Annotated in this window: 105 protein-coding genes and 1 tRNA gene (2 of these 106 only partly in view); 73 read left to right on the top strand and 33 right to left on the bottom strand. The window is 69.9% G+C overall.

Annotation, left to right across the window (positions count from 1 at the left end):
- The 3 genes in view from ACZ3IG_RS12845 to ACZ3IG_RS12855 are tightly spaced (at most 32 nt apart) and all read right to left on the bottom strand, a layout consistent with a single transcriptional unit that may run on beyond the window.
- Positions 1-2,482 carry the 5' portion of a type I restriction endonuclease subunit R gene (locus ACZ3IG_RS12845; RefSeq protein WP_467431457.1) on the bottom strand. It extends 515 nt beyond the left edge of the window, so 2,482 of the gene's 2,997 nt are visible here — the first part of the coding sequence; it begins with the start codon at positions 2,480-2,482; the stop codon falls past the left edge of the window.
- A 32-nt stretch (positions 2,483-2,514) separates the two neighbouring features.
- Complete coding sequence (locus ACZ3IG_RS12850) at positions 2,515-3,891, bottom strand: restriction endonuclease subunit S (RefSeq protein WP_467431458.1); 1,377 nt, start codon at positions 3,889-3,891, stop codon at positions 2,515-2,517.
- A complete protein-coding gene (locus ACZ3IG_RS12855; RefSeq protein WP_467431460.1) occupies positions 3,888-6,260 on the bottom strand; it encodes a type I restriction-modification system subunit M in 2,373 nt (790 codons plus the stop codon). The genes ACZ3IG_RS12850 and ACZ3IG_RS12855 overlap by 4 nt, the downstream gene beginning before the upstream one ends.
- 587 nt (positions 6,261-6,847) lie before the next feature.
- Here ACZ3IG_RS12855 and ACZ3IG_RS12860 point away from each other — a divergent pair.
- From ACZ3IG_RS12860 to ACZ3IG_RS12930, 15 genes are all read left to right on the top strand, one after another.
- Positions 6,848-7,696, top strand: coding sequence for a helix-turn-helix domain-containing protein (locus ACZ3IG_RS12860; protein ID WP_467431462.1), 849 nt, complete (start codon positions 6,848-6,850; stop codon positions 7,694-7,696).
- Positions 7,697-7,793: 97 nt separating this feature from the next.
- Positions 7,794-8,183 carry an ATP-binding protein gene (locus ACZ3IG_RS12865; RefSeq protein ID WP_467431464.1) on the top strand — a complete coding sequence of 130 codons (390 nt, stop codon included), beginning with the start codon at positions 7,794-7,796 and terminating at the stop codon, positions 8,181-8,183.
- Between the two features lie 175 nt (positions 8,184-8,358).
- On the top strand, positions 8,359-9,210 hold the full coding sequence (locus tag ACZ3IG_RS12870) for a sigma factor-like helix-turn-helix DNA-binding protein (RefSeq protein WP_382059671.1): 852 nt from the start codon (positions 8,359-8,361) through the stop codon (positions 9,208-9,210).
- Positions 9,207-10,031: a protein phosphatase 2C domain-containing protein gene (locus ACZ3IG_RS12875; protein ID WP_467431466.1), complete on the top strand. Its 825-nt coding sequence runs from the start codon at positions 9,207-9,209 to the stop codon at positions 10,029-10,031. The genes ACZ3IG_RS12870 and ACZ3IG_RS12875 overlap by 4 nt, the downstream gene beginning before the upstream one ends.
- Before the next feature lie 28 nt (positions 10,032-10,059).
- Complete coding sequence (locus ACZ3IG_RS12880; protein ID WP_380881946.1) at positions 10,060-10,416, top strand: DUF6233 domain-containing protein; 357 nt, start codon at positions 10,060-10,062, stop codon at positions 10,414-10,416.
- Positions 10,417-10,660: 244 nt separating this feature from the next.
- Positions 10,661-11,008 (top strand): SCO3933 family regulatory protein, encoded by a 348-nt coding sequence (locus ACZ3IG_RS12885; RefSeq protein ID WP_467431467.1) that lies wholly within the window; start codon positions 10,661-10,663, stop codon positions 11,006-11,008.
- 5 nt (positions 11,009-11,013) lie between these two features.
- Positions 11,014-12,369 (top strand): FtsK/SpoIIIE domain-containing protein, encoded by a 1,356-nt coding sequence (locus tag ACZ3IG_RS12890; protein WP_467431468.1) that lies wholly within the window; start codon positions 11,014-11,016, stop codon positions 12,367-12,369.
- 85 nt (positions 12,370-12,454) lie between these two features.
- Positions 12,455-13,153 (top strand): DUF2637 domain-containing protein, encoded by a 699-nt coding sequence (locus ACZ3IG_RS12895; protein ID WP_397891249.1) that lies wholly within the window; start codon positions 12,455-12,457, stop codon positions 13,151-13,153.
- Between the two features lie 12 nt (positions 13,154-13,165).
- Positions 13,166-13,345: a mobile element transfer protein gene (locus tag ACZ3IG_RS12900; protein ID WP_019524147.1), complete on the top strand. Its 180-nt coding sequence runs from the start codon at positions 13,166-13,168 to the stop codon at positions 13,343-13,345.
- A gap of 16 nt (positions 13,346-13,361) precedes the next feature.
- Positions 13,362-13,517, top strand: coding sequence for a hypothetical protein (locus ACZ3IG_RS12905; RefSeq protein WP_006134826.1), 156 nt, complete (start codon positions 13,362-13,364; stop codon positions 13,515-13,517).
- Between the two features lie 20 nt (positions 13,518-13,537).
- A complete protein-coding gene (locus ACZ3IG_RS12910; RefSeq protein WP_467431471.1) occupies positions 13,538-13,837 on the top strand; it encodes a SpdD-like protein in 300 nt (99 codons plus the stop codon).
- 88 nt (positions 13,838-13,925) lie between these two features.
- The gene (locus tag ACZ3IG_RS12915; protein ID WP_467431472.1) at positions 13,926-15,290 is read left to right on the top strand and encodes a replication initiator; all 1,365 of its coding nucleotides are present in this window, start codon (positions 13,926-13,928) and stop codon (positions 15,288-15,290) included.
- Positions 15,290-15,460 carry a helix-turn-helix transcriptional regulator gene (locus ACZ3IG_RS12920; RefSeq protein ID WP_033275543.1) on the top strand — a complete coding sequence of 57 codons (171 nt, stop codon included), beginning with the start codon at positions 15,290-15,292 and terminating at the stop codon, positions 15,458-15,460. Before ACZ3IG_RS12915 ends, ACZ3IG_RS12920 begins: the two co-directional genes overlap by 1 nt.
- Positions 15,457-16,830, top strand: coding sequence for a tyrosine-type recombinase/integrase (locus ACZ3IG_RS12925; protein ID WP_467431473.1), 1,374 nt, complete (start codon positions 15,457-15,459; stop codon positions 16,828-16,830). Before ACZ3IG_RS12920 ends, ACZ3IG_RS12925 begins: the two co-directional genes overlap by 4 nt.
- Positions 16,831-17,020: 190 nt before the next feature.
- On the top strand, positions 17,021-17,875 hold the full coding sequence (locus tag ACZ3IG_RS12930; RefSeq protein WP_467431475.1) for a nuclease-related domain-containing protein: 855 nt from the start codon (positions 17,021-17,023) through the stop codon (positions 17,873-17,875).
- A 225-nt stretch (positions 17,876-18,100) separates the two neighbouring features.
- On the opposite strand, the gene ACZ3IG_RS12935 is transcribed toward ACZ3IG_RS12930, so the two are convergent.
- Positions 18,101-18,175 (bottom strand) — tRNA-Arg (locus ACZ3IG_RS12935).
- A 177-nt stretch (positions 18,176-18,352) separates the two neighbouring features.
- Here ACZ3IG_RS12935 and ACZ3IG_RS12940 point away from each other — a divergent pair.
- The 25 genes from ACZ3IG_RS12940 to ACZ3IG_RS13060 all read left to right on the top strand — a co-directional run bounded on the left by ACZ3IG_RS12940 (position 18,353) and on the right by ACZ3IG_RS13060 (position 44,534).
- Positions 18,353-18,817 (top strand): response regulator, encoded by a 465-nt coding sequence (locus tag ACZ3IG_RS12940; protein WP_467431476.1) that lies wholly within the window; start codon positions 18,353-18,355, stop codon positions 18,815-18,817.
- A gap of 150 nt (positions 18,818-18,967) precedes the next feature.
- A complete protein-coding gene (nrtL, locus tag ACZ3IG_RS12945; RefSeq protein WP_467431477.1) occupies positions 18,968-20,011 on the top strand; it encodes an ArgS-related anticodon-binding protein NrtL in 1,044 nt (347 codons plus the stop codon).
- Positions 20,012-20,058: 47 nt separating this feature from the next.
- Positions 20,059-21,450 (top strand): diaminopimelate decarboxylase, encoded by a 1,392-nt coding sequence (gene lysA, locus ACZ3IG_RS12950; RefSeq protein WP_467431480.1) that lies wholly within the window; start codon positions 20,059-20,061, stop codon positions 21,448-21,450.
- 146 nt (positions 21,451-21,596) lie between these two features.
- Positions 21,597-22,889, top strand: coding sequence for a homoserine dehydrogenase (locus tag ACZ3IG_RS12955; protein ID WP_467431481.1), 1,293 nt, complete (start codon positions 21,597-21,599; stop codon positions 22,887-22,889).
- 6 nt (positions 22,890-22,895) lie between these two features.
- Positions 22,896-23,954: a threonine synthase gene (gene thrC / locus ACZ3IG_RS12960; RefSeq protein WP_467431482.1), complete on the top strand. Its 1,059-nt coding sequence runs from the start codon at positions 22,896-22,898 to the stop codon at positions 23,952-23,954.
- Between the two features lie 411 nt (positions 23,955-24,365).
- A complete protein-coding gene (gene thrB, locus ACZ3IG_RS12965; protein WP_467431484.1) occupies positions 24,366-25,295 on the top strand; it encodes a homoserine kinase in 930 nt (309 codons plus the stop codon).
- A gap of 408 nt (positions 25,296-25,703) precedes the next feature.
- The gene (gene rho / locus ACZ3IG_RS12970) at positions 25,704-27,752 is read left to right on the top strand and encodes a transcription termination factor Rho (protein ID WP_467431485.1); all 2,049 of its coding nucleotides are present in this window, start codon (positions 25,704-25,706) and stop codon (positions 27,750-27,752) included.
- 327 nt (positions 27,753-28,079) lie between these two features.
- Positions 28,080-29,219 carry an LCP family protein gene (locus ACZ3IG_RS12975; RefSeq protein WP_467431486.1) on the top strand — a complete coding sequence of 380 codons (1,140 nt, stop codon included), beginning with the start codon at positions 28,080-28,082 and terminating at the stop codon, positions 29,217-29,219.
- A gap of 136 nt (positions 29,220-29,355) precedes the next feature.
- Positions 29,356-29,580, top strand: a complete 225-nt coding sequence (gene rpmE / locus ACZ3IG_RS12980) for a 50S ribosomal protein L31 (RefSeq protein WP_019326867.1) — start codon at positions 29,356-29,358, stop codon at positions 29,578-29,580.
- A gap of 122 nt (positions 29,581-29,702) precedes the next feature.
- On the top strand, positions 29,703-30,779 hold the full coding sequence (gene prfA / locus ACZ3IG_RS12985; protein WP_467431488.1) for a peptide chain release factor 1: 1,077 nt from the start codon (positions 29,703-29,705) through the stop codon (positions 30,777-30,779).
- A gap of 37 nt (positions 30,780-30,816) precedes the next feature.
- A complete protein-coding gene (prmC, locus tag ACZ3IG_RS12990; protein WP_215165670.1) occupies positions 30,817-31,662 on the top strand; it encodes a peptide chain release factor N(5)-glutamine methyltransferase in 846 nt (281 codons plus the stop codon).
- Positions 31,663-31,714: 52 nt separating this feature from the next.
- On the top strand, positions 31,715-32,362 hold the full coding sequence (locus ACZ3IG_RS12995; RefSeq protein ID WP_403544992.1) for an L-threonylcarbamoyladenylate synthase: 648 nt from the start codon (positions 31,715-31,717) through the stop codon (positions 32,360-32,362).
- On the top strand, positions 32,359-33,030 hold the full coding sequence (locus ACZ3IG_RS13000) for an arsenate reductase/protein-tyrosine-phosphatase family protein (protein WP_215165673.1): 672 nt from the start codon (positions 32,359-32,361) through the stop codon (positions 33,028-33,030). The genes ACZ3IG_RS12995 and ACZ3IG_RS13000 overlap by 4 nt, the downstream gene beginning before the upstream one ends.
- Positions 33,031-33,104: 74 nt before the next feature.
- Positions 33,105-34,373, top strand: a complete 1,269-nt coding sequence (locus ACZ3IG_RS13005) for a serine hydroxymethyltransferase (protein WP_467431492.1) — start codon at positions 33,105-33,107, stop codon at positions 34,371-34,373.
- Positions 34,374-34,505: 132 nt separating this feature from the next.
- Entirely contained in the window at positions 34,506-35,864 is a 1,359-nt protein-coding gene (locus ACZ3IG_RS13010) for an MraY family glycosyltransferase (RefSeq protein ID WP_467431493.1), read from the top strand.
- A 288-nt stretch (positions 35,865-36,152) separates the two neighbouring features.
- Positions 36,153-36,587 (top strand): hypothetical protein, encoded by a 435-nt coding sequence (locus tag ACZ3IG_RS13015; RefSeq protein WP_467431495.1) that lies wholly within the window; start codon positions 36,153-36,155, stop codon positions 36,585-36,587.
- Positions 36,588-36,797: 210 nt separating this feature from the next.
- Complete coding sequence (gene atpB / locus ACZ3IG_RS13020; protein WP_215165678.1) at positions 36,798-37,643, top strand: F0F1 ATP synthase subunit A; 846 nt, start codon at positions 36,798-36,800, stop codon at positions 37,641-37,643.
- Between the two features lie 69 nt (positions 37,644-37,712).
- Positions 37,713-37,937: an ATP synthase F0 subunit C gene (gene atpE / locus ACZ3IG_RS13025; RefSeq protein WP_215165679.1), complete on the top strand. Its 225-nt coding sequence runs from the start codon at positions 37,713-37,715 to the stop codon at positions 37,935-37,937.
- A gap of 40 nt (positions 37,938-37,977) precedes the next feature.
- A complete protein-coding gene (locus tag ACZ3IG_RS13030; protein ID WP_215165680.1) occupies positions 37,978-38,529 on the top strand; it encodes a F0F1 ATP synthase subunit B in 552 nt (183 codons plus the stop codon).
- On the top strand, positions 38,526-39,341 hold the full coding sequence (locus ACZ3IG_RS13035) for a F0F1 ATP synthase subunit delta (protein ID WP_467431498.1): 816 nt from the start codon (positions 38,526-38,528) through the stop codon (positions 39,339-39,341). The genes ACZ3IG_RS13030 and ACZ3IG_RS13035 overlap by 4 nt, the downstream gene beginning before the upstream one ends.
- A gap of 152 nt (positions 39,342-39,493) precedes the next feature.
- Positions 39,494-41,086 (top strand): F0F1 ATP synthase subunit alpha, encoded by a 1,593-nt coding sequence (gene atpA / locus ACZ3IG_RS13040; protein WP_467431500.1) that lies wholly within the window; start codon positions 39,494-39,496, stop codon positions 41,084-41,086.
- Positions 41,087-41,107: 21 nt separating this feature from the next.
- A complete protein-coding gene (locus tag ACZ3IG_RS13045; protein WP_467431501.1) occupies positions 41,108-42,025 on the top strand; it encodes a F0F1 ATP synthase subunit gamma in 918 nt (305 codons plus the stop codon).
- Positions 42,025-43,461 carry a F0F1 ATP synthase subunit beta gene (gene atpD / locus ACZ3IG_RS13050; protein ID WP_467431503.1) on the top strand — a complete coding sequence of 479 codons (1,437 nt, stop codon included), beginning with the start codon at positions 42,025-42,027 and terminating at the stop codon, positions 43,459-43,461. The genes ACZ3IG_RS13045 and atpD overlap by 1 nt, the downstream gene beginning before the upstream one ends.
- 122 nt (positions 43,462-43,583) lie before the next feature.
- Positions 43,584-43,958 (top strand): F0F1 ATP synthase subunit epsilon, encoded by a 375-nt coding sequence (locus tag ACZ3IG_RS13055; protein WP_189414930.1) that lies wholly within the window; start codon positions 43,584-43,586, stop codon positions 43,956-43,958.
- A 129-nt stretch (positions 43,959-44,087) separates the two neighbouring features.
- Positions 44,088-44,534, top strand: a complete 447-nt coding sequence (locus tag ACZ3IG_RS13060; protein ID WP_467431504.1) for a DUF2550 domain-containing protein — start codon at positions 44,088-44,090, stop codon at positions 44,532-44,534.
- A 23-nt stretch (positions 44,535-44,557) separates the two neighbouring features.
- Here ACZ3IG_RS13060 and ACZ3IG_RS13065 read toward each other — a convergent pair whose 3' ends face one another.
- The 3 genes from ACZ3IG_RS13065 to ACZ3IG_RS13075 all read right to left on the bottom strand — a co-directional run bounded on the left by ACZ3IG_RS13065 (position 44,558) and on the right by ACZ3IG_RS13075 (position 48,333).
- Positions 44,558-46,384 carry a glycosyl hydrolase family 18 protein gene (locus ACZ3IG_RS13065; protein ID WP_467431505.1) on the bottom strand — a complete coding sequence of 609 codons (1,827 nt, stop codon included), beginning with the start codon at positions 46,382-46,384 and terminating at the stop codon, positions 44,558-44,560.
- A 135-nt stretch (positions 46,385-46,519) separates the two neighbouring features.
- Complete coding sequence (locus tag ACZ3IG_RS13070) at positions 46,520-47,161, bottom strand: response regulator (protein ID WP_467431507.1); 642 nt, start codon at positions 47,159-47,161, stop codon at positions 46,520-46,522.
- Complete coding sequence (locus ACZ3IG_RS13075) at positions 47,158-48,333, bottom strand: sensor histidine kinase (protein ID WP_467431509.1); 1,176 nt, start codon at positions 48,331-48,333, stop codon at positions 47,158-47,160. Before ACZ3IG_RS13075 ends, ACZ3IG_RS13070 begins: the two co-directional genes overlap by 4 nt.
- Positions 48,334-48,486: 153 nt before the next feature.
- Here ACZ3IG_RS13075 and ACZ3IG_RS13080 point away from each other — a divergent pair, with 153 nt between their 5' ends.
- The gene (locus tag ACZ3IG_RS13080; RefSeq protein ID WP_467431511.1) at positions 48,487-49,053 is read left to right on the top strand and encodes a hypothetical protein; all 567 of its coding nucleotides are present in this window, start codon (positions 48,487-48,489) and stop codon (positions 49,051-49,053) included.
- Here the strand turns inward: ACZ3IG_RS13080 and ACZ3IG_RS13085 are convergent, their stop codons facing one another.
- The 3 genes from ACZ3IG_RS13085 to ACZ3IG_RS13095 are packed head-to-tail and all read right to left on the bottom strand — an operon-like array spanning position 49,054 to position 51,201.
- The gene (locus ACZ3IG_RS13085; protein ID WP_215165692.1) at positions 49,054-49,626 is read right to left on the bottom strand and encodes a cob(I)yrinic acid a,c-diamide adenosyltransferase; all 573 of its coding nucleotides are present in this window, start codon (positions 49,624-49,626) and stop codon (positions 49,054-49,056) included.
- A 13-nt stretch (positions 49,627-49,639) separates the two neighbouring features.
- On the bottom strand, positions 49,640-50,389 hold the full coding sequence (locus ACZ3IG_RS13090) for an ABC transporter permease (protein ID WP_467431514.1): 750 nt from the start codon (positions 50,387-50,389) through the stop codon (positions 49,640-49,642).
- A 26-nt stretch (positions 50,390-50,415) separates the two neighbouring features.
- On the bottom strand, positions 50,416-51,201 hold the full coding sequence (locus ACZ3IG_RS13095; RefSeq protein ID WP_467431515.1) for an ABC transporter ATP-binding protein: 786 nt from the start codon (positions 51,199-51,201) through the stop codon (positions 50,416-50,418).
- Positions 51,202-51,281: 80 nt separating this feature from the next.
- Here ACZ3IG_RS13095 and ACZ3IG_RS13100 point away from each other — a divergent pair, with 80 nt between their 5' ends.
- From ACZ3IG_RS13100 to ACZ3IG_RS13115, 4 genes are all read left to right on the top strand, one after another.
- The gene (locus ACZ3IG_RS13100; protein WP_467431516.1) at positions 51,282-51,923 is read left to right on the top strand and encodes a TetR/AcrR family transcriptional regulator; all 642 of its coding nucleotides are present in this window, start codon (positions 51,282-51,284) and stop codon (positions 51,921-51,923) included.
- A 124-nt stretch (positions 51,924-52,047) separates the two neighbouring features.
- Entirely contained in the window at positions 52,048-52,896 is an 849-nt protein-coding gene (locus ACZ3IG_RS13105) for a 3-hydroxyacyl-CoA dehydrogenase family protein (RefSeq protein ID WP_467431517.1), read from the top strand.
- A 193-nt stretch (positions 52,897-53,089) separates the two neighbouring features.
- Positions 53,090-53,413, top strand: a complete 324-nt coding sequence (locus tag ACZ3IG_RS13110) for an STAS domain-containing protein (protein WP_215165699.1) — start codon at positions 53,090-53,092, stop codon at positions 53,411-53,413.
- A 277-nt stretch (positions 53,414-53,690) separates the two neighbouring features.
- On the top strand, positions 53,691-56,342 hold the full coding sequence (locus ACZ3IG_RS13115; RefSeq protein ID WP_467431518.1) for an ATP-binding protein: 2,652 nt from the start codon (positions 53,691-53,693) through the stop codon (positions 56,340-56,342).
- A gap of 63 nt (positions 56,343-56,405) precedes the next feature.
- Here ACZ3IG_RS13115 and nucS read toward each other — a convergent pair whose 3' ends face one another.
- Positions 56,406-57,077: an endonuclease NucS gene (nucS, locus tag ACZ3IG_RS13120; protein WP_467431519.1), complete on the bottom strand. Its 672-nt coding sequence runs from the start codon at positions 57,075-57,077 to the stop codon at positions 56,406-56,408.
- Positions 57,078-57,368: 291 nt separating this feature from the next.
- Between nucS and ACZ3IG_RS13125 the strand changes: the two genes are divergently transcribed.
- The gene (locus ACZ3IG_RS13125; protein ID WP_215165705.1) at positions 57,369-57,761 is read left to right on the top strand and encodes an SCO5389 family protein; all 393 of its coding nucleotides are present in this window, start codon (positions 57,369-57,371) and stop codon (positions 57,759-57,761) included.
- Positions 57,762-57,868: 107 nt separating this feature from the next.
- Here ACZ3IG_RS13125 and ACZ3IG_RS13130 read toward each other — a convergent pair whose 3' ends face one another.
- Positions 57,869-58,897 (bottom strand): LLM class flavin-dependent oxidoreductase, encoded by a 1,029-nt coding sequence (locus ACZ3IG_RS13130; RefSeq protein WP_467431521.1) that lies wholly within the window; start codon positions 58,895-58,897, stop codon positions 57,869-57,871.
- A gap of 335 nt (positions 58,898-59,232) precedes the next feature.
- On the opposite strand from ACZ3IG_RS13130, the gene ACZ3IG_RS13135 reads away from it, so the two are divergent.
- A complete protein-coding gene (locus tag ACZ3IG_RS13135; protein WP_467431522.1) occupies positions 59,233-59,565 on the top strand; it encodes an ATP/GTP-binding protein in 333 nt (110 codons plus the stop codon).
- A gap of 23 nt (positions 59,566-59,588) precedes the next feature.
- Here the strand turns inward: ACZ3IG_RS13135 and ACZ3IG_RS13140 are convergent, their stop codons facing one another.
- The 7 genes from ACZ3IG_RS13140 to mce all read right to left on the bottom strand — a co-directional run bounded on the left by ACZ3IG_RS13140 (position 59,589) and on the right by mce (position 69,605).
- A complete protein-coding gene (locus ACZ3IG_RS13140; RefSeq protein WP_467431523.1) occupies positions 59,589-60,452 on the bottom strand; it encodes an ABC transporter permease subunit in 864 nt (287 codons plus the stop codon).
- Positions 60,449-61,714 carry an ABC transporter ATP-binding protein gene (locus tag ACZ3IG_RS13145; RefSeq protein ID WP_467431524.1) on the bottom strand — a complete coding sequence of 422 codons (1,266 nt, stop codon included), beginning with the start codon at positions 61,712-61,714 and terminating at the stop codon, positions 60,449-60,451. The genes ACZ3IG_RS13140 and ACZ3IG_RS13145 overlap by 4 nt, the downstream gene beginning before the upstream one ends.
- A 123-nt stretch (positions 61,715-61,837) precedes the next feature.
- Complete coding sequence (locus ACZ3IG_RS13150; protein ID WP_467431525.1) at positions 61,838-62,614, bottom strand: ABC transporter permease; 777 nt, start codon at positions 62,612-62,614, stop codon at positions 61,838-61,840.
- Entirely contained in the window at positions 62,611-63,570 is a 960-nt protein-coding gene (locus ACZ3IG_RS13155; protein ID WP_467431526.1) for an ABC transporter ATP-binding protein, read from the bottom strand. The genes ACZ3IG_RS13150 and ACZ3IG_RS13155 overlap by 4 nt, the downstream gene beginning before the upstream one ends.
- An 83-nt stretch (positions 63,571-63,653) precedes the next feature.
- On the bottom strand, positions 63,654-64,589 hold the full coding sequence (locus tag ACZ3IG_RS13160) for a coiled-coil domain-containing protein (RefSeq protein WP_215165713.1): 936 nt from the start codon (positions 64,587-64,589) through the stop codon (positions 63,654-63,656).
- Positions 64,590-64,796: 207 nt separating this feature from the next.
- Positions 64,797-68,930 (bottom strand): polarized growth protein Scy, encoded by a 4,134-nt coding sequence (gene scy, locus ACZ3IG_RS13165; RefSeq protein ID WP_467431527.1) that lies wholly within the window; start codon positions 68,928-68,930, stop codon positions 64,797-64,799.
- Positions 68,931-69,164: 234 nt separating this feature from the next.
- On the bottom strand, positions 69,165-69,605 hold the full coding sequence (gene mce / locus ACZ3IG_RS13170; RefSeq protein ID WP_467431528.1) for a methylmalonyl-CoA epimerase: 441 nt from the start codon (positions 69,603-69,605) through the stop codon (positions 69,165-69,167).
- Positions 69,606-69,752: 147 nt separating this feature from the next.
- Between mce and ACZ3IG_RS13175 the strand changes: the two genes are divergently transcribed.
- Together ACZ3IG_RS13175 and meaB are read left to right on the top strand one after the other, a co-directional pair.
- Positions 69,753-70,952 (top strand): acetyl-CoA C-acetyltransferase, encoded by a 1,200-nt coding sequence (locus ACZ3IG_RS13175; protein ID WP_467431530.1) that lies wholly within the window; start codon positions 69,753-69,755, stop codon positions 70,950-70,952.
- A gap of 24 nt (positions 70,953-70,976) precedes the next feature.
- Complete coding sequence (gene meaB, locus ACZ3IG_RS13180; protein WP_467431531.1) at positions 70,977-71,954, top strand: methylmalonyl Co-A mutase-associated GTPase MeaB; 978 nt, start codon at positions 70,977-70,979, stop codon at positions 71,952-71,954.
- Positions 71,955-72,029: 75 nt separating this feature from the next.
- On the opposite strand, the gene ACZ3IG_RS13185 is transcribed toward meaB, so the two are convergent.
- Positions 72,030-72,746 carry a PepSY domain-containing protein gene (locus ACZ3IG_RS13185; protein WP_467431533.1) on the bottom strand — a complete coding sequence of 239 codons (717 nt, stop codon included), beginning with the start codon at positions 72,744-72,746 and terminating at the stop codon, positions 72,030-72,032.
- A gap of 122 nt (positions 72,747-72,868) precedes the next feature.
- Between ACZ3IG_RS13185 and ACZ3IG_RS13190 the strand changes: the two genes are divergently transcribed.
- Together ACZ3IG_RS13190 and ACZ3IG_RS13195 are read left to right on the top strand one after the other, a co-directional pair.
- Positions 72,869-73,534: a response regulator transcription factor gene (locus ACZ3IG_RS13190; RefSeq protein ID WP_467431536.1), complete on the top strand. Its 666-nt coding sequence runs from the start codon at positions 72,869-72,871 to the stop codon at positions 73,532-73,534.
- A complete protein-coding gene (locus ACZ3IG_RS13195) occupies positions 73,531-74,949 on the top strand; it encodes an ATP-binding protein (protein ID WP_467431538.1) in 1,419 nt (472 codons plus the stop codon). The genes ACZ3IG_RS13190 and ACZ3IG_RS13195 overlap by 4 nt, the downstream gene beginning before the upstream one ends.
- 6 nt (positions 74,950-74,955) lie before the next feature.
- Here ACZ3IG_RS13195 and ACZ3IG_RS13200 read toward each other — a convergent pair whose 3' ends face one another.
- The 4 genes from ACZ3IG_RS13200 to ACZ3IG_RS13215 all read right to left on the bottom strand — a co-directional run bounded on the left by ACZ3IG_RS13200 (position 74,956) and on the right by ACZ3IG_RS13215 (position 77,585).
- Entirely contained in the window at positions 74,956-75,432 is a 477-nt protein-coding gene (locus tag ACZ3IG_RS13200) for a MarR family winged helix-turn-helix transcriptional regulator (protein ID WP_467431539.1), read from the bottom strand.
- A 95-nt stretch (positions 75,433-75,527) separates the two neighbouring features.
- The gene (locus ACZ3IG_RS13205) at positions 75,528-76,304 is read right to left on the bottom strand and encodes an AIM24 family protein (RefSeq protein WP_467431540.1); all 777 of its coding nucleotides are present in this window, start codon (positions 76,302-76,304) and stop codon (positions 75,528-75,530) included.
- Positions 76,301-76,951 (bottom strand): AIM24 family protein, encoded by a 651-nt coding sequence (locus ACZ3IG_RS13210; RefSeq protein WP_467431541.1) that lies wholly within the window; start codon positions 76,949-76,951, stop codon positions 76,301-76,303. Before ACZ3IG_RS13210 ends, ACZ3IG_RS13205 begins: the two co-directional genes overlap by 4 nt.
- Position 76,952: 1 nt before the next feature.
- Positions 76,953-77,585, bottom strand: a complete 633-nt coding sequence (locus ACZ3IG_RS13215; protein WP_467431543.1) for an AIM24 family protein — start codon at positions 77,583-77,585, stop codon at positions 76,953-76,955.
- Positions 77,586-77,727: 142 nt separating this feature from the next.
- Here ACZ3IG_RS13215 and ACZ3IG_RS13220 point away from each other — a divergent pair, with 142 nt between their 5' ends.
- The 4 genes from ACZ3IG_RS13220 (at position 77,728) to glxA (ending at position 82,608) form a co-directional block, all read left to right on the top strand.
- A complete protein-coding gene (locus ACZ3IG_RS13220; protein ID WP_215165727.1) occupies positions 77,728-78,072 on the top strand; it encodes a DUF3817 domain-containing protein in 345 nt (114 codons plus the stop codon).
- A complete protein-coding gene (locus tag ACZ3IG_RS13225) occupies positions 78,069-78,362 on the top strand; it encodes an MTH1187 family thiamine-binding protein (protein ID WP_189414869.1) in 294 nt (97 codons plus the stop codon). Before ACZ3IG_RS13220 ends, ACZ3IG_RS13225 begins: the two co-directional genes overlap by 4 nt.
- A gap of 451 nt (positions 78,363-78,813) precedes the next feature.
- Positions 78,814-80,649 carry a glycosyltransferase family 2 protein gene (locus tag ACZ3IG_RS13230; RefSeq protein WP_467431544.1) on the top strand — a complete coding sequence of 612 codons (1,836 nt, stop codon included), beginning with the start codon at positions 78,814-78,816 and terminating at the stop codon, positions 80,647-80,649.
- A gap of 3 nt (positions 80,650-80,652) precedes the next feature.
- Complete coding sequence (gene glxA / locus ACZ3IG_RS13235) at positions 80,653-82,608, top strand: radical copper oxidase GlxA (protein WP_467431545.1); 1,956 nt, start codon at positions 80,653-80,655, stop codon at positions 82,606-82,608.
- Positions 82,609-82,614: 6 nt separating this feature from the next.
- On the opposite strand, the gene ACZ3IG_RS13240 is transcribed toward glxA, so the two are convergent.
- Positions 82,615-83,610 carry a glycoside hydrolase family 6 protein gene (locus ACZ3IG_RS13240; RefSeq protein WP_467431546.1) on the bottom strand — a complete coding sequence of 332 codons (996 nt, stop codon included), beginning with the start codon at positions 83,608-83,610 and terminating at the stop codon, positions 82,615-82,617.
- Positions 83,611-83,882: 272 nt separating this feature from the next.
- Here ACZ3IG_RS13240 and ACZ3IG_RS13245 point away from each other — a divergent pair, with 272 nt between their 5' ends.
- From ACZ3IG_RS13245 to ACZ3IG_RS13305, 13 genes are all read left to right on the top strand, one after another.
- Entirely contained in the window at positions 83,883-84,392 is a 510-nt protein-coding gene (locus ACZ3IG_RS13245) for a MarR family winged helix-turn-helix transcriptional regulator (RefSeq protein WP_467431548.1), read from the top strand.
- Positions 84,393-84,446: 54 nt separating this feature from the next.
- Positions 84,447-84,785, top strand: a complete 339-nt coding sequence (locus ACZ3IG_RS13250; protein ID WP_467431549.1) for a DUF3817 domain-containing protein — start codon at positions 84,447-84,449, stop codon at positions 84,783-84,785.
- Between the two features lie 80 nt (positions 84,786-84,865).
- Complete coding sequence (locus ACZ3IG_RS13255; RefSeq protein WP_467431550.1) at positions 84,866-86,566, top strand: acyl-CoA mutase large subunit family protein; 1,701 nt, start codon at positions 84,866-84,868, stop codon at positions 86,564-86,566.
- A 407-nt stretch (positions 86,567-86,973) separates the two neighbouring features.
- Positions 86,974-88,416, top strand: coding sequence for an MBL fold metallo-hydrolase (locus tag ACZ3IG_RS13260; RefSeq protein ID WP_467431551.1), 1,443 nt, complete (start codon positions 86,974-86,976; stop codon positions 88,414-88,416).
- Positions 88,417-88,445: 29 nt separating this feature from the next.
- Positions 88,446-89,603: a cupin domain-containing protein gene (locus ACZ3IG_RS13265; protein ID WP_467431679.1), complete on the top strand. Its 1,158-nt coding sequence runs from the start codon at positions 88,446-88,448 to the stop codon at positions 89,601-89,603.
- A gap of 31 nt (positions 89,604-89,634) precedes the next feature.
- Positions 89,635-91,440 carry an MBL fold metallo-hydrolase gene (locus ACZ3IG_RS13270; RefSeq protein WP_467431552.1) on the top strand — a complete coding sequence of 602 codons (1,806 nt, stop codon included), beginning with the start codon at positions 89,635-89,637 and terminating at the stop codon, positions 91,438-91,440.
- Positions 91,437-93,785: a lantibiotic dehydratase gene (locus tag ACZ3IG_RS13275; protein ID WP_467431555.1), complete on the top strand. Its 2,349-nt coding sequence runs from the start codon at positions 91,437-91,439 to the stop codon at positions 93,783-93,785. The genes ACZ3IG_RS13270 and ACZ3IG_RS13275 overlap by 4 nt, the downstream gene beginning before the upstream one ends.
- Positions 93,733-94,512 (top strand): thiopeptide-type bacteriocin biosynthesis protein, encoded by a 780-nt coding sequence (locus ACZ3IG_RS13280; RefSeq protein WP_467431557.1) that lies wholly within the window; start codon positions 93,733-93,735, stop codon positions 94,510-94,512. The genes ACZ3IG_RS13275 and ACZ3IG_RS13280 overlap by 53 nt, the downstream gene beginning before the upstream one ends.
- Positions 94,513-94,527: 15 nt before the next feature.
- Positions 94,528-95,772, top strand: coding sequence for a YcaO-like family protein (locus ACZ3IG_RS13285; protein ID WP_467431559.1), 1,245 nt, complete (start codon positions 94,528-94,530; stop codon positions 95,770-95,772).
- The gene (locus tag ACZ3IG_RS13290; RefSeq protein WP_467431560.1) at positions 95,769-97,130 is read left to right on the top strand and encodes a TfuA-like protein; all 1,362 of its coding nucleotides are present in this window, start codon (positions 95,769-95,771) and stop codon (positions 97,128-97,130) included. Before ACZ3IG_RS13285 ends, ACZ3IG_RS13290 begins: the two co-directional genes overlap by 4 nt.
- The gene (locus ACZ3IG_RS13295; protein ID WP_467431561.1) at positions 97,123-98,046 is read left to right on the top strand and encodes an MsnO8 family LLM class oxidoreductase; all 924 of its coding nucleotides are present in this window, start codon (positions 97,123-97,125) and stop codon (positions 98,044-98,046) included. The genes ACZ3IG_RS13290 and ACZ3IG_RS13295 overlap by 8 nt, the downstream gene beginning before the upstream one ends.
- Positions 98,043-98,645 carry a DUF6445 family protein gene (locus ACZ3IG_RS13300; RefSeq protein WP_467431563.1) on the top strand — a complete coding sequence of 201 codons (603 nt, stop codon included), beginning with the start codon at positions 98,043-98,045 and terminating at the stop codon, positions 98,643-98,645. The genes ACZ3IG_RS13295 and ACZ3IG_RS13300 overlap by 4 nt, the downstream gene beginning before the upstream one ends.
- Complete coding sequence (locus tag ACZ3IG_RS13305; RefSeq protein ID WP_467431565.1) at positions 98,642-99,547, top strand: cupin-like domain-containing protein; 906 nt, start codon at positions 98,642-98,644, stop codon at positions 99,545-99,547. Before ACZ3IG_RS13300 ends, ACZ3IG_RS13305 begins: the two co-directional genes overlap by 4 nt.
- A 28-nt stretch (positions 99,548-99,575) precedes the next feature.
- Here ACZ3IG_RS13305 and ACZ3IG_RS13310 read toward each other — a convergent pair whose 3' ends face one another.
- Together ACZ3IG_RS13310 and ACZ3IG_RS13315 are read right to left on the bottom strand one after the other, a co-directional pair.
- Entirely contained in the window at positions 99,576-99,917 is a 342-nt protein-coding gene (locus ACZ3IG_RS13310) for a hypothetical protein (RefSeq protein ID WP_467431568.1), read from the bottom strand.
- 371 nt (positions 99,918-100,288) lie between these two features.
- A complete protein-coding gene (locus ACZ3IG_RS13315; RefSeq protein WP_467431571.1) occupies positions 100,289-100,954 on the bottom strand; it encodes a TetR/AcrR family transcriptional regulator in 666 nt (221 codons plus the stop codon).
- A gap of 235 nt (positions 100,955-101,189) precedes the next feature.
- Between ACZ3IG_RS13315 and ACZ3IG_RS13320 the strand changes: the two genes are divergently transcribed.
- The 4 genes from ACZ3IG_RS13320 to ACZ3IG_RS13335 all read left to right on the top strand — a co-directional run bounded on the left by ACZ3IG_RS13320 (position 101,190) and on the right by ACZ3IG_RS13335 (position 105,440).
- On the top strand, positions 101,190-102,164 hold the full coding sequence (locus ACZ3IG_RS13320; RefSeq protein ID WP_467431573.1) for a tetratricopeptide repeat protein: 975 nt from the start codon (positions 101,190-101,192) through the stop codon (positions 102,162-102,164).
- 652 nt (positions 102,165-102,816) lie between these two features.
- Positions 102,817-103,461, top strand: coding sequence for a DUF6230 family protein (locus ACZ3IG_RS13325; RefSeq protein WP_467431575.1), 645 nt, complete (start codon positions 102,817-102,819; stop codon positions 103,459-103,461).
- Between the two features lie 91 nt (positions 103,462-103,552).
- Positions 103,553-104,077 carry a DUF6114 domain-containing protein gene (locus ACZ3IG_RS13330; RefSeq protein WP_467431577.1) on the top strand — a complete coding sequence of 175 codons (525 nt, stop codon included), beginning with the start codon at positions 103,553-103,555 and terminating at the stop codon, positions 104,075-104,077.
- Positions 104,067-105,440 (top strand): hypothetical protein, encoded by a 1,374-nt coding sequence (locus tag ACZ3IG_RS13335; protein WP_467431580.1) that lies wholly within the window; start codon positions 104,067-104,069, stop codon positions 105,438-105,440. The genes ACZ3IG_RS13330 and ACZ3IG_RS13335 overlap by 11 nt, the downstream gene beginning before the upstream one ends.
- 102 nt (positions 105,441-105,542) lie before the next feature.
- On the opposite strand, the gene pyk is transcribed toward ACZ3IG_RS13335, so the two are convergent.
- The 3 genes from pyk to pta form a co-directional block, all read right to left on the bottom strand.
- Positions 105,543-106,973, bottom strand: coding sequence for a pyruvate kinase (gene pyk / locus ACZ3IG_RS13340; protein WP_467431582.1), 1,431 nt, complete (start codon positions 106,971-106,973; stop codon positions 105,543-105,545).
- An 85-nt stretch (positions 106,974-107,058) separates the two neighbouring features.
- Positions 107,059-108,276: an acetate kinase gene (locus ACZ3IG_RS13345; RefSeq protein ID WP_467431584.1), complete on the bottom strand. Its 1,218-nt coding sequence runs from the start codon at positions 108,274-108,276 to the stop codon at positions 107,059-107,061.
- Positions 108,273-110,363, bottom strand: coding sequence for a phosphate acetyltransferase (pta, locus tag ACZ3IG_RS13350; RefSeq protein WP_467431587.1), 2,091 nt, complete (start codon positions 110,361-110,363; stop codon positions 108,273-108,275). Before pta ends, ACZ3IG_RS13345 begins: the two co-directional genes overlap by 4 nt.
- 255 nt (positions 110,364-110,618) lie before the next feature.
- Between pta and ACZ3IG_RS13355 the strand changes: the two genes are divergently transcribed.
- Positions 110,619-111,644 carry an ATP-dependent 6-phosphofructokinase gene (locus tag ACZ3IG_RS13355; protein WP_467431589.1) on the top strand — a complete coding sequence of 342 codons (1,026 nt, stop codon included), beginning with the start codon at positions 110,619-110,621 and terminating at the stop codon, positions 111,642-111,644.
- Between the two features lie 75 nt (positions 111,645-111,719).
- On the opposite strand, the gene ACZ3IG_RS13360 is transcribed toward ACZ3IG_RS13355, so the two are convergent.
- From ACZ3IG_RS13360 to ACZ3IG_RS13370, 3 genes are all read right to left on the bottom strand, one after another.
- Positions 111,720-112,421 (bottom strand): helix-turn-helix domain-containing protein, encoded by a 702-nt coding sequence (locus ACZ3IG_RS13360; RefSeq protein ID WP_467431592.1) that lies wholly within the window; start codon positions 112,419-112,421, stop codon positions 111,720-111,722.
- Positions 112,422-112,525: 104 nt separating this feature from the next.
- Positions 112,526-113,350, bottom strand: coding sequence for a carbohydrate ABC transporter permease (locus ACZ3IG_RS13365; RefSeq protein WP_467431594.1), 825 nt, complete (start codon positions 113,348-113,350; stop codon positions 112,526-112,528).
- On the bottom strand, positions 113,347-113,560 hold the 3' portion of the coding sequence (locus ACZ3IG_RS13370) for a carbohydrate ABC transporter permease (protein WP_467431596.1). Its footprint extends 662 nt past the window's final position; 214 of the gene's 876 nt are visible here — the last part of the coding sequence; its start codon lies beyond the right edge, outside the window — the gene reads right to left on this strand; the stop codon is at positions 113,347-113,349. The genes ACZ3IG_RS13365 and ACZ3IG_RS13370 overlap by 4 nt, the downstream gene beginning before the upstream one ends.

The raw sequence follows: 113,560 nt of genomic DNA on the forward strand, positions 1-113,560 counted from the left end.
AGAGATCCTCTTCGATGGGGGCAGGCAACTTCGGGATGAGGAAAGTCAGCAGGATCGACAGCTTCAGCCACTCCGGATTGCGGTAGGGCAGGACGCCGGCCAGGTAGTCGTAGGTGCGCACGAACGCCTTGGCCGTCCCCTTAAATTCGACTTGCTGGTCCTCGCTGCCGAGCTCCCGATATGCCAGTACAAGCTGGTCGAGGAACGTCTCCAGGCGTGCACGAGGCTCCTTGGCCAGAAACATCTCCACGAACCTGTCGATGTCCTCTTGGCCGTAGACCCCGACCCCATCGAGGACCGCTCGTAGGTCGTGGAGCGTGTTGGGATCGATCTCGTCAGCGAGCATCGTAGTGCGATACCACTTTTCGAATGACTTCTGGATAACCTCGCTCTTGTTGTAGAAGTCCAGGACTGCGACGTCGCGCTTGTCCGGATGAGCGCGATTGAGTCGGGAGAGGGTTTGGACGGCCCGAACACCGGACAACGGCTTGTCTACGTACATGGTATGCAGAAGCGGCTCGTCATAGCCTGTCTGGAATTTGTCCGCGCAAACCAGAATGCGATACGGATCTTCTCGGAACGTCTCCTCGATGGCACTGCTCGGGAAACCGTTGATACTTGCCTCGGTGACGTTCTTGCCGCCGTGCTCGTGTTCTCCGGAGAAGGCAACGACGGCCCGGTAGGGACTACCCAGCTTCTTCAGGTATGCGTCGATGGCGAAGTAGTAGTTCAGCGTCCGGTCGACGCCCTCGGCCATGACCATGGCGCGGGCCTTGCCGCCAACCTTCCGCGGCCGTATTACGTTGTCCAGAAGGTGGTCGACCATAATCGCTGCCTTGGTCTGGATTGCGTGATTGTTGCCCTCGACATAGCGGCGCAGTTTTTTCGCGGCCTTCTTGGCGTCGAACTCGGGGTCATCTTCAACCGACTTGACGAGTTTGTAGTAGCTCTCGACCGTCTGGTAGGATTTCAGGATATCGAGGATGAAGCCCTCTTCAATCGCTTGCTTCATCGTGTATACGTGGAAGGGGTACTTTTGGCCGTTTGTTCCAGGGCGACCGAAGTAGCCGAGTGTCCTGGGCTTGGGCGTGGCAGTGAATGCGTAGTAGCTGGCGTTCCTGAGCAGCTTTTGACTCTCGATGATCCTGTTAATCTTGTCCTCGGTTGTCTCCTCTTCCTCGGGGGCCTCGCCGGCGGCACCTAGCGCACTGCTCATAGCATGCGTGGTCTTGCCGCCCTGCCCGGAGTGCGCTTCGTCAATGATGATGGCGAACCGCCGGTCCCGATGCGTGTCGCCAATGTCCTGGAGAATCACCGGGAACTTCTGGACCGTGGAAATGATGATCTTTGTGCCCCCGGCGAGGGCATCGCGTAGGTCCTTCGACTTGTCGGCATGCTTGACCAGGGATCGGACCTGGGTGAATGACCTGACCGTACGCTCGATCTGTGTATCCAGGTTGACGCGATCGGTCACCACGATCACTGCATCGAACACGGATGAGTCGTCACCACCCAGCGCAACGAGCTGATGCGCCAGCCAGGCGATCGAGTTGGACTTGCCGCTGCCGGCCGAGTGCTGGATCAGATAACGCTGGCCTACGCCGTTCGTCTGGCTGTCCTTGAGCAGCGCACGGACGACATCGAGCTGGTGGTAACGCGGGAAGATCTGCCGCCGTGTCGTCTTTTTGGTCTTGGGATCCTTCTCGACCAAGCGGACCGCGTAGTGCTCGATGATGTCTGCGAGACTCGTGGGCGATAGGATGTCCTGCCAGAGGTAGGCGGTCCGGTATCCCTCTGGATTGAGTGGGTTACCGGCGCCGCCCTCCCATCCCTTGTCGAAAGGCAGGAACCAGGACTTCTTGCCGGCCAGCCGGGTGCAGAACCGCACAAAGTGCTCGTCCAGAGCGAAGTGCGCAAGGCAGCGGCCGTCAGCAAAAAGTAGATCGCGTGCGTCACGCGAGTTCTTGTACTGCTCGACCGCGTCCTCTACGGTTTGCTTGGTCTGCTGGTTCTTCAACTCGAACGTCGCCAGTGGCAGACCGTTGAGGAAGATGGCCAGGTCCAAGGCAAGTTGAGCTTCGTCCTGGCTGTAGCGCAGTTGACGGGTCACGCTCCAGCGATTCGCGAGGTGGCGCTGCTCGGCCAGTACATTGCCTGGGGAGGGCGTCGCCCCGTAGAAGAAGACCTCAAAGGATCCGGTGCTGGTGGAGTGGTTCATCCCCTTCCGCAAGAGGTCCACGACGCCGTAGTTAGTGATGTACCCCTGGATGCGGTTGAGAAACTGAGCGCGGACTTGAGACTGAGGAGTAGCCAGTTCGAACGCCGCGGCTGCTTCCGGCTGCGTCGCCTCCAGGAATGCCTGCAGCTGTTCGGTGTCGATGGCACGGCCGCGGTCGTACGAGGAAGACGAACCTTCTATCCATTTACCCGACGGTGAGGTCATATCCGCGACGATGTCGCGCTCAAGAGCCCCCTCGCTCATGTCCGTCCCCCCGTACAACCTTGCCCTGCCGCTCACACTGACTCCTCGGTTGCGTCGTCACCATCCAGCTCAGCGTTCATCCCATCCCCGTCGGCGTCGTACGCCGAGACCAGGGCGGGGTCGTGCGGGTCCACGTCAGGCAGCGCGGCCGCGGCGGCGCGGACGTCGAGCTCACCGGTGACCATGCCGGTGATCAGGCGGGCCTGGTACTCGTGGAGAAAATCTATCTCGCGCCGGGTGCGTTCCATTGCTCGGTCGATTGGCGCTACCAACGTTTGAACGCGGTGGACGATCTCATGCTGTTCGGTGATCGGAGGGACCGCGATGTTTATCGCCATGAGGCGGTCCTGAGTGAGTTTCGGCTGTGCGGCTCCGCTGATCCATGGCCGGTAGTCGATCGACTCCATTAGCCAGGACAGATAGGTGATATCTCCGAAGCGCGGGCGCAGAACGTGGGCATGATTGTTCACCCAATATTTGCCGGTCGCGATGATTGCCAAAGGTAGGTTGCGCAGCACAAGGTTGGCGCCGTCTTCGGCGATCAATAGCCGCTCGCCTTCGAAAATGAAGTCGTTGACCTGGTCGATTACTCCAGACGCCCCGTAGTAATCGTACTGGCGATGTGTCTGCCTTCCCCGCTCCTCGCTGCTCAGTGGAATACGTTTGCGGTCCTCGCAGGCAAACTCTGTTTTGACGCGTGAGATCTTCCACGTGCGAGGAACAGCGCCGATCCAGGGAATCCCGGTCTCGATTGTGTCGGGCATCGGTTCGATACCCCGCCGCAAGGCATTTCCGATGATGGTGCGCCGCTGCTCGTGCATCAGGGAGATCAGCCGTTGTTTGTTGCCGATTGCACCTCCCACCTGACGCTCGATGTGTCGCGCGTATGTGACGATTGCCTGTTGTTCCTGCGGTGGCGGTACCAGTGACGGGATCTGCTTGAACTCTGACCAGTAGAGTCTGTTCCGGTCGGCGACGATCCCCCGCGAGTACTTGTTTACCTCACTCAGGTACAAACTGGTACGGAACAAGCGGGCGTAGTATTCGCTGTTTATTCCCGCGTATGGCCTGGCAACTACATACGCAGGGCTGATGAGACCGTCCGTCGGAGTTACTCCAAGGGCGCCTTGCCACATGCGCATCATGTTGTACGCGATGTCGCCGCGGATAGCCCGCTTGTACTGCTCCCGATTGGTCATGACCTGCTTGCGTGAGCCATTAGCCAGGTCCCGCACGCGAACTCCGGTGCGCAGAGAGACCTCAAGGATGGGAAGGTTAGGGTGACCCGTCTCGTTGATCTGGCGAAACAATCCTCCGTTGCGCCGAACTTCCCAGTGAGCTGGGATGCTTGGGCACCAGGCGAGGTTGGTATTGCGATAGTCGGGGTAGCCGACCAGGCCGTTTGTCATCGTGCGACCTCGCCGAACAGCCCATCCAACAGCCCTTCAGCCTCCCTTTCGAGGTCCACAATGTCTGCCTGGATCGCTTCCAGACTGCGCAGGGCTGGAGACTTGTAGAAGTGCCGTGCGAAGCTGATCTCATAACCCTTCTTCGTAGCGCTCTCCTTGATCCACGCGTCTTCCGCGTACGGAAGGACTTCGCGGCTGAAGAACGCCTCGATACCACCGGGTTCCAGGAGCGGCACTTGCTCCGTATCGCGTAGCTCGCTGTCGGACTCATACTCGACGACACGAGGCTGGGGCTTCCCAGACTTCGCGCGCATCGGCTCCTCGATTTCGTACAGGCCGTACAGAGGGCGCGCTTCCGTATCGATTTTGTGACGCTTGAGGATCACCGGCTTCGCCGTCTCGTCGCGCCAGCTCACGCCACGCAGCAACGCCTTGCGGTTGGCTGCGCTGAGCTTGAAGCCGAGCCGACCCATCGCCTCGCCGGCCTGACGATCGAACTCGTTGTAGTCGTCGAAGACCTGCTCGCCGAGTTCGCCGAGCAATTTGGTGCCCACCGTGACCAGTTGTCCATCCCGCTCCCACGTCGCAGGATTCAGTAGTTTCTTGCGCGCAGCTTCCTTGAGGGCTGGCACACCAGCGTCTGCCTCGTCTTCGTCAGAGTCAGTCGCGCGCGCCCACAGCTCCAACTGCTCCCGCACCTGCTTGGCTACGCTTACGAAGTTCGTGTACAGATCGTCGCCGAACTTTTCATAGAGCAGTTCTCGTGCTTCCGCGTCACCCGAGGCGAATCGTAGTGCTTCCACGCGTTCTTTCGTGAATTGGCTACGCAGCCGTAGCGGTCGCTCCACCGTGATCTTCCAGTAGCCGAACTCCTCGTTCGGGAAGATCTTCGAATGCTCAGTCTGTGTGAAGTCCTGGAAGGCCTGGGTAACGCGCTCGGTGTCGGCCGGGGACAGCTCGCAATTCTTGCTGCCCAGATTCTTCGGCAGAGGGCTCGACCAGCCAGTGGCGTCGATCAACTGCACCTTGCCCTCGCGCGCCTTGGTTTTTCGGTTGGTGATCACCCAGATGTAAGTGGCGATGCCTGTGTTGTAGAACATATTCAGTGGGAGCGCGACGATCGCTTCGAGCCAGTCGTTCTCGATGATCCAACGTCGGATGTTGCTCTCGCCGCTGCCAGCGTCCCCAGTGAAGAGGGATGAACCATTGTGGATCTCGGCGATCCGGCTACCCAACCGCGAGTCGGTCTTCATTTTCGAGACCATGTTCGCCAGGAACATCATCTGGCCGTCGCTGGAGCTCGTGACCAATGAAGATGGCGCTGTCTCGCCTTTGAAGATCACATTGAACCGAGGGTCGGAGATGTTTGCCTTCCCGCCAAGGCGTTCCTGGTCGGATTTCCAGCTCTTTCCGTACGGAGGGTTGGCGAGCATAAAGTCGAAGCGCTTGTCGGGGAAGGCATCGTTTGAGAGTGTGGACCACTCGGGTCCGCCCTTGATGTTGTCGGCCGCCTCGCCGTCGCCCTTCAGAAGCATGTCCGCCTTGCAGATGGCGTATGTCTCGGAGTTGATCTCCTGGCCATACAGCCGGGTGACGACATCCTCCCAGCCATGCTCGGCCGAGAGCTTGCGCAGGGTCTCCTCTGCAACTGTTAGCATGCCGCCAGTGCCGCACGCGCCGTCATAGAGCAGATAGGTGCCACCCTTAATCTCATCTGCGACGGGCAGGAACATCAGCCGGGTCATGAGCTTGACCACGTCACGCGGGGTCCAGTGTTCGCCGGCTTCCTCGTTGTTCTCTTCGTTGAACCGGCGCACCAGGTTCTCGAATATCGTGCCCATGGCGTGGTTGTCGAGACCCGGAAGCCGGACTCGCCCGTAAGCATCGACTACGGGCTCAGGGGAGAGGTTGATCTCCGATGACAGCAACTTGTTGATCAGCATGCCCAGAGTGTCGTTACGGGACAACTTGGGGATCTGGTTGCGGAACTCGAAGTTGTCGAGGATCTCCTTGACATTCGGCGAGAAGCCGTCCAGGTACGCTTCGAAGTCGGTACGGAGCTGCTGTGCGGTGGTCCGCTTGGCCAGCTTTTGGAGGGTGAAGGGGGAGGTGTTGTAGAACGCCTCTTTGGCCACCTCCCGCAAGGGGGGGTCCAGCTCCGCGGGATCGATCAGTCCTAGGCTCTTGAGGTCCTCGTAGGTCCGGAGGACCTCGTCCTTGGTCTTCTCCAGCACCGCATCGAAGCGCCGGAGAACGAGCATGGGGAGGATCACGTCGCGGTACTTACCGCGGACGTACACGTCGCGTAGAACATCGTCTGCGATCCCCCAGATGAAGCTCTCGATGCGGCTCTGCTGCGCGCTATACACCCTGTAACCAGCTCTCCCCGGCCGCGCTGACTCTGCTCGGGCCAGCACGGCATGTCTCTTCTCAACGCCAGCGATGAGCGTAGTCGAGGGGCCGCACATGCGAGAGGCGTGTGACCTTGTTCGTCCCGCCATCAATCTTGAGGGCACTGCCCCGCCGCCACTAGGCAACGAGGTCGGTGGAGCGGCTTTGGGCTGGAGCTGCTTTGGCGCGAGTGATCATGGCCCCGTAAGCTTCCGGCGCGTCGGGCAGTCTGTGGACCTGCCCGCTAAAGCACGACGTTGGGGCCATGATCTTCGAGGCTCGCGCCAAAGTGGCTGCCTAAAGCCGCGGAGCCGACCGCCCCAGCCACGACGTACCCCTTCTCTGGCTTCAGGCGGCTAACTGCTCTGAGCGCCGCACGGGCGCCGGCCGGGCTGGAGCGGGGCGGAGACAGGAGCGCAGGCCCGGCCGGGGGCCGGGCCGCGCGCGGGGAGCGGAGCGAGCCGCCTTGAACCAGTAGAGAGACTTTGAATCACGCTCATGCCGACGGCTGTTGATGCTGCTCTTGCGCCTGGTCGCTGTCGGCTCGTGGTGTAGAACCCTGGGTATGGGGAGTGAACGGCGCGAGCGGATGCGGGTGCTTGGGGCACGTCTTCGGGCTCTGCGTGTGGAGGCTGGTCTGACGGGTGCTGTTCTGGCTCAGCGGGCTGGCGTTGGTCAGCCGACGGTCTCCAAGGTGGAAACCGGGCGCATGGTCCCCAGCGTCGATGTGCTGGACCGGCTGTGCCGGGCGCTCAATCTCGATGAGTCGGCGGCCGGTGAAGTACGTGACCTCCTCGTCGCCGTCGAGTCTGCGATCGCCACCGACTCGGAATCGGCGGGGCTGCCCGCTGGGCTCGTGGTTGATGATGCGGTTCGCGGTGCTCGGTCGGTGCGGTCCTTCCAGTGCGTCGTTCTGCCTGCCCTGCTCCAGAGCGCGGAGTACGCCCGTCACGTCTTCGAGAGCGCGCCGGACTTGACCCCTGAGGCGGTCGGTCGGGCTGTCGCTGCGCGTGTGGAGCGGCAGAGCGTGTTGTACGAGCCGGGGCGTGAGTCGGTGTTCGTGCTGACGGAAGCCGTGCTGCGGACCTGGCCGGGCACGCCGGCGCTGATGCTCGCCCAGCTCGACCGGCTGCTCGCCGTCGAGAGCCTGAGCACCGTCCGGCTCGGCGTCATCCCGTGGCGCCGCCCGGTGCCGCTTCTGCCTCGGCACGGATTCACGCTGTGCGACCAGCAGGCCGTCGTGATCGAGGCATTCACCGGTGAGCGAGTGTCAGCCGCCTCCGCCGAGGTGGCTGCGTACGAGGAGACCTTCCACCGCTTCCAAGAGGCAGCCGTCTTCGGGGACGAGGCGCGTGAGCTGTTGTTGCGGGTGATGAAGGAGTTCCGCGAGCTGGGAGACACGGTCACCCCTTAGAGGAATAATTCCTCTGCATGCCTAGCGTGCTGGCTTCGTGTGGGCATAGCCTGCCGTCGCGCTGTCTAGTCCTCTAGACGCAGACAAGGAGCTTGCCATGCGTACCAAGTGGTGCCGCGCCTTCCCGGGTCTTGCTGAGCAAGTGGTCCAGGCCCGTCACTTCGTCGCTGCCTTAGTTGCCGAGAAGGGACCGGTTGATGACGCCACCCTGGTCGTCAGCGAACTGGCCACCAACACCGTACGTCACTCGCTGAGCGGGGCGGAAGGCGGTTGGTTCCTCGTGGTCGTCGGCTTCGGCGACGGCTTCGTCCGTATCGAGGTGGTCGACCAGGGCGGCGAACGGGTCCCGCACCTGTGCGATGTGACCAGCCAGGAAGAGGGCGGGCGCGGGCTGCTGCTGATTGCGGCCTGTGCGAAGGACTGGGGTGTGAAGAACTGGCCCGACGGGCGTTCCGTGTGGGCGGAGCTGGCCTGGGAGGGCGCGTGACGGGGCGCCCGTCACTGATGGGGGGCCGTTGCCATGCCGGCGGTGACGGGTGACTCCTCGGGGTGTGCCTCGGCGGCGGTCGCGTTTCTTCGTCGTTGAAAGTCGTACGGGACGGCGCCTCCCGCCCATTCCGTCTAGGGCCCTAGACTCCTGGGTACTTCTGGGAGGTGTGGTCATGTCGGACGAGTTGCAGCGGATCATGGCGATCGATGATCCGTACCTGCTTCTGCGTGAGGTCACCACGAGGCTGGCCGCTGCGCAGCAGGAGGTGACCGAACTCGCCCGGCTCCGCCGCCGCGTGGTTCAGGACCTCCACGCGCAAGGGATGTCCTATGCGCAGATCGCCGAGAAGGCCGGCCTGAGCCGTGGGCGGATTCATCAGATCCGCCACACCGGCCCGGCGCCTGAGGGGGTCTTCTTCGGGACGGGTGCCGTCACGGTGGTGACGCCGCTGCGGTGGGACGATGCGAAGAAGCGTCCGGTCGTCGCCATGGCCGACATGAACTCCGGCAAGCGGCTGGAGGAGCTGGCGAAGTCGTACGGGCTCGACGTCAGCTCCGGCCACGTGCAGGTGAGCGGCGAGGTCGACCTCAACCGTGACGGCTTGGTCGTCGTCTGCGGGCCGGGCATGTCCCAGGCCATGCGCGACCTGTACGCCCAGGACCCGGTACTCGCCTGGGAACACTCGGAGGGCGAGCCGTGGGCGCTCGTGGACCGGCGCACCGGCACGGCGTACCACGCAGGGGCGGACCTCGAACCGAGCCGCCCGCACGACGTCGGATACCTGGGCCGACTGCCCCGACCGGACGGCAACGGCTCGGTCCTCGCCATCGCCGGCATCCACACCGCAGGCTCCCTCGGCGTCGTCCACCTGCTCACCTCCGACCTCAGCACGCTGTGGGGACAGGTGGGGGAGCGGCACTTCTCCACACTGGTGAGTGTCGAGTACGACCCCGAGACCGAAGAACCGCAATCCGCCGAACTCCTCTGCCCCCTCTACCTGCACGACGAGGAGGCGACGGCGTGAACGTCGCTTTTGGCACGCTGCCCGCCCAACCAGACCAGCAGAACGAGGACTTCGCGGCCACCGCTCCGGGTGCGGCCGTCCTCCTCGACGGTGCCGGCGTCGCCGGGGCCGAGACCGGATGCGTCCACGGCATCGCGTGGTTCTCCTCGACGCTGGGCGGACTGCTGCTGGGCAACATCGCGCAAGATCCCGTCCGGTCGCTCGCCGACTGTCTCGCCGACGCGATCCGCGGCGTCCGGTCCCTGCACGAGGACACGTGCGATCTGGCCTACCGGGCCAGCCCGACCAGCACGGTCGTCGCGGTCCGGGTCGGCGGGGGAGCGCTGGAGTACCTCGTCCTCGGTGACTCGACCCTCCTCCTCGCCGGGCAGGACGGGAAGACGACCGCTGTCACTGACGACCGCCTGGACCAGGTCGGCAAGCAACTCCGTGCGTCGGTCGACCGACTGCCCACCGGCACGCCCGAGCACGCTGCCGCCCTGGCGCAGTACCGCGACGACCTGACGGGACTCCGTAACCGGCCGGGAGGCTTCTGGATCGCAGGCCCCGAACTGCGGGCAGCCGAGCACGCCCTCACCGGAACGGTGCCGCTGGAGTCGCTGGCGTCCGTGACCCTGCTGAGCGACGGCGCGACACGCCTGGTCGACCGGTTCGGCCTCGCCGACTGGACGGACGTGCTGGACGTGCTCGCGTCCGCCAGCCCGGACGAACTCATCCGCCGTGTACGGGAAGCGGAGAACAGCGATCCCGACGGGCAGCGATGGCCTCGCGGAAAGGCGAGGGACGACGCCACTGTTCTCCACTGGGTGCCCTCGTCGTAGCCGCACACCCAACCGTAGAATCGAACGCGTGAGCGATCAACCGTCCCGACTGGAGCTGCTGCGCTTCGCGCGCCGTGTGGTCGTGCAGCAGGCGACGGCTGCCGTGCGGCAGCTCGACGGGTGGATCGCGGACGAGGAGCGGCGCGAGGCTGAGCGGCGGCGAGGTGAGGAGATGCGGCCGCCGCCTCCGGACTGGCTGCTCCAGTACGGGCTCAACCGGAAGAACGTGGATGCCGTTCATGCCGGGGACTGCTGGGCAGCGACGAAGTCGGGCCGGTGTCGTCCCGCGTCCCGCGAGCAGGTGGTTGAAGCTCTGCAGCATGGCGTGCCGGCGTGCGTGCACTGCCGCGCGGATACGGCGCTGGGCCTGCTCGACAATCCGTGACGGTGGTGGTCCAAAAGCGGGCGAGGGGCTCACGAATGGCGTCACCGGCCGCTGCGAGATCGGGTGGTCTCATCGACGCTCGCGCGACACGTTCGTATACCCCCCTAGACAGTTGACGGGACGTCGGTTTACGGTAGTCGTCAACCCCCCCTAGACAGTTGGGGTGGTCGCCTCCCTGTGCTGTCTAGGGGGGTATTCAACGGCTCGGCGTCCACGAGGGCGCCCGAATCAAGTGAGGTACAGAATGCGTGTTATCCCCGTGGACACCTCGTCCGCCACTCTGCTGGTCACCAAGCTCCCCGAGGTCAAGGTGAGGGACCGGCAGACCGGCGAGGTGGCCGTGGACCCGGTTACCAACGACCGGCTCATGGTCATGGAGCTGGTGTTCATCGCCCAGGGCGGCTCGGACATGATCAAGGTCACCGTGCCCGAGAAGGGCATCGGCGAAGGACTGGCCATGGGTGCACCGGTGTTCCTGTCCGGCCTTGTCGCCCGGCCCTGGGAGAGCGAGTTCGGCGGCCGTACCCGGCACGGCATCGCCTACCGGGCGGACGCCGTCATCGTCGACACCCCGGCCGCGGTGCAGGGCTGAGCGTCATGACCGACGCCCTGTGGATTCTGCTGTTAGCGCTGCTGGTGGCGGCTGCGCTGGCCGTTGTGCGCCGTCGACTGCCGGTCCTGTTCTGGTGGCTGGTCGGGTATCCGGCCGTGACGCTGCGGGTGCTCGCCACGTATCGGGCCACCATGGACGCCTGCGGCCTGACGGTGCCCGCCTCGGCCATGCGCCGGGCCACCGCCCGGATGGTGGGGCGACAGGCCGCTCCCGTGCCGCCTCGCCATTCGCTGCCGCTGCCGACCGGGTCCGGACTCGTGATGCGGCTGCGCATGGCGGCCGGCCAGGCACCCGAGGACTTCAACGCTTCGGCTGACCGGCTACGGCACGCCTGGGGTGCGCACGCCGTGCACGTCCGGCCCACCAAGCCGGGACGGCTGGAGCTGCGGTTGGTCGGCTGGGACGTCCTCGCCGACGTACGGCCCCCTCGTCGGCGGCTGCGGACCGAACCGCTGACCCTGCCCCTGGCACTGCGTGAGGACGGACACTGGCACGTCCGGGACTTCCGCACCGTGCCGCACGAACTGATCCTCGGTGCAACGCAGTCGGGCAAGTCCGTGTACCTGCGCAACCTGCTCTGCGGGCTGGCCCGGCAACCCGTCGCACTCGTCGGCATCGACTGCAAGTGGGGCGTCGAACTGGCGCCCTTCGCGCCCCGATTGTCGGCACTCGCCGATACGCCGGACCGTGCGAACGACCTCCTTGACGTCCTGGTGGAGGAGATGGAGGCACGCTTCCGCCTCATCGGCATGAGGGGCGGGGCCGGTCCGGACGCCGTGCTCACCTCAGACGTTTGGGGCCTGCCGGAGAAGGCGCGGCCGGTGCCGGTCGTGGTCGTCGTCGACGAGGTCGCTGAACTCTTCCTCGCCGCGAGCAAGGACGACGAGAAGCGGTGGGACGTCATGGTCACCAAGCTCATCCGCCTCGCCCAGCTCGGGCGCGCGGCCGGTATCTATCTGGAGGTGTGCGGGCAGCGCTTCGGTGCTGAACTCGGCAAGGGCGCCACCATGCTCCGCGCCCAGCTCACCGGGCGGGTCTGCCATCGCGTCAACGATGAGACGTCCGCCAACATGGCCCTCGGCGACATCGCACCAGAAGCGGCGCTGGCAGCCACCAGGATCCCGGCCGAACGACCCGGCGTCGCGGTCGTCGGTGACTCCTCCGGCGGCTGGTCCCGGGTCCGCTCCCCGCACCTCACCCTCGAAGATGTGGCGGCCGTCTGCCGCGACACTTCGGGCCTGATGCCGGTACTGCCCCGCCTGGAGGCCTTCCGACCTGTCGTGGCGGAGCCTTCCGCTGTTCCCGTCGCGCAGCCCGCCACGCGTCCGGTGACCGGGTAACCGCACATTCCTCCAACGGCCGGCGTGACCGCCTCACGCCAAGTCCCTACCCCTGCCTTGCCTGAAACCGAAGGAGCCCGAGCCGATGCGTGCCCACCTGGCCCGCGTGGACGCCGTGATCGTGCAGGCCGTCATCGCCGGTGCCCTGTCCTTCTCCCACCTGCACGACGTCGCCGCGGCGGCCGGACAGGACGGCTGGAAGGCGTGGGCCTATCCCGTGAGTGTCGACCTGCTCCTGGTCGCCGCCTGGCGTCGGATGCGCCAGTCACAGCGAGCGGGCCAGGCGGCTGGCGGCCCGCGGCTGTGGTTCCTCGTAGCCCTGGCCGCGTCCCTCGGCGCCAACGTCGCCACGGCCGGCCTCCTCGACCTGGACGACGTACCCGCCTGGCTCCGCGTGACGGTCGCGGGCTGGCCGGCTGTCGCCTTCTTCGGCGGCACGCTGCTGGCCCACGCTCCGCACACCCCGGAAGAGCCCGCCGCCTCTCCTGCGACGGACGCCGCTACGGCTCCTGACGGCGGTTCGTCCGACGTGGAGGGGCCCCATCACAAGGTTCCGTACAGCGCCGACTTCGAACCGGCTCCCGAGCCTTCAGCCGCGCCGGCCACCGCTCCCGCCCCGGCGCCTGCTCCTGCAGTCGCCCTGCCGCCCGCCCTCGTCGACCGCGCCCGGGCCTTGGCCGAGGAACACCGTTCGGCCACCGGCCGCCCCGCCGACCCCGACGCCGTCCGCACTCGGCTCGGCCTGCCCCCGTCCATGACCGCATCCGTCGCCGCACACCTCTGAGAGGAGCCCACCGTGAACCGCCGTTTCCGCAACCTCCGACGCATCGGCCCCGTCAACGTCGCCTCCTACGTCGAACGCGGCCGGAACCGCCACCTGGCCGCCTGCACCGCTCCCCGATGCGACTTCTCCGCCGAGTACGACAGCCGCGCCGCCGCCGAACTTGCCGCCCGTACCCACCGCTGCCCGGCCTGACAGGAGACCACCCGACATGGATGTTCCGCTCTGGCTCGCCCTGCTCGTCGTCGGCGTCCTCGGCGTCAAGCTCATCCGCCCGCCCTGGTGGCTCATCGCCGTACTGCTCCTCGGCGGCTACCTCCTCGCCGACAGCCTGCTCGCCCCCGTCATCGACCCCGCCCTCAAGTGACCCGCGAAGGGAGACCGCTCATGTTCCGACCGAAGGTCCCGACCATGCCGCAGCCCACCGGTCTTACCACCCCGCCCGCCGTCGTCGAAACGACCGCAGTCACGCCGCACGCCCCGGTATCGACAGCCGCCACCCCAGCCCCGAACCGTTCGGTCGTCCAGCTCACGCCGGGCACCGTGCTCGCCCTGGTCGGCGGCGGCACCGCCGTGGTCCTGGTCGTCGGCGCCGTCTTGGTCTCCATGCTCCTTGCCGTCGCCCTCACCGCCGCATCCGTGGCCGTGTGTGCCCTCACTGTCCGCTCCGTCATCGCCCGCCGCTGACACCACCGCCCCGACCTCCTGGCCGTCCCGCACTGTCTAGCCCCCTCGACAAAGCCAACCGCAAGCCCACGCAAGGAGGACCCCGCACATGACTCCTGCGGCTCCGACCGCAGCTATCCGCCAGCTGGCATCCCTCGCCCGGCACGGCGACCTCAGCGCCTACGCCCACCAGATCCAGCGCCTCGGCGGCTGCGAGCGGCCCATCCGAATGGAGGGCCACCGGCTCGACGTCCACGCCGCCACCGGGGAGATCGTCCGGGAGATCGCCGACCGCGACCTCCCGGCCGGACAGCTCCTCATCCGCTGCAACAACCGCCGCGCAACCCGGTGCGCATCCTGCGCCGAGGTGTACCGCAAAGACACCTTCCACCTCGTCACGGCCGGCCTCAGCGGCGGCAAAGGCATCGGCCCGGCCGTGGCCCAACATCCCCGTGTCTTCGCCACCTTCACCGCCCCGTCCTTCGGCCCCGTGCACAACCGCCGCGGCGGTGGCCGTTGCCGCTGCGGACGCCTTCACCCGGACGACGACCCCGCCCTCGGCACACCCCTGGACCCGGACCGCTACGACTACCGCGCGGCCGTTCTGTGGAACGCCCATGCGGGGAAGCTCTGGGGCCGCTTCACCACATACCTGCGCCAGCACCTCGCCTCCCGCGCGGGCCTGAGTCGTTCGGCGCTGCGGCACTGCCTCAAGGTCTCCTACGCCAAGGTCGCCGAGTACCAGCGGCGCGGTGCCGTCCACTTCCACGCCGTCATTCGCCTCGACGGCCCGGACGGTGCCGAGGACACCCCGCCGGCCTGGGCCACGGCCGAACTCCTTACCGATGCGATTCGCTGGGCGGCCAGGGAGGCCGAGGCACCCGGTCCGGTCCTCGACGGCCACGCGTACGCCCTTCGCTTCGGCGACCAGCTCGACATCCGCCCCATCCGCTCAGCCGACTTCGACGGCACTTCGGAACTGTCCAGCCGCGCCGTGGCCGCCTACATCGCCAAGTACGCCACCAAGGGAGCCGAAACCGCCGGCACCCTCGACCGGCCCATCCGCAACCCGATCACCGACCTGATCGGCTCCGGCGTCACCGACCACGCCCGGCGCATGATCCTCACCTGCTGGCACCTCGGGGCGCTCCCCGAACTGGAAGACCTCCGCCTGCGCAAATGGGCCCACATGCTCGGTTTCCGCGGCCACTTCTCCACCAAGTCCCGCGCCTACTCCGTCACCCTCGGCGCTCTCCGCCAGGAACGAGCCGACCACAACGAAGCTTTGGCCCGCGAACGCGCGACCGAAGCCGGTCACCCCCTGCCCGACCCCGACACCGTGCTCGTCCTCCGCCACTGGCGCTTCGCCGGCACCGGCCTGACCGCCGCTGAATCCTGGCTCGCTGCCTCAGAGCGACCCGATACCCCTGACACGGAAGGAGACTCGGCGTGGACCGCCGACGAGACGAACTGATGACTGTTCCGCAGATTCTCGCTGAGCTGGGCGGAGTCTCCCGGCGCACCTTCTACCGCTGGCGCGAATTGGGCCAGGGGCCTGCTGCATTCAAGCTGCCCAACGGAGAACTTCGGGTGTGGCGGAGTGACTTCACCACGTGGCTGCGGCAGTTGGAGGCGGCGGCGTGAAGTCTCTCGACGTGAAGGTCTGGAGCGTCCGTAAGCGGGACACCAAGACGCCCTCGTACGGAATCCGCTGGTCTGTTGCGGGCAACGTCTTCTCGGAGTCCTTCCGAACTAAGGCGCTTGCCGACCATTACCGCACGAAACTCATGCGCGCGATGCGCGACGGCGAGGAGTTCGACACGGCATCGGGCCTTCCGGCCTCGATGGAAGAGAAGAAGTCGGCCGTGTCGTGGTACGCCTTCGCCCTCAGGTACCTCGCCATGAAGTGGCCCCATGCCGCCCCCAACACACGGGACGGGATCAACGAAGCCCTCACCAGCGTGACGCTGGAACTCCTCGACGAGCGTGCTGGACGGCCGTCCGATGAGGTGATCCGCAGAGCACTGCGCAACTGGGCCTTCGTGCTGCCGGGGCCCGATGACCGGGAAGTCCCGGATGACGTGCGGAACGTTCTCCACTGGGTGTCCAAGGCGTCCCGGCCGCTCGCCGATCTTGCTGAACCGGCCACGGCTCGCGCGGTCCTCGACTCGCTGAAGCTCAAGCTCGACGGCACGGCGGCAGCGGCGGAGACCGTGCGGCGTAAGCGTCGGACGCTCGTCAACGCCGCGAATTACGCCGTCGACCTGGGGGAGCTGCGGGAGAACCCCATCACGGCTGTCCGCTGGCAGAAACCGAAGGTGTCCAACCAGGTCGATCCGCGGGTCGTCGCCAACCCGGAGCAGGCGCGGAACCTCCTGGCGGCGGTTTCCTACGTGGGCGGGTACCGGCGTGCCCGTGGTCGTCGCCTCGTGGGTCTGTCCGCCGCCATGTACTTCGGCGGTCTCCGGCTGGCGGAAGCGGTCGGCCTCGCCGAGACGGACCTGAACCTTCCCGGGCAGGGCTGGGGCTCGGCGCTGCTCCACCGGACTCGTCCGTCCGTCGGCAAGCAGTGGACCGACTCGGGGGAGACCCATGACGACCGCGGGCTGAAGAACCGGCCGACCGAGGACGTCAGGAGGGTGCCCATCCCGCCGCACCTCGTCGCCGTGCTCCGTGAGCACCTGGCCACCTTCGGCACGGCGGACGACGGGCGGCTGTTCTTCAGTGAGAAGGGCTCGGTCGTCCCGTCCTCGACCTACTACCGCGTGTGGCAGGAGGCCCGGCTCCTCGCGCTTCCGCCGGCCGTCGCGGCCTCGCCGCTCGCGAGTCGGCCGTACGACCTCCGGCACTCGGCGCTGTCGACGTGGCTCAACGCCGGGGTCGACCCGACAGAGGTGGCCGAGCGCGCCGGCAACAGCGTCGAGGTCCTGCTGACCCGCTACGCGAAGTGCCTCGACGGACGACAGGACGTCGCCAACCGACGTATCGAGGATCTGCTGCGCGAGTACGAGTGAGACAACCCGCACCCACACTGAGGCCTCAGGCACGCCGCCTGGGGCCTCAGTCGTTTCATGCTGTACCTGGGACGGTGCTTCATCTGGAAAGAGCAGGTTCGGCCGCGCCCCTTGCCCTGCGGTCTTGTGGCCTTCCCTCGCTTGCTGCTGGCATGTCGGCAACGTCAATGCGAGAGCACAGGGGGGCTTTGTGGAGCTGCGCGTCACGCGCTGGAAGCGGTACGGGCGAGATCGCCTGTATGCCAACATGCCGGACGGCACTGCGGCCGGTTGGGCAAATGCCATGACGGGGGACATCACGGTTTTGCGGGCGGCGTATCACGACGACGTGATCGCCGTGCTCACACAGCACTTACAGAAGCTCACGGAGCCGGCTTCGCCAGACAGGGCGCCCGGGGTCGCAGAGCGGCCGACGCTGCCGCCTCTGACGCCGGCGGACGATCTGGCCGTGAACCCTCCCGGGGCCTCCTTGCGTGATCTGCTCGATGAATCCGGACCGGGACTGTTGGAGCGAGTGATCGCGCGGGTTCTTCGGCGACCCACTGAGTGGGATTCCTGGCGGAAGGGGTTGGAGGGGGAGCGGCGAGTGGGAGCCGAGCTGAACCGCTTGGGGCGCCACGGTTGGCGTGTCCTGCATTCCATCCCCTTGGCCAACAAAGTGGACATCGATCACTTACTGATCGGGCCCGGTGGGGTGTTCAGCATCAACACGAAGCACCACAACAAGAGGGCCGTGTGGGTCGGGGACGATTCCGTGATAGTCGATCACGGGAAACCGGCGCCCTACGCGCGCAAGAGCCGGGCGGAAGCAAACCGGGTCGTCCGGGTGCTTGAGCGTTACTGCGACTTCCCGGTACCGGTGGAGCCGGTGCTCGTCTTCGTCGGTGTCTCCGAGCTGAAGGTGGTTGCCACACAGCTCAGTGTCCGGGTCTACGAGGAGCGCCAGGTAGCGGCACTCGCTCCACTCTCAGGCGTGCTCACGGCTGACCAGGTGGAGCAGGTGTACAGCGTCGCTCGTCATCGTCAGGCTTGGGCCCGGGCCTGAGCCGGCGGCCCCGCGGCGTGACGATCCCTACGGGGTGGGGCGACCGACGTTGGTGCGGCCTCGTCTTTCCCTGGACCCCACCTGCGGCGATGCTTCAAGATCCCGTCCACGCCTCGTCCACGGACCCCGACATACGGTCGCTCCGGGCGGCACATGCCTGCACATACGCGAAGACCCCGACCGCAGCGTTTCCGCTGGTGACGGGGTCTTTGGGCACCTAATCGATGGTGCCCCCGGCAGGATTCGAACCTGCGCACACGGCTCCGGAGGCCGTTGCTCTATCCCCTGAGCTACGGGGGCGTGTCGGTCGCGGTGGTGTTGCTCGCGGCGACGGGTAGAACACTACCAGCTCGTCCGGGGTGGTCATGAACGGGTTTCCCGGGGTGGGGGAGGAGCCGGACGGCGGATGGTTCCCCGCACGGGGTGGAAGTGGGGAAAACCCGGACGCGATGGCCGGTCCCGACCTACTCTCAAGGTGTGCCAGGCGCGTCGGGCCGGGTCCTTGTCGTCGACGACAACGAGGTCATCCGGCAGTTGATCAGGGTCAACCTCGAGCTGGAGGGCTTCGAGGTCGTGACCGCGGCCGATGGTGCCGAGTGTCTGGAAGTCGTTCATCAGGTGCGGCCCGACGTCGTCACCCTCGACGTCGTCATGCCGCGTCTCGACGGGCTCCGGACCGCCGGGCGGCTGCGTGCCGATCCGCGGACCCGGGATCTTCCCCTCGCCATCATCAGCGCGTGCAGTCAGCACGAGGTCGATGCCGGGCTCGGTGCCGGCGTCGACGCCTTCCTGTCGAAGCCGTTCGAACCCGCCGCGCTGGTCGGGCTCGTGCGGAGGCTGGCCGAGCGGGGGGCACGGGGCGGTGACGGCCGGGAGAGCGCGGTCGGTTGCCGTGAGGCGGAGGGCGGCTCCGCGCAGCCGCCCGCCAAGCGCGCCGGGTAGCGGCAGCGACCACAGCGCCGGGTCACCAGCGCGCCGGGGCACCGCATCACCAATATCAACACCAAGGGGCAGAGCACCCCCCGTCCACATCCCGGAACACCCCCCAAACCAGTTCGCCTACCCTCCCCCCTCCTCCCCTACGCTGGTCCCGTGACCCCCGTCGAGCTCTCCCGCACCCTGCTGTACGCGGTGCGTCGCGCTGTCGATGACGGGAAGCTCACCGTGACCGTCCCTGAGCGGGTCGTGGTCGGGCCGCCGGGGCCAGGGGGATGCGGGGACTACGCCAGCAACCTCGCGTTGCAGCTGGCCCGGCCGGCCGGGCAGCCCCCTCACGCGGTCGCCGAAACGCTGCGGTCCTACCTCGCCGGCGTCGACGGGATCACCGATGTCGTCGTCACCGGGCCCGGGTTCCTCAACCTCTCCCTCGGTGACGCCGCCCCCGGCGCCCTCGTCGCCGACATACTGCGCCGCGGCCCCCGCTACGGCTACGCCGACGGACCAGGCACCGACGTGGTCTCGCTGCACTGCCCCCGCGAACTCCGCGCCCTCGTCGTCATGGACAGCGTCGCCCGGCTGCTGCGCGCCCAGGGGGTGACCGTGCGCACCAGCTGCGAGGCCCTCCCGCCGCCGGAGTGGGCGGTGCTGCTGGGTGATGCCCCCATCGACGTCACGTCCGAGCACCTCGACGCCACCATCCGCCCCGTCCCCGTGACCGACCCCGCCGCCGCCCTCGCCCTCGGCCCCGACGCCGGACGCTGGGCCCTGCTCCACCCCGCCCCCCACGACCGGCCCCGCCCCAGCGCCGCGGAACACCTCGCCCAGCGCGAGACGAACCCCCTCTTCCGCGTCCGCTACGCCCACGCCCGCACCCGCGCCCTCCACCGCAACGCCGCCGACCTCGGCTTCGCCCCCGAGCCCGGCACCAGCGCGGGTACGGAAAGGCTGACCGGCGCGCTCGCCGACCACCCCCGCGTCCTCGCCGCCGCCGCCCGCGACCACGCCCCCGACCGGCTCGCCCGGCACCTCGTCGCCGTAGCCGATGCCGTACTGCCGCTGCTCCCCGCCGTACTGCCCGTCGGGGACGAGAAACCCTCGGCCGCCCACCGTGCCCGGCTCGCGCTCGCCGAAGCCGCCGGGGCGGTGCTGGCCGGCGGCCTGTCCCTGCTTGGCATCGACGCGCCCGACCATCTCTGATCCGAGAGATCCCAGAGACCCGAGAGACCGAGAGAGTCACCAGAGCCATGAGCCGTTCCGCACACCCCGCCGGACCCCGCCACGCGGACGTCCTCCCCGAGGGCCACTACTCCGCACCGCCCGCCGACCTCAACGACCTCGACGCCAAGGTCTGGGCCCGCACGGTCGCCCGGAACGCCGACGGTGCCGTCACCGTCGGCGGCGTCGACGTGAAGACGCTCGCCGAGGAGCACGGCACCCCCGCCTACATCCTCGACGAGGCCGACTTCCGGGACCGGGCGAGGGCCTGGCGCGGGGCCTTCGGGGACGACGCCGACGTGTTCTACGCCGGGAAGGCGTTCCTGTCCCGGGCCGTCGTGCGCTGGCTGGCGGAGGAAGGGCTGAACCTCGACGTCTGTTCCGGCGGCGAACTCGCCACCGCGCTCTCCGCCGGCATGCCCGCCGACCGCATCGCCTTCCACGGCAACAACAAGTCCAAGGCCGAGATCGAACGGGCGGTCCGCGCCGGCGTCGGGCGGATCGTGCTCGACTCCTTCCAGGAGATCGTGCGCGTCGCCCACATCGCGCAATCCCTGAACAAGCGCCAGAAGGTCCAGATCCGTATCACCGTCGGCGTCGAGGCGCACACCCACGAGTTCATCGCCACCGCGCACGAGGACCAGAAGTTCGGCATTCCGCTGGCCGGCGGGCAGGCCGCCGAGGCCGTGCGGCGGGTGCTCCAGCTGGACGGGCTGGAGCTGGTCGGCATCCACTCGCACATCGGGTCGCAGATCTTCGACATGTCCGGGTTCGAGGTCGCCGCGCACCGGGTCGTCGGGCTGCTCAAGGACATCCGCGACGAGCACGGGGTCGAACTGCCCGAGATCGACCTCGGCGGCGGGCTCGGGATCGCGTACACCAGCGACGACGATCCGCGCGAGCCGCACGAGATCGCCAAGGCGCTCACCGAGATCGTCGACCGCGAGTGCCACGCCGCCAGGCTGCGCACCCCCCGCATCTCCGTCGAGCCCGGCCGGGCCATCGTCGGGCCCACCGCCTTCACGCTCTACGAGGTCGGCACCGTCAAGCCCCTCGACGGGCTGCGCACCTACGTCTCCGTCGACGGCGGCATGTCGGACAACATCCGCACCGCGCTCTACGACGCCGAATACAGCGTCGCCCTCGTCTCCCGCGCCTCCGACGCCGAGCCCATGCTCGCCCGCGTCGTCGGCAAGCACTGCGAGAGCGGGGACATCGTGGTCAAGGACGCGTTCCTGCCGGGGGACCTGGCACCCGGTGACCTGATCGCCGTACCCGCGACCGGGGCGTACTGCCGGTCCATGGCCAGCAACTACAACCACGTGCTCCGGCCGCCCGTCGTCGCCGTCCGGGACGGCGCGTCGCGGGTCATCGTGCGGCGGGAGACCGAGGAGGACCTGCTGCGCCTCGACGTCGGCTGAGAAGGGAAAGCCGGGGACCGGAGATCTTCACGTCTACCGGCCCCCGCAAATGAAATAAATGTCTCACGATCCGGACGAAGGGCAGAAAGTCCCGTCCGGTGAGTGAGACTGGTTCCACCGCATACGGTATGAGGAAACGAGGTCGGATGATGCGTACGCGTCCGCTGAAAGTGGCGCTGCTGGGCTGTGGAGTGGTCGGCTCAGAGGTGGCGCGCATCATGACGACGCACGCCGACGACCTCGCCGCCCGGATCGGGGCGCCCCTGGAGCTGGCGGGGGTCGCGGTACGGCGGCCCGACCGGGTGCGGGCCGGCATCGACCCGGCCCTCGTGACCACCGACGCGGCCGCCCTCGTCAAGCGCGGCGACATCGACGTGGTGGTGGAGGTGATCGGGGGGATCGAGCCCGCCCGGACGCTCATCACCACGGCCTTCGAGCACGGCGCCTCCGTCGTCTCCGCCAACAAGGCGCTCATCGCCCAGGACGGCGCCGCCCTGCACGCCGCCGCCGACGCCAACGAGAAGGACCTCTACTACGAGGCCGCCGTCGCCGGCGCCATCCCGCTGATCCGGCCGCTGCGCGAGTCCCTCGCCGGGGACAAGGTCAACCGGGTGCTCGGGATCGTCAACGGGACGACCAACTTCATCCTCGACGCCATGGACACGACTGGGGCCGGGTATCAGGAGGCGCTCGACGAGGCCACCGCGCTGGGGTACGCGGAGGCCGATCCGACGGCCGACGTGGAGGGGTTCGACGCCGCCGCCAAGGCCGCCATCCTCGCCGGGATCGCCTTCCACACCCGCGTACGCCTCGACGACGTGCACCGCGAGGGCATGACCGAGGTCACCGCCGCCGACTTCGCCTCCGCCAAGGAGATGGGGTGCACCATCAAGCTGCTCGCCATCTGCGAGCGGGCGGCCGACGGGGGGTCGGTCACGGCCCGGGTGCACCCCGCCATGATTCCGCTCAGTCATCCGCTGGCCAGTGTGCGCGGGGCGTACAACGCGGTGTTCGTCGAGTCCGACGCCGCCGGGCAGCTCATGTTCTACGGGCCCGGCGCCGGTGGTGCGCCGACCGCCTCCGCCGTCCTCGGCGACCTCGTCGCCGTCTGCCGCAACCGGCTCGGCGGCGGGCGCGGGCCCGGTGAGTCCGCGTACGCCGCGCTGCCCGTCTCGCCCATGGGCGAGGTCGTCACGCGGTACCACATCAGTCTCGACGTCGCCGACAAGCCGGGTGTGCTCGCCCAGGTGGCCACGGTGTTCGCCGAGCACGGGGTGTCGATCGACACCGTCCGCCAGTCCGGGAAGGACGGCGAGGCCTCTCTCGTCGTCGTCACCCACCGCGCGTCCGACGCCGCCCTCGGCGGCACCGTCGAGGCGTTGCGCAAGCTCGACACCGTGCGGGGTGTCGCCAGCATCATGCGGGTTGAAGGAGAGTAACCAGCAATGACCCACCAGTGGCGCGGAATCATCGAGGAGTACCGGGACCGGCTGCCCGTCTCCGACAGCACGCCCGTCGTGACGCTCCGCGAGGGCGGCACGCCGCTCGTGCCCGCGCAGGTGCTCTCCGAGCGCACGGGCTGCGAGGTCCACCTCAAGGTGGAGGGCGCGAACCCGACCGGGTCCTTCAAGGACCGCGGTATGACCATGGCCATCAGCAAGGCCAAGGAGGAAGGCGCGCAGGCCGTCATCTGCGCGTCGACGGGAAACACCTCCGCCTCGGCCGCCGCGTACGGCGTACGGGCGGGCATGGTGTCCGCCGTCCTCGTGCCGCAGGGCAAGATCGCGCTCGGCAAGATGGGGCAGGCGCTCGTGCACGGCGCCAAGATCCTCCAGGTCGACGGGAACTTCGACGACTGCCTGACCCTGGCCCGCGCGCTCAGCGACAACTACCCCGTCGCGCTGGTCAATTCGGTCAATCCGGTGCGGATCGAGGGGCAGAAGACGGCCGCCTTCGAGATCGTCGACATGCTCGGCGACGCGCCCGACATCCACGTCCTCCCGGTGGGCAACGCGGGGAACATCACCGCGTACTGGAAGGGGTACAAGGAGTACGCCGCCGACGGGATCAGCACGAAGACGCCCCGGATGTGGGGGTTCCAGGCCTCCGGTTCCGCGCCCATCGTGCGCGGCGAGGTCGTCAAGGACCCCTCCACCATCGCCACCGCCATCCGGATCGGCAACCCGGCCTCCTGGGACTTCGCGCTGGCCGCCCGGGACGAGTCCGGCGGCGCCATCGACGAGGTGACGGACCGTGAGATCCTGCGCGCCTACCGGCTGTTGGCCTCCCAGGAGGGTGTCTTCGTGGAGCCCGCGTCCGCCGCGTCGGTCGCCGGTCTGCTGAAGGCCGCCGAGCGGGGCGACGTCGACCCGGGGCAGCGCATCGTGTGCACCGTCACCGGCAACGGTCTCAAGGACCCCGACTGGGCCGTCGCCGGCGCCCCGCAGCCGGTCACCGTCCCGGTCGACGCGGCGACGGCGGCCGAGCGGCTCGGCCTGGTCTGAGCCCGCGGCACGGCGGGACACCCGTCTCCCCGGCGGGGCAGGCGTAAGCACCGCGCGCCGGGGAAGTGTCCTGACGGGCCCCTCGCGGGGCCCCGGAAGCGGGGGGTGGCACGGGGGGCTTGCGACACGCATCGTGCGCCTCCTGTGCGCCCTATGTCGTCACAGAACCTTCCTTCGATAGGCTGTACCGAACCCGCCCGCCGCATATGCCGCGGTGCCGCGCCGTCTCCGCGGCCGGAAAGCGGACGGTAGCGGCCGGGGGTGCGGTCGCCCGTCCGGGAGGAAGCGGCGGCCCCGGGTTCCCGTACGTCATCGGATGTTCATCGAAGGTCATTCGACATCGAGAGCTCGACACGTCACTGACATCGAAACCATTCGACCATCACGCAGCTCAAGGAGAGTCAACGAGCGATGGCCGGTCCCGCCTTCCGCGCCGCCGCCGTCCGGGTGCGCGTCCCCGCCACCAGCGCCAACCTCGGCCCGGGCTTCGACGCCCTCGGCCTGGCCCTGGGGCTCTACGACGACGTGGTCGTCCGGGTGGCCGACTCCGGGCTGCACATCGACATCGCGGGGGAGGGCAGCGAGACGCTGCCGCGCGACGAGAAACACCTGCTCGTACGCTCCCTGCGCACCGCCTTCGAGCTGCTGGGCGGACAGCCGCGCGGCCTGGAGATCGTCTGCGCCAACCGCATTCCGCACGGCCGCGGCCTCGGCTCCTCCTCCGCCGCCATCTGCGCCGGCATCGTCGCCGCCCGCGCGGTGACGATAGGCGGCGAGTCCCGGCTCGACGACGCCGCGCTGCTCGACCTCGCCACCGAGATCGAGGGCCACCCCGACAACGTCGCGGCCTGTCTGCTGGGCGGCTTCACCCTGTCCTGGCTGGAGGGCGGCGCCGCCCGCGCGATCAGGATGGAGCCCGCCGATTCCATCGTTCCGGTGGTTTTCGTACCGGGGAAGCCGGTACTCACGGAGACGGCGCGCGGACTGCTCCCGCGCTCTGTCCCGCACGTCGACGCCGCCGCCAACGCCGGCCGTGCCGCGCTGCTCGTCGAGGCCCTGACCAGGCGTCCCGAGCTGCTGCTGCCGGCCACCGAGGACCGCCTCCACCAGGAGTACCGCGCGCCGGCCATGCCGGAGAGCGCGGCGCTGGTGGAGCGGCTGCGGGGCGACGGCATCCCCGCGGTGATCTCCGGCGCCGGACCCACGGTCATGGCGCTGGCCGACGCCGGCACCGCCGACAAGGTCGAGGCGCTGGCGGGTGAGGAGTGGGCCGCCAACCGGCTGAGCCTGGACCTCAAGGGAGCCTGCGTGCTCCCGCTCGCGCCCTCCCATGACGTTTAGACGCGCACGGTTGCCGGATTTCGAGAGGGGGAATATTTGTTGGATCCGGTAGTGTTAATCTCAAGTCTGCACCCGGCGCCACCATGGCGAGGTGCCTCGTGTCCCCGTCCGGGACAGACATTCTTCCGGGAGCCCCCCAAACCGCCTTGTGCGGTGAGCGCCGTACGCGGGCAGTACGGCGTCCATCGACACTGAGCGGTCCGGAAACGCTCCGGAACCGGCGCGACCAGGCCACCTGACACAGACACCGGGTGCCACGGCCAGGGGAAGCGCCATCACCAGATATCTCTTCCGCCGATTGGGCGGACCACCGCCCCGGCACGGTTCGCACAGCAAGGACCGAAGCCGGACAGCACAACCGGTCGCCGAGCCAGACAGGCCGACGTCCGCTCCAGGGAAGGACCCTTCGTGAGCGACACCACCGATCTGATGGGCGCACGTGTCGAGGAGACCGCTGCCGCGCCCGCCACGGACGCCTCCGCGCCTGCCAGCGGTGCCGGCTCCCGGCGGCGCCGCGGTACCGGCCTTGAGGGCATGGTGCTGGCCGAGCTGCAGCAGGTCGCCTCCGGCCTGGGCATCAGGGGCACCGCGCGGATGCGCAAGAGCCAGCTGATCGAGGTCATCAAGGAAGCGCAGGCCGCGGGCGGTGCTCCCGCCAAGGCCGCGGACGGCGCCGCCGAGACCAAGCCGAAGCGCCGCGCCACCTCCCGGACCCGTACGGGCGACGAGGGCTCCGCCGCCGGCAAGCCGGACAAGGCCGACAAGGCCGAGAAGAAGGCGGCCAAGGCCACCGATTCCGCCGAGAAGGCCGCGTCGTCCCAGCAGCAGATCGAGATCCCGGGGCAGCCCGCCGCCGACGAGGTCCCCGCAGGCCGCGGCCGCCGTCGCGCCACCGCCGACGCGGGCAGCCCGGCCGCCGCGGCCGAGACGGTCGCCGCCGAGGCCAGGACCGAGCCCAAGGACGCCACGTCCGACCGGTCGCAGCAGAACCAGCACCAGGGCCAGAACCAGGGCGGTCAGCAGCACCAGGGCGACGGCCGGTCCGACGCCGACGGCGGCGAGGGCCGCCGCCGCGACCGCCGCGAGCGCGGCCGGGACCGTGACCGGGACCGCCGGGGCAAGGGCGACGACCAGCAGAACCAGGGCGGCGGCCAGCAGCGCCAGCAGCAGGGCGGCGGACGCCAGGACCGCAACAACGGTCCGCAGGACGACGACGATTTCGAGGGCGGCCGGCGCGGCCGTCGCGGGCGCTACCGCGACCGCCGGGGCCGTCGCGGACGCGACGACATCGCCGCCGAGCCGCAGATCACCGAGGACGACGTCCTGATCCCGGTCGCGGGCATCCTCGACATCCTCGACAACTACGCGTTCATCCGCACCTCCGGCTACCTGCCGGGCCCCAACGACGTGTACGTCTCCCTCGCCCAGGTCCGCAAGAACGGCCTGCGCAAGGGCGACCACATCACCGGCGCGGTCCGCCAGCCGAAGGAGGGCGAGCGCCGCGAGAAGTTCAACGCGCTGGTCCGCCTCGACTCCGTCAACGGCATGGCGCCCGAACACGGCCGCGGCCGGCCGGAGTTCAACAAGCTGACGCCGCTGTACCCGCAGGACCGCCTCCGCCTGGAGACCGACCCGGGCGTGCTGACCACGCGGATCATCGACCTCGTGTCGCCGATCGGCAAGGGCCAGCGCGGTCTGATCGTGGCCCCGCCGAAGACCGGCAAGACCATGATCATGCAGGCGGTCGCCAACGCCATCACGCACAACAACCCCGAGTGCCACCTGATGGTCGTCCTCGTCGACGAGCGTCCGGAAGAGGTCACCGACATGCAGCGGTCGGTGAAGGGCGAGGTCATCTCCTCGACCTTCGACCGCCCGGCCGAGGACCACACCACCGTCGCCGAGCTGGCCATCGAGCGCGCCAAGCGCCTCGTCGAGCTGGGTCACGACGTGGTCGTGCTGCTCGACTCGATCACGCGTCTGGGCCGTGCCTACAACCTCGCCGCCCCGGCGTCCGGCCGCATCCTCTCCGGTGGTGTCGACTCGACCGCCCTGTACCCGCCCAAGCGCTTCTTCGGCGCCGCGCGCAACATCGAGGACGGCGGCTCGCTGACCATCCTCGCCACCGCGCTCGTCGACACCGGGTCCCGCATGGACGAGGTGATCTTCGAGGAGTTCAAGGGCACCGGCAACATGGAGCTCAAGCTCGACCGGAAGCTCGCCGACAAGCGCATCTTCCCCGCGGTGGACGTCGACGCGTCCGGCACCCGCAAGGAGGAGATCCTGCTGGGCGGCGAGGAGCTGGGCATCGTCTGGAAGCTGCGCCGGGTGCTGCACGCGCTCGACTCGCAGCAGGCGATCGAGCTGCTCCTGGACAAGATGAAGCAGACGAAGTCGAACGCCGAGTTCCTGCTCCAGATCCAGAAGACGACCCCGACGCCCGGCAACGGCGACTGACGTCGTCCGACGATCACGCGAAGGCCGCTCCCGCACCACGGGGGCGGCCTTCCGCATGTGCGGGTCCGGGAGACCTTTCCCACACGGAGCGTGTCCGTCCGCGAGATGAGCACCGTGCCCGAAACGGGAGAAAGCCCAGGTGGGCGGCGTATCTCCGGACAACGCCGGACACGTACGGTCACGGATGTGGCACAGCTCGCGCACAGCGCCCCGTGCAACCCTTGCCCGGGTTTCTCCGTCCGGCCGAACGGGGCGACGATGGTGCCGTAGAGAAGATCCGGCACCGACAGCAGGGGGTACAGCCGCCGCACGAGAGTCGAGGAGCACATGTCTGCCGAGCGCACGCCGGAACCCGGCATACCCGGGGAGGCCGGCACCAGCGGGCCGCGCCACCGGGGCAAGGGACGCCGCCGCAAGCCCCGCAGCGGACGGCGCAAGGGCCTGCTGATCGCGGCCTGGACCACGGCGGGCATCGTCGTCCTGGGCGGCAGCGGCGCCGGCTACCTCTACCTCAAGCTGAACGGCAACCTCGAGAGCGTCGACATCGACCAGGCCCTCGGCACCGACCGGCCGGCCAAGGCCGACAACGGCTCCCAGAACATCCTCGTCCTCGGCTCCGACACCCGCGCCGACGGCAACGACAAGGTCGGCGGCGGCACCGACGACGGCACCGCCCGCTCCGACACCGCGATGGTCGTGCACGTCCACGAGGGCCACAAGAAGGCCGGCGTGGTCTCCATCCCGCGCGACACCATCGTCGACCGCCCCGAGTGCACCGACACCGCAGGCACGGCGCACGCCGCCGCGAGCGGCGTGATGTTCAACTCCGCGTACGCCACCGGCGGCGCCGCCTGCGCCGTCAAGACCGTCGAGTCACTGAGCGGCCTGCGCATGGACCACTACCTGGAGGTCGACTTCAGCGGCTTCCAGCAGCTCATCGACGAACTGGGCGGCGTCGAGATCACCACCACGCGGGACATCTCCGACCCCGACAGCCACCTCGACCTCGAGGCCGGCACCCACACCCTCGACGGCGAACAGGCCCTCGGCCTGGTCCGCACCCGGCACGGCGTCGGCGACGGCTCCGACCTCGGCCGCATCCAGCTCCAGCAGGCGTTCGTCAAGGCCCTGGTCGACCGGGTCAAGGACATCGGCGTCCTCACCAGCCCCAAGAAGCTCGTCGACCTCGCCGACACCGCCACCAAGACGGTGACCACCGACACCGGCCTCGGCTCGGTCAACAAGCTCATGTCCTTCGCCGCCGGCCTGAAGAACATCACCCCGGCCCACATGAACATGGTCACGATGCCGGTCCAGTACGACCCGGCCGACGCCAACCGGGTCCTGGTGGAGGAGGCCAAGGCCCAGCAGGTGTGGGACGCGCTGAAGAGCGACAAGGCGATCCCGAAGACGGCCACCGAAGGCACGGCGGCAGGCGGCGCCGACGGCGTCGTCAGCAACGAATAGCAGCGCCGGAATATCCCGGCCCCGCCCCCGGTTTTGGGGGATGGCCCCAGTCCTGGCAGACTGGTACGTCGGCTCCGGTTCACGCCCCCGCATCCCGCGGCAGCGACCCGGCGCCCTCCCGAACCTAGGAGACACCTTGAAGCGCGACATCCACCCCGAGTACGTCGAGACGCAGGTCAGCTGCACCTGTGGCGCGTCGTTCACCACCCGCAGCACCATCGAGTCCGGCACCATCCGTGCCGAGGTCTGTTCCGAGTGCCACCCGTTCTACACGGGCAAGCAGAAGATCCTCGACACCGGTGGCCGTGTGGCCCGCTTCGAGGCCCGCTTCGGCAAGGCTGCCGCCGGCTCCAAGAAGTAGCGAGCCCCGATTCGCCGGTCCACGGCCGCGCCCCCTCACCGGGCGCGCCGGGACCGGCGTTTTTGGTCGCCCGCCTTCGCCCCCCTTCCCGCAGTAGCCCTCGCAGTAGCAGGAGCCCCAAGATGTTCGAGGCCGTCGAGGAACTCGTCGCCGAGCACGCCGACCTGGAGAAGAAGCTCGCCGACCCGTCGGTCCACTCCGACCAGGCCAACGCGCGCAAGCTGAACAAGCGGTACGCCGAGCTGACCCCGATCGTCGCCACGTTCCGCTCCTGGAAGCAGACGGGCGACGACATCGAGACCGCGCGCGGCTTCATCGCCGACGACCCGGACTTCGCCGCCGAGGTCAAGGAGCTGGAGAAACAGCGCGAGGAGCTGACCGAGAAGCTGCGGCTGCTGCTCGTCCCGCGCGACCCCAGCGACGACAAGGACGTCATCCTGGAGATCAAGGCGGGCGCCGGCGGCGACGAGTCGGCCCTCTTCGCGGGCGACCTGCTGCGCATGTACCTGCGGTACGCCGAGCGGGTCGGCTGGAAGACCGAGATCATCGACTCCACCGAGTCCGAGCTGGGCGGCTACAAGGACGTCCAGGTCGCCGTGAAGACCAAGGGCGGCCAGGGCGCCACCGAGCCGGGGCAGGGCGTCTGGGCGCGGCTGAAGTACGAGGGCGGCGTGCACCGCGTGCAGCGCGTGCCGGCCACCGAGTCGCAGGGCCGCATCCACACCTCCGCCGCAGGTGTCCTCGTGACCCCCGAGGCCGAGGAGATCGACGTCGAGATCAACCCCAACGACCTCCGCATCGACGTCTACCGCTCCTCCGGGCCCGGCGGGCAGTCCGTCAACACGACCGACTCCGCGGTGCGCATCACGCACCTGCCCACCGGCGTCGTCGCCTCCTGCCAGAACGAGAAGAGCCAGCTGCAGAACAAGGAGCAGGCGATGCGTATCCTGCGCTCCAGGCTGCTCGCCGCGGCGCAGGAGGAGGCGGAGAGGGAGGCCGCCGACGCCCGCCGCAGCCAGGTCCGCACCGTCGACCGCTCCGAGAAGATCCGTACGTACAACTTCCCGGAGAACCGCATCTCCGACCACCGCGTCGGCTTCAAGGCGTACAACCTGGACCAGGTCCTGGACGGCGACCTCGACGCGGTGATCCAGGCGTGCGTCGACGCGGACTCGGCCGCCAAGCTCGCGGCCGCCTGAACCAGCACCGGACCCAGCTCAGCTTCGGAGGACCAGCGTGAACCTGCTGCTCGCGGAGGTGGCCCAGGCCACCATGCGGCTGGCCGACGCCGGCGTGCCCTCGCCGCGCACCGACGCGGAGGAGCTCGCCGCGTATCTGCACGGCGTCAAGCGGAGCGAGCTGCACACCGTCAAGGACGCGGACTTCGACGCCCGGTACTGGGAGGTCATCGCCCGCCGCGAGGCCCGTGAGCCGCTCCAGCACATCACCGGACGCGCCTACTTCCGCTACCTGGAGCTCCAGGTCGGCCCCGGGGTGTTCGTGCCGCGCCCGGAGACCGAGTCCGTCGTCGGCTGGGCCATAGACGCCGTACGCGCCATGGACGTCGTCGAGCCCTGCATCGTCGACCTGTGCACCGGCTCCGGCGCCATCGCGCTCGCCCTCGCCCAGGAGGTGCCGCGCTCGCGCGTGCACGCCGTGGAGCTGAGCGAGGACGCCCTGGTGTGGACGCGGAAGAACATGGAGGGGTCCAGGGTCGACCTGCGTCAGGGCGACGCCCTGACCGCCTTCCCCGACCTCGACGGCCAGGTCGACCTGGTGGTCTCCAACCCGCCGTACATCCCGCTCACCGAGTGGGAGTACGTCGCCCCCGAGGCCCGCGACCACGATCCCGAGCTGGCGCTGTTCTCCGGCGAGGACGGCCTCGACCTGATCCGCGGCCTGGAGCGCACCGCGCACCGGCTGCTGCGGCCCGGCGGTGTCGTCGTCGTCGAGCACGCCGACACCCAGGGCGGCCAGGTGCCCTGGATCTTCACCGAGGAGCGGGGCTGGGCCGACGCGGCCGACCACCCCGACCTCAACAACCGCCCCCGGTTCGCGACCGCCCGCAAGGCGCTGCCGTGACCCGTCCCGACACTTCTAACTCGCAGTACGTGTACGAGGAGGACCGCTAGACATGGCACGGCGATACGACACCAATGACGCGACCGACCGCGTGACGGGTCTGCGTGAGGCCGCGTCCGCGGTCCGCCGTGGCGAGCTGGTGGTGCTGCCGACGGACACCGTGTACGGCATCGGCGCCGACGCCTTCTCCTCGGAGGCCGTCGGCGACCTGCTGGAGGCCAAGGGCCGGGGCCGCAACATGCCCAGCCCCGTCCTCATCGGCTCCCCGAACACCCTGCACGGCCTGGTCACCGACTTCTCCGAGCTGGCCTGGGAACTGGTCGACGCCTTCTGGCCGGGCGCGCTCACCCTGGTCGCCAAGCACCAGCCGTCCCTCCAGTGGGACCTCGGTGACACCCGGGGCACCGTCGCCGTGCGCATGCCGCTGCACCCGGTCGCCATCGAGCTGCTCACCGAGTTCGGCCCGATGGCCGTCTCCTCCGCCAACCTCACCGGCCACCCGGCGCCGGAGGACTGCGACGCCGCCCAGCAGATGCTCGGCGACTCCGTCTCCGTCTACCTGGACGGCGGCCCCACCCCGGGCAACGTCCCGTCCTCCATCGTCGACGTCACCCGCGAGGTCCCGGTGCTGCTGCGGGCCGGCGCGCTGTCGGCGGAGGAACTGAGGAAGGTCGTACCCGACCTCGAGGTGGCGAATTGACGGCCCCTGAGGCGGGGCGTGGCATAGGCGGTATCAACGAGCAGACGACCACCTTCGTCGGCCTGCCGCGCGACAGCTTCCGCATCCTCCACGTCAGCACCGGCAACGTGTGCCGCTCGCCCATCACCGAGCGGCTGACCCGGCACTTCGTGACGGAGCGGCTCGGCATCCTGGGCGGCGGGCTCGTCGTGGAGAGCGCGGGCACCTGGGGGCACGAGGGCGCCCCGATGGAGGCCAACGCGGAGACCGTGCTGGCCGACTTCGGCGCGGACGCCACCGGCTTCACCGGCCGCGAGCTGCTCGACGAGCACGTCATCCGCGCCGACCTGGTGCTCACCGCGACCCGCGACCACCGCGCCCAGGTCATCTCCATGGGCCACTCCGCGGGCCTGCGCACCTTCACGCTGAAGGAGTTCACGCGCCTGGTGAACGCCATCGACCCGGCCACCCTGCCCTCCCTGGAGGAGGGCCTGGTCACCCGCGCCCGCGCCCTGGTCCGGGCCGCGGCGGCGCTGCGCGGCTGGCTGCTGGCCCCGACCGCCGAGGCGGACGAGGTCTACGACCCGTACGGGGCGCCCCTGCCGTTCTTCCGGTCGATCGGGGACGAGATACACCAGGCGCTCGACCCGGTGGTCACCGCCCTCACCGGCGTACCCGCCCGGACCTGACGACCGCGCGCACCGGACGCACCGGGCCTACTGTGGACTGAGCCAGACACCTCGCAGCACGTCCGGAGTGCGCCATGTCGGTCACCCACCCCCTGCACCACGAGGCCGACGACGCCATCGGCCGGCAGGACCCCGAGCTGGCCGAGATCCTGCTCGCCGAGCGCCGGCGGCAGGAGACCACCCTCCAGCTCACCGCCGCCGAGAACTTCACCTCGCCGGCCGTGCTGGCCGCGCTCGGCTCCCCGCTCGCCAACAAGTACGCCGAGGGCTACCCGGGCGCCCGGCACCACGGCGGCTGCGAACTGGTCGACCTCGCCGAGCGGCTCGCCGTGCGGCGGGCCACGGCCCTGTTCGGCGCCGCGCACGCCAATGTGCAGGCCCACTCCGGTTCCTCGGCGGTGCTGGCCGCCTACGCGGCGCTGCTGCGCCCCGGGGACACCGTCCTCGCCCTCGGCCTGCCGCACGGCGGCCACCTCACCCACGGGTCGCCCGCCAACTTCTCCGGCCGCTGGTTCGACTTCGTCGGCTACGGCGTGGACGCGGAGACCGGCCTCGTCGACCACGACCAGGTGCGCGCCCTGGCCCGCACCCACCGGCCCAAGGCGATCGTGTGCGGTTCGATCTCCTACCCCCGCCACCTCGACTGGGCCGCCTTCCGCGAGGTCGCCGACGAGGTGGGCGCCTACCTCGTCGCGGACGCCGCGCACCCGATCGGGCTGGTCGCCGGGGGAGTGGCGCCCAGTCCGGTGCCGTACGCCGACATCGTCTGCGCCACCACCCACAAGGTGCTGCGCGGACCGCGCGGCGGCATGCTGCTGTGCGGGAGCGAACTGGCCGAGCGGGTGGACCGGGCCGTCTTCCCGTTCACCCAGGGCGGTGCGCAGATGCACACCATCGCGGCCAAGGCGGTCGCCTTCGGCGAGGCGGCGACCGGGGCCTTCGCGGCGTACGCCCGTCAGGTCGTCGCCAACGCCCGGGTGCTCGCCGACCGGCTGGCCGCCGAGGGCCTGGTGGTGATCACCGGCGGCACGGACACCCACATGGTGACCGCCGACCCGGCCCCGCTCGGCGTCGACGGGCGCACCGCCCGGACCCGGCTGGCGGCGGCCGGGATGGTCCTGGACTGCTGCGCGCTCCCGCACGGCTCGGCGGCGCCCGGCATGGCCGCCGACGCCCGTGGCCTGCGGCTGGGCACCGCGGCGCTCACCACGCAGGGCATGCGGGAGAGCGAGATGCGGACCGTCGCCGGGCTGCTGGCCGGGGTGCTCACGGGCGGGACGCGGGCCGTGCGGGCCCGCGAGGAGGTCCGCGGGCTGGCCGCCGCGTTTCCGCCGTATCCGTGAAGAAGCGGGGTAGGCGCCCACACGTGCACAGCCACACGTGCAACCATCGTCGCTACCCGGAAGTCCTCACCCGTATGCGCGCATCGCTAGGGTGTGGGCCTGGAATGGCCAGCGAGACCTGTGGGGAAGCCCGTGCGTGAATACCTCCTGACGCTCTGCATCACGGCCGCGGTGACCTATCTGCTCACAGGGCCGGTACGGAAGTTCGCGATCGTGGCGGGGGCGATGCCGGAGATCCGGGCCCGGGACGTGCACCGGGAACCCACTCCGCGGCTCGGCGGTATCGCCATGTTCTTCGGCCTGTGCGCGGGCATGCTGGTCGCCGACCACCTCACCAACCTCAGCGAGGTCTTCGAGACCTCCAACGAGCCGCGGGCGCTGCTGTCGGGCGCGGCCGTGATCTGGCTGATCGGCGTCCTGGACGACAAGTTCGAGATCGACGCCCTGATCAAGCTGGGCGCCCAGATGATCGCCGCGGGCGTGATGGTGGTGCAGGGTCTGACGATCCTGTGGCTGCCCATCCCGGGCGTGGGCAACGTGGCGCTGACCCAGGGGCAGGGCACCCTGCTGACCGTCGCCCTGGTCGTCATCACCATCAACGCGGTCAACTTCGTGGACGGCCTCGACGGACTGGCCGCCGGCATGGTGTGCATCGCGGCGGCGGCGTTCTTCATGTACGCCTACCGGATCTGGTACTCGTACGGCATCGAGGCCGCCGCTCCCGCCTCGCTGTTCGCCGCGATCCTGATGGGCATGTGCGTGGGCTTCCTGCCGCACAACATGCACCCCGCGCGGATCTTCATGGGCGACTCCGGCTCGATGCTGATCGGCCTGGTGCTGGCGGCGGGCGCGATCTCGGTGACGGGACAGGTCGACCCGGACGCGATGCAGCTGTTCTCCGGCTCGGAGCGCAACACCGTGCACCAGATGGTGCCGGTCTACATCCCGCTGCTGATGCCGCTGACCATCATCGCCATCCCGGCCGCCGACCTGATCCTGGCCATCGTGCGGCGCACCTGGCGCGGCCAGTCGCCGTTCGCGGCGGACCGGGGGCACCTGCACCACCGGCTGCTGGAGGTCGGGCACTCGCACAGCCGGGCCGTCCTCATCATGTACTTCTGGTCGGCGCTCATCGCCTTCGGCGCCCTCGCCTACTCGGTCAACGCGGCGTCCATGTGGATCGTGCTGGGCGTGGTCTTCCTCAGCGCGGTGGGCCTCGGGCTGCTCCTGCTGCCGCGGTTCACGCCGCGCGCCCCGCTGTGGGCGCAGCGCATCGTGCCGCCCCGCTACCGGCGCCGCGCGGTGGGGACTCCGGCCGCCGGGGCGAAGCCGGAGCAGGACGTGCCCGACGCGGAGGGCGACGACCGCGACAACCGCGACGACCACGGCGACCATGACGATCACGGCGAGCGGGTGCCGGCGGGTGTCTCCGGAGTCCCGGGCGTCAATGGCGCGACAGCCGTCGGCCCTCGTTCGCGGCTGCCAAGGTAAGAATCTGACTAGAGCATTGCCAAGTCGTGGGGGAGCAAAGCTCCCCATTACCAGACAAGCAGGCGCTGTGTTTGCACAAACGCGCACTGTCACCCTCATGTGTGACAGCGAGCACACGCTCAGGTAAAGACCTCATCAAATAGTTTGTGATACGGTTCACGAGAACTCCCGGATAGAGCCGAAGGGCCGCACAGTGACGGTCGCTCGGCCGTGAGGACCCCACTCAGCCCGGGACTACGCTCGTCCATGACGACACCCTGCCCCCTGTGAAAAAGCGGAGTTGCCGCCATGCCGTCCAATGACGTCCGGATCCTGCTCCAGGCCGCTGTGCCCACAGCTGCCGTCGGCGCCATCGCCGCCGTCGTCAGTGGTGTGGTCGCCGGTGGCAAGGGAGCGGTCGGGGCGCTCGTCGCGACGCTGGTGGTGATCCTCTTCATGGGGATCGGTCTGTATGTCCTGCAGCGCACCGCGAAATCGCTTCCGCACCTTTTCCAGGCGATGGGCCTGATGCTCTACGCGGCACAGATCCTGCTGTTGTTCATCTTCCTCGCCGCGTTCAAGAACACGTCGCTGTTCAACCCCCGGTCTTTCGCGATCACGTTGGTTGTCGGCACCCTCGTGTGGATCGCGACCCAGACCCGCGCGCACATGAAGGCCAAGATCCTCTACGTCGAACCGGATTCGGCGGACGACAAGCCCCAGAAGACGGGGCATACGTCGTGAGGGGTAGGGCCGGGATAAAGAGGCACGTGAAGTCCTGCTATCGTCCGGTGCCAACTGCGGCATCGCGGGCGCGGGCATCTCAGCTGACGCCTGCTCATTCGCGAGGCGAGATGCCCCACAGCCGCCCCCACATCCGTAACACCAGTCCCGTGCCGAACCGCGGCCCAGCGCCGCGCCGACACAACGAGGTTGCCGTACCCATGCGCCACGATGAAGGAGCCCGCGGTGAGTGCTGACCCGACGCAGGTGCTCGCCTTCGAGACCGACTGCCACCTCTTCGACGGGTGTGGCTTCGACACAGTCTCTCCGGGCCTGCACTCGTTCCTGTTCGAGCCGCTCATGGGCGACGCGGACGGCGGCGGCTTCTACTTCAACAAGCCGATGCTGCTGGCGTTGCTCGGTTCGGTCATCATCGTCGGGTTCTTCTGGGCCGCCTTCGCCCGTCCGAAGGTCGTCCCGGGCAAGCTCCAGATGGTCGCCGAGGCCGGCTACGACTTCATCCGCCGCGGCGTGGTCTACGAGACCATCGGCAAGCGGGAGGGCGAGAAGTACGTCCCGCTGATCGTCTCGCTGTTCTTCTTCGTCTGGATGATGAACCTCTGGTCGGTCATCCCGGTCGCCCAGTTCCCGGTCACCTCGATCATCGCCTACCCGATGGTCCTGGCCGCGATCGTCTACATCCTGTGGGTCTCGCTCACCTTCAAGAGGCACGGCTTCGTCGGCTTCTTCAAGAACGTCACCGGTTATGACAAGTCCCTCGGCGCGGTGCTCCCGCTGGCCATGACGATCGAGTTCTTCTCGAACCTGATCGTCCGCCCGTTCACCCACGCCGTGCGGCTCTTCGCGAACATGTTCGCCGGCCACACCCTGCTGGTGCTGTTCACGATCGCGACCTGGTACATGCTGAACGGCATCGGCATCGCCTACTCCGGTGTCTCGTTCGTCATGACCATCGTCATGACCGCCTTCGAGCTCTTCATCCAGGCAGTCCAGGCCTACGTCTTCGTCCTGCTGACCTGCTCCTACATCCAGGGCGCGCTCGCCGAGCACCACTGAGCGTCCCGGCTCGCCCCAGCCGTCCGGTGGCCAACCCCCACCGGTCCGTAAAGAAAAGGAAGAACTGGCATGTCCAACACCCTTGCCGCTGTCGAAGGTTCGCTCAGCTCCGTTGGTTACGGCCTGGCCGCCATCGGCCCCGGCGTCGGCGTCGGCATCATCTTCGGTAACGGCACCCAGGCCCTCGCCCGTCAGCCCGAGGCGGCCGGCCTGATCCGCGCCAACCAGATCCTGGGTTTCGCCTTCTGTGAGGCGCTCGCCCTGATCGGTCTCGTCATGCCGTTCGTCTACTAAGACGGCCTGACGACCGACTCTTTCGACGAAAGGCACTGATGTGAACCCCGCCCTGGTTTTCCTGGCGGCTGAGGGTGAGAAGGAGAACCCCCTCATCCCGCCGTGGCCGGAGCTCGTCATCGGCCTGATCGCCTTCGTCATCGTCTTCGGCTTCCTCGCCAAGAAGCTCCTCCCGAACATCAACAAGGTTCTGGACGAGCGTCGTGAGGCCATCGAGGGCGGTATCGAGAAGGCCGAGGCCGCGCAGACCGAGGCCCAGAGCGTCCTCGAGCAGTACAAGGCCCAGCTCGCCGAGGCCCGGCACGAGGCCGCGCGCCTGCGCCAGGAGGCGCAGGAGCAGGGCGCCACGCTCATCGCCGAGATGCGCGCGGAAGGCCAGCGGCAGCGTGAGGAGATCATCGCCGCCGGTCACGCCCAGATCGAGGCCGACCGCAAGGCCGCCGCGTCCGCGCTGCGGCAGGACGTCGGCAAGCTCGCCACGGAGCTGGCCGGCAAGCTGGTCGGCGAGTCCCTGGAGGACCACGCCCGCCAGAGCCGCGTCATCGACCGCTTCCTCGATGACCTCGAGGAGAAGGCAGAGGCGACCCGATGAACGGAGCGAGCCGCGAGGCCCTGGCCGCCGCACGCGAGCGTCTCGACGCGCTGACGGACTCCACGTCCGTGGACGCCGGCTCGCTCGCCGACGAGCTGGCCTCCGTCACCGCGCTGCTCCACCGCGAGGTGGGCCTGCGCCGGGTCCTCACCGACCCGGCGCAGACCGGCGAGGCCAAGGCCCAGCTCGTGCAGCGCCTCCTCGGCACCCAGGTCAGCGGCACCGCCGCCGACCTGGTGTCCGGCCTGGTGCGCTCCCGCTGGTCGCAGTCGCGCGACCTGGTGGACGCCCTGGAGGAACTGGCGGACACCGCCGACCTCACCGCCGCGGAGAAGAACGGCACCCTCGACGACGTCGAGGACGAGCTGTTCCGGTTCGGCCGGATCGTCTCCTCCAGCACGGAGCTGCGGGCCGCGCTGACCGACCGCAAGGCCACCGCCCCGGCCAAGGCCGCGCTGCTGCGCAGCCTGCTCGGGGGCCGGGCCAAGCCGGTCACGGAACGGCTGGTCACGCGCCTTGTGACCGCGGCGCGAGGACGTAGCCTGGAGACGGGCCTCGAGTCCCTGTCCAAGCTCGCCGCCGATCGCCGCAACCGCGTGGTCGCCGTCGTCACCTCGGCGGTCCCGCTGAGCGACCCGCAGAAGCAGCGCCTCGGCGCCGCCCTCGCGAAGCTCTACGGCCGCCCGATGCACCTCAACCTCGACGTGGACCCCGAGGTCGTCGGCGGGATCCAGGTGCAGGTCGGTGACGAGATCATCAACGGCTCCATCGCGGACCGCCTCGCCGAGGCCGGCCGCCGCCTGGCGGGCTGACAGCAACTTCATAGCAGTACCAGCAGTACGAGCAGTACGTACGTGTACCTACGGCCCGGTTGGGCCGTGCAGAGGATTCACCTCTTTCGGGGGGGAGTCCCCATCCCCCCAAAGTGAAACTTCGGGCCCAACAAGGAGAGCAGGGAACCCAGATGGCGGAGCTCACGATCCGGCCGGAGGAGATCCGGGACGCACTGGAGACCTTCGTCCAGTCGTACAAGCCGGACGCGGCCTCGCGCGAGGAGGTCGGTACGGTCACCCTTGCCGGCGACGGCATCGCGAGGGTCGAGGGTCTTCCCTCGGCCATGGCCAACGAACTGCTGAGGTTCGAGGACGGCACCCTCGGCCTCGCGCTCAACCTCGAAGAGCGCGAGATCGGTGCCATCGTCCTCGGTGAGTTCAGCGGCATCGAGGAGGGCCAGCCGGTCACCCGCACCGGAGAGGTCCTCTCCGTCGCGGTCGGCGAGGGCTACCTCGGCCGCGTGGTCGACCCCCTCGGCAACCCGATCGACGGCCTCGGCGAGATCGAGACGTCCGGTCGCCGCGCCCTCGAACTGCAGGCCCCCACGGTCATGCAGCGCAAGTCGGTGCACGAGCCGATGGAGACCGGCTACAAGGCCGTCGACGCCATGACCCCGGTCGGCCGCGGCCAGCGTCAGCTGATCATCGGCGACCGCCAGACCGGCAAGACCGCCCTGGCCGTCGACACGATCATCAACCAGCGCGACAACTGGCGCTCGGGCGACCCGAAGAAGCAGGTCCGCTGCATCTACGTCGCCATCGGCCAGAAGGGCTCCACCATCGCGTCGGTCCGCCGCGCGCTGGAGGAGAACGGCGCGCTGGAGTACACGACCATCGTCGCCGCCCCGGCCTCCGACCCGGCCGGCTTCAAGTACCTCGCGCCGTACACCGGCTCGGCCATCGGCCAGCAGTGGATGTACGAGGGCAAGCACGTCCTGATCATCTTCGACGACCTGTCGAAGCAGGCCGACGCCTACCGCGCCGTCTCCCTGCTGCTGCGCCGCCCGCCGGGGCGCGAGGCCTACCCGGGTGACGTCTTCTACCTGCACTCCCGTCTGCTGGAGCGCTGCGCGAAGCTCTCCGACGAGATGGGGGCCGGCTCGATGACCGGTCTGCCGATCGTCGAGACCAAGGCCAACGACGTCTCGGCGTTCATCCCGACCAACGTCATCTCCATCACCGACGGCCAGTGCTTCCTGGAGTCGGACCTCTTCAACGCCGGTCAGCGCCCCGCGCTGAACGTCGGTATCTCCGTCTCCCGAGTCGGTGGTTCCGCGCAGCACAAGGCGATGAAGCAGGTCTCCGGGCGTCTGCGCGTGGACCTCGCCCAGTTCCGTGAGCTGGAGGCGTTCGCCGCCTTCGGTTCCGACCTGGACGCCGCGTCCAAGGCGCAGCTGGAGCGCGGCCAGCGCATGGTCGAGCTGCTCAAGCAGAACCAGTACGAGCCGATGTCCACCGAGGACCAGGTCGTCTCCGTCTGGGCCGGCACCACCGGCCGCATGGACGACGTGCCGGTCGCCGACATCCGCCGCTTCGAGAAGGAGCTCCTGGAGCACCTGCACCGCAAGGAGCAGGGCCTCATGACCTCCATCCGCGAGGGCGGCAAGATGTCGGACGACACCCTCCAGGCCGTCGGCGACGCCGTCGCGGAGTTCAAGAAGCAGTTCGAGACCTCGGACGGCAAGCTGCTCGGCGAGGACGCTCCGGCCGCCTCCGCCAAGTGACGTAAGGAAGGGACCTGACTCATGGGAGCCCAGCTCCGGGTCTACAAGCGTCGCATCCGATCCGTCACCGCGACCAAGAAGATCACGAAGGCGATGGAGATGATCGCCGCCTCGCGCGTCGTCAAGGCGCAGCGCAAGGTGGCGGCCTCCACGCCGTACGCGACCGAGCTGACGCGCGCGGTCACGGCGGTCGGTACGGGTTCGAACACCAAGCACCCGCTGACCACCCAGGCCGAGACGGTCACCCGTTCCGCGGTGCTGCTGCTGACGAGCGACCGCGGGCTGGCCGGTGCCTTCAACTCCAACGCCATCAAGCAGGCGGAGCAGCTCACCGAGCGGCTGGAGCGCGAGGGCAAGGAGGTCGTCGTCTACGTCGTCGGCCGCCGGGGTGTCGCCCACTACAACTTCCGTGAGCGCGCCGTCGCGGAGTCGTTCACCGGCTTCACCGACGAGCCGTCGTACGCGGACGCCAAGAAGGTCGCGGCGCCGCTGATCGAGGCCATCGAGAAGGAGACCGCGGACGGCGGCGTGGACGAACTCCACATCGTCTACACGGAGTTCGTCTCGATGATGACGCAGACGGCGGTCGGCAGTCAGCTGCTGCCGCTGCGCCTCGACGAGGTGGCCGAGAAGCCGGAGGCGAAGGACGAGATCCTTCCGCTGTACGACTTCGAGCCGTCGGCCGAGGACGTCCTCGACGCCCTGCTGCCGCGGTACGTCGAGAGCCGTATCTACAACGCGCTGCTCCAGTCGGCCGCCTCCAAGCACGCCGCCACGCGGCGCGCGATGAAGTCGGCGACCGACAACGCGGGCGAGCTGATCAACACGCTCTCCCGACTTGCCAACGCGGCCCGCCAGGCCGAAATCACCCAGGAAATCAGCGAGATCGTCGGTGGCGCCAGCGCCCTGGCCGACGCGACCGCGGGGAGTGACAAGTAATGACGACCACTGTTGAGACGGCCGTTGCCACGGGCCGCGTCGCCCGGGTCATCGGCCCGGTCGTCGACGTGGAGTTCCCCGTCGACGCGATGCCGGAGATCTACAACGCCCTGCACGTCGAGGTCGCCGACCCGGCGAACGAGGGCGAGAAGAAGACGCTGACCCTGGAGGTCGCCCAGCACCTGGGTGACGGCCTGGTCCGCACCATCTCCATGCAGCCCACCGACGGCCTGGTCCGCCAGGCCCCGGTCGTGGACACCGGCGACGGCATCACCGTCCCGGTCGGCGACTTCACCAAGGGCAAGGTGTTCAACACCCTCGGTGAGGTGCTGAACGTCGACGAGAAGTACGAGGGCGAGCGCTGGTCCATCCACCGCAAGGCCCCGAACTTCGACGAGCTCGAGTCGAAGACCGAGATGTTCGAGACCGGCGTCAAGGTCATCGACCTGCTGACCCCGTACGTCAAGGGCGGCAAGATCGGTCTGTTCGGCGGCGCCGGCGTCGGCAAGACGGTGCTCATCCAGGAGATGATCTACCGCGTCGCCAACAACCACGACGGTGTCTCCGTGTTCGCCGGTGTCGGTGAGCGCACCCGTGAGGGCAACGACCTCATCGACGAGATGAGCGAGTCGGGCGTCATCGACAAGACCGCCCTGGTCTTCGGTCAGATGGACGAGCCGCCGGGCACCCGTCTGCGCGTCGCGCTGGCCGGCCTGACCATGGCCGAGTACTTCCGTGACGTCCAGAAGCAGGACGTGCTGTTCTTCATCGACAACATCTTCCGCTTCACGCAGGCCGGCTCCGAGGTCTCGACCCTGCTCGGCCGCATGCCCTCCGCGGTGGGCTACCAGCCGAACCTGGCCGACGAGATGGGTCTCCTCCAGGAGCGCATCACCTCGACCCGCGGTCACTCGATCACCTCGATGCAGGCGATCTACGTCCCCGCGGACGACCTGACCGACCCGGCCCCGGCCACCACCTTCGCCCACCTCGACGCGACGACGGTGCTCTCCCGTCCGATCTCGGAGAAGGGCATCTACCCGGCCGTGGACCCGCTGGACTCCACGTCCCGCATCCTGGACCCGCGCTACATCGCGCAGGACCACTACGACGCGGCCATGCGCGTGAAGAACATCCTGCAGAAGTACAAGGACCTGCAGGACATCATCGCGATCCTCGGCATCGACGAGCTCGGCGAGGAGGACAAGCTGGTCGTCCAGCGTGCCCGCCGCGTGGAGCGCTTCCTGTCCCAGAACACCCACGTCGCCAAGCAGTTCACCGGTGTGGACGGCTCCGACGTGCCGCTGGACGAGTCGATCGCCGCGTTCAACGCGATCTGCGACGGTGAGTACGACCACTTCCCCGAGCAGGCGTTCTTCATGTGCGGTGGTATCGAGGACCTGAAGAAGAACGCGAAGGAGCTGGGCGTCTCCTGACCCCGGTTGTTCCGTGAGTGAACGAGTGAGGGGGCGGGCGCGTCCCGCCCCCTCACTCACGCCCCTTAGACTTGTAACCAACACCCGGCACACCCGCCGGGTGGTGACCCGAGGAGCCACCCTTGGCTGCTGAGCTGCACGTCGCGCTGGTCGCGGCCGACCGAGAGGTCTGGTCCGGCGAGGCCACCCTGGTCGTCGCGCGCACCACGTCCGGCGACATCGGCGTCATGCCCGGTCACCAGCCGCTGCTCGGTGTGCTGGAGTCGGGCCCGGTGACCATCCGTACGAGTGATGGCGGGACCGTCGTCGCGGCGGTGCACGGCGGTTTCATCTCGTTCGCCGACGACAAGCTGTCGCTGCTGGCCGAGATCGCCGAGCTGTCGGACGAGATCGACGTCCAGCGCGCGGAGCGGGAACTGGAGCGCGCCAAGGCGGAGGGCGACGCCTCCGCCGAGCGCCGCGCGGATGTCCGACTGCGGGCGGCGTCGGCGCGCTGAACCTGGGCGCCGTGCTATGACGTGACTCAGCCGCGGCTGGGACCGGAGCGATCCGGACCCGGCCGCGGCTGAGGCAGATGTGGATGTTTTTTACGTTCCGTTACCTAGGAGACGAGGAGGTCGGTGCCGGTGGTCCTCGCTCTGACTGTGTGCGGAATCGTCATCGCCGTCGTGGTGGTGGGACTCTTCGTCTTCGGCCTGCGCCGCCGGCTGATCCAGCGCTCGGGCGGCACCTTCGACTGCTCCCTGCGCTGGGACGCCCCCAGAGAGGGCGACGGCAACGGGAAGGGATGGGCGTACGGAGTGGCCCGGTACAACGGCGATCGCGTCGAGTGGTACCGGGTCTTCTCGTACTCGCCGCGCCCCCGCCGGGTTCTCGAACGCGGCTCGATCGAGGTGGCCGGCCGCCGGCTGCCCGACGGGGAGGAGGAGCTGGCCCTGCTCTCCGACGCCGTGGTCCTCGCGTGCGTGCACCGGGGGACACGGCTGGAACTGGCGATGAGCGAAGACGCGCTGACCGGATTCCTCGCGTGGCTGGAGGCAGCCCCGCCCGGTCAGCGCGTCAATGTCGCTTAGCGGGTCGTCGCTCAGCAGGTCTTCTACCGGAGTCCGCTGCTGATCGCGCTCGCCAGTTCGCCGTTGCTCGTGTCGCCGCTGAACTCCCAGAAGAACGCGCCGCCCAGCCCCTGGTTCTTGGCCCAGGTCATCTTCCCGGCGATCGTCGACGGGGTGTCGTAGGACCACCACTGGGTGCCGCAGTGCGCGTAGGCCGTGCCGGCGACGGTGCCGGTGGCCGGGCAGGAGTTCTTCAGGACCTTGTAGTCCTCGATGCCGGCCTCGTAGGTGCCGGGGGCCGCGCCGGTCGCCGTGCCGCCGGGGGCGGACTGGGTGACGCCGGTCCAGCCGCGGCCGTAGAAGCCGATGCCGAGCAGCAGCTTGGCGGACGGGACGCCCTTGGCCTTGAGCTTGGCGATCGCGTCCGCGCTGTTGAAGCCGGCGGTCGGGATGCCGGAGTACGAGGTCAGCGGGGAGTGCGGGGCGGTCGGGCCGGTGGTGGCCCAGGCGCCGAAGTAGTCGTAGGTCATCACGTTGTACCAGTCGAGGTACTGCGCGGCGCCGCCGTAGTCGGCCGCGTCCAGCTTGCCGCCGGAGGAGCCGTCACCGGTGATCGCGGCGGTGATCAGGTAGTCGTCGCCGAACTCGGAGCGCAGCGCCTGGCTGAGGTTCCTGAAGGCCGCGGCGCCCGAGGTGTCGCAGGTCAGGCCGCAGGCGTTCGGGTACTCCCAGTCGATGTCGATGCCGTCGAAGACATCGGCCCAGCGCGGGTCCTCCACGACGGCCTTGCAGGACTTGGCGAACGCCGCGGCGTTCTGCGCGGCCTGCCCGAAGCCGCCGGAGTAGGTCCAGCCGCCGAACGAGTACAGGATCTTGATGTGCGGGTACTTCGCCTTCAGCTGCCGCAGCTGGTTGAAGTTGCCGCGCAGCGGCTGGTCCCAGGTGTCGGCGGTGCCGCTGACGGACTGGTCGGCGGTGTAGGACTTCTCGTACGCGGCGAAGGTGTCGTCGACCGTGCACTGGCCGTTCTTGACGTTGCCGAACGCGTAGTTGATGTGGGTGATCTTCTCGGCGGAGCCGGAGGTCACCAGGTTCTTGACGTGGTAGTTGCGGCCGTAGACGCCCCACTCGGTGAAGTAGCCGAGGTTGATCTTCCCGGCCGGGGTGCCCGGGTCGGTGGAGCCGCCGCCGGTGGTGGTGACCTTGACCGAGCCGCTGGCCGGGCCGGTCTGGTCGGCGGTGTCGCGGGCCTGGACGCTGTACGAGTAGGCGGTGCCCTTGGTCAGGCCGGTGTCGCTGTAGGTGGTGCCGGTCACCGTGGCGACTCTGGTGCCGTCGCGCAGGACGTCGTAGTTCTTGATCCCCTTGTCGTCGGTCGCCGCCGGCCAGGACAGCTTCACCGAGGTGTCGGTGATGTCCGAGGCGCTGGGGGTGCCGGGAGCGGAGGGGGCGGCGTCGCCCGGGACGGAGGTGCCGTCGCAGGAGCCGCCGTTGAGCTTGCAGGCGGTGGGGGAGCCGGTGCCGGAGCCGTTGAAGCCGAAGGAGACCGAGGCGCCGGGGGCGAGGGTGCCGTTCCAGGACTTGTTCTTGGCGGTCCAGTGGGTGCCGGAGGAGGTGACGTCGGCGTCCCAGGCGGAGGTGACGGAGGTGCCGGAGGGGAAGTCCCACTCGACGGTCCAGGAGCTGAGGGAGGTGGTGCCGGTGTTCTTCACCGTCCACTTGCCCTCGAAGCCGGTGCCCCAGTCCGAGGCCTTGGTGTAGGTGGCGGTCGCGGCGGTGGCCGCCTGGGCGGGGGCGGCGAGGGCGACGAGTCCGGTGAGGGGGAGTGCGAGGGTCGCGAGCAGGGCCGCGGCTCTGTGTCTGAAGCGCACGTGCGCCTCCCTTGTATGGGGGATGTCGTGGGCATGCCTGACCGACAGGCCCGCAGTGCCGCGAGAATAGAAAGGTCTGGACCATAGGTCAATAGGTCTGGACCACTGGTCGGCGCGGTCCGTGGGGTCGGGTTTCTAAACCCCCAACTCCTGCGCCAGCACCGCCGCTTGCACCCTGCTGCGCAGCCCCAGCTTCGCCAACAGCCGGCTGACGTGCGTCTTCACCGTCGCCTCGGCCATGTCGAGGCGGTCCGCGATCGCCGCGTTGGACAGCCCCTCGCCGAGGCAGGACAGCACCTCGCGCTCCCGCCGGGTCAACTGGTCCAGGACCGCCGGGTCGGCCCCGCTCCCGCGGACCGGCTGCGCGGCGAACTCCGCGATCAGCCGCCGGGTGACCGCCGGGGCGACGACGCCCTCGCCGGCGGCCACCGTACGCACGGCGTTGATCAGGTCCGCCGCCTCCGTGTTCTTCAGCAGGAACCCGGCGGCGCCCGCGCGCAGCGCCCCGAACACGTACTCGTCCAGGTCGAAGGTGGTCAGCACCAGGACGTCGGCCAGCCCCTCGGCGACCACCTGACGGGTCGCCGCCACCCCGTCGAGACGCGGCATCTGTACGTCCATCAGGACCACGTCCGGCCGCAGCTCACGGGCGAGGGCCACCGCCCGCTCACCGTCCGCCGCCTCGCCGGCCACCTCGATGTCGGGGGCGCTGCCCAGGATGAGCACCAGGCCGGCGCGCACGGCGGACTGGTCCTCTGCGACAAGGACGCGGATCATGAGGATGCTCCCTGATCGAGGGGAAGGTCGGCGCGTACGGTCCACAGCGCGCCGTCGGGACCGGCGTCGAACGTGCCGCCCAGCAGCGCGGCCCGCTCCCGCATGCCGACCAGCCCGGCACCGGAGCCGGGGGCGCGCGGGGCGCCGGGGTCGCCGTAGGGGCTGGTCACCCGGACGTGCAGGGCGCCGTCGGCGCGGGTGAGGCAGACGTGGACGGGGCCTTTCGCCGCGTGCTTGAGCGCGTTGGTGAGCGACTCCTGCACGATCCGGTACGCGGCCAGCTCGACCGGCGTGGGCAGGTCCGTGCCGTGCGCCGCGTCGAGGGTGACGTCCAGGCCGTTGGCGCGGGCGCCGTCCACCAGGGCGCCGAGGCCGTCCAGGGTCGGGGCGGCGGACGGCCCGGTGTCGCCGCCGGTGTCCCGCAGGATGCCGATCAGCCGCCGCATCTCCGCGAGGCCCTCGACGCTGTTCTCCCGGATCACGCCGAGCGCCTGCCGGGTGGTGGCCGGGTCGTCGAGGGAGAGGGCGGCCGTGGAGTGGATGGCGATCGCGGACAGGTGGTTGGCGACCATGTCGTGCAACTCCCGTGCCATCCGAGCGCGTTCCGCGGCCACCGCCTGGACCCGGTCCATCTCCGCGAGCAGCGCGGTCTGTTCGGCGCGCAGCCGGGCGGCGTCGGCGGCCTCCCGGTGGCTGCGCACGATCAGGCCGGTGGCGGCGGGGGCGAAGGTGACGACCCCGACCGCCACCCCGACCAGCAGCGCCTCGGGCACCCGCCACACCGCGAACGGCACGACCGTGGCCGCCACCGTCAGCAGCCCCGCGATCCACGGGACGCGGCGGGCGGTGGCCGGGCTGCCGTACAGGACGACGGCGTACCCGAGATCGGTGTACATCAGCAGCGTGATCAGGCTGCCCTGGGTCATCGTGTCCAGCACCAGCGCGGCCGTGCCGATCAGGACGGCGGTGCGCGGCGCGGCCCGGCGCAGCAGCTCGCAGCCCGCGGTGACGGCGAGCGGGAGCAGCAGCGGCCAGCGCCCGTCGAACAGCACGATCGGGTCGTCGGCCGGCCGCACGCCCAGCCCGATGGCCCACAGCAGCACCCCGCCGAGCAGGCCGCCGGCCGCGACGTACACGTCGAAGCGGTGCGGGCGGGGGAGACGTACGGCCATGGGACCCATCCAACACGGCGGGCGCGGCCCCCGCCTGCTCCCCGCGGACGTTCCTGGGCTGCATCTTTCGATGTACCGGAGGTTCGTCACCGGCGACGACGCCCCGGGCCGCCGGGCGCGGAAGCCTGGAAGGGTGACCGAGAGGAACCCACCATGATCGTCACTCTGATCATCGTCTGCGAGATCGGCTTCTGGGTACTGCTGGCGGCCGGGCTGGCCACCCGCTACCTGCTGCGGATGGAGCGCACCGGCCTCGCCCTGCTGCTGTGCGAGCCGCTCCTGGAGGTCGTGCTGCTGGTCGTCACCGCGCTCGACCTGAAGAACGGCGCCGACCCGAACTGGACCCACGGGCTGGCCGCGCTGTACATCGGCTACACCGTCGGCCACGGCCACCGCACGGTGAAGTGGCTCGACGGCCACGCGGCCCACCGCTTCGACGGCCGTCCGCTGCCGCGGCCCCCGCGCCACGGCATGGCCCGCGCCGCGCACGAGGGCAAGGTGTGGCTCGGCACGCTGGTCGCCGCGGCCGTCGCCACCGGCCTGCTCCAGCTCGCCATGTGGTACGTCGGCGACCCGTCCCGCACCACCTCCCTGGAGAGCTGGCAGTACACGGCCTGGCGGGTGGCCGGCATCCACGGCCTGATCGCGCTGAGCTACGCGATCTGGCCGAAGAAGGCACCCGCGGGCACGGCCCTGGAGAAGGAGCGGGCCGGCCGCTGACTACCGCTCCCCGCCCGGCACCCACAGCACGTCCCCGACCTCCTTGTTGGCGTACCGCGCCAGGATGAACAGGAGGTCGGAGAGGCGGTTGAGGTAGGTGGCGGTGAGCGGGTTCATCGTCTCGCCGTGCGCCTCCAGCGCGGCCCACGTCGAGCGCTCGGCCCGCCGGACCACCGTGCACGCCTGGTGCAGCAGGGCCGCGCCGGGCGTCCCGCCGGGGAGGATGAAGGAGCGCAGCTTCTCCAGCTCGGCGAGGAAGCGGTCGCAGTCCGCCTCCAGCCGGTCGACGTAGAACTGCTCCACCCTGAGCGGCGGGTACTCCGGCTCCTCCACCACCGGGGTCGACAGGTCCGCGCCGACGTCGAACAGGTCGTTCTGGACCCGTACGAGGACCTTGACGACCTCCTCCTCCAGCGCCCCGAGCGCGATCGCCGTGCCGAGCACCGCGTTGGCCTCGTTGGCGTCGGCGTACGCGGCGATCCTGAGGTCGGTCTTGGGCACCCGGCTCATGTCCCCGAGGGCGGTGGTGCCCCGGTCGCCGGTCCTGGTGTAGATGCGCGTCAGGTTGACCATGCGCCCAGCGTAGTTACGCGTCGTCCGCCCGGAAGACACGCGTGCCCGCCGCCACGGCCAGCGCGGCGAAGGCGACGGCGACCAGAGTGCCGTAGAGCATGGGCGCGGTGGCGTACGAGCCGACGTAGGCGTCCCGCAGGGCGTCCACCAGGTAGCGCAGCGGCATCAGGTGGGACAGGACGTCCAGCCAGACCGGGCCCAGCGCCATCGGCAGCATCAGACCGGACAGCAGCATCGACGGCATGGTCAGCGCGTTGACCACCGGCCCGAACTCCTGCGGGGTCCGCACCTTCATCGCCAGCGCGTACGACAGGGACGCCAGCGCCACCGTGAGCAGCCCGACGAACGCGAAGCCGATCAGCACGCCGGGCAGCGGGGCCCGCAGCCCCATCACCACCGCGGCCAGCACCAGCAGCACCGCCTGGAAGACGAAGACGGTGGCGTCCCGCAGCACCCGGCCCAGCAGCAGCGCCAGCCGGCTCACCGGCGTGACCCGCATCCGGTCGATCACACCCGCGTTCTTCTCCAGGACCACCATGAACCCGGCGAACGAGGCGCCGAAGAGCGCGAGTTGGAGCAGCAGCCCGGGGACCAGCACCTGCCAGGAACTGCCCCGCCCGCCCAGCGGCAGGCCGGTCAGCAGCGGGCCGAAGAACAGCAGGTACAGCAGCGGCATCAGCACACCGAAGAGCAGCGCGAAACGCGAGCGCAGCGACTGGCGGGCATAGCGGCCGTAGACGAGAGCGGTGTCGTGCAGAAGCATCAGCGGTCCTTGCGAGGTTCGGGGCCCTATACGGCCACGGGGGCGGGGCCGGACGGGGCGGCGGGGCCGCGGCCGGTGACGGCGAGGAAGGTGTCCTGGAGCGAGGCGCCGGGCGAGCCCCCGTACTCCAGCTTCAGCGCCCCCGGGGTGCCCTCGGCGGCGACCACGCCCCGGTCGACGATGACCAGGCGGTCGGAGAGGGCGTCGGCCTCGTCGAGGTAGTGGGTGGTCAGGAAGACGGTCGTGCCGTACTCGTCGCGCAGGCGCCGCACCAGCTCCCACAGGCCGGCGCGGCTGCCGGGGTCGAGGCCGGTGGTCGGCTCGTCGAGGAAGAGCACCTTCGGGCGGTGGGTGAGCGCCATCGCGATGTCCAGGCGCCTGCGCTGGCCGCCGGAGAGCGCGCCGCACTTGCGGTCGAGCAGGCCGGTCAGGCCGAGGTCGTGGGCGAGTTCCGCGGCGCGCTCGGCCGCCCGGGCCCTGGGCAGGCGGTAGAAGCGGCCCTGGGTGACCAGCTCCTCGCGGACCGAGACCTGCGGGTCGACGCCGCCGGACTGGGCCACGTAGCCGCAGGCCGCGCGGACCCCGGCCGGGTCGCCGGCCAGGTCGTGCCCGGCGACGGTGGCCGCGCCGCCGGTCGGGGCCAGCAGCGTGGTCAGCATCCGCAGGGTGGTGGTCTTGCCGGCGCCGTTGGGGCCGAGGAAGCCGAGGATCTCCCCTTCGTGGACGGTCAGGTCGATGCCGCGCACGGCCTCGACGGGACCCTGCTTGGTGCGGAAGGTACGGGCCAGTCCGGCCGTACTGATGATTGCCATGCCCCACAGAAAAACAGAGTGAGCCCAAGTTTGCAATGACCCCAAGTTTTCATCGGCACCAGCGAAGCTAGGATGAGGGCGTGGCCGAGGGACTCAGGGAACGGAAGAAGCGGCAGACCAGGCAGTACATCTCCGATGTCGCCACGGGTCTGTTCCTGGAGCGCGGCTTCGACGCCGTCACGGTCGCGGAGGTGGCGCGGGCCGCCGATGTCTCCGTCAACACCGTGTACAACTACTTCCCCGCCAAGGAGGACCTCTTCCTCGACCGCTCCAGGGGGGTCGTCGACCGGCTCTCGCGCTGGGTGCGCGGCCGGCGTGACGGTGAGTCGGCGGCCGCGGCCGTCCTGCGTGAACTGCGCGAGGAGGTCGAGTCGGTGTCGCCCCGGCTCGGCCTGATGGACGGTTACGCGGCGTTCATGTGGGTCGTGCACGACTCGCCCGCCCTGCGCTCCCGGATGTGGGCCATCGGCCAGGAGGTGGTCGACAACCTCGAACAGACGCTCCGGGAGGAGACCGCGACCGCCGCGGACGACCCGCTGCCCGGCCTGATCGCCGGTCAGCTCAGCTGGCTGCACGGAACGGTCATGTCCGGCATCGGGCAGCGCATGCTCGCGGGCGGCACCCCCGCCGGCGTCTCCCGCGAGATGCTGCTCGTGCTGGACGAGATGGAGGAGCTGTTGAGCGAGAGGGTGCTCAACTACGCCGTGCGGGGCGCCGGGTGACCCGCCACGGTGTGATGTCCGTCATGTGAGACGTGACGCGCGTTACTTAGCGGTCACAGGGCCCCTCCCGCCCGCTAATGTCCGCCGGAGACACACAAGGACCCGTATCCAGGGGAGTCGCACAGTGGCACGGAAGCTCGCCGTCATCGGAGCCGGCCTCATGGGGTCCGGTATCGCCCAGGTCTCCGCCCAGGCGGGCTGGGACGTCGTCCTGCGCGACGTCACCGACGAGGCGCTGCGGCGCGGCACCGACTCCATCAAGGCGTCGTACGACAAGTTCGTCGCCAAGGGGAAGCTGGAGGCGCACGACGCCGACGCCGCCCTCGCCCGGATCACCACGACCACCGAGCTGGACGCGGTCGCCGACGCGGACGTCGTCGTCGAGGCAGTCTTCGAGAAGCTGGACGTCAAGCAGGAGATCTTCCGCGCGCTGGACAAGCTGGCGAAGGACGAGGCGGTCCTCGCCTCCAACACCTCCGCCATCCCGATCACCAAGATCGCCGCCGTGACGGACCGCCCGGAGCGCGTCGTCGGCACGCACTTCTTCTCGCCGGTGCCGATGATGGCGCTGTGCGAGCTGGTGCGCGGCTACAAGACGAGCGACGAAACCCTGGCCACCGCACGGGAGTTCGCCGAGTCGACGGGCAAGACCTGCATCGTCGTCAACCGGGACGTCGCCGGGTTCGTGACCACCCGGCTCATCTCCGCCCTCGTCGTCGAGGCGGCCAGGCTCTACGAGTCCGGCGTCGCCACCGCCGAGGACATCGACCTCGCCTGCCGGCTGGGCTTCGGCCACGCCATGGGCCCCCTGGCCACCGCCGACCTGACCGGCGTGGACATCCTGCTGCACGCCACGAGCAACATCTACACCGAGTCGCAGGACGAGAAGTTCGCCCCGCCGGAGCTGATGCGCCGGATGGTGGACGCCGGTGACATCGGACGCAAGAGCGGGCAGGGCTTCTACAAGCACTGAGGCCGCACCCGCTCCGGCAGACGTCACACGCCGGAGTGAATTCGGTATCGGTTGGCTCACGAGTGGCAACCGCCGGGCGTTGCACACAGTCAGAGGGTGCAACACCCTCACCGCACACCGGGCACACCCAGCACACCGACCACCGGCACGAGACCACACCGCGGAGCACGAGACGCACGCACGGGGAGCGCATATGCACATCAGGGGCGACCACGCCGAGCTGGCCGTCGGGGGCCGCCTCGACGTCCGCAGCGCGGCGGACGCCCGTACGGCCCTGCACTCGGCCGTCGACGACGGGGCCGGCGACCTGGTGCTCGACCTGTCCGAACTGGACTCCTGGGACGCCACCGGACTCGGCGTGATCATGGGCGTCCACCGGCGGGCCGGCCGCTGCGGCCGGCGCCTGGTGCTGCGCGACGTACCGCCGCAGATGCAGCGCCTGCTGGTGGCCACCCGGCTGCACCGCATCCTGGCGATCGAGGGCGGCATCGGAGTGGAGACCCTGCCCAGGGTGTGACCCGACGGGCCGGCGGGGCCCGAGAGCCGGGCGAGACCGGACAGCCCCCGCCGAACCGCACGACACACCCAATCCTCACGAGACTGTGACGTCTCGGACGGCGCGGCACCCCGGACTGTCGGAGATACTGGACTACGGTTTAGGGTCTGGCTGCCCGCTGTCTCGACGACCCACTGGCGGGCCCGGACCAGAAGCGACAGCGCGGTGTGCGGCAAGGCCGGGAGGGTGGTCCCGACCGGTGACCGAAGCACACGACGCTTTTGGGGGGCTTGAACCTATGGACCCGAACAACCGGGGACCTGCGGAGTACGGCCAGGACGGCGACGGCGACACGCCGCGCCCACGCCCGCCCAGGGACCCCCTCACACCCGACTTCGGCCAGGCGGCGCCCGCGCTGGCCCGCACGGTGCAACTGGTCTCCGGCGACTTCCTGCTCACCGTCAACCCCGTCGACGGCAGCGAGATCGAGGTCTGCCCGCCGGGCGAGCGCCCCGCCCGCCCGCAGAAGCTGACCGCCACCGAACGCGCCGAGGTGGAACGCGCCGCCCGGCCCCCCGTCCCGCCCGGCCCGGCGCTGCCCGCGCTGCCGCTGCTGGCCCGCCAGGACGAGCGGGACCGCCTGGTGCGCCTGCTGGCCCGCGGCCGCTCCGTCCGCCTCACCGGCCCCGGCGGCTCCGGCCGCACCAGCCTCCTCGACCGCGTCGCCGAGGACTGCGCCGACCTCGCCCCCGACGGCGTGGTCCGCCTCAGCGGCTTCCACCGCTCGGCCGACGACCTGCTCTACGACCTCTTCCACGCCGTCCACCGCGCGCCGCTGCACCGCCCCTCGCGCGCGGAACTGCTCGACCACGTCCGGGAGATCGGCGCGGTCGTCGTCCTGGACGACGCCGAGTTCGGCGGCGCCGCGCTCGACGGCCTGCTGGACGCCACCCCCGAGTGCGCCTTCCTGATCTCCGCCACCCCCGAGGTGCCGGCCCCCTCCGCCGACGCGGCCGTCGAGGAGGTCTTCCTCACCGGCCTCGACCGCTCCGACGGCGTCGCCCTGCTGGAGCGCGCCGCCGGCCGGCCCCTCACCGAGGAGGAGGCCAACTGGGCCGGCGACCTCTGGTTCGAGTCCGAGGGCCTGCCGCTGCGCTTCGTCCAGGCCGGCGCCCTGCTGCGCCGCCGTGACCGGCTGCGGGCCGGCGCCGGCCCCGCCGACGAGTTCGGCGTCCCCACCGACGCCGCCCCCCAGGACGCGGTGCCGCACGCCGCGGACGCCGCCGACGACGTACCGCTGCCGTCCCTCGGGGAGGCCGCCGCGCCCGCGCCGCTGCTCGCCTCCACGCTCAGCGGCTCCGCCCGCGCCGCCCTGGAGTTCGCCGTCGCCCTCGGCGGCGAGGTGCCGCACCAGGCGCACCTGCCCGCGCTGGCCGGCGACACCCACGCGGACGCCGCCCTCGGCGAGCTGGCCGCCTGCGGCCTGGTCTCCCCGGTCGGCTCCCGCTACCGGCTCGCCGCCGGGGTGCTGACCCAGCTGGAGGCCGCCGGGTACGGCGACACCGCCGACGGCCGGCTCCTGGAGGCGGCCCGGCACTACGCCTGGTGGTCCGGACACCCCTCGGTCACCCCGGAGCGGGTCTGCGCCGAGGCCGACGCCGTCCTGGCCGCCCTGGCCGTGCTCGCGCCGGCCGCGACCCCGCCCGCCGAGGACCCCGAGACCGGCGAGGCCGAGGAGAACCCGGCCGTACGGCTGGCCCGCGCGGCGGCGCCCGCGTTCGCCGCCGGACTGCACTGGAGCGCCTGGGAGCGGGCGCTGCGCTCGGGCAGCGAGGCCAGCCGGCTCGCCGGTGACGTCGTCGAGCAGGCCTACTTCCACCACGAGCTGGGCGTCCTCGCGCTCTGCGAGGACCAGCTCGACCGGGCCCGCGCCGAACTGGAGGCGTCCGTCGCGCTGCGCGGCGCCGCCGCCGACCGGCGCGGCACCGTGGCCGGCCGCCGCGCCCTCGCCCTGGTCGCCGACCGCTCCGGCGACACCCCGGGCCTCGGCGCCGCCGGCCTGCCCGCCGCCGGGGCCGGTGCCGTCGGGATCGACGCCGCCGCGACCGCGTACGGCCCGACGGCGGGCGAGGAGGTGCCCGACGCCCGGCACGAGGAGTCGGCGACGCCGCCCGCCGGTGTCCCGGCGCCCTTCCCGCCGCTCCAGCCGACCCCGCAGTCCCCGACCGTGGTCACCCGCGGCGTCTCGGCCGGGGGCCGTTCCTCCCTGGGCCCGTCCCGCAAGGCCGGGGGCGGCATCAAGGGCTTCGCCCGGCGCAACCTGGTCGCGGCCGGCGCGAGCGCCCTGCTCGTCGCGGTGCTCGGCACGGTCGTCACCCTCGGCGCCACCTCCGACGGCGACGGCACCGACCCCTCGGACCAGGTCGGCGTCAACCCGTCCGCCAGCCAGGGCGTCGACGACGGCGGCCTGGGCGCCGACCGGCCCGAGGACGACGGCGGCAACGGCGCGGGGGAGCCCGGCGCGGCCGGCGCCGGCACCACCGACCCCGGCCCGGACGGCACTCCCGGCACCTCCGACGACCCGTCGCCCACGGGCACCGGGACCCCGTCGGACGGCCCGAGCGGCTCCCGCGGGCCGAGCGACCCGGACGACTCGGACGACCCCTCGACGACGGAGCCGCCGGACACCTCGGAGCCGCCGGACACGTCCGAGCCCCCGGACACCTCGGAGCCGCCGGACACGTCCGAGCCCCCGGACACGTCCGAGCCGCCGGACACCTCCGAGCCCCCGGACACGTCCGAGCCGCCCACCGAGTCGTCGCCGGAGACGTCCGACTCGGCCAGCGGGCCCACGACCACCACCAGCGCCTCCACGAGCGGCTCGGCGAGCGCGCCGCAGTCCAGCGCGAGCGGTACGGGGCCGGGCTCGGTGTCACCGCAGATCATCTGAGCCGGACAGGGCGGAGGGCCGGGAACCCCCAGGGGGCCCGGCCCTCGGTCGTACCGCCTCGGCTCAGAACAGCCGCAGCTTGTCGTCCTCGATGCCGCGCAGCGCGTCGTAGTCCAGCACCTGGCAGCCGATGCCGCGGTCGGTGGCCAGCACCCGGGCCTGCGGCTTGATCTCCTGGGCGGCGAAGACACCGCGCACCGGGGCGAGGTGGGGATCGCGGTTCAGCAGGTCGAGGTAGCGGGTGAGCTGCTCGACGCCGTCGATCTCGCCGCGCCGCTTGATCTCCACGGCGACGGTCCGCCCGTCGGCGTCCCGGCACAGGATGTCCACCGGTCCGATGGCCGTCGGGTACTCGCGGCGGATCAGGGTGTAGCCCTCGCCGAGGGTCTCGATGCGGTCGGCGAGCAGCTCCTGGAGGTGCGCTTCCACGCCGTCCTTGATCAGGCCGGGATCGACGCCCAGTTCGTGCGAGGAGTCGTGGAGGATCTCCTCCATCGTGATGATGAGCTTCTCACCCGCCTTGTTGACGACGGTCCACACACCCGCCTCGTCGCCGGTCCCCTCCTTCAGGACGCACGGCGGCGACATCCAGTTCAGGGGCTTGTAGGCCCGGTCGTCGGCGTGGATCGAGACGCTGCCGTCCGCCTTGACCAGGATCAGGCGGGGAGCCGAGGGCAGGTGCGCGGTGAGCCGCCCGGCGTAGTCCACGGAGCAGCGGGCAATGACGAGACGCATGGTCGGCAACGCTACTCGACCCGCCCGCCCCGGCGCGATTCGCACCCTGGGACGGCGCCGTCCGGCGCGATCACGGTCCGTCCCACTTCTCCCATAAGCCCCATCTTGCACACTGGCCGATTGTGTGCCTACGGCAATCGGCGCATCCGGCCATTCTCCTGGTGCGGTCCGGTCGGGGTGCTTACGGTATTCAACGGGAGGTCGCGAGTCGCGTACACAGCGTGTTCGTTGTCGCGGACTCCCTTTACTGTCCGGCAACCCCTGCTGGTCGGGGGTGCGAGAGGAGTACTCATGTCGCTCGACGTCTCACCGGCCCTACTCGAACAGGCCGAGCGAGGCGAGGTTGACGAAGCGGACTTCGTCGACTGCGTCCGGACCTCCCTGCCCTACGCGTGGGAGATGATCAGCTCCCTGGTGGCACAGCTGAAGGTCGACGGCGGAGAGTTCGCCGACAACCAGACGCCTCCGCCGGACGAGCAGGCACGCGGCCAGCTGCTGCGTGTGCTCGCGAGCGACGCGATACGCGGCGCCCTGCAGCGGCACTTCGGCGTCCGGCTGGCCTTCCAGAACTGCCACCGGGTGGCGGTCTTCCCGACCGATCCCTCGGTCGACGACACGCTGGCCCGTTTCACCTCGGTGCGCAACCAGTTGCTGAACCAGTCGCCCGAGCTGCGCGACTGCTGACGCCGGTGCTCGTCTGCTTGCCGCTCCGCACGCGGGAGGTGCGGTCCACCGGAGCGGCAAGCTCTGCGCGGCGGATCGGCGGAGCCGGGGGAGGATCTCGCGGCCGGTCAGCGGAGCTGGGGGAGCACCTCCGCGCCGAGCCGCCGTACGTTCTCCTCGGTGGCCGCGAGGTCGCCGGTGCCCTCCACCAGCAGGGCGAACCGGTCCACGCCGGTGCGCTCGCTGGTCGCCGCGAGCCGGTCGGCGCACAGCCGGGGGGTGCCGACGGGGTGCAGGCCGCAGAGCAGTTCGGTGTAGGCCAGCGGGTCGCGCATCCGCCGGGGGCGGCCGTCCACCGTGACGTGGGCGTCGAGCCCCTGCCGCAGCCAGCCCGGCATCGCCTTCGCCAGCGCCTCCGAGGCGTCGGCACGCCGGTCGGCGACCTGGCAGACGCCGGCCGAGACATGGGCGGCGGACCGGATCTCCTCGGCGGACCGGCCGGCCGCCCGCGCGTGCCGCCGCCACAGGGCGATCATCTCGGCCTTCTCCTCGTCGCCGACGTGCATCCCGAGCAGCATCGGCAGCGCCCGCTCGGCGGCCAGGCGGACGCTCGCCGGTGAGGTGCAGGCGACGACGACCTCCGGTCCGGCGGTGTCCGTGAGCGCCTCCGACGGCCGCGGGACGACCGGCACCGCACGGAACCGGAAGCGTTCCCCTATGGCCTCGACCGTCGGCTCCCGCAGCCAGCGCAGCAGCAGGTCGAGGGATTCCGGGAATCCCTTCTCGTACGCCTCCAGGCCCGCGCCGAAGACCTCCAGGTCGACCCAGGGTCCGCCGCGGCCCACGCCCAGCGAGAACCGGCCGCCGCTGGTCAGGTGGAGCAGCGCGGCCTGCTCACCGAGGGCCACGGGGTGGGCCGTGGGCAGTACGCTGACCGCCGTGCCGACCCTGAGGTGGCGGGTGCGGCCGAGCAGCAGCGCGGCCAGGGTCACCGCCGACGGGCAGGTGCCGTACGGCACGAAGTGGTGCTCGGCGAGCCAGGCCGTGTCCAGCCCCGCCTCCTCCGCGACCTCGGCCGAGCGGACCGCCCGGTGCAGTGCCTCCCCCTGGCCCTGCCCCGGGAACTGGGCCGCCAGCACGAAACTTCCTACGCGCATTGCCTTTTCCTGCTTCCTTGGCTCCGACACGGAGCTCCCCCACAGGGCATAACCGCCTGACACGTGCCGAGGACACGGCCGGGCGAGGGGATTTGCGGATTGTCTGCCGAATGGGCCGTCGGAGGGCCGTCAGCGGACCGTCGGCAGTCCGTTCAGCGGGCCTGCGGCAGACCGGCGAACGGGCCGTCCGGCAGGACGCCGGTGACCCCCGCGGCGCCCGTGACGCCCCGTGCGCGGATCTCCCGCCGCCCCGGGCGCCGTACGCGTACCCCTTGTCGCGCCCGCGTAGGCTGGTTACGGCCCGTACTTCCCTGTATAGACCCGTGAGGTGTCCCGTGTCCCCGCGTCGCAACCGACCCAAGGGAGCCGGTTCGTCCGGCCGCAGCGTCGAGGACGACCGTCCCGGCCGCTACGGCGGGTGGCAGTCCGCCGAGAGCTGGCAGGGCGAGGACTGGTACGTGCGGCACGTGGCGGGCGCGAGCGCGCAGGGCAAGTCCTACCGCTGCCCCGGCTGTGACCAGCTGATCCCGGACGGCGTCCCGCACGTGGTGGCCTGGCCCGACCACGCGGGCGTCGACGACCGCCGGCACTGGCACAAGTCCTGCTGGAACGCGAAGGACCGCCGCACCACACGGGTGCAGCGGTCCCGGAACGCGCCGCGGTTCTGACGCCCTGACGCCCTGACGCCCGCTCAGACGTCCCGCCGCTCCAGCAGCGCGAAGGCGACGCCGTAGACCACGGCCGTGATGCCGAGGATGATCCACAGTGGCTCCCAGCCCGACGGGCCGGAGTCCGACAGCGAGTTGGCGTAGAAGATGCTGAGCTGGTTCGGGATCGAGTACTCCAGCAGGAACCCCTGCACCTCGTTGAGCGACTCCGAGAACATGAACATCGCGATCACCAGCGGCGCCAGCAGCAGCCCGATCATGACGGTGATGGCGCCCGCCGAGTGGCGGATGATCGAGCCGACGGCGAGCGAGAGCAGGCCGAGCAGCGCCATGTAGAGGGAGACGCCGACGGTGGCCTTGAGCCAGTCCTGTCCGGTGGGCCCCTCCGCCCCGTCCAGCATGGCCACGTGCGCGAAGGCGACGAGTGTGACGGAGACCAGCGTCACCACGAACGAGATCAGGAAGAACACCAGGCCCTTGGCGGCCAGCACCCGTCCGCGGCTGGGGCAGGCGGTCATGGTGGTCCGGATCAGGCCGGTGCCGTACTCCGACGCCGTGGTCAGCACGCCGAGCGTCATCAGGCACATGCTGCCGAGCAGCAGGCCGAAGAAGCCCAGTTGCAGCGGGTCGCTGCCGGCCAGCTCGGCCTCGGTGCCGGCCACCACCGCGCCGACCAGCAGGCCGATGCCGACCACCAGCAGGACGAAGACGCCGAGCGTCCACAGCGTCGAGCGCACCGACCGGATCTTCGTCCACTCGGAGGCGACGGCGTGCATCAGGTTGGTGCGCACGACCGGGATGGGGGAGGTGTAACCGGCGTACGCCGGACCGGGCGCCGCCCACCGGTCGGGTGCGGCCTGCGGCATCGGGGGCTGGGGCGTGCTCATCGGGCGTCCTCGGGCTCGGTCGGGGAGGGAGTGGGAGAGGAGGCGGGGGCCGGGGCGGGAGGGGAAGAAGAGGGGGCGGGAGCGGGCGCCGGGGCCGCGGACTGCCCCGGGACCTGGCCGGGAGCTGCCTGCGGTGCCGCCTGCGCGTACGGGTTGGCCGGCGGCGCGGCGGGCGCCCCGGGTCCGCCGTACGGGCCCTGGGCGCCCTGCGCGGGGGGCGCGAACGGCTGCCCGCCCTGCTGGGGCGGCGGCGGGGCGTACCAGCCGGGCTGGCCCTGTCCGGGCACCGGCATCGGCGGCTGCGCGCCGGGCGGCAGGGGCTGCTGGAGCCCGGCCTTCTCGTCGACGGTCGAGCGGTAGTCGACGGCGCCCTGCGTCATCCGCATGTACGCCTCCTCCAGCGACGCCTGGTGCGGCGACAGCTCCCACAGCCGTACGCCGGCCTCGTGCGCGAGGTCGCTGATCCGGGGGAGCGGCAGCCCGGTCACCCGCAGCCCGCCGTCCTGTTCCGGCAGCACGTGGCCGCCCGCCTCGGTGAGCGCCGAGGAGAGCTTCTCGCGCAGCTGGGGTTCGGTGTCGGGGGTACGGACCCGGGCGAAGTCGGCGGAGTTGGCCGAGATGAAGTCCTTCACGCTCATGTCGGCCATCAGCTGTCCGCGCCCGATGACGATCAGGTGGTCGGCGGTCAGCGCCATCTCGCTCATCAGGTGACTCGACACGAACACCGTGCGGCCCTCGGCGGCGAGCGCCTTCATCAGGTTGCGCACCCAGAGGATGCCCTCGGGGTCGAGGCCGTTGACCGGCTCGTCGAAGAGCAGCACCTGGGGGTCGCCGAGCAGGGCCGCGGCGATGCCGAGCCGCTGGCCCATGCCGAGGGAGAAGCCCTTGGAGCGCCGCCTGGCGACGTCCTGGAGGCCGACCACGCCGAGCACCTCGTCCACCCGGCGGGCCGGGATGCCGGAGAGCTGGGCGAGGCTCAGCAGATGGTTGCGGGCGGCCCGGCCGCCGTGCACGGCCTTGGCGTCGAGGAGGGCACCGACCTGGCGGGGGGCGTTGGGCAGCTTGCGGTAGGGGAACCCGCCGATCGTCACGTGTCCCGCGGTGGGGTTGTCCAGGCCGAGGATCATCCGCATCGTCGTCGACTTGCCCGAGCCGTTGGGCCCGAGGAAGCCGGTGACAGTGCCGGGACGTACCTGGAAGGACAGGTTGTACACAGCGGTCTTGTCGCCGTAGCGCTTGGTCAGGCCGACAGCCTCGATCATGCTCCGCACCCATCGAAAGGATCAGGACAGCGGGGCGCACGCCCCCGTAAGAGTTAGGAGCTTATCCAGGCGCTGACGGTTCCGTTCACATCCGGGCGGACCAGGCCGCCCGACGGGCACTTCTCAGGCGTCCCGCCGCTTCAGCACCACGTAGCCGCCGACGAGGGCCGCGATCACCCAGAGCACCATGATGCCGAGGCCGCCCCACGGACCGTAGGGGGTGTCGTCGTCGAGCGGCGGGACCACTTCCATGATCTTGCTGCCGGCCTGGTCCGGCAGGAACCGCCCGACCTTCTTCGTCACGTCGACGCTGCCCAGGATGTTGGAGATGAGGAAGAAGAACGGCATCAGGATGCCCAGCGACAGCATCGGTGAGCGCAGCATCGCCGCGACGCCCATGGAGAACACCGCGATCAGCGTCATGTAGAGGCCGCCGCCGATCACCGCGCGCAGCACCCCGTCGTCGCCGATGGACGCGCTCAGGTCGCCCAGCATCGCCTGGCCGAGGAAGAAGGCGGCGAAGCTGGTGGCCATGGAGACCAGCAGGGCGAGCAGGGTGGCGACCACGATCTTGCCGGCCAGGAAGGTGCCGCGCTGGGGGACGGCGGCCAGCGAGGTGCGGATCATGCCGCTGCTGTACTCGTTGGCCACCACCAGCACCCCGAACACGATCATCGCGAGCTGGCCCAGGCTCATGCCGGCGAAGCTGATGAACGTCGGGTCGAAGGTGAGCCGGTCCTGCTCGTTCATGTTGTCGAACTGACTCTTCGACAGTGCCGAGATCAGCATGCCGAGGGCGATGGTGACGACCACGGCCAGCCCCAGCGTCCACACGGTGGAGGCCACCGACCGGATCTTGGTCCACTCCGAGCGGACCACCTGCGTCGCCGCCATGCTCATCCCTTCCTCCAGTCGCTGCCCCAGGGCTGTTGCCGCTGCGCGGCCGGCTGCCCGTCGTGCGCGTGGTACTCGACCGACTCCGCCGTCAGTTGCATGAACGCTTCTTCCAGGGAGGCCCGCTGGGGACTCAGCTCATGCAGCACGATCCGGTGCCGCGCGGCCAGTTCGCCGATCGCCTCGGCCTTGTCGCCGTCCACCTCCAGCGCCTCGTCCGTGGTCCGTGCCGGAGTGATCCCGGCCTCCGACAGCGCGTCCAGCAACCGCTCCCGCTCCGGGCTGCGGACCCGGACGTAGGAGCGCGAGTTCTCGGCGATGAACTGGGCCATCGAGGTGTCGGCCAGCAGCCGGCCCTGCCCGATGACGACCAGGTGGTCCGCGGTCAGCGCCATCTCGCTCATCAGGTGACTCGACACGAACACCGTCCGCCCCTGGGCCGCGAGGGTCTTCATCAGGTTCCGGATCCAGTGGATGCCCTCGGGGTCGAGGCCGTTGACCGGCTCGTCGAACATGAGGATGCGGGGGTCACCGAGCAGGGCGCCCGCGATGCCGAGCCGCTGCCCCATGCCGAGCGAGAACCCCTTGGCCTTCTTCTTCGCCACCGCCGTCAGGCCCACCGTGTCCAGTACCTCGTGCACCCGCCGCGCCGGAATCCCGTTGGCCTGCGCCAGACAGAGCAGGTGGTGGTACGCGCTGCGCCCGCCGTGCATCGCCTTGGCGTCCAGCAGCGCGCCGATGTACGTCAGCGGGTTCTTGAGCTGGTCGTAGTGGATGCCGTCGATCCGGACGTCCCCGGCGGTGGGCCGGTCCAGGCCCAGCACCATCCGCATGGTCGTCGACTTGCCCGCGCCGTTGGGTCCGAGGAAGCCCGTGATGATCCCCGGCCGGACGGTGAAGGACAGGTTGTCGACCGCCACCTTCTCGCCGTACCGCTTGGTCAGCCCCGAAAGCTCGATCATGCCGCCCACGCTAGAACGCGACGTAGCCCCCTGCCACCCCAGTGGCAGAGGGCTACGTCAATGGTCCGACCCGGGTGTGGACGTCAGCGGGACTGCTGGGCGGGCACTCCGCGGGAGATGGAGTCGTCGTCGGTGGACGAGCCGGCGGCGGCCACCGCGGCGCCCGTGAGGGTCGCCAGCATCTCGCGCACGTTGGTGAGCTGCGCGTTGATGGAGTCGCGGCGGTTGGTGAGGGCGGCCAGCTCGCGCTCGGATTCCGAACGGATGCGGTCGGCCTTGGCGTTGGCGTCGGCCACGATGTCCTCGGCCTGGCGCTGCGCCGTCTCCACGGTCTGGCGGGCGCGGCGCTCGGCGTCCGTGCGCAGCTTCTCCGCCTCCAGCCGGAGCTGCTCCGCGCGGTGCTCGATCTCCGCGAGGCGCTTCTCGGCCTTGGCCTGACGGGAGGCCAGGTCGCGCTCGGACTGCTCGCGCCGCTTGGCCAGGTTGGTCTCGAAGTCGGCGGCGGCCTGCGCGGCCTTGGCGCGGGTCTCCTCGAAGAGGGCGTCGGCCTCCTCGCGCTTGGACTGCGCGTCCTTCTGGGCCTCGGCACGCAGCTGCGAGGCGTCACTCTTGGCCTTCTCGACGATCCGGACGCCCTCGTCCTCCGCCTTGGCCTTGCGGTCGGTCGCGTACGACTCGGCGTCGTTGCGCACCTGCTGGGCGGCCGACTCGGCCAGCTCGCGGTGCTGTTCCGCCGCGCGCCGGGCCTCCTCGCGCAGTTCCTTCGCCTCTTCCTCGGCGAGCCGCAGGATCTTCTCGACCCGCGCGCCGAGCCCGGCGTACGACGGCTCGGCGTCGGAGACCTGGGCCTGGGCGTTCTGCGTTTCGAGGTGAAGCTCCTCGATGCGCTTTTCCAGAGCGGTGATGCGGGCGAGAGCGCTGTCACGGTCGGAGACGAGCTTGGAGATTCGTTCGTCCACCTGAGCGCGGTCGTACCCACGCCGCACAAGCTCGAAGCCGTAGGGGGAAGTGTCGCTCATGGGGTTCCTGTCGAATGAGACCGGTGAGGTGATAGGTGGAATCCTAGGGGCCAACGCGGTGTGTAATCGAGCGGATGCGTGTTTGATCTGGAGAATGACACCTCTTTTGAGTGGCGGACACGCCGATGGCTCGCTCAAGTTTTGGTCAAAGCTCTAGCCGAGAGTGCCGACCAAAGGCCTCAGGAGACACCGAAGCCGCCCTCAACGCTACCCGTCTGACGACTTGCCACCCGAACGAGGGGCCCCGACCGTCGCTCCGGCCTTGACCCCGGCGTCCTTGCCCCCGGCCGGTGCCTCGAAGGACTCCAGCGCCTCCAGCACGTCCTGCACCCGGGAGATCTCCGCGTTGATGTCCTCGCGGCGCCGGACCAGGATCTCCAGTTCGCGCTTGCCCTCCTCGACCGTGCGACGGGCCTCGCGGACCGCCTCGGCCTTCAGCTCCTCGGCCTCCTTCACCAGCTTGGCCTTCTTCTGCTCGGCCTCCTTGAGCAGCCCCTCGGCCTTCTTCACCGCGGCGATACGCACCTTGCCCGCCTCGGAGTTGGCCTCCGAGACGATCTCCTTGGCCTTCGCCTCCGCCTTGGCGAGCTGCTCCTCGGCGGCCTTGACCAGCGCGTCGCACCGGTCGCCGGCCGACTTCATCGTCTCGGCGGCCTCCCGCCGCGCCCGCTCGTGCAGCTCCTCGATCTCACTGGTGAGCCGGTCGCGCAGCTCCTCCGCGCGCTCCCGGATGGCGGTGGCGTCCCGGCGGGCGCCGACCAGCAGCTCGTCGGCGTCGGTACGGGCCTTCTCCACCCGGGTGTTGCCCTCGACCGTCGCCTCGGCCACGATCCGGTCGGCCTCGGCACGGGCCACGCCGACCATCGTGTCGGCCTGCCCCTCCGCCTCCGCGGTGGTCTTCTGCGCCTGCTGCCGGGCCTCGGTGAGCAGCTTGTCGGCCTCGGCCGTGGTCTCCGTGATGAGCTTGTCGACCTGCTCGGCCGCCTCCGAGCGCCGCTTGTTGGCCTCCTTGCGGGCCTCGTCCAGGGCGCGTTCGGCCTCCTCGCGGGCGGCCGTCGTCACCCGCTCGGCCTCCGCCGCCGCCTCCGCCTCGGCCCGCTGCGCCTCGGCACGGATCCGCTCGGCGTGCTGCTGCGCGGAACCCACCGTCTCGGCGGCCTCGGCACGCAGCCGCTCCGCCTCCCCGGCGGCCTCCGACAGCACCTGGTCGGCCCGGGCCGCCGCCTCGCTCCGTACCCGCTCGGCCTCGGCCAGCGCCTCCGTACGGACCCGCTCGGCCTCCGCGACGGTCTCCGTGCGCAGCCGGTCGGTGTCGTCGAGGGTCTCCGCGGTCAGCCGCTCCGCCTCGGACCGGGCCTCGGTGATCAGCCGGTCCGCCTGCTCCGCCGCGTCCTGGCGCAGCCGGTTGGCGTCCTCCCGGGCCTCGGTGCGGGCGCGGGTCGCGGCCTCCTCGGCATCGCTGAGCGTCTTCGACGCCTCGGCCCGCATCCGGTCGGTCTCGGCGACCGTCTCGGCGCGCAGCCGGTCCGTCTCCGCGACCGTCTCCGCCGTCAGCCGCTCGGCCTCGGACCGGGCCTCGGTGATGAGCGTGTCCGCCTGCGTCGCCGCGTCGGACCGGATGCGGTTGGCGTCCTCGCGGGCGTCCGCCCGGGTGCGCGCCGCGCTCTGCTCGGCCTCGGCGATGGTGTCCGACGCCTCGGTGCGCACCCGCTGGGCGTGCTCGGCGACGTCCGCGCGGACGCGGTCGGCCTCGGCGATCGCCTCGGACACGGTCCGCTCGGCGAGCGCCTTGGCGGCCTCCGTCTCGTCCCGCGCCTCGCGCCGCAGCCGGGTCGCGTCCTCGCTCGCCCGCTCCCGCTCGGCGTAGGCGTCGGCGCGGACCCGGTCCGCCTCCTGTTCGGCCTCGCGCCGGGCGCGGTCCGCCGCGTGCTCGGCGGCGCTGCGCAGCCCGGCGATCTCCTCCTGGGCCTGCTCGTGCAGCCCCGCGACGGAGTCCCGTACCTGGGTGGCGTGCTGCTCGGCCGCCGACACCATCTCGGTGGCCCGCCGGTCCGCCTCCTCGACCAGCCGGACCGCCTCGGCCTGCGCCTCCTCCACGCGGGTGCGCGCCGAGGCCAGCAGCTCCTCGCTCTGCTCCCGGGCCCGCTCCCGCTCCTGCCCGGCCTCCTGGCGGGCCGAGCCGAGCAGCTCCTCCGCCTCGCGGCGGCGCCGGGCGGCCTCCTCCTGGGCGGCGGCCAGGGTCTCGGACGCCTCGGCGGCGATCCGCTCGGCGGCGCTCTGCGCCTCCGCCCGCACCCGGTCGGCGCTCTCCTGCGCCTCCGACTTCAGCCGCTCGGCCTCGCTCGCCGCCTCGGACCGCAGGCGTACGGCGACGGCCTCGCCCTCCGCGCGGGAGGCGGAGGCGTCGGCCGCGGCCTCGTCGCGCAGCCGCTCGGCCTCCTCCTCGGCCTGCTGCTGGAGCGTACGGATCCGCTCGGCCGCCTCGACGCGCTGCCGCTCGGCCTCCTCGGCGGCCTCCCGGCGGATCCGGCCGGCCTCCTCGCGGGCCTCGGCCAGCGCCTGCTCGGCCGCGGTGAGCCGCTCCTCGGCCTCCGTCTGGAGCCGGGTCAGCTCCTCGGCGGCCTCCGCCCTGCGGGCCTCGACGCCCCGCTCGGTCTCCTCGCGCAGCTCGGCGGCGGCGCGCTCGGCGTCCGCCCGCAGCTCCTCGGCCGCCTCGACGGCCTCCGCGCGGTGCCGCTCGGCCTCCGCCCGCGTACGCTCCAGGGTCTCCTCGGCCTGCCGGCGCAGCGTCGTGGCCCGCTCGATCGCCTCGGTGCGGACCTTCTCGCTGTCCGTGGTCGCGGTCTGCCGCAGCTCCTCGGCGTCCGCCTTGGCCTTGGCGAGCAGCTCCTCGGCGGACTTGGCCGCCTCCTCGATCTGCTGGACGGCCTCCTTGCGGGCCTCGGCGCGGATCTTCTCGCCCTCGGCGACCGCGTCGGCGCGCAACTGCTCGGCCTCGCCGCGCAGCCGCCGCGCCTCCTCCTGCAGCTCGACCGTCTTGGCCCGGTACTCCTTGGTGTCGTCCTTCGCCGCGCCCTTGAGCTCCTCGGCGATGTCGTGCGCCTCGGCGCGCAGCCGGTCCGCCTCGGCCTCCGCCTCGGTGCGGATCCGCTCGGCCTCCTCGGTGGCGGCCTTGGTGGTCCGCTTGGCCTCCTCGGACGCCTTGTTGAGCACCTCCTCGGCGGTCCGGGCCGCCTTGGAGAGCTGGCTCGCGGTCTCCTCGGCGGTGATCGTACGGGCCTTCTCGGCGGCCTCGGCGACGATCTTCTCGGCCTCCGCGCGGGCGTCCGCGACGACCTGCTCGGCCTCCTCCTTGGTGGCCTCGGCCTCCTTGGTGGCCTCGCCGACCAGCCGGGCGACCTGCTCCTTCGCCGTCCGCGTCCGCGTCTCGTTGGCCGCCTCGGCGCTCGCCAGGGCCTTGGCGGCGGCCTCCTCGGCCTCGGTGACCACCTTCTGGGCCTCGCTCTGCGCCTTGCGCAGGGCCTCCTCGGCCTCGGCCATCCGCTGCTCGGCGGTCCGGCTCAGCTCCTGGGCGCGGCGGCGGGCCTCCTCGGACTCGGTGGCGGTGGTGCTGCGCAGCCGCTCGGCGTGGTCGGTGGCCTCCTGGGCCTGGCCCGCGGCCGTGTTCAGCAGCCGCTCGGCGTCCGCGCGGGCGCGGCGCAGCAGTTGCTCGGCCTCGGCCCGCGCGGCCTCCGCTTCGCCGCGCAGCCGCTGCCGGGCCTCGGCGGTCAGCCGCTCGGCCTCCGCGCGGGCGGCGCTCATGGCCTGCTCGGCCTCGGCCCGGGACTCGTCCAGGAGCCGGCGGGCCTGCTGCTCGGTACGGGCGCGCAGCTGCTCGGCCCACGCCACGTTCTCGTTGACGTGGCTCTCGACGGTCTGCCGGCGCTCGGCCAGCTCCTGGTCGAGCTGCTGGCGCCGGTTGACCGCCTCCTGGTGCAGCTCCGCCTGGAGCCGGGCCGCCTGCTCGGCGTGCTCCTGGAGGATGCGCTGGGTCTGCGCGCGGGCCTGGCTCAGCTCACGCTCGGCGTCCGCCCGGATCTGGTCGGCCTGCACCTGCGCGTCGCGCAGCAACTGCTCGGCGCGGTACCCGAGATCGCCGCCGTCGAAGGCGGGCCGGGACATGATGGTGCGCCGCGCCTCGTGCAGCTTGGCGCGCAGCACCTCGACCTGGTAGCCGAGGTCCTCGGCGTGCTGGATCGCCTTTTCCCGCTCGGTCTTCAGCCGCTTCATCTCGGCCTCGAACCGAGAGAGGTGGTCGACGTCAGCCGCCGGCTCTCGCTCCTGGCTCTCGTAGCCCCGCACTGCGCGGTCCCATCCGTCCCCTGGTCGCAACACTCTCCGAACGAACCCCGGCCGTCCGCCGAACGGGGCCCCCGGGGAATGGTGTCAGATCAACGGCGGAGCATGTGCTGCTGCCCCGGCGCTCGTCCCCCGAAACCCGGACCCCGGCTACGGCCCCACCGTCGCCGACGGGGCCGGGTCACCCTGGATCGAGCGGCGACCGCACCCAACCCTACCGGCCCCTATGTACGAGGGTCAGTGCTCAGGTGACTCAACAGCCGCCGATGTGACCAGTTCTGTGAGTACGCCATGACAGTCCTTCGGATGCAGGAAGGTGATCCGCGACCCCATCGAACCCCGGCGCGGCTCGTCGTACAGCACACGGACGCCCTTCTCCCGGATGTCCGCCGCGTCCCCGTCGACGTCCGCCGTCCCGAAGGCGATGTGATGCACGCCCTCCCCGTTCTTGGCCAGCCACTTGCCCACGGCGGAGTCCTCCCGGGTCGGCTCCAGCAACTGGAGGTACGAGGATCCCCCGTCCGACGTATCGTTGATCTTGAGCATGGCCTCGCGTACGCCCTGCTCCTCGTTCACCTCGGTGTGGAACACCTCGAAGCCGTAGGTGGTCCGGTAGAACTCGACGGTCGCGTCGAGATCATGACAGGCGATTCCGATGTGGTCGATCCGCGTCAGCATGGGTTCAGTGGAGCGCTGTACGGGCGGTCACGCAACGTGCGCGCGATCACACCGACGGCCCGATGACGGGTGGCATACCGCTCGGTACCTTCGAGTAAACCCTCGTTCACTCCTCGGCCGCGCAGGCCGGTAAGGAGATCGCAGCTCATGGCTTCCACTACGAACAGCTCGGTGATCGTCGCGGGTGCGCGCACCCCCATGGGACGCCTCCTCGGCTCCCTGAAGTCCTTCTCCGGGGCCGACCTCGGCGGCTTCGCGATCAAGGCCGCCCTCGACCGTGCGGGGATCGGCGGCGACCAGGTCCAGTACGTGATCATGGGCCAGGTGCTCCAGGCGGGTGCCGGACAGATCCCGGCCCGGCAGGCCGCCGTCAAGGCCGGCATCCCGATGAACGTCCCGGCGCTCACCGTCAACAAGGTCTGCCTCTCCGGTCTCGACGCCATCGCGCTGGCCGACCAGCTGATCCGGGCCGGCGAGTTCGACATCGTCGTGGCCGGCGGCCAGGAGTCCATGACCAACGCCCCGCACCTGCTGCCGGGGTCCCGCGAGGGCTTCAAGTACGGCGCGATCGAGATGATCGACGCGATGGCGTACGACGGTCTGACCGACTCCTTCGAGAACATCGCGATGGGCGAGTCCACCGAGAAGCACAACACCCGCCTCGGCCTCACCCGCGCCGAGCAGGACGAGATCGCCGCCCTCTCCCACCAGCGGGCGGCGGCGGCCCAGAAGAACGGGATCTTCGAGGCCGAGATCACGCCGGTGGAGATTCCCCAGCGCAAGGGCGACCCGGTGCTGTGCGCCACCGACGAGGGCATCCGCCCCGACACCACCGCCGAGTCGCTCGCCCGGCTGCGCCCGGCGTTCACGAAGGACGGCACGATCACCGCCGGCTCCTCCTCGCAGATCTCCGACGGTGCGGCGGCCGTGGTCGTGATGAGCCGGGCCAAGGCCGAGGAACTGGGTCTGGACTGGCTGGCCGAGATCGGCGCCCACGGCAATGTGGCCGGGCCGGACAACTCTTTGCAGTCGCAGCCGTCGAACGCGATCCGGCACGCGCTCGGCAAGGAGGGCCTGGACGTCTCCGACCTCGACCTGATCGAGATCAACGAGGCGTTCGCGGCGGTCGCCGCGCAGTCAATGAAGGACCTCGGCGTCTCCTCCGAAAAGGTGAACGTGAACGGCGGCGCCATCGCCCTCGGCCACCCCATCGGCATGTCCGGCGCCCGCCTCGTACTCCATCTCGCGCTGGAGCTGAAGCGGCGCGGCGGCGGCACCGGCGCGGCGGCCCTGTGCGGCGGCGGCGGTCAGGGTGACGCGCTGATCGTCCGGGTACCCAAGGCCTGACCGCGTCCGAAGGGAGCTGTGCGCATGCAGGACGTCTCCGCGCTGGTGGCCCAGGCCAGGGAAGGCCGGCCGCGTGCCGTGGCCCGGCTCGTCTCCCTGGTGGAGGGGGCGTCCGGCCAACTCCGCGAGGTCATGGCGGCCCTGGCCCCGCTGACCGGAGGGGCGTACGTCGTCGGCCTCACCGGATCACCGGGCGTCGGCAAGTCGACGTCGGCCTCGGCGCTGGTGGCGGCCTACCGCAAGCAGGGCAAGCGGGTCGGCGTCCTGGCCGTCGACCCCTCCTCCCCCTTCTCCGGCGGCGCCCTGCTCGGCGACCGGGTCCGGATGGGCGACCACACCTCCGACCCCGGCGTCTACATCCGCTCCATGGCGACCCGGGGCCACCTCGGCGGCCTCGCCTGGGCCGCGCCGCAGGCGATCCGCGTCCTGGACGCGGCGGGCTGCGACGTGATCCTCGTCGAGACGGTCGGTGTCGGCCAGTCGGAGGTGGAGATCGCCTCCCAGGCCGACACCTCCGTCGTCCTGCTCGCCCCCGGCATGGGCGACGGCATCCAGGCGGCCAAGGCCGGGATCCTGGAGATCGGCGACGTGTACGTCGTCAACAAGGCCGACCGCGAGGGGGCGGACGCCACCGCGCGCGAGCTGAACCACATGCTGGGCCTCGGCGACTCCCGCGCCCCCGGCGACTGGCGCCCGCCCATCGTCAAGACGGTCGCGGCGCGCGGCGAGGGGACGGACGAGGTCGTCGAGGCGCTGGAGAAGCACCGGGCGTGGATGGAGGAGCGGGGCCTGCTCACCGAACGGCGCCGGGCCCGGGCCGCCCGTGAGGTGGAGACCATCGCGGTGACGGCCCTGCGCGAACGCATCGGCGACCTGCACGGCGACCGTCGCCTGGGAGCGCTGGCGGAACGGATCGTGGCGGGGGAGCTGGACCCGTACCGGGCGGCGGACGAACTGGTGGCGGGGCTGACGGAGGGGACGGCGGCGGGGACGGCGGGCTGACGGGCGGCTGGTGCCTCCGTGCCGCCTACCGGCCGCCGTCGTCATCGCCGTTGCCGCCGCCCTCGTCAGTCGTCGTCAGTCGTCGGAGTCGCCGTCGTCGTCGGAGCTGCCGTGGCCGTCGTCGTGGTGGTCGTCGTCACGGCCGTTGTCGTCACGGCCGTTGTCGTCGTGGTCGGAGTCGTCGTCCCGGTCCGCCGTGACCTTGCCCGAGTCCAGGCCGACCCGCCACTCCCGCTCGCCCTCGCCGGAGGTGCGCGTCTCGACCTCCCAGCCCTTGTCCCGGCCGTCGTCGTCCAGGTCGACGGAGGTCACCGCGCCCTTGCCGGCCACGGCCCGCGCGGCCTCGGCGGCGGTGACCGAGCCGCCCTTCAGCGCCGCCCGCACCTCGCCGGTGTCGTCCTCGTCGTCGTCGGTGCGGGAGCCGAGGACCGACCCGTCGGCGGGGTCGATCCGGACGCTGTGCCAGGTGCCGTCACCGCCCAGGACGTCGACGTCCCACGAGGCCGCCTCGTCCTCGTCGTCCTCGTCGTCCAGCTCGGCGGAGACAGCCGTACCGGAGGTGTCCTTCAGGGCGGCGGCGATCGCCTGGGCCGCCGTCACCTTCGTACCGGCCGCCGTCACCGCCGAACCGTCCGCCGTGTCCTCCGAGCCGTCCGCCCGGACGCCCTCCGCGGTCCGCGACACGGCCCCCTGGCCTTCCCCGCTCTCCCCGCCGACCGCGACCGCCGTGACCGTGCCCCCGCCGATCAGCGCGGCGGCCGTGACGGCGGCGATGACGATGTTGCGCTTCATGAGAAGTTCCTCCCGAGTCGGTTCGTTTCTCCCTGACGTGGCTTCACTGTCACGGACCGACGCTGAGAGGAACCTGAAGCCTCCTGAAGGAATCTTCAGGAGCCCTCTGCGACCCTCCCTGTATGCGCCTGTTGATCGTGGAGGACGAGAAGCGACTGGCCCTGTCGCTGGCCCGGGGCCTGACGGCCGAGGGCTATGCCGTGGACGTCGTCCACGACGGCCTTCAGGGCCTGCACCGGGCCGGTGAGGGCACCTACGACCTGGTGATCCTCGACATCATGCTGCCCGGCATGAACGGCTACCGCGTCTGCGCCGCCCTGCGCGCCGCCGGCCACGAGGTGCCGATCCTGATGCTGACCGCCAAGGACGGCGAGTACGACGAGGCGGAGGGCCTGGACACGGGCGCGGACGACTACCTCACCAAACCCTTCTCGTACGTCGTCCTCGTCGCCCGGATCAAGGCGCTGCTGCGCAGGCGGCAGGGGCCCGGGGCCTCCCCGGTGCACGTCCACGGGGACCTGAGGGTCGACACGGCCGCCCGCCGGGTCTTCCTCGCGGGCGAGGAGGTGACGCTGACCGCGCGGGAGTTCGCCGTACTGGAACAACTGGTGGTGCGGGCCGGCGAGGTGGTCTCCAAGGGCGAGATCCTGGAGCACGTGTGGGACTTCGCCTACGAGGGCGACCCGAACATCGTCGAGGTGTACGTCAGCGCCCTGCGGCGCAAGCTGCGCGCCGGGCTCATCGTGACCGTCCGCGGCGCCGGATACCGCCTGGAGGCGGGCCGATGAGCCGCCTCCTCGGCTCCGTCCGGGCCCGCGCGACGCTCGCCGCCACCCTGGTGGTCGCCGTGGCGCTGGTCGCCGCCGGGACCGCCGTACTGCTGTCCCTGCGCTCGAACCTGCTGGGTGAGGCCGGCACCTCGGCCGAGCGCTCCGCACGGGAGGTCGCCGCCCAGCTCGCCGCCGGCACCCCCTACGACGACCTGTCCCTGGACGTGGACGGCCGGCCGGTGCAGGTGGCCGGCGAGGACGGCGTGCTGGTCGCCGCCAGCGAGGACCTGGAGCGGATCAGCGGCACCGGCCTGGACGACGTCCGCCCGAGCCCGTCGCCCGCCGCCACCACCGGCGACGAGGACGACGAGGACGGCGACGACGGCGAAGGTCTGGAACCCGGCGAGATCGGCGAAGGGACGACCATCACCGACGGCTCCGCGACGATCGACGGCGACACGGAGGACTACCGCTTCGCCGCCGTCACCGTGGAGACCGACGACCGCGGCACCCTCACCGTGTACGCGGGCTCCCCGCTCTCCGCGGAACACGGCGCCGTACGCACCGCGCTGACCGTCATGCTGATCGGCTTCCCGTGCCTGGCGGCCGTCGTCGCCGCCGTCACCTGGCTGGTCACCCGGCGCGCGCTGCGCCCGGTCGAGGGCATCCGGCGCGAGATGGCCGCGATCACCGCCTCCGAGGACCTGGCCCGCCGCGTCCCGGTACCGGACACCCACGACGAGGTCGCCCGCCTCGCCCTGACCACCAACGAGACCCTGGCGGCCCTCCAGACCTCGGTCGAACGCCAGCGCCGCTTCGTCGCGGACGCCTCCCACGAACTGCGCAGCCCCATCGCGTCCCTGCGCACCCAGCTCGAAGTGGGCGCCGCCCACCCCGAGTTGCTGGACGTCGAGGGAGCCGTCGAGGACACCGTACGGCTCCAGCGGCTCGCCGCCGACCTGCTGCTGCTCGCCCGCCTCGACGCGGGGGAGCGCCCGGCCGACGCCCCCGTGGACCTGGCCGCGCTCGCCCGGGAGCAGGCGGAGGGCCGGGCCGGGGTGACCGTACGGTCGTCGGAGCCGCACGTGACGGTCGAGGGCTCCCGGGGCCAACTGGGCCGGGTGCTGGCCAACCTGCTGGACAACGCCCAGCGGCACGCCCGCGCCACGGTCGAGGTCTCCGTACGGCGCGAGGGCGACACGGCCGTGGTCGCGGTCGCCGACGACGGCGAGGGCGTCCCGGCCGCCGACCGGGACCGGATCTTCGAACGCTTCGTACGCCTCGACGCGGCCCGCAGCCGCGACGACGGCGGTGCCGGCCTCGGCCTCGCGATCGCCCGGGACGTCGCCGTACGCCACGAGGGCACCCTCACCGTCCGCGAGGCCCCCCAGGGCGGCGCCCTCTTCGAACTCCGCCTGCCCGCCGCCCCGTAGCGACGGTCAGGGACGGCCGCGCTGCCCCCGCAGATGATCGGCGATGGGCCGCAGCGCCTTGTCCAGCTCGGTCAGCGCCTCGGGGGACAGCAGGTCGATGAAGTGCTTGCGCACGGACGCCACGTGGTGCGGCGCGACCTTCCGCATGGTCGCCATGCCGTGCTCGGTGAGCACCGCGTACAGCCCCCGGCGGTCGGACTCGCAGTTCTCCCGCCGTACCAGATCGGCGTTCTCCATGCGCGTGATCTGGTGCGAGAGGCGGCTCTTGGACTGGAGGGTGGCGGTGGCGAGGTCGCTCATCCGCATCCGCACGTCGGGCGACTCGGAGAGGTTCACCAGGATCTCGTAGTCGTTCATTGTCAGGCCGAACGGCTGAAGGTCCTTTTCGAGCTGGTAGGTCAGCAGCTTGTTGACCTCCAGGTGGGTGCGCCAGGCGGACTGCTCCGCATCGGTCAGCCAGCGGGTGGCCGTCTCGGTCTCCATGGATGAAGTCTACCTAAGAAGTTGAAAGGCGAACTAGTAAGAGTGATCGAGTGGCGGTGCGCACGCGTTCGAGGTCACCCTCCGCAGGGTACCGCTCACAGCCCGAAGCGGCGCTGGAGGTCTCCGAGCTGTCCGGGAAGACGCGGTGACCCGGGCGCCGCGCCCTGCGGCCCGTGCGCCCCGCCGCCCGGCACCCCGGGCTCCTGCGGCGTACCGCCGGCCGCCTGCTCCGCCATCAGCGCCTCGCTCGACTGGAGCAGCACCGTCCCCGCCCCCACGAACTCGAACTGGTGCTCCTCCCCGGACGCCCCGCCCAGGCCCGTCATCGCACGTAGACCGCCCATCAGCCCGGTCATGTACCCGTGGTCGTAGTGGTGGCACGGCGAGGGGCAGTCGGCCCATCCCACCAGCGCCTGCGGGTCCACCCGGATCGGCGGTTCCATGAACACCACCGGCCCGTTCGACGCGGCCACGAACGTGCCCGTACCGATCAGTGTCAGGAACCCGGGAACGATCGACTGCTTCAGTGCCAGACTTGGCTGAAAAGCAAGCAGGTTGCCCGAGCGAATGGTCAGGTTCCCGTCCTCCAGGTCGAACGAGTTCACATCGAAGGCCCGGTCGGCGAGGAGCATCTTGCCCGACCCCTCCGCCACCACCCAGTCGCCGGCGTGCAAAGGCGAATGGAACGAAGACCTCACCAGCCGGTCCAGCCGCCCGAGCCCGATCCCGTTGAACTCGATCGCCCCGTAGTAGGCGATCATCTTCCCCTTCTGCAGGAACCACTGGCTCCCCTTCAGCTCCACGCAGAAGGTGTACGGGTTGACGTTGTCGTCGACCGGCAGCGTCACCGGGTCATGATGAACGACGCTCACAGCTTCTCCTCCGACGCCTGCACGTACACCGCGCCACTCCCGCTCAGCTCCAGCTGGAACGCCTCACCGGACCCGCGCCCCACCATGTCCCGCCACCCCAGCGCCGTCGACAGCCGGTTGCGGACGTCACCGTGATGGGCGACGTAGGCCTGCGGATCGACGTGGACGGGCCGCTGCGGGGTGATCGGCACCTCGATCACCCCGCCGTGCGCCATGACGGCCACGGCCCCGTGTCCCTTCAGCGAGGTGGTGAACAGCCCCTGTCCGCTGACCTGCCCCCGTACCATCCCCATGACCCCGCCCTGCGCGCCGAGGAAGACGGTGCCCTGCTCCAGGGTCCCCTCGAAGGCCAGCAGCCGATCGGCCTCCACGTACAGCGTGTCCCCGGCCAGCTGGATCACCTGCACATGGTGCCCACCGTGCCCGAACAGCACGGTCCCGCTGCCCTCCACGGTCATCAGCGGCGTGTCCTCGCCTGCGACCCGGCGCCCGATCATCGACATGACCCCGCCCTGCCCGCCCCGCAGGTTGGGCGTGAACGAGACGTCCCCCCGGTACGCCAGCATGGCCCCCCGCTGACTGAACAGCCGCTGCCCAGGCGCCACGGTCGCCTCGACCATCTTCGCGTTGATCTCCCGGAACGCCACGTCACACCTCCCCCGCGATCGTGTTCCGCTCACTGGGCTGGACGTACACCAGCCCGTCCCCCTCGAACCGGATCTGGAAGGCCTCCCCGCCGCCTTCCCCCAGGACCGTGCGGAACGTCACGCCCGACTGGAAGGACTGCCGCAGATTCCCCTGATGGGCGACGTACGCCCCCGGATCGACGGTCAGCGGATACCGCGCGCTCACCCGCAGCACCACCGCCGGCCCGTCCGACATGATCGCCGCCTGCCCGTGCCCCTCGACGGTCGTCGTGAACAGCCCGTTGCCCTGCGAGGCGCCCCGCAGCCCGGTGAACTCGGTCCCGGTCCGCAGCCCGGCCTCGGCGGCGAGGAAGTTGCTGGACTCGACGTACAGCTTCTCCCCCCGCAACCCCACCAGATTGATCTCGGACGCCCGGTCCGCGAACCAGCAGGTCCCGTGCCCCTTCACCTCCATCACGGTCATCTGCTCCCCGGTGATCCGCCGCGTCACCATCCCGCGCAGCCCCTCACCCCCGCCGCTCAGCTTCTTGAAGCTCATCTGTCCGTCGTACGCGACCATGGAGCCGTTCTTCGCCTTGACGGCATCCCCGGTCATGTCGACAGCGAGCACCTTGCTGCTCTGAAGTCGGAACATCGCCACATCTGCGAAGGTAACCGAGTCCGCACCCGCCCGGCCGGGCCCGTCGGCGATTTGCCACAATGGCCGAGCGCTTGTGCGCACGTTCACAAGATGATCGTCGACGTCTGTCCTCCCGAAGCCTCCGAAGGTGACCACCGTGGACCTCAAGACCGCCGCAGCCCTCCGCCGCCTCCGCCTGGTGTCCGCACCCGAGGCGATCTCCTTCCTCCTCCTGCTCGTCTGCTCGGTGCTGAAGCGCACCACCGACTTCAACGCCGTGCCGGTGATGGGCATGGTCCACGGCATCCTGTTCGTCCTGTACGTGATCTTCTGGGCGGACGCGTGGAACCGCGCCAAGTGGTCCGCCGGCACCGGCATCCTCTACTTCGTCCTCTCGGTCCTGCCCACCGGCGGCTTCTTCGCCGAGCGGCGGCTGAAGCGGGAGGCCGAGGACGCGGTGATCGCGTCCCGCGCCCGCCAGGAAGGGGTCGTGAACGCATGATCGTCGCCTTCTCCGTGACGCCGCTGGGCGTCGGCGAGGACGTGGGGGAGTACGTGGCCGACGCGGTACGGGTGGTCCGCGAGTCGGGCCTGCCGAACCGCACCGACGCGATGTTCACGTCCGTCGAGGGTGAGTGGGACGAGGTCATGGACGTCGTCAAGCGCGCGGTCGCGGCGGTGGAGGCGAGGGCCCCGCGGGTCTCCCTGGTCCTGAAGGCCGACATCCGCCCCGGCGTGACGGACGGACTCACGTCCAAGGTCGCGACGGTGGAGCGGCACCTGTCGGAGTGACGCGGCGGGGCGGGGGCGTGGCGCGAGCGGGGTGCCGCCGCGCCCGCCGTCCCCCGCCCCGGCGAGCGGATATGCGGCCCGCGCGAGTGAGCGGCCCCGCGTCCCGCGCGAGTGAGCGGGTCCCCGATGCCGCGTCGGCCGCATGGGGACGTACCCGCACGCGCGTACGGCGGAGAGGGGACGGGGTGGGGGGTGTCCGCCCGCAGCGGTTGGCGCGTCAACCCGCCGCACCCCCGTAAGCGACCGATTCCGCGCCGTTCCGAGGACGGACACCCCCCACCCCGGCCCCGACCCACCCACCGCACCCTGGGCGCTACGCGCACCCCCACCGAACCCGCACAGGCGCCGCGGGCATCCCACCCACCTGGACGCCCCCAGTTCGACACGCCCCCAAATCTCCACTTTCGTATGGGTAGATCGCTAGATCACTCCCCACTCACTGGAGGGCGCTGTGCGGCCGGAGGGCTACGACTACGACACCCACAGCCGACTGGCCGGACCGCTCACGGAGCCGTCCGGCACCGCGTACCGGGTGCAGTACACCTCGCTGCTCTCCCGCGAGCCCCACCGAATACAAGCCGTCCTCCTCATGACCCTCGCGCCGCTGCTCACCGGCGCCCTGCTGGTCTACCTCGTCTGGCCCACCCACTGGGTGGAAAGGGAGGGCGCCGACCGCTGGCTGACCGCCCTCGACGTCACCATGCTCATAGCGATCGGCCTGATCGAACTGTTCATGGTCGTCAACGTCGTCTCCATCGCCCACGCCACGATGGTCGCCCGCGACCCCGTCCCCGTCACCCCCGAACCCGGCACCCGCGTCGCCTTCCTCACCACGTACGTCCCGGGCAAGGAACCCCTCTCCATGGTCCGCGCCACCCTCGAAGGCGCCACCCGCATCACACACCCCGGCACTCTCGACGTCTGGCTCCTCGACGAGGGCGACGACCCCGCCGCCAAGGCCCTCTGCACAGAGCTGGGCGTCCGCCACTTCACCCGCCACGGCGTCCCCGAGTGGAACCAGGAGAGCGGCGTCCACAAGGCCCGCACCAAGCACGGCAACTACAACGCCTGGATCGCCATGCACGGCGACTCCTACGACTTCTTCGCCTCCGTCGACACCGACCACGTCCCGCTCCCCGACTTCCTGGAGCGGATGCTCGGCTACTTCCGTGACCCGGACGTCGCCTTCGTCGTCGGCCCCCAGGTGTACGGCAACTACCACAACCCCGTCACCAAGGCCGCGGAGTCCCAGCAGTACCTCTTCCACGCCCTGATCCAGCGGGCCGGCAACCGCTACCGCGCCCCCATGTTCGTCGGCACCAACAACGTCGTACGGATCGCGGCCGTGAAACAGGTGGGCGGCCTGTACGACTCGATCACCGAGGACATGGCCACCGGTTTCGAGATCCACCGCCGCCGCAACCCGCTGACCGGCCACCACTGGCAGTCCGTCTACACCCCCGACGTCCTCGCCGTCGGTGAGGGCCCGGCCTCCTGGACCGACTTCTTCACCCAGCAGATGCGCTGGTCCCGAGGTACCTACGAGACTCTCTTCAAGCAGTACCGCAAGGCCCTCTTCCGGATGCCCCCGGGCCGCCTGCTCTCCTACACCCTGATGCTCGTCTACTACCCGATGACGGCCGTCAACTGGTTCCTCGGCATCCTCAGCTGCCTCCTCTTCCTCTGCTTCGGCGCCTCCGGCACCGAGGTCGCCGCCTCCGTCTGGCTGATGCTCTACAGCGACGCCGCCGCCCTCCAGGTCGGCCTCTACCTGTGGAACCGCCGCCACAACGTCTCCCCGCACGAACCCGAGGGCTCCGGCGGCCTGGCCGGCATGGCGATGTCGGCCATCTCCGCCCCGATCTACCTCAAGTCGTTCAGCGAAGCGCTCCTGCGCCGCCCCAGCCGCTTCGTCGTCACCCCCAAGGGCGGCGACGCCAGCCCCGACCGCCCCCTCACCTTCCGCATCCACCTCACCTGGGCGACCGTCCTCGTCGCCGCCCTGATCGCGTCCGCGGTCCTCGACCACACCCACGTGGCGATGCGCACCTGGGCGTTCCTGGCCACCGCGATCTCCCTGGCCCCCTTCGCGGTCTGGGCCACCACGGCCCACCGCGCACGCAAGGCGAAGGCGGCCCCCACCCCCGCGGCACCCCCCATGCCCGCCTACCCGCCCGACGTCCCCCAAGCGACCGCCACCGCCACCGCCACTGCCTCTGCCACCGCCGCCTTCGCCACCACCGGCATCACGTCGACCGTCTCCGGCACCATGACAGGAGGTCACTAGGCCATGGCCTACCAGCCCTCGCAGAAGACCAAGAAGACCGTCCTGGGCGTGGGCGGCCTGGCGGTCCTGGCCGCGCTCAACGCCCCGGCCGCCCTCGACTTCGCCGGCGAGAAGTACCACGCGTACAAGATCTCCCGCCCGGCCTACAAGGCGCAGTACGGCTCCTGGAACCAGGTCGACATCCCGGAGGAGTACCGCACCAACGCCATCCACGCCGCTCTCCTGCACACCGGCAAGGTGCTGATCGTCGCCGGCTCCGGCAACGAGCAGAAGAAGTTCGACGCGGGCTCCTTCGACACCGTCCTGTGGGACCCGGAGAAGAACACCTTCAAGAAGATCCCCACCCCGGAGGACTTCTTCTGCTCCGGCCACGCCCAGCTCCCCGACGGACGCATGCTGGTGGCCGGCGGCACCGCCCGCTACGAACTCCTCGACGGCGAGGTCGAGCGGGCCGGCGGCGGCATGCGCGTGAAGAACGAGAACCCCGACAAGGCCGTCCACCTCCCCAAGGGCACCCGCTTCCGCTCGCCGGCCGGCGTCGAGTACGTCTCCAAGTTCGACGTGACCGTCCCCAAGGCGGAGCGCGAGTTCGAGATCACCCGCGACGAACGCGGCGTCGTCCAGCCGTACAAGACGAACATCACCGCCAGCGAGCGCCGCGTCTTCGTCGAGGCCGCCGAGAAGGGCCCGCTGTCGGTCACCGACACCCAGGCCCAGTACGAGATCGTCGGCCTGAAGGGCAAGGACGCCGACAACACGTACGGCCTCAGCGAGAGGATCACCCTCGACAAGCAGGACTACCAGGGCATCCGCGCCGCCTACGAGTTCGACCCGGTCGCCGAGAAGTACATCCCCGTCGACCCGATGGACAAGGCCCGCTGGTACCCGACCCTCGTCGGCCTGGACGACGGCCGCATCCTCGCCGCCTCCGGCCTGGACGACGTCGGCATGATCGACCCGGGCGACAACGAGATCTACGACCCGAAGACCAAGAAGTGGTCACCGGGCCCCAAGCGCTACTTCCCCACCTACCCCGCCCTCTTCCTCACCAAGGGCGGCAAGCTCTTCTACTCCGGTTCCAACGCCGGTTACGGCCCCGCCGACCAGGGCCGCGTCCCCGGCCTGTGGGACCTGGAGACCAACACCTTCCAGAAGGTCCCCGGCCTCACCGACCCCGACCAGCTGGAAACCTCCGCCTCCCTCCTCCTGCCCCCCGCGCAGGACCAGAAGGTGATGGTGCTGGGCGGCGGCGGGGTCGGCGAGTCGAAGAAGTCCACCCCGCGCACGGCCGTCGTCGACCTCAAGGAGGACAACCCAGCCTTCGAGCCCGGCCCCGACCTCCCCCAGGGCACCCGCTACCTGAACAGCGTGATCATGCCGGACGACACCGTCTTCACGTCCAACGGCTCCGAGGACTACCGCGGGCGCAGCGCCAGCAACATCCTCAAGGCGCAGTTCTACGACCCGAGGACCAACGCCTTCAAGGAGGCCGCCGCGCCCGCCGTGGGCCGCAACTACCACTCCGAGGCGCTGCTGCTGCCCGACGGCCGGGTCGCCACCTTCGGCTCCGACCCGCTCTTCGACGACCAGCAGAACACCAAGCTCGGCCACTTCGAGCAGCGGATGGAGGTCTTCACCCCGCCGGCCCTGCACCGCAACACGGCCGCCCGCCCGGCCCTGAAGGACGGCCCGGAGACCCTCGACGCCAACCACCGCGTCACCTACCGCACCGACCACCCCGACCGGATCGCCGAGGCCCGTCTGATGCGCCCGAGCGCGGTGACCCACACCACCGACGTCGAACAGCGCTCCATCGAACTCGACGTGACCAAGAAGGGGAAGTCGGTCACCTTCGACATCCCCGAGGACCGCACCCTGGTCCCGCCCGGCTGGTACATGCTCTTCGTCACCGACTCGGCCGGCACCCCGTCGAAGGCGAAGTGGATCAAAGTCGAGTAGGCCAGGTCATCCCGCGTCACGGGCATGACGGGCCAGCCCCAGCGCGTACTCCGGCCACCACCGCCCGGCGTCCGGCCCGCCCGCGCAGGTGCCGTCCGACTCTCCGGGCCGCTTGATCCACAGGTACGCGTCGACGACCGGGTCCCCGGTGTCGGTGGTCGGCCGGGTGCCCAGCGCCCGGCCGGGCGGGTTGCACCAGACGCCGGGCAGCGGCCCGTTCCCGTTGCGGCTGGTGTCGATCACGAAGTGCTTGCCGCCCAGCCCCTGGGACAGCTTCTTGCCGTACGCCGTGGTGTCGGCGTTCGTCTGGAAGTTGGAGACGTTGAGCGCGAAGCCGTCGGCCGCCTCGATCCCGGCCCGCTTCAGCGGCTCGACCAGCGCCCAGGGGTCCTTGATCCAGGCCGGGTTGCCCGCGTCCAGGTACACCTTGACGTGCGGCTGCTCCTTCAGCCGGGTGATCGCCTCGCCCAGCAGCCGCTCCCGCTCGGCGTGCAGCTCGCCGGGCGTGCAGCCGTCGACGATGTGCGCGACGGCGTCGGGCTCCAGCACCACCAGCGCCCTGGCGCCGCCGATGGCGTCGGCGAACTTCCCGATCCACTGCCGGTAGGCCGCCGCGCCTGCCGCGCCCCCGGCGGAGTGCTGGCCGCAGTCGCGGTGCGGGATGTTGTAGGCGGTCAGCAGGACCGTCTTCCCCGCCTTCGTCGCCGCCCGGGTGGCCCGGCGCACCAGCGGCGTCGGGTCGATCTCGCCGGCCGGCCAGAGCGCGGCGGGCTGTCCGGCGATCCGCTGGAGGAGTTCGGCGTCCTGGGAGCGGCCCTGGCGCTGCCACTGCCGGCCCTGCCGGGCGGCGGGGCTGTCCGGGTCGACCCAGAATTCGGAGCCGGCCCCCTTCTTGGAGGGGACCGCGGCCACGGACGCCTCGTCGACGTCGGCCGCGGAGGAACAGCCCGCCGCGAGCCCGAGGGCGGTGAGGGGCGCGAGGGCGCGGATCAGCCGGAACATGCTGCTCCCTGAAACAGAGGTGAGAAAGCGTAACGATCCACCACGCATCGTTACATACCGGACGCACCGCCCCTCGCATCGCCATGCCCGCGACCGATCGGGCCCGCGACCGTCCGGGCCCGCGACCGTCCGGGCCCGCGACCGGTCGGGCCCGTGACCGATCGGGCCAGTGGCCGATGGGGTCAGTGGCCGGGGTCGGCGGCCGGTGCCGCCCGGTCCGAAAAGCGGGACGGAGCTGACCGGCATGTGACCGGCCGGTAAGGTCTGATGCCGTGCCGAAGCCCCTCAGTCTCTCCTTCGACCCCATCGCCCGCGCCGACGAAAGCTGGAAGCGCCGCTGGGGCAACGTGCCCTCCATGGCCGCCATCACCTCGATCATGCGGGCCCAGCAGATCCTGCTGGCCGAGGTCGACGCGGTGGTCAAGCCGTACGGGCTGACCTTCGCGCGGTACGAGGCGCTGGTGCTGCTCACCTTCTCCAAGTCGGGCGAACTGCCGATGTCGAAGATCGGCGAGCGCCTGATGGTCCACCCCACCTCGGTCACGAACACCGTCGACCGCCTGGTCACCTCGGGCTTCGTCGCCAAGCGCCCCAACCCCAACGACGGTCGCGGCACCCTCGCCTCGATCACCGACAAGGGCCGCGAGGTGGTCGAATCCGCCACCCGCGACCTGATGGCCGTGGACTTCGGCCTGGGCGCCTACGACGCCGAGGAGTGCGGCGAGATCTTCGCGATGCTGCGCCCCCTGCGGGTGGCCGCGGGCGACTTCGAAGAGGACTGAGCCGGGGGCGGGGCGCCGCAAGATCGCCCGGAACGGCTCGTTACGCTCGTACTCATGAAAAAGAGCGTGCTGACCCGCTACCGGGTCATGGCGTACGTCACCGGTGTCCTGCTGATCCTGTTGTGCCTCGGCATGATCGGCAAGTACGTGCTGGACATGAACGGTGCCGACGACTTCACCCGCGTCGTCAGCATCGCGCACGGCTGGCTCTACGTCATCTACCTCGTCTTCGCCTTCGACCTGGGCGCCAAGGCGAAGTGGCCGGTCAAGAAGCAGCTGTGGGTGCTGCTCGCCGGGACCATCCCGACGGCCGCGTTCTTCGTGGAGCGCAAGATCACCCCGGAACTCCAGGCGAAGTTCACCGAGCCCGCACCCGCCGCCGTCAAGGCGTAGCGCGCCCGCCGCCACCGCCGTACACACGTACGGCGGTATGCCGTCGACAGATACTAGGACGTCCTAGTAAATTCGGAGGTATGGACGCTGACGCCATAGAGGAGGGCCGCCGACGCTGGCAGGCCCGGTACGACGCGGCGCGCAAGCGCGACGCCGATTTCACCACGCTCTCCGGCGACCCCGTGGAGCCGGTGTACGGACCCCGCCCCGGGGACACCTACCAGGGCTTCGAGCGGATCGGCTGGCCGGGCGAGTACCCCTTCACCCGCGGTCTGCACCCGACCGGCTACCGGGGCCGGACCTGGACGATCCGCCAGTTCGCCGGGTTCGGCAACGCCGAGCAGACCAACGAGCGCTACCGGATGATCCTCCGCAACGGCGGCGGCGGCCTCTCGGTCGCCTTCGACATGCCGACGCTGATGGGCCGTGACTCCGACGACCCGCGCTCGCTCGGCGAGGTCGGCCACTGCGGGGTGGCCGTCGACTCGGCCGCCGACATGGAGGTCCTGTTCCGGGACATCCCCCTCGGTGACGTCACCACCTCCATGACCATCAGCGGCCCGGCCGTCCCCGTCTTCTGCATGTACCTGGTCGCCGCCGAGCGCCAGGGCGTCGACCCGTCCGTCCTGAACGGCACGCTCCAGACCGATATCTTCAAGGAGTACATCGCCCAGAAGGAGTGGCTCTTCCAGCCCGAGCCGCACCTGCGCCTGATCGGCGACCTGATGGAGTACTGCGCCGCCGGCATCCCCGCCTACAAGCCGCTCTCCGTCTCCGGTTACCACATCCGCGAGGCCGGCTCCACGGCCGCGCAGGAACTGGCGTACACGCTGGCCGACGGCTTCGGGTACGTGGAGCTGGGCCTCTCCCGCGGCCTGGACGTCGACACCTTCGCCCCCGGCCTGTCCTTCTTCTTCGACGCGCACGTCGACTTCTTCGAGGAGATCGCGAAATTCCGCGCGGCCCGCCGCATCTGGGCCCGCTGGACGCGCGACGTGTACGGCGCGCGGTCGGAGAAGTCCCAGTGGCTGCGCTTCCACACCCAGACCGCCGGCGTCTCCCTCACCGCGCAGCAGCCGTACAACAACGTCGTCCGCACGGCGGTGGAGGCCCTCGCCGCCGTCCTCGGCGGTACGAACTCCCTGCACACCAACGCCCTCGACGAGACCCTCGCCCTCCCCTCCGAACAGGCGGCCGAGATCGCCCTGCGCACCCAGCAGGTCCTGATGGAGGAGACCGGCGTCGCCAACGTGGCCGACCCGCTCGGCGGCTCCTGGTACGTCGAACAGCTCACCGACCGGATCGAGGCCGACGCGGAGAAGATCTTCGAGCGGATCAGGGAGCGGGGCCTGCGCGCCCACCCCGACGGCAGGCACCCCATCGGCCCGATGACCTCCGGCATCCTGCGCGGCATAGAGGACGGCTGGTTCACCGGCGAGATCGCCGAGTCCGCCTTCCGCTACCAGCGGTCGCTGGAGAAGGGCGACAAACGGGTCGTCGGCGTCAACACCCACACCGGCTCCGTCACCGGCGACCTGGAGATACTGCGGGTCAGTCATGAGGTGGAACGGGAACAGGTACGGGCGCTGGGCGCGCGCAAGGCGGCCCGCGACGACACCGCCGTACGCGCCGCCCTCGACGCCATGCTCGACGCGGCCCGCTCCGGCACCAACATGATCGAGCCGATGCTGGACGCGGTGCGCGCGGAGGCGACCCTCGGGGAGATCTGCGGGGTGCTGCGGGAGGAGTGGGGGGTGTACACGGAGCCGGCGGGGTTCTGAGCCGTCCGTCGACCGGTGAGGGCTTGGCAGAAGAGCTCGGCCCGCGGATCCCGGGCTCAGACGGCATGCCAGATGGCCGGTCGGTCGCGGGTGTGGCCGTGCCGGCCTCGGAGGTGATCGCGCCGGCACCGCGCGGTTCCCTCGTCGGTGCTGCCCTCAGCCCGGAGGGAGACCTGCTGCCACGGTCTTCCGGCACCGTCCGCCCGTTCTGCTGTCAGATCACACCGAATGAAATGACTGCGCAAACGATCGGCCCATCACCATATCGGGACCTTTCCGCCGAGCCGACACAGTCGAACCGATACCCATCGGCATCCTCCTTGCTCGGGCCGGAGTGCGCTAGTGTCCCACTTGGCCCGATTCCTTAGCGTAGAGGAAGCGTCAAGAGTGACCAGTCAAAAGGAAGCATGATGATCGTTCCGGACGGAACGACGCTGCATATCATCGAGCGAGAGCCGGAGGCTCTTCCTTTCGTGAGTCCGCTGCTGCAGCGGTGGATGGCTCTCGAATTCGAGCCGCAGCAGTGCAGAAAGGCAGTCGAGGCGCTTTTCCGCGATCCCGCTTCCTCGGCCGATGAATCTCTTCTTGACGCGCGGGCGGTCACCGATGGGGGTACGGTTGCGACCGAGGCGCTCCTTCATCCGCCCGTGGAATATGCTTTTCGCCTCCGCGTGCTCGGGGAGAACGGCAGTGCGGACCAGGTGGTCACGCGGTTCGACGCGTCGATGGCCGTCGAGGTCGCGTCGGTGGTGCGCTCGCTGACCACCGAGGCGGAGACAGTACGTGATCTGTCGTGGCTGCCGCGTACGCTCCGCTCCTTGCTCACTCATGGTGACGTCGCGCCGACGCCTGGGTTCCCGCGCGTCGAGCGCCCTGGCATCTATCGCCGCGAACACGGATGTGTCGTCATCCGGTCGGAAACAACGACCGTGATACTGGATCCGGTGTCCTTCTGGATGCCCCGGGCCCCCCGGGCACCCATCGCCGTCGACGGCGGAATCGACGCCATTTTCATCACGCACGGGCACGCCGATCACTACAGTGTGCCGTCCATCCTGGCCCATGCCGACCCTGTCCGAACGACTGTGGTCGTCCCGCCGGTGCCGCGTACCAGCTTGCTCGCTCCCAACGACATGGTGCGCAGCCTGAAACTTTTCGGCCTCGACGCACGCGCACCGGAGTGGTATTCCTCGATCGTCATCGGTGATATCCACGTGGAAATTCTGCCCTTCTTCGGGGAGCAACCGGTCCGTGAGGGGCAGGCGCCCCACTCGGACCTGCGGAACTGGGGGAGCTGCTATCGCTTCTCCACACCTGGCTTCACAGCCATCTCATTGATCGACAGCGGCGTCGACCCGCTCGGTGACATGGCAGATGTCGTCCGTACGTCACGGAACGACCACGGGCCCGTGGATTTCTTCCTCAGCTCGTTGCCGCGCTTCCACTGTCCCTTCTTTCTCGGTCTTCCGCACTATTACTTGGCTCTTCCTTTCGACAGACTGCGGGAGCTGTTCACGCAATACCGTACGGGGTGCCTTCCAAGCGTCACTCCTGGTCCCGACGGTATTGCGGACGTATGTCGGGCGGGGCGACCGCGCTATTACCTCCCCTATGGCAACGGGCTTGAAGGGGTCGGTAACCCGATCGGGGATGTCGGCATGAGTATCGGTGAGCCTCCGGAGTGGGAGTTGGTGACTTATCTGACGGATCGCTTCCAGCGCGAAGGAATCCCGACTAGAGCGATCGGCTGGAATCCTGGTGACTGGATCTCCGTTGACCGGGGGCGCGTCGACCGGATGGTGTATGAACGGACCTCTCACTCGGCAGAGAAACTCGATCTCCTGAAATGATCCGAGCGAAAAGAAGCGAACGATCCGTGATGAACGTCGGCCACTTCACTTTCTCGTCCCTCATCGAGCCGCTCGGCGTCAGGGAGTTCGAGCAGGACGTGATGGGCCGACATGAGTGGCGCGCGACGGGCAGTCCGGACCGCTTCGCACACCTGCTGTCGTGGCGCAGCCTCAACGAGCTGATTCGTTACCGGCGCCCGCCCGCTCCCAGGTTCCGGCTGGTGAAACGGGGTGAAACCGTACCGGAATCGGCCTACCACCGCACCGTCCACACACTGCGCGGCCCGCTCAAGATGCTCGACACCGCCCGCCTCCTCGTGCAGATCCGTGACGGCGCCACCATGGTGTGGGACGCCATCGACCAGGTCCATTCACCGGTTCATGCCGTGAAGCAGGAAGTCGAGCGCGCGCTACGGGCCTTCGCCTTCGTCAACATGTATGCCAGCTGGGGAGACGTAGGGGGCTTCCCGGGGCACTGGGACGACCACGATGTGTTCGTGGTCCAGCTTCTGGGACGAAAGCACTGGCAGGTGCAGCCGCCGACCCGCAAATGGCCGATGCCCGATGATTTCAGCGAGCCGCCGACCGAGTACGCGCACGACTGGACGCTCACCCCGGGCAGCGTGCTCTACCTGCCCCGCGGCTGGTGGCACAGGGTGACCCCGCTGAACGAGCCCTCGCTGCACTTGACCATCGGCGTACTGCGGCCCACCAACGCGGACTTCCTGACCTGGCTGGTGCGGCAGGCGACCGCGTGCGACCTGATGCGTCAGGACATTCCTGATCTGGACGACGACCAGGCACGCGCCCGGCACGCGGCGGCCCTGCGCTCGGTTCTCGACCAGTGGCTCGGCCCATCGGCACTCGAACTTTTCCACGCCACACAGGCGGAGACGCACTACCTCGACCCGCGTCCGACGCTGCAGGCGATCAGTCACATTGGTCCCGAAGCATGGGATGCGGACTCGACGGTGGTCCTGTTGAGCACACGAGCGGAGATGCGCCGTCGCGACGGCGGTGTCGCCCTCGTGGTGGCGGGTGACGAGTGGTGGGCGCCGGTTGAGGCCGAGTCGTGTATGCGCGCACTCGTCGCGGGACGACCAGTACCGGCCGAAGCGTTGCGCACACCCGCGACAAGTTCCCTCGTCCGGGAGCTCGTCGCCTCGGGAGTCGCGGCGGTGATCTGATGAACCGAACGTTCACACCAGAAGGTGGCGAATGCAACTCTCACTAAGCAGCTCGGTCGAGTTGCACCTCGCGTACGAGGACGACAGCCCGTTCGGTACGACGGTGTCCGGGGAACTCGAAAGAAAGCTCAAGGAGCGCTTCCGTCCCGCGATCGACACGCTGCGGCGTGACGGGCTGGACGCGGTCGAGCGGGCACCGGAGATCCTGGACGGGCTGGGGCTCGACGGTGCCGGCGAGCTCTTCGACGCGTCCCGAATCCGTGATGAGCTGAGCTTCCCGGTGCCCGCACGGACCCGTCCGGCGGCGGTCGTCCTGTTCCGTGACCGCCGCGCTCCCCTGCGGCTCCCCCTCGCCCCGGAGCTCGCCGGTGACCTGGCGTCATGGATCGGAGAGTGGCAGCACAACGCCTCCAGGCCCGCCTCGGGTCCGGCACGCGCCCTGTGGGACGCGCTGTACGAACTCCAGTGCTTCGCGGAGCCGCGACAGCCGTCCCACACGCAAGGGTCGGTCACGTTGGTCGGCCACGCGACAGTGATGCTGTCGGGCCCGCGCACCAAGCTCTTGATCGACCCGTTCCTGATGCCGCGCGACGAACGGTACCCGGGCGGCTACCAGCCGCTGACCCACGGCGATCTGGCACCCGACGCTGTCCTCGTCACCCACTCCCACAGGGATCACTTCCACATCGACAGTCTGCTTCGGCTCGGCCGGGAGACACCGATCGTCGTGCCCGAGGTGGCGCGCGAGTCCTCCTTGGCCATCGACATGGTGTACCGGCTGAAGGAACTCGGGTTCACCGACGTGCGGTCACTCGGCTGGAACCAGCAGACGGTCATCGGCGACTTCCGTGTCATCGCTCTGCCGATGTACGGCGAGCAGCCGACCGACGACGCACCGCTGCCGCCCGGCATCCGGAACGCAGGAAACACGTACGTCGTCGAGGAAGGGGGACGCCGCTACGCCTTCCTGGCGGACGCCGGCCGGGACCACCTCGGTGACGTTCGTACGCTGGCGACAGACGCCTACGAACGGTACGGGCCCATCGACGTACTCTTCGGCGGATACCGGCCGTGGCGGCTGTACCCGATCCAGTATCTGACGAGTTCCGTCCCGCAGTACCTGCTGTACACCCCACGATCCCTGTGGCGGACCCGGCAGACGATCATGAGCGATTCCCATGCCCTCCTCGACACGGCGGAACGGTGGCACGCCCGCTACGTGGTCCCCTATGCGAACGGAGGGGCGCCCTGGTATTGGCAACTGGGTCTGGGTGCTGCCGCGGACGGCTCCGCCACCTCTGGGGAGACGCACTTCGACCCACTGCCGGAAGCGGTCGTGCGCGCCGCCGCGGAGCGCTCGGAGAACGGCGTGCGCGCGCTCGCCTCACCCGTCAGGACGCTGCTCATCAGGCCAGGGGAGTCGATCCGCTTCGACGGCCGGGGCGAGGCCGGCGTGGTCCCCAACCCCGGCCATGTCTGGCCCTACAACGACATCGACGCCCTGCTTTCGGCGACCGGTTCCACACGGGAGCCCATGGGGCTGTCGCGCAAGCGGGTCCTCCTGAGGCTCCTCGCCGCTGAGGAGATGCGACGCCGCGGCCTCACCGTGAGCACGCAGCAGGTCGCCGACATGAGCGACGACCTACGGCGCCAGCACGGCCTGACGGACCACGCGGACATGGTCGCCTGGCTCGACCGGGCGGGACTCGGCATGGCCGAGTACTGCGAGATCCTCTGCGAGTGGCAGGGAGTCATCCGCCTGGAGGAGGCCATGTCCGATCTCATCGAGAAGCGCCTGGCAGGTCAGCGGGCCTTCGCCACCATGAGTCGCGCATGACACCGGATGACTGCGTCGAGGAGGTCGCCCCGCAGGTCGTCGTGCGCGCCGCACTCTTTCCGCTCAGTAGACTGAACGGATTGCGCGACGAAGGCATCGCCGCCCTGGCCGCCGACGTGGGGACCCAGCCCACACAGGCATACGAGCAGGCGTACGCGGCCAGCATCGAGAAGCAGCGGCGGGCGCTCTTCGCGGCGACCGTCGACGACCCCCGATTCGCCAGGGCGCTGTGCCTGACCAACGATGCCCTCAGCCGTCACCTCGCGACCCGGCACCTGCCCTCGGTGCCACGGAACAAGCGAGCGCGCCGCCAGGACGCGACGCTGTACCGCTACCTCGCCCGTGCGGTGTGGCGGACCCAACCGTGCGATCTGTGGGCGGGCGTCACAGTCGCGGACTGGGGGGACACCGCCACGCGGATCCGGGCGGAGCCCGCGCGCTTCGCGGTCGCCCCTGACCTGCGGCCGTACCAGTTCATCGTCCAGTCACTGGCACACACCGGGGTCTATCTCGACCGTGGTGTCTACAAGCTGAACCCAACGCTGACCATGGACGCGCGACGAAGCCGCTGGCGGTACACCGTCCGGAACTTCTCGTCGATCGCGTCCGTGGAGCGGAAGCGCAGCCCCGGGATCGACACGCTCCTGGAAACCTTGGCGCAGCTGCGGCCGGCGCCGCTGTCCGTGATCGCTGCGGAACTGCGCGAGCATGGCCTGAACGCCCCGGAACTGGACGACATGCTCGTGTCCCTGGCACGTGCGGGTCTGCTGGTGGGCGGCCTTGTCTTCCCCCGCACCTTCGTCTCTGCCTGGGATGCGGTGACGGCCGTTCCGCGACTCCTGCACGAACAGCACGCACAGTCCTGGTGGTCCGCCGTGCTGCGGCTCCGGCGGATCTGCCGCCGCCTCGAAGGTGAGATGAGCACCATCGAGCTCGCACGGCTCCACGATGTGCTGGACGAGGCCCGTAGCATCCCTCTCGCACTGGCAGCCGAACTCGACGTCGAGCCTCCGCCCCTGCCCCGCTCCGTCCTGCGCTGTGACACGAGCGCTCCGTTCAGCATGGTCCTCGGTCCCGAGGAGAAGGCACGCCTGACCGCCGCCGTCGCGGAATTCGATCTCTTCGAGCGCTGTCACGGAGTCACAGCCGCGGCCAGGGCAGTGCATCGCAGGCTCGTGGCCGGTGGCCGTGCCAGGACACCTCGCGAGAGCACGGTCGGTTGCCGACGCGTGCCGACACAGGAGTCGGCATGGCGCGCTTCGGGGTCCGACCACGTGGTCGGGCGACGGCTCCTGCGCTGGTCCGAGTGGCTGGCAGGAACCAAGTCGCCCTGCGACCACCTGTCTGACGGCTCCCCTGACGAGACGCCACCGCCGCCCATCGGCGCGCTGATCCTGCGCCCGACCGCGAAGGGCTACCAGATCGCGGCAAGCACACCCGAGATCGCCGCCGCCTATGGCCGGTTCGGACACCTCTGGTTCGGCATCGGCCGCAGGGCGGGCCAGCAGTTCGACAACCATGCCCTGCACGGGTGGTACCGAGAGAGCCTGACCCGCGCCGCACGCGAAGCGCACCTCGAAGTCGTCGAGTACGTTGGACCGTGCGAGGCCATGCCGAACATGCTGGCTCGGCCACGCTTCCCCTTCCGGCGGTGGGATCGATGGGGAACCGCCTCCTCCTACCGTGCCGATCAGCTCGGCGTGGTGCTGGCGGCGAACGACGTCCCGGTCGTGGTCGCCACCGCGAGGGAGCACGCCCGCCCCATGGCCGTCTGCTGCTTCTCGCCGGCCAACGTCGGCTACAGCGAACCGCCCCTTCAGTCGCTGCTGCTGTCGTCCTTCCGCGACACACCTGACTGGTTCGCTCCGGAACTCCCCACGGAGGCCGAGCTCGCTCAGGCCGCTCCCTCTCCGGCACTGCTGCTCCCGAGCGGCAACTGCGTCAAGCCGAGGCGAACCGTCCTTCACGGTGCCGCATTGACGGAGCTCGTTCTGGCCCGGCGCTCGCGGGGCTTCCTCCTCTGGCAGGACCTGGCGCGCAGGCACGCCTGGCCCGAGCTCCTTCTCGTGAGCCGAGACGCCGGCTCCCCCGTGCTGATCACTCGCGACAGCCCGATCGCGGTGGAAGCGATACTGCACGGGCTGAGCGACCGGACTGGGTTCCTGTGCGTCGAGGAACCCGGTGATCACGTGCAGCTCTTCGACGACGAGGGCGAGGCGTTCACAGTTGAGTTCATCGTGCCGTTTCTGCGCCGCCGACACGCATGGTCGCGCCTGGCATCAGGCCAACCTGGTGCTGCCCCTCACCCGCCCCCCGGTCAGCGACCCGACGCACAGCATTCTTGACGCCGTCTTCGAAATCGTCGATGAGCTGACGGAGAACAAGCAGATCTCCTGTTTCTTCTTTGTCCGCAAGCCACCTGGTCTCAGGCTGCGCTTCCTGCTGCCCGAACCCGGTGACGATGCCGAAAAAAGAATCAGGAACTGCTGTGACAGCCTGGTCGGAGGCCGGCTTGCTGAACGCTGGTTCGCGAGCGTCTATGAGGCTGAGACCTTCAAACTCGGTGGGCCGGAGGCTGCCGAGGCGGTGCACACCCACTTCTCTGCGGACAGCCGGGCGTGGTGGCAGTGGAGGCAGTTACCGAAGGAAAAGGTGACCGTCGACGGACGACTTCTTTCGCTCGCCGTGCTGAACGATCTGTTTCTTCGATTTCTCGAGTATCCCGAGGAAGTCTGGGATGTCTGGTGCCGCATCACCTCAATGCATGGATCACATGTCGCCAGCGCCAGCGGTGCCACCATTGCCGTACCCACGATCGAGGGAATTATCAGTCACCTTGGTCCGGATGAGTCAGCGATTCTGCGTACCTATTCGTCGGCGAATGCCATAATGGCAGCGCGATTCGACGAGTTGCACGAGCAGGGCAGACTCCTGTTCGCGTACCGATCCGTTCTGCCGCACGTCGCTCTGTACCACTGGAACCGCTACGGGTTCACGCCGTCGGATCGCACTCACATGTTCACCGCCATGACGAACGCATGGTCACCGCATGCCGTAGGCCCCGGCTCGTAGGGCTCAAGGGAAAACATGCGCATCTTCAACCGGGACTACCACCAGCCGAAGACGTTCCTGCCTGGTACGAGACGAACCCGCCCACCGGCCGAGACATTGCAGGATTTCGGGCGGCACATGCCAAGGGTCGGTATCACGCGCCTGGCCAACGTCACCGGGCTCGACGTCATCGGTATTCCCGTCGTTCAGGCCATCCGCCCCAACTCCCGCTCTCTGTCCGTCTCGCAGGGCAAGGGTGCCGACATCGAGTCGGCGAAGGCTTCCGCGATGATGGAGGCCATTGAACTCTGGCACGCCGAGAACATCGAGATCCCGTGCCTCTACGGTTCCTATGACGCGCTGCGCCGCCGGTACAACCTCGTCGACCCGTACCGGCTGCCGTTGGTGAAGGGCGGGAGGGTACGGCCGGATCAGCAGCAGCCGTGGCTGCCGGGCTGGGACTTGCTGTCCGAGGAGAAGGTCTGGGTCCCTTTCGAGTTCGTCAACATGAACACGGTGGCGGTCGCCCAGGCGGCGATGACCTTCCTGGGCACCTCCAATGGCCTGGCGTCGGGGAATCATGTCCTGGAGGCGATCGAGCACGCGCTGTGCGAGGTCATCGAACGCGACGCGCACGCGATGCAATGTGCGCGGGGGACAGTCGACTCGCCCAGCGCGAAGATCGACGTCGACACGATCGACGACCCCTCACTCAGGGAACTGATCGACGTGTGTCGTGCCGCTGACATGGAACTGGCGATTCTGGAAATGACGTCCGAGGTCGGCGTCGCAACATTCCGCGCCGGATTGCTGGAGCGGGAGGAACGCGGCCAATGGAACCGGTTGGGCGCGGAATGGGGTTGCGGTACGCACCTGTCGCCCGTCGTGGCGCTCAGCCGTGCTGTCACAGAAGCGGCCCAGGCGCGTTTGACTGTCATCGCGGCAAGCCGTGACGACAATCCGCCGGCGGTGTACGCCGGGGCCCAGAGTATCTGGAGCGCCCGGGCATTCAGGGACAGCGTCTTCACGGCTCCTGGCGTGCGGCCTTTCGTACCACATGCTCGACAACCGGAGACGGACACGTTCGAGGGGGACCTCGACATCATGCTGGCCGCCCTCTGCGCGGCAGGTGTCGACCAGGTTGTGGTGGTCGATCTGACCAAACCCGACATCGGGATTCCCGTCGTGAAGGTCATCGTGCCGGACCTCGAAGCCGCACCGTTCGTGGCGGGTTATGTGGAAGGCCGACGTGCCCGTGCCGTTCGGAAAGGGAAGCCATGAAGGCAGTCCACGTGTTTCTCGGCCCCAGCCTGGCGTGGGAGGACGCCCGTGCGGTCCTTCCCGCCGCGACGTACTTGCCACCGGCGAGGGCGGGGGACGTCTACCGGGCAGTGAAGGCGGGCGCGAAGGTCGTAGCGATCATCGACGGATACTTCGAACAGGTCCCCGCGGTCTGGCACAAGGAGATCCTGTATGCGCTGTCCGCCGGTGTGCACGTCCTGGGGGCATCGAGCATGGGCGCGCTGCGAGCCGCTGAGCTCCACCCCTTCGGCATGGTGGGCGTCGGGCGGATCTTCGAGGCGTACCGCGACGGCGTGTACGAAGACGACGACGAGGTCGCCGTCATCCACACGGCGCAGGAATCGGGCTTCGCGGTGCTGTCCGAAGCCATGGCCAACATCCGCGACGGACTGTTCGAGGCGATGAGACACGGGTTCATCGGACGGGCGACGCACGACACGGTCCTGGGGCAGATGAAGCGACGCCACTATGCGGAGCGCACTTGGTCACTCATTCCCGAGATCGCGCGGAGCACGGGTCTTCCCCGGGCGGAGTGGGAAGCGCTCGTCAAGTTCGTGGAGAACGAGAAGCCCAACCAGAAGCGGCGCGACGCTCTCCAACTGCTGACGGAGATCGCGCAGGCCGGTACCAGGCACGAAGTACCTTTCCAGCCGCCCTTCGAGTTCGAGTCGACGGTTTTCTGGCAGCAATTGGTCAGTGGCGTACGAACCGGTCCGGGAGCCAGTGCCAGCCTTCCCATCGACGCGATCCGCAGTCACGTCGGCGTGGTGGAGGATGACGCCGACGCGATTTTCGAGGGCGCTCTGACGATGTACCTGGTCGTCAAGGAAGCCCATCGGCTCGGGATCCGGACCGACCCGGAACAGGTCGAACGCGTCACGGAGCGTTTTCGGACGGCACAAGGACTGCTGACACCGGAAACGACACGGGACTGGCTGAACAGGAACAAGCTGGGAGAAAAGGAATTCTCCGCCCTGATGGACGTCCTCGCACTCGTCGAGAGCGTGGCCAGGCACCACTCGGCGGGACTCGACGCCTTTCTCCCCGCGGAGCTGCAACGCCGTGACCGGTTCCAGACGGTGGCGACGGCTGTCGCCGAGAAGCGCGACGCCCTGGCCGAGTTCGGTAACACCTTCCCCTCGGCCGAGGACGTCGGGACGACGACGGACGATCTTCTGGACTGGTACGAGCGCCGGTTCCGGAAGCTGGGTACGTCGTTCGACGATCACATCCGCGCGCGCCGGTTCTACGACGGCGGCCAGTTCGTCTGCGAGCTGCTCCTGGAGTACGTCCGAGAGGGCGCACAGGAAACAAGTGCGGTGCAGGTCCGTGCCTGAGCGCCCTCTGAGGATCGGTCTCCTCGACTTCAGCTGGGTCTGGACCAGTCGGTCCCCTGAGGAGGCCCTCCAGGACACCTTGGCGCTCGCGGCGCGGGCCGAGACGCTGGGCTACTCGCGCTACTGGCTCGGTGAGCATCACGTGGAAGGACACGCCTGCGGCAGCCCGCAGGTGCTGGCCGGAGCAGTCGCGGCGGCGACAGAGCGGATCCGGGTCGGCGTCGGGGCGATGCTCCTGCACTACTGGGCGCCGCTCAAACTCGCCGAGGACTTCCGCTTGCTGGAGACGCTCTTCGGCCGTGTCGACCTGGGCGTCGGCCGCGGCCGTGCGGACAGCCTGGCCGCACACCGCGCACTGCTGGACGGGCGAGCGGCCGGCGACGGTCTGCTCGCTGACGAGGACTACGGTGCGAAGGTCGACGACCTCGTCGGCCACCTTCGGAACTCCCTGCCATCCAGCCATCCGCATGTCGGGGCTCCGGTGCTTCCGGAGAGCGCCGCTGTGCCGGAAATCTGGATCTGCGGATCGGCCGGCGCGGCACGCCACGCGGCGCGTACCGGCACGAGGTTCTGCTGCACCCTCTTCCATGGCGGCATCGCTCCGCCGGCCCATCTCAGGAGTTACCGGAAGGAGTTCCGTCCCTCCGGCGAACTCGCCGAGCCCTGCGCGGCCATCGCCGTCGCCGGTGTGTGCGCCGAGACCGAGGCGGAAGCGCGGGCCATGCGCGATTGCTTTCCCAATCCGAACTACGTGCCGAGCGTGGTGGGGAACCCGGATCAGTGCAGGACCCGGATCGAACAGTTCTGTGCGGAATATGAAGTGAACGAGGTGATCCTGCTGGACATGGCCCCCGACAGGTTGCGCCGGATGAGGTCGGCAGAGCTTCTCGCGCGCGTACTCGGGCTCGGGTCATGAAGCACTGCATCCTCGTCGTGGACGACTTCTACGATGATCCCGACGCCGTGCGGGAAGCCGCACTGCGACTGGCGTACGTCCGTCCCCAAGGGGTCAACTACCCGGGTGTCACGGCCGAAGGGCCCGCCGACGTCTCCGTGACCATGGCCCGCTTCTCGAAATTGCTGGGTGGCATCGACCTCAAGTACCGGCGGGGTCAAGGGGCGTTCCGGATCACCACCGCCGACGACATGAGTCGGCGTACGTCCATGGTCCATGTGGACACCCCCGACTTCAGCGCGGTCGTGCACTTGTCGAAGGCGGATACCGAGGGAACCTACTTCTACCGTCACCGAGAGCTGGGTATCGAGCGGGTGTCGCCCGAGCACAACGTTCGTCCAGAAGTGCGGCGCGCGATTGAGCGGGACACGCTGGACCCGAGTGCGTGGGAGATCGTCCACAACGTGCCCATGAAGTACAACCGGCTGCTCATCTTCGACGGGAAGTACTTCCACTCGGGCGCTCGTCGGTTGACAGGAGCCGGCCCGGCCGACGGGCGGATGACTCAGAACTTCTTCTTCTACCAGGCTCAGGCCGACAGCGAGGAGCAGGCAGGGTGAAAGCGCAGTCCGGGCCAACCACGGTGCAGGGCGACGCGGTGATCGACCGACGCGCCCCCGTCGTACGCCGCCCCCTCGTGCGGGACGAGCACCAGGTGATCGCCGATCTGCTGCCGGAGTTCAGTGAGGAGGCGCTGCGCATGTCGTACCGAGGCGAAGCGGTGGAACTCATCATCGGCATGCTCCGTGTCCGGCAGAGCTTTCCGCGGGCTCACCGGTTCGACCTGTCCGAACTCCTCGCATGGGAGCGGCGTACCAAAGCGGTGGTGTCCGCCGGGCAGGCGTTCGACGTCATTCATGACCCGTCCTTCCGGACGTTGAAGCCGTACGCCGTCATCCCCGTACAGGCTTTCGGGAAGCCCCTGCGGCCCGTCATCATGGAAATGCACCGGCGACTGGCTCTCGACCCGTACGGCTTCGCGCTGCTGTGGATCGGCAGCGGCGGATATGTGACCCCCCTGCACCATGACGGCGAGATGGTGCACGGCCGTTGGAACCTCGTCGTGCGCGGCGGCAAGCAGTTCGACTTCGTTCCCCCGTCCTGCCGTCGGGTGCCACGACGGCCGGTGTGGGACCTCCACCGGCGGTTCAGTCCGATGTATACGTCACCCGTCCCTGACGCGTGGCTCTCGGACGGCACCGGGGCCGTCCGCGTCAATCTCGGGCCAGGTCAGATGGTCACCTGGGGCAGACGCTGGTGGCATCGAGTCGAGATCGACGAATCCGACGTCACCATCACCCTGTCCACCCGAGGTCACCGGCCGCACGAGAGGCTCCGGCCTCGAGCGCTCGCGCAGCGGCTGGGCGTCAGGCTGTTCGGGGAGGTGGAGCACTACCTTGAGTCCTCTGACGTCCAGCCGCCGGTGATGACGCCGGGTGAACTGCGTTCGCTGTACGGATGAATGTCAGAGGTCCTGGGCTGCCGCAAGGTCAGCGCTCCGACTGTTCGGCCTTGATGACGAGCCAGTCGGCGTCGATCGGCTCGTCCGAAGCAACGGCGCCCTGCCAGCACATAGCCGTTCCGTTGGCGCTGGCCTTGACCTGCGCGCCGAGATTCGCGACCTCCTTCCGCACCCGTCGGTGCTCGCCGAGCACATCCTGGATCTCGGCCTCCGTGAACGAGAAACCGAGTTTGCGCCCTTCTTCGAGTGCCACCTTCGCGAACTCGGACGGGCTGAGTTCGTCGGTGCCGAGACCCAATTCAGGGTGCTGGGGGATGTAGTCCCTGCAGAACTTCTCGAACGTCATCTTCTCGCTGTGGGGGCGTGCCATGTCGCATCTCCTGTCATGCAAACGTTCGCCGGAAATCAGGCTAATACGTACCATACGGAACTCTTCGCCGCATTTCGCGCATCTGATGCGTATGGGTTTTGTGGGTCTGTTCGGGTGGATTTGCGGGTGGCGTCGTGTGTGTCCCGCGGCGAACGTGCCGGGGCACAGCCGTTCTCGCACCTGGCGGTGCCGGACGGTCGTTCCGGTCGACGACGAGGCGGATGTCGGGCGGAAGGCGGTCCCGCCCCGACAGGCCGAAGTCCGGCGGCCCCTCCGTCGCGGGTGCGGCCGAGCCGGCGCCGCGTGGTCCCTCCCGTCGGCATTTCCCCCGGATGAACCGGCGTCGGCGGCACTATTCGCTGAAGCTGCTTCTACTGGACTTCTGGGGCAGAGGGTGCCTCACGGTGATCCGCCAGCTGAGCCGGCCGGGAGGTCAGGCCCGACAGCAGGACCCGCGTGAAACCCCGTACCCACGCCTCGTCCGCGGGCTCCGCGCTCACCAGCGTCCGGTGCACCACCGCGCCCGCCACCACGTCGAAGATCAGGTCCACGGTGCGGGCGGCCTCGTCCGGGTCGGGCTGGGGCGGGAGTTCGCCGCGGGCCTGGGCGCGGGCGCGGCCCTCCAGGACCAGGCCCTTCTGGCGTTGCACGATCGAGCGGCGGATGCGTTCGCGCAGGGCGGGGTCGCGGGTGGACTCGGCGACGACCGCCATCAGGCCGCTGCGGGCCTCCGGGCGGTCCAGGATCGACGCGAACTGGAGGACCACGCCCTCGATGTCGGCGGCCAGGCAGCCGCAGTCGGGCAGGCGGAGTTCGTCGAAGAGCTCGGCGACCGCGTCGACGACCAGTTCGTTCTTGCCCGACCAGCGGCGGTAGAGGGTCGTCTTGGCGACCCCGGCCCGTGCCGCCACGTCGCCCAGGGTCAGTTTCGACCAGCCCAGCTCGACCAGCGCCTCCCGCGTCGCGGCCAGGATCGCGGCGTCGGCCGCCGCGCTGCGCGGGCGGCCGGAGCGACCGGCGGGGGAGCGGTTCGGCATCCCTCGACCATATCCGCGGGTTTGGCGGGGGATGCCGTGAGGGAGATCACCAAGGGGCCGTATCGCGGGAGGTGCGCACGGTATTACGCTACGAGGCGTAGCGAAAGCGAGGGTGACCCCGGGCTGGAGCGACGACCACCGGCGCCAGGTGGGGACCTGGCGCCGAACAACACACTTCGGAGCGGGTTTCAGGCCGCTTTTCACGGACGCGCGCGGTACGGGGGAGGATAGGCGCATGCAGCCACGGAACATGTCCATGAGCGGGGTCGTCGACCTCGCCGCGGTGAAGGCGGCCCAGGAGGCCAAGGCGAAGGCGGAGCAGGCGCGCGCCCAGGCCGCGCAGCAGGGCGGCGGGGGTGCCGTCTCACCCGCAGATCTCGTCATCGACGTCGACGAGGCGGGCTTCGAACTCGACGTCCTGCAGCGGTCCACCGAGGTCCCGGTCGTCATCGACTTCTGGGCCGAGTGGTGCGAGCCCTGCAAGCAGCTGAGCCCGGTCCTGGAGCGGCTCACCGTCGAGTACAACGGCCGGTTCGTGCTCGCCAAGATCGATGTCGACGCCAACCAGATGCTGATGCAGCAGTTCGGCATCCAGGGCATCCCGGCCGTCTTCGCGGTGGTCGCGGGACAGGCGCTGCCGCTCTTCCAGGGTGCCGCCGGCGAGGCCCAGATCCGCCAGACCCTGGACCAGCTGGTGCAGGTCGCCGAGGAGCGCTTCGGCCTGACAGGCCTCGTCGTCGACCCCGAGGCCGACCCGGGCGCCGCCCAGCAGGCCCCCGCCGCCCCGGCCGGACCGCACGACGCCGCGCTGGAGGCCGCCGTACAGGCCCTGGACGCGGGCGACCTGGGCGGCGCGGTGCGCGCGTACCGGAACGTACTGAACGAGGACCCGGGCAACATGGAGGCCAAACTCGGTCTCGCCCAGGCCGAGTTGCTCCAGCGGGTGCAGGACCTGGACCCGCAGCAGGTGCGCAAGGACGCCGCCGACAAGCCCGCCGACGTGCGGGCGCAGATCGCCGCCGCCGACCTCGACCTGGTCGGCGGTCATGTGGAGGACGCCTTCGGGCGCCTCATCGACACGGTGCGGCGCACCTTCGGCGACGAACGGGACGCCGTGCGGGTGCGGCTGCTGGAGCTGTTCGAGGTCGTCGGCGCCGACGACCCGCGGGTGACGGCGGCCCGCCGGGCGCTCGCCCGCGCCCTGTTCTGACCGGACCCACGCCTCTCCCGACCGCCCGGCCGACGATCTCCCGGCCGGGCGGTGCCCGAGTGAAGGGAAACGTCGGCGGAGCCGCAGGACAGCCGTGTTTTACCAAAACTTGGTAATCGTGGCCGCTGTTACTGCGAGTAAGTCGGCGGTAGGGGAGTGTCGGAATCTGTCCGGCGAAGAGCGGCTTTGTCCCGTCGCCCGGAGGCACTCAGCGTCGCCGGGCGGGACCCGTGCGTCGCCCCACGGTTATCGCCCCGTTACTAGCCAGTAACGGCGCCCCTTGTGCGGGCGGCGAGAATGCACCACGATCGGCCACGCTCGGTCCGTTCCCGTACCCCGACAGCCAATCGGGTCACGGGCTTCCTGGGTCCCCACCGAGCAGGACCGGCGGCAGTGGAGCCGGCCCTTGGACAGGGGGGTCTTCGCCCTTTTCGGCGGAGCCTGTCCGCAAGGTTGTGCGTGATGCGTGTCAGGCGCGACCAGTGGTTGTCGCTCGGGGGTGATCGCCGGTGATTCGGGCGCGTGGTGCGCGCCGTCGACCGCGGGCGCTCTCCTTCCCGAGGACGTAGCACTTCTCCCATCCCTGCCCGGCCGAGCCGCCGCTTAGGGGGCGAGCCGAGGCCAGGAGATGTACGTCCGAGAAGGAGGAAATATGGAGTCCCAAGTGCGTGGTGGGACCAGATGGAAGCGGTTCGCTGTGGTGATGGTGCCCAGCGTCGCCGCGACGGCCGCGATAGGCGTCGCTCTGGCGCAGGGGGCGCTCGCCGCTTCGTTCAGTGTGTCGGGGCAGCAGTTCAAGGTGACGGCCAAGGAGCTCACCGGTCACGGGTTCTCGCAGTACGGGGCCTACAACGACGGTGCGAGCGGCCGCAACGCCGTGGCCGTCTCGGCGTTCACCTCCGCCGAGATCGACAAGCTGTGTCAGTCAGTTGTCACGAAGGTTCCGCTGCTGGGTTCCATCACCCTGCGGCTGGAGGCCGGCGACACGTCGAAGAAGCAGGAAGCGGTCTACGCCGAGCAGCTGTACATCGATGTCGCGGATCTCCAGGCGGACGCCACCTTCAGGAACATCGACATCGGTGTGGCGGCCGGGTCCATCGACAAGGGCCCCGGTCAGAAGAAGGCGGAGGTCGACAGCGGACGGGCCAACCCGGGCGGCTTCGCCCAGCAGGCCGACGAGGCCGTGCTGACCGACGTGAAGCAGACGGCGTGGGCCACCACCGCCGGAACCTTCAAGCTCAGCGGTCTGCACATGTCGCTCAAGAAGGGCGACGGCGAAGGCATCGAGTGCTACTGAGCCTCCGCTGACGGGCGGGGGCCGGCCGCGCCCCCGCCCGTTCACCCTCACATCACCACCACAGCAACGCTGTACCAGGGAGCTGTTTTCCATGAGCGCCGAGAGTCCTGTCGCCGCCGGCCAGTTCACCCGCCGTAGGCAGCAGTTCCGAGACTGGCGGGGCACCCGGCCGTTCTGGGCCGGTCTGCTCGTCCTGCTCGGTGGCTTCCCGATCATGTACTTCCCGTACGCGAACCTGAAGTTCGGCAACCTGACGGTGGCCATGTCCACCACGGCCGGTGCCGGCTCTCTGATCATCGGCGTGCTGCTGGTCGTCCTCGGCGTCAGCCTCTGGTTCCAGAAGCACGTGCGGACCTTCGCCGGCGTCGCGGCGATCCTGCTCGCCCTGGTGTCCATCCCCGTGTCCAACTTCGGCGGCTTCGTCGTCGGCTTCGTGCTCTCGCTCGTCGGTGGGGCCATGGCCGTCTCGTGGGCGCCGGGCATACCGGCCGAGCCGCAGCCGGCGCAGTTGACCAGGGAGCGGGGCGATGTGCCCGGGGGCGCGGTGGAGGAGCCGAACCATCTGTCAGGAACGAGCCCGGCCAACGGGGCGAACGGGAGGCAAAGTGCCGGCTGACGAGGTGACTCACGGGGCTGACGCGGAGGCGTCCCGCGTGAGAACCGGGCCGCGCCACGCGGCACCCAGGAAACCGTTGTTCACCAGGTTCCATGTGCCGGCCGGCAAGGCGATAGCCCTGGCGGCGATGCCGACGGCGGTCCTCATGGGGATGGGGTTCACCCCGACCCTCGCCGCCGCGGACGGCAACGACCAGACGTCCACGTCGAAGAGCCTGACGGCCGACGAGTACAAGGCCTGCGTGGAGGCGCTGACGGGCGACGGGGACGGCAAGGGCGGCAAGGGCGATGCCTCGGCGTCGGCCTCGGCGTCGCCGTCGGCGGGTGCGAGCGGTGGCGAGGAGGCCGACGACGGCGGCACGGAGCCGAGCCCGTCCGCGACGGAGACGGGCTCGGGTTCGGGTTCGGGTTCGAGTTCGGAGAAGAAGGCCGGCTCCTCCTCCTCTTCGTCGGATTCAGGTTCCGACGACAAGGACAAAGGAGCGGCCGAGCCCGAGCCGTCCGCCACCGCCGCCGAGCCCTCCCCCTCCCCGTCGGCCACCGCCAGCGGCGGCGGAGTGCTCGAAGGCATCGGTGACGCCCTGGAGGACCTCTTCACCGGCGGCAAGGGCACCGGGGAATCCGAGAGCGCCACGGCCACCCCGTCGGCCACCCCGCCGGCGACCCCCTCCGCGTCCGCCTCGGCCTCCGCCGGCCCGTCCGGCAACGGCGGGGACGAGGAGGGCGCCGCCTCCGACGCGGGGGACGAGGCGTCCGACGCGGTACAGGGCACCGGGGAAGCCGCAGACGAGGCCACCGCCTCGCCCACCGCCGGCGCCACCGCCACCGCCACGACGACCGCCGGCCCCACCCCCTCCGCGAGCGCGAGCGCCTCCACCGGCCCGGCCGTGGACTGCCCGATCGCCACCGACGCCGAGGGCGGTGTCGACAACACCCTCCCCCTGCCGAACCGCCCCTGGGAGCTGGAGGCCAGCTCGCTCACGCTGAAGGGCGCCTCGTACAAGGGGATCGTCGAGGTGCGGACGGCCGACGGGACCACCAAGAAGGTCCTGAAGTACGTCATCTCCAACGGCACCGACATCGGGGACCTGCACCAGATCGTGCACGACGACACGACCGGCAGGACCCACCACGTGCAGGCGGCCGAGGGCTCCACGTCCACGATCCGCGACGGCGACACGGTGATGTACACGGAGAGCATCTCCGGCAACCTGCTGGGGCTGATCCCGATCACCTTCGACCCGGAGCACCCGCCGCCGCTGGACATCCCGCTGATCTACTTCACGAACGTCAAGGTGGTGCAGGCGGGACAGTTCGGCGGGACCCTGACCGTCCCGGGGCTGCACCAGTACATGACCGGCTAGCGACACCACAGACACCGCACGCACCACAGACCCGTCCGGGAGCCGCAAACACCGAGGGCGCCCCCTGTCACAGGGGGCGCCCTCGGCGTCGTTCAGGAAGGGCTAGCCGCGGACGGCTTCGCCCAGGTGGTGGACGCGGACCATGTTGGTGGTGCCGGGGACGCCGGGGGGCGAACCGGCGGTGATCACCACGATGTCACCGGGGTTGAAGCGGTTGAGCTTCACCATCTCCTGGTCCACCAGGTCGACCATCTCGTCGGTGGAGTTGACGAACGGCACGACGTGCGACTCCACGCCCCAGCTCAGCGCCAGCTGGTTGCGGGTCGACTCGTCGGTGGTGTACGCGATGATCGGCTGGACCGCGCGGTAGCGGGACAGCCGACGGGCGGTGTCACCGGACTGGGTGAACGCCACCAGGCCCTTGCCGCCGAGGAAGTCGGCGATCTCGGCGGCGGCACGGGCGACGGAACCGCCCTGGGTGCGCGGCTTCTTGCCGGGGACGAGGGGCTGGAGGCCCTTGGAGAGCAGCTCCTGCTCGGCCGCCTGGACGATCTTCGACATCGTCTTGACGGTCTCGATCGGGTAAGCGCCGACGCTCGACTCCGCCGAGAGCATGACCGCGTCCGCGCCGTCCAGGATGGCGTTGGCGACGTCGGAGGCCTCGGCGCGGGTCGGGCGGGAGTTGGTGATCATCGACTCCATCATCTGGGTCGCGACGATCACCGGCTTGGCGTTGCGCCGGCACAGCTCGATCAGGCGCTTCTGCACCATGGGGACCTTTTCGAGCGGGTACTCGACGGCCAGGTCGCCGCGGGCGACCATGACGGCGTCGAACGCCGCGACGACGTCCTCCATGTTCTCGACCGCCTGCGGCTTCTCCACCTTGGCGACGACGGGGACGCGGCGGCCCTCCTCGTCCATCACGCGGTGCACGTCCTGGACGTCCTTGGCGTCCCGGACGAAGGAGAGCGCGACCAGGTCGCAGCCCATGCGCAGCGCGAAGCGGAGGTCCTCGACGTCCTTCTCGGACAGCGCGGGGACGTTGACGGCCGCACCGGGCAGGTTGATGCCCTTGTGGTCGGAGATGACGCCGCCCTCGATGACGATCGTCCGCACCCGGGGGCCCTCGACCTCGGTGACCTTCAGCTCGACGTTGCCGTCGTTGATGAGGATCGGGTCGCCCTTGGTGACGTCACCGGGCAGGCCCTTGTAGGTCGTGCCGCAGATCGTCTTGTCGCCCGGCACGTCCTCGGTGGTGATGGTGAACTCGTCACCGCGCACCAGCTCGACGGGGCCCTCGGCGAAGGTCTCCAGGCGGATCTTCGGGCCCTGGAGGTCGGCGAGCACACCGATGGCCCGGCCGGTCTCCTTCGCGGCGGCCCGGACCCGGTCGTACCGGCCCTGGTGCTCGGCGTGGGTGCCGTGGCTGAAGTTGAAGCGGGCCACGTTCATGCCGGCCTCGATCAGCGCGACGAGCTGCTCGTGGGAGTCGACCGCGGGGCCGAGAGTACAGACGATTTTCGAACGGCGCATGGGGCGATCCTATCGGTTTGTTTCGCTCCGGAATATTCCGCCTGGCGGAACGTGCATATGGGCGCGGGCGTGCTCACCCGTGAATTTATCGGCTGTTCTTTTCGACCAGCGCGTACGTCTGTGTCGCGATCTCCAATTCTTCATCCGTCGGCACCACCGCGACCTTCACCCGCGCGCCCTCGGGGGAGATCAGCCGGGGACCGTCGCCGCGTACGGCGTTCAGCTCGGCGTCCACCGCCAGGCCCAGTCCCTCCAGGCCCGCCACGGCGGCTTCCCGCACCGGTGCCGCGTTCTCGCCGACCCCGGCCGTGAACGCGACCGCGTCCACCCGCCCGAGAACGGCGTAATAGGCACCGATGTACTTCTTCAGACGGTGAACGTAGATGTCGAAGGCGAGCTTCGCCTCTTCGTCCCCGGCGTCCACGCGGCGCCGGATCTCCCGCATGTCGTTGTCGCCGCACAGACCGTACAGGCCGCTCCTCTTGTTGAGGAGAGTGTCGATCTCGTCCGTGGACATTCCGCCAACGCGCTCCAAATGGAAGATGACCGCCGGGTCCAGGTCTCCCGACCGGGTACCCATCACCAGTCCCTCCAAAGGCGTCAGCCCCATGGAGGTGTCCACGCACCGGCCGCCCTCGACCGCGGAGGCCGAGGCGCCGTTGCCGAGGTGGAGGACGATGACGTTCACGTCCGCCGGGTCCTTGCCCAGCAGCCGGGCGGTCTCGCGGGAGACGTACGCGTGCGAGGTGCCGTGGAAGCCGTAGCGGCGGATGCGGTGCCGGTCGGCGATCTTCGGGTCGATCGCGTAGCGTGCCGCCGACTCCGGCATGGTCGTGTGGAACGCCGTGTCGAAGACCGCGACCTGCGGCAGGTCGGGACGCAGGGACCGGGCCGTGCGGATGCCGGTCAGGTTGGCCGGGTTGTGCAGCGGCGCCACCGGGATCAGGCGCTCGACCTCGGTGAGCACCTGGTCGTCGATGAGGGTGGGCTCGGTGAAGAACATGCCGCCGTGCACCACCCGGTGCCCGATCGCGGCCAGCTCGGGGGAGTCCAGGCCCAGACCGTCGCGGGACAGCTCCTCGGCGACCGCCTTGAGGGCGGCCTCGTGGTCGGCGATCGGGCCGTTCTGCTCCCGGGTGTCGCCGTTCGCCACGTGGGTGTGCTTGAGCCGGGAGGTCTGCTCGCCGATCCGCTCGACCAGGCCCACCGCCAGCCGGCTGCTGTCCCGCATGTCCAGCAGCTGGTACTTCAGCGACGAGGAGCCGGAGTTGAGGACGAGGACGCGGGTGGGGGAGGTGCTCACTGTTCGGAAGCCTTCTCGATGGGGGACTGGGCCTGGATGGCCGTGATGGCGACGGTGTTCACGATGTCCTGCACCAACGCGCCGCGGGAGAGGTCGTTGACCGGCTTGCGCAGGCCCTGGAGGACCGGGCCGACGGCGATGGCGCCGGCCGAGCGCTGCACGGCCTTGTAGGTGTTGTTGCCCGTGTTGAGGTCGGGGAAGATCAGCACGGTGGCCTGTCCGGCGACCTCGGAGCCGGGGAGCTTGGTCGCGGCGACGGACGGCTCGACCGCGGCGTCGTACTGGATGGGGCCCTCGATCATCAGGTCGGGCCGGCGGGAGCGGACGATCTCCGTGGCCTCGCGCACCTTGTCGACGTCGGCGCCGGAGCCGGAGGTGCCCGTGGAGTACGACAGCATCGCGATGCGCGGCTCGACGCCGAACCGGGCCGCCGTCGCCGCCGACTGGACGGCGATGTCGGCGAGCTGCTCGGCGTTCGGGTCGGGGTTGACCGCGCAGTCGCCGTAGACCAGCACCTTGTCGGCCAGGCACATGAAGAAGACGGACGAGACGATCGACGCGTCCGGCTTGGTCTTGATGATCTCGAAGCCGGGGCGGATGGTGGCGGCGGTGGAGTGCACCGACCCCGACACCATGCCGTCGGCCAGGCCCTCCTGCACCATCAGGGTGCCGAAGTAGTTGACGTCGGAGACGACGTCGTAGGCCAGCTCCACGGTGACGCCCTTGTGGGCGCGCAGCTCGGCGTAGCGCTCGGCGAAGCGGTCGCGCAGGTCGCTGGTGGCCGGGTCGATCAGCTGGGAGTCGCCGAGGTCGATTCCGAGGTCGGCGGCCTTCTTGCGGATCTGCTCGACCGGGCCCAGCAGGGTCAGGTCGCACACGCCCCGGCGCAGCAGCACCTCGGCCGCGTGCAGGACGCGCGCCTCGGTGCCCTCGGGCAGGACGACCCGGCGCAGGTTCGAGCGGGCCTGTTCGAGGAGCTTGTGCTCGAACATCATCGGCGTGACGCGGTCGCTGCTCGGGGCCTGGACGCGCTTGTCGAGGGCGGCGGTGTCGACGTACCGCTCGAACAGGCCGAGGGCGGTCTCCGCCTTGCGCGGGGTGGCCGCGTTCAGCTTGCCCTCCAGGGAGAAGAGCCGCTCGGCGGTGGGGAAGCTGTTGCCCGGCACGGACAGCACGGGGGTGCCGGGGGCGAGGCGGGCGGCGAGGGTGAGGACGTCGTCGCCGGGCACCTCGTCCAGGGTGAGCAGCACGCCGGCTATCGGCGGGGTGCCGGCGCTGTGCGCGGCCAGCGAGCCGATGACCAGGTCGGCGCGGTCGCCGGGGGTGACGACCAGGCAACCGGGGGTCAGGGCGCCGAGGAACTTGGCCAGCGAGGCGCCGCCGAAGACGAAGTCCAGCGCGTCCCGGGCCAGGCCCGAGTCGTCGCCGAGGACCACCCTGGCGCCGAGGGCGTGGGCGATCTGGGAGACGGTGGGCGCGGAGAGCGCGGGCTCGTCGGGGACGACGAAGGACGGCACCGGGAGCAGCCCGGTCAGCCGCTCGGCGATCAGGTCCCGGTCCTCGCGGGCGACCCGGTTGGTGACCATGGCCAGCACGTCGCAGCCGAGCGAGTCGTAGGCGCGGAAGGCGTTGCGGGTCTCGGCGAGGACGGACTCCGCGGTCTGCTTGCGGCCGCCCACCACCGGGAGCACGGACGCGCCGAACTCGTTGGCGAGCCGGGCGTTGAGCGACAGCTCGTCGGGGAGCTGGGTGTCGGCGAAGTCGGTGCCGAGGACGAGGACCACGTCGTAGTCGCGGGCGACCAGGTGGAAGCGGTCGACCAGGGCGGAGACCAGTTCGTCGGTGCCCTGCTCGGCCTGGAGGGCGGACGCCTCCCGGTAGTCCAGGCCGTAGACGGTCGCCGGGTCCTGGGAGAGCCGGTAGCGGGCGCGCAGCAGCTCGAAGAGGCGGTCGGGGCCGTCGTGGACGAGGGGACGGAAGACGCCGACCCGGTCGACCTGGCGGGTCAGGAGTTCCATGACCCCCAGCTCGACGACCTGGCGGCCGTCGCCGCGGTCGATACCGGTCACGTACACGCTGCGCGTCACGCGTGCTCTCCGTTCCGTCGTGTCCGTCGTGTCCGACGTGTCTGTCGTTCCATCGGTTTCCGTCGCTGTTCCCTGCCGTTCCCTCGTCAAAAGGGCGGCGTTAAAAATCGCCCACCAAGGTGAGCGGAACCCTCTTGACAATACCTCTCGTGGTAGATAAGGCGCCCGTCAATGTGGCGTCGACGGTGTTCCGCGGGACGTGAAACAATCGACAGTGCCTCACCGGTGCCGACAGGGAGCAGGAGACACAGCACGATGCGAATCGGAGTTCTCACCGCAGGCGGCGACTGCCCCGGACTGAACGCCGTGATCCGGTCGGTCGTGCACCGAGCGGTCGCGCAGTACGACGACGAGGTCATCGGCTTCGAGGACGGCTACGCCGGCCTGCTGGACGGCCGCTACCGCGCCCTCGACCTGAACGCCGTCAGCGGCATCCTCGCCCGCGGCGGCACCATCCTCGGCTCCTCCCGGCTGGAGCGCGACCGGCTCCGCGAGGCCTGCGAGAACGCCGCCGACATCGCCCGCGACTTCGGCATCGACGCGCTGATCCCGATCGGCGGCGAGGGCACGCTGACCGCGGCCCGGATGCTGTCGGACGCCGGGCTGCCGGTGGTCGGTGTGCCGAAGACGATCGACAACGACATCTCCTCCACCGACCGCACCTTCGGCTTCGACACGGCCGTCGGGGTGGCGACGGAGGCGATGGACCGCCTGAAGACCACCGCCGAGTCGCACCAGCGGGTGATGGTCGTCGAGGTCATGGGCCGGCACGCCGGCTGGATCGCCCTGGAGTCCGGCATGGCGGCCGGCGCGCACGGCATCTGCCTGCCCGAGCGGCCCTTCGACCCCTCCGACCTGGTCAAGATGGTCGAGGAGCGGTTCGCCCGGGGCAAGAAGTTCGCGGTGATCTGCGTCGCCGAGGGCGCCCACCCCGTCGAGGGCTCCATGGACTACGGGCACGGCGAGATCGACCAGTTCGGCCACGAGCGTTTCCAGGGCATCGGCACGGCACTGGCGTACGAGCTGGAACGCCGGCTCGGCAAGGAGGCCAAGCCGGTCATCCTCGGCCACGTCCAGCGCGGCGGCACGCCCACCGCGTACGACCGCGTCCTCGCCACCCGCTTCGGCTGGCACGCCGTGGAGGCGGCGCACCGGGGCGACTTCGGCCGGATGACGGCGTTGCGCGGCACCGACGTGGTGATGGTGCCGCTGGCCGAGGCGGTGACCGAGCTGAAGACGGTGCCGAAGGACCGGATCGTCGAGGCGGAGTCGGTCTTCTAGGAAATCCGGGCTTCCAGGATTCCAGGGATCCCGGGGCTTCCGGAGATCCCGGGGCTTCCGGGGCTTCCGGGGCTTTTAGGGCCCGCCGGCCCCGGTCTCCTTCTCGACCGCCGTCCAGAAGTACTCCAGGACCCGGTCGCGCAGGTCGAGGCCGGCGGGGGTGGCCAGGCGGGCCTGGTACTCGGCGTGCAGGTCGCGCAGGACGTACTCCACCAGGGCCCGGTCCAGGGGTACGAGCTTGGCGATGCCCCGGGCATGGCTCTGCCAGCGGGTGGTCACGGCTTTGCGCAGCAGTTCGGCGAGCCGGTCGTCCTGCCCGGTGACGGTGACGTACTCGGGCGGGGTCAGGCCGAACAGGTCGACGAGCGCCGCCGACTGGCGGTCGGTGCCGCGCCAGGCGTCCTTCTCCTCCAGCCGCAGATAGGCCCGCGCGTCGATGCCGACCGCGCGGGCGACGTCCTCGGGGGCGAGGCCGTGCGCGAGGCGGTGTTCGCGCAGGGTGCGGGGACGGGCGAGGAGATCGGTCGGCGAGCACCACAACGTGCCCGCGAGGGCGGTGAGTTCGGAGTCGGAGGGGCCGGCCTCGCCCCGTTCCCAGGCGAGCACCAGGTCCGGGCCGACGTACGGCAGTCCGTAGGAGACCCGCATGTCGCGGGCGACGTGTTCGGGGCCCATGCCGAGGGCGACACGTAACCGGTGGGCGGCCAGGGGGTCGAAGGGGGACGCGGGCTGGTCGGGCTGGTCCGGGAGGGCTTCGGGTCGGGGCACGGGCCACAAGGTAAGGCGCCGTACGGCCTTTGACTACGGTCCGTTCGGCCAGGAACACGGATCGTAGGAACCTACTGAACCTGTGAACTCCCGTGACAGCCGCCCTGCCCCCGTCACCCCTTGACGGCACCTCCCAGCGCGAAGCCGCCGCCCAGGCGCCGGGAGATCAGCACGTAGAGCAGGATCACCGGCGTCGAGTAGACGATCGAGAACGCGGCGAGCTGCCCGTATGCCACCATGCCGCGGTTGCCGAAGAACTCGTTGATGCTGACCGAGGCCGGCATCTGGTCAGGGGTGAGCAGCAGCATGAAGGGGACGAAGAAGTTCCCCCACATCATGACGAACGAGAACACCGTCACCACCGCCACCCCCGGCCCCATCAGCGGCAGCACGATCCGCAGCAGGGACTGCGCCGACGACGCCCCGTCGGTCCAGGCCGCCTCCTCCAGCTCCCTCGGGACCCCGTCCATGAAGTTCTTCATCAGCCAGACGGCGAAGGGGAGTTGGGAGGCGGCGAAGAAGAAGATCGTGCCCTGGTAGGTGTCGATGAGGTTCACCCGGACGAACAGGGCGTACACCGGCACCATGATCGCCGTGATGGGGAGGGAGGTGGCGAAGAGGATGGTGAGGAGGAAGGGACGGTTGAGGCGGGAGCGGAACCGGGAGAGCGGGTACGCGGCGAGCGCCGCGCACGCCACCGTCAGCGCCGTCGCGCCGCCGCACAGGATCAGGCTGTTGAGCAGCGGGGTGAAGGTGATGTCGGCGGTGAGGATCGCGTCGAAGTGGTCGAGGGTGAGACCGTCGGGGGCCTTCACCCTCAGCCCCGCGTGCGGGTCCAGGGCCGACAGCACCACCCACAGCAGCGGCAGCGCGAACGCGGCGACGGCCACCAGCAGCCCCGCGTCGGCGGCGAGCGCCCGGCTTCTGGAACGGGTCACGCCCCTCGCACCTCCGTCCGCAGCAGCCGCAGGTACACGACCGAGAACAGCGACCCGATCAGCAGCAGGAGCAGGGCGACCGCCGTGCCGTAGCCGATCAGACTGTTCTGGAACGCCTGCTCGTACATGTACAGCGGCAGCGTCTGGCTCCGGCCGCTGGGCCCGCCCCGCGTCATCACCCAGATCAGCCCGAAGACGGAGAGGGTCTGG

The sequence above is a fragment of the Streptomyces sp. NPDC016677 genome, from assembly GCF_055562815.1.

Bases quoted from the DNA above. Each gene is read 5' to 3' on its own strand.
- ACZ3IG_RS13330 (WP_467431577.1), top strand. From the start codon at position 103,553: ATGAGCGCCGAGAGTCCTGTCGCCGCCGGCCAGTTCACCCGCCGTAGG.
- ACZ3IG_RS13200 (WP_467431539.1), bottom strand. From the start codon at position 75,432: ATGGAGACCGAGACGGCCACCCGCTGGCTGACCGATGCGGAGCAGTCC.
- ACZ3IG_RS13085 (WP_215165692.1), bottom strand. From the start codon at position 49,626: ATGGTCAACCTGACGCGCATCTACACCAGGACCGGCGACCGGGGCACC.
- ACZ3IG_RS13225 (WP_189414869.1), top strand. From the start codon at position 78,069: ATGATCGTCGCCTTCTCCGTGACGCCGCTGGGCGTCGGCGAGGACGTG.
- meaB (WP_467431531.1), top strand. From the start codon at position 70,977: ATGCAGGACGTCTCCGCGCTGGTGGCCCAGGCCAGGGAAGGCCGGCCG.
- ACZ3IG_RS12885 (WP_467431467.1), top strand. From the start codon at position 10,661: ATGCGTGTTATCCCCGTGGACACCTCGTCCGCCACTCTGCTGGTCACC.
- ACZ3IG_RS13290 (WP_467431560.1), top strand. From the start codon at position 95,769: ATGAAGGCAGTCCACGTGTTTCTCGGCCCCAGCCTGGCGTGGGAGGAC.
- ACZ3IG_RS13355 (WP_467431589.1), top strand. From the start codon at position 110,619: ATGCGAATCGGAGTTCTCACCGCAGGCGGCGACTGCCCCGGACTGAAC.
- ACZ3IG_RS13195 (WP_467431538.1), top strand. From the start codon at position 73,531: ATGAGCCGCCTCCTCGGCTCCGTCCGGGCCCGCGCGACGCTCGCCGCC.
- ACZ3IG_RS13255 (WP_467431550.1), top strand. From the start codon at position 84,866: ATGGACGCTGACGCCATAGAGGAGGGCCGCCGACGCTGGCAGGCCCGG.
- ACZ3IG_RS13075 (WP_467431509.1), bottom strand. From the start codon at position 48,333: ATGGCCGTACGTCTCCCCCGCCCGCACCGCTTCGACGTGTACGTCGCG.
- mce (WP_467431528.1), bottom strand. From the start codon at position 69,605: ATGCTGACGCGGATCGACCACATCGGAATCGCCTGTCATGATCTCGAC.
- ACZ3IG_RS12895 (WP_397891249.1), top strand. From the start codon at position 12,455: ATGCGTGCCCACCTGGCCCGCGTGGACGCCGTGATCGTGCAGGCCGTC.
- ACZ3IG_RS13160 (WP_215165713.1), bottom strand. From the start codon at position 64,589: ATGAGCGACACTTCCCCCTACGGCTTCGAGCTTGTGCGGCGTGGGTAC.
- ACZ3IG_RS13260 (WP_467431551.1), top strand. From the start codon at position 86,974: ATGATGATCGTTCCGGACGGAACGACGCTGCATATCATCGAGCGAGAG.
- ACZ3IG_RS13130 (WP_467431521.1), bottom strand. From the start codon at position 58,897: ATGCGCGTAGGAAGTTTCGTGCTGGCGGCCCAGTTCCCGGGGCAGGGC.
- ACZ3IG_RS13285 (WP_467431559.1), top strand. From the start codon at position 94,528: ATGCGCATCTTCAACCGGGACTACCACCAGCCGAAGACGTTCCTGCCT.
- ACZ3IG_RS13275 (WP_467431555.1), top strand. From the start codon at position 91,437: ATGACACCGGATGACTGCGTCGAGGAGGTCGCCCCGCAGGTCGTCGTG.
- glxA (WP_467431545.1), top strand. From the start codon at position 80,653: ATGGCCTACCAGCCCTCGCAGAAGACCAAGAAGACCGTCCTGGGCGTG.
- ACZ3IG_RS12910 (WP_467431471.1), top strand. From the start codon at position 13,538: ATGTTCCGACCGAAGGTCCCGACCATGCCGCAGCCCACCGGTCTTACC.
- ACZ3IG_RS13270 (WP_467431552.1), top strand. From the start codon at position 89,635: ATGCAACTCTCACTAAGCAGCTCGGTCGAGTTGCACCTCGCGTACGAG.
- ACZ3IG_RS13035 (WP_467431498.1), top strand. From the start codon at position 38,526: ATGAACGGAGCGAGCCGCGAGGCCCTGGCCGCCGCACGCGAGCGTCTC.
- ACZ3IG_RS13090 (WP_467431514.1), bottom strand. From the start codon at position 50,389: ATGCTTCTGCACGACACCGCTCTCGTCTACGGCCGCTATGCCCGCCAG.
- ACZ3IG_RS13185 (WP_467431533.1), bottom strand. From the start codon at position 72,746: ATGAAGCGCAACATCGTCATCGCCGCCGTCACGGCCGCCGCGCTGATC.
- ACZ3IG_RS13265 (WP_467431679.1), top strand. From the start codon at position 88,446: ATGAACGTCGGCCACTTCACTTTCTCGTCCCTCATCGAGCCGCTCGGC.
- ACZ3IG_RS13070 (WP_467431507.1), bottom strand. From the start codon at position 47,161: ATGATCCGCGTCCTTGTCGCAGAGGACCAGTCCGCCGTGCGCGCCGGC.
- atpB (WP_215165678.1), top strand. From the start codon at position 36,798: ATGAAGGAGCCCGCGGTGAGTGCTGACCCGACGCAGGTGCTCGCCTTC.
- atpE (WP_215165679.1), top strand. From the start codon at position 37,713: ATGTCCAACACCCTTGCCGCTGTCGAAGGTTCGCTCAGCTCCGTTGGT.
- ACZ3IG_RS13045 (WP_467431501.1), top strand. From the start codon at position 41,108: ATGGGAGCCCAGCTCCGGGTCTACAAGCGTCGCATCCGATCCGTCACC.
- atpA (WP_467431500.1), top strand. From the start codon at position 39,494: ATGGCGGAGCTCACGATCCGGCCGGAGGAGATCCGGGACGCACTGGAG.
- ACZ3IG_RS13080 (WP_467431511.1), top strand. From the start codon at position 48,487: ATGATCGTCACTCTGATCATCGTCTGCGAGATCGGCTTCTGGGTACTG.
- thrB (WP_467431484.1), top strand. From the start codon at position 24,366: ATGGCCGGTCCCGCCTTCCGCGCCGCCGCCGTCCGGGTGCGCGTCCCC.
- ACZ3IG_RS13110 (WP_215165699.1), top strand. From the start codon at position 53,090: ATGCACATCAGGGGCGACCACGCCGAGCTGGCCGTCGGGGGCCGCCTC.
- ACZ3IG_RS12860 (WP_467431462.1), top strand. From the start codon at position 6,848: ATGGGGAGTGAACGGCGCGAGCGGATGCGGGTGCTTGGGGCACGTCTT.
- ACZ3IG_RS12975 (WP_467431486.1), top strand. From the start codon at position 28,080: ATGTCTGCCGAGCGCACGCCGGAACCCGGCATACCCGGGGAGGCCGGC.
- ACZ3IG_RS13125 (WP_215165705.1), top strand. From the start codon at position 57,369: ATGTCGCTCGACGTCTCACCGGCCCTACTCGAACAGGCCGAGCGAGGC.
- prfA (WP_467431488.1), top strand. From the start codon at position 29,703: ATGTTCGAGGCCGTCGAGGAACTCGTCGCCGAGCACGCCGACCTGGAG.
- ACZ3IG_RS12865 (WP_467431464.1), top strand. From the start codon at position 7,794: ATGCGTACCAAGTGGTGCCGCGCCTTCCCGGGTCTTGCTGAGCAAGTG.
- ACZ3IG_RS13240 (WP_467431546.1), bottom strand. From the start codon at position 83,610: ATGTTCCGGCTGATCCGCGCCCTCGCGCCCCTCACCGCCCTCGGGCTC.
- ACZ3IG_RS12870 (WP_382059671.1), top strand. From the start codon at position 8,359: ATGTCGGACGAGTTGCAGCGGATCATGGCGATCGATGATCCGTACCTG.
- ACZ3IG_RS13175 (WP_467431530.1), top strand. From the start codon at position 69,753: ATGGCTTCCACTACGAACAGCTCGGTGATCGTCGCGGGTGCGCGCACC.
- ACZ3IG_RS12915 (WP_467431472.1), top strand. From the start codon at position 13,926: ATGACTCCTGCGGCTCCGACCGCAGCTATCCGCCAGCTGGCATCCCTC.
- pyk (WP_467431582.1), bottom strand. From the start codon at position 106,973: ATGCGCCGTTCGAAAATCGTCTGTACTCTCGGCCCCGCGGTCGACTCC.
- lysA (WP_467431480.1), top strand. From the start codon at position 20,059: ATGAGCCGTTCCGCACACCCCGCCGGACCCCGCCACGCGGACGTCCTC.
- nucS (WP_467431519.1), bottom strand. From the start codon at position 57,077: ATGCGTCTCGTCATTGCCCGCTGCTCCGTGGACTACGCCGGGCGGCTC.
- ACZ3IG_RS13005 (WP_467431492.1), top strand. From the start codon at position 33,105: ATGTCGGTCACCCACCCCCTGCACCACGAGGCCGACGACGCCATCGGC.
- atpD (WP_467431503.1), top strand. From the start codon at position 42,025: ATGACGACCACTGTTGAGACGGCCGTTGCCACGGGCCGCGTCGCCCGG.
- ACZ3IG_RS13155 (WP_467431526.1), bottom strand. From the start codon at position 63,570: ATGATCGAGCTTTCGGGGCTGACCAAGCGGTACGGCGAGAAGGTGGCG.
- ACZ3IG_RS13150 (WP_467431525.1), bottom strand. From the start codon at position 62,614: ATGAGCATGGCGGCGACGCAGGTGGTCCGCTCGGAGTGGACCAAGATC.
- ACZ3IG_RS13325 (WP_467431575.1), top strand. From the start codon at position 102,817: ATGGAGTCCCAAGTGCGTGGTGGGACCAGATGGAAGCGGTTCGCTGTG.
- ACZ3IG_RS13015 (WP_467431495.1), top strand. From the start codon at position 36,153: ATGCCGTCCAATGACGTCCGGATCCTGCTCCAGGCCGCTGTGCCCACA.
- ACZ3IG_RS13145 (WP_467431524.1), bottom strand. From the start codon at position 61,714: ATGATCGAGGCTGTCGGCCTGACCAAGCGCTACGGCGACAAGACCGCT.
- ACZ3IG_RS13215 (WP_467431543.1), bottom strand. From the start codon at position 77,585: ATGTTCCGACTTCAGAGCAGCAAGGTGCTCGCTGTCGACATGACCGGG.
- ACZ3IG_RS13190 (WP_467431536.1), top strand. From the start codon at position 72,869: ATGCGCCTGTTGATCGTGGAGGACGAGAAGCGACTGGCCCTGTCGCTG.
- ACZ3IG_RS13095 (WP_467431515.1), bottom strand. From the start codon at position 51,201: ATGGCAATCATCAGTACGGCCGGACTGGCCCGTACCTTCCGCACCAAG.
- ACZ3IG_RS13300 (WP_467431563.1), top strand. From the start codon at position 98,043: ATGAAGCACTGCATCCTCGTCGTGGACGACTTCTACGATGATCCCGAC.
- ACZ3IG_RS12955 (WP_467431481.1), top strand. From the start codon at position 21,597: ATGATGCGTACGCGTCCGCTGAAAGTGGCGCTGCTGGGCTGTGGAGTG.
- ACZ3IG_RS13250 (WP_467431549.1), top strand. From the start codon at position 84,447: ATGAAAAAGAGCGTGCTGACCCGCTACCGGGTCATGGCGTACGTCACC.
- ACZ3IG_RS13310 (WP_467431568.1), bottom strand. From the start codon at position 99,917: ATGGCACGCCCCCACAGCGAGAAGATGACGTTCGAGAAGTTCTGCAGG.
- ACZ3IG_RS13140 (WP_467431523.1), bottom strand. From the start codon at position 60,452: ATGAGCACGCCCCAGCCCCCGATGCCGCAGGCCGCACCCGACCGGTGG.
- ACZ3IG_RS13315 (WP_467431571.1), bottom strand. From the start codon at position 100,954: ATGCCGAACCGCTCCCCCGCCGGTCGCTCCGGCCGCCCGCGCAGCGCG.
- ACZ3IG_RS12995 (WP_403544992.1), top strand. From the start codon at position 31,715: ATGGCACGGCGATACGACACCAATGACGCGACCGACCGCGTGACGGGT.
- ACZ3IG_RS13115 (WP_467431518.1), top strand. From the start codon at position 53,691: ATGGACCCGAACAACCGGGGACCTGCGGAGTACGGCCAGGACGGCGAC.
- ACZ3IG_RS13320 (WP_467431573.1), top strand. From the start codon at position 101,190: ATGCAGCCACGGAACATGTCCATGAGCGGGGTCGTCGACCTCGCCGCG.
- ACZ3IG_RS12850 (WP_467431458.1), bottom strand. From the start codon at position 3,891: ATGACAAACGGCCTGGTCGGCTACCCCGACTATCGCAATACCAACCTC.
- thrC (WP_467431482.1), top strand. From the start codon at position 22,896: ATGACCCACCAGTGGCGCGGAATCATCGAGGAGTACCGGGACCGGCTG.
- ACZ3IG_RS12905 (WP_006134826.1), top strand. From the start codon at position 13,362: ATGGATGTTCCGCTCTGGCTCGCCCTGCTCGTCGTCGGCGTCCTCGGC.
- ACZ3IG_RS12890 (WP_467431468.1), top strand. From the start codon at position 11,014: ATGACCGACGCCCTGTGGATTCTGCTGTTAGCGCTGCTGGTGGCGGCT.
- ACZ3IG_RS12920 (WP_033275543.1), top strand. From the start codon at position 15,290: ATGACTGTTCCGCAGATTCTCGCTGAGCTGGGCGGAGTCTCCCGGCGC.